Source organism: Mucilaginibacter sp. CAU 1740 (assembly GCF_039839285.1).
In the GTDB taxonomy this organism is placed as follows: Bacteria; Bacteroidota; Bacteroidia; order Sphingobacteriales; family Sphingobacteriaceae; genus Mucilaginibacter.
The window spans coordinates 54446-169788 of record NZ_JBDOQS010000012.1 but is presented as its reverse complement, the minus strand read 5'-3'; the positions used below and the strand labels follow the sequence as shown (position 1 = coordinate 169788).

Annotated in this window: 94 protein-coding genes and 1 other RNA gene (2 of these 95 running past the window's edge); 28 read left to right on the top strand and 67 right to left on the bottom strand. The window is 42.9% G+C overall.

Translation table 11 applies throughout. The annotated features are described in order from the left end of the window. A protein-coding gene (locus AAFN85_RS23735) for a Gfo/Idh/MocA family oxidoreductase (protein ID WP_347530215.1) crosses the window boundary here: on the top strand, nucleotides 1-605 show its 3' portion. 595 nt of this gene lie to the left of the window's left edge; 605 of the gene's 1200 nt are visible here — the last part of the coding sequence; its start codon lies beyond the left edge, outside the window; it ends in the stop codon at nucleotides 603-605. Between the two features lie 108 nt (nucleotides 606-713). On the opposite strand, the gene AAFN85_RS23730 is transcribed toward AAFN85_RS23735, so the two are convergent. Together AAFN85_RS23730 and AAFN85_RS23725 are read right to left on the bottom strand one after the other, a co-directional pair. After that, nucleotides 714-1472, bottom strand: coding sequence for an AraC family transcriptional regulator (locus AAFN85_RS23730; RefSeq protein ID WP_347530214.1), 759 nt, complete (start codon nucleotides 1470-1472; stop codon nucleotides 714-716). A 105-nt stretch (nucleotides 1473-1577) separates the two neighbouring features. After that, entirely contained in the window at nucleotides 1578-2549 is a 972-nt protein-coding gene (locus tag AAFN85_RS23725) for an aldo/keto reductase (protein WP_347530213.1), read from the bottom strand. Nucleotides 2550-2797: 248 nt separating this feature from the next. Here AAFN85_RS23725 and AAFN85_RS23720 point away from each other — a divergent pair, with 248 nt between their 5' ends. Next, the gene (locus AAFN85_RS23720; RefSeq protein WP_347530212.1) at nucleotides 2798-4234 is read left to right on the top strand and encodes a DUF3863 domain-containing protein; all 1437 of its coding nucleotides are present in this window, start codon (nucleotides 2798-2800) and stop codon (nucleotides 4232-4234) included. A 167-nt stretch (nucleotides 4235-4401) separates the two neighbouring features. Here the strand turns inward: AAFN85_RS23720 and AAFN85_RS23715 are convergent, their stop codons facing one another. Beyond that, on the bottom strand, nucleotides 4402-6702 hold the full coding sequence (locus AAFN85_RS23715) for a PAS domain S-box protein (protein ID WP_347530210.1): 2301 nt from the start codon (nucleotides 6700-6702) through the stop codon (nucleotides 4402-4404). Between the two features lie 216 nt (nucleotides 6703-6918). On the opposite strand from AAFN85_RS23715, the gene AAFN85_RS23710 reads away from it, so the two are divergent. Further along, entirely contained in the window at nucleotides 6919-8895 is a 1977-nt protein-coding gene (locus AAFN85_RS23710) for an FUSC family membrane protein (protein ID WP_347530209.1), read from the top strand. Nucleotides 8896-8969: 74 nt separating this feature from the next. Here the strand turns inward: AAFN85_RS23710 and AAFN85_RS23705 are convergent, their stop codons facing one another. From AAFN85_RS23705 to AAFN85_RS23660, 10 genes are all read right to left on the bottom strand, one after another. Beyond that, entirely contained in the window at nucleotides 8970-9365 is a 396-nt protein-coding gene (locus AAFN85_RS23705) for a DUF1348 family protein (RefSeq protein ID WP_347530208.1), read from the bottom strand. A gap of 51 nt (nucleotides 9366-9416) precedes the next feature. Further along, nucleotides 9417-10172 (bottom strand): acetolactate decarboxylase, encoded by a 756-nt coding sequence (locus AAFN85_RS23700; RefSeq protein WP_347530206.1) that lies wholly within the window; start codon nucleotides 10170-10172, stop codon nucleotides 9417-9419. 10 nt (nucleotides 10173-10182) lie between these two features. Further along, nucleotides 10183-10974: an alpha/beta hydrolase gene (locus AAFN85_RS23695; RefSeq protein WP_347530205.1), complete on the bottom strand. Its 792-nt coding sequence runs from the start codon at nucleotides 10972-10974 to the stop codon at nucleotides 10183-10185. Between the two features lie 124 nt (nucleotides 10975-11098). Next, nucleotides 11099-12133 carry a GlxA family transcriptional regulator gene (locus AAFN85_RS23690; protein ID WP_347530204.1) on the bottom strand — a complete coding sequence of 345 codons (1035 nt, stop codon included), beginning with the start codon at nucleotides 12131-12133 and terminating at the stop codon, nucleotides 11099-11101. 302 nt (nucleotides 12134-12435) lie between these two features. Continuing rightward, the gene (locus AAFN85_RS23685; protein ID WP_347530203.1) at nucleotides 12436-13329 is read right to left on the bottom strand and encodes a glycoside hydrolase family 16 protein; all 894 of its coding nucleotides are present in this window, start codon (nucleotides 13327-13329) and stop codon (nucleotides 12436-12438) included. 49 nt (nucleotides 13330-13378) lie between these two features. Beyond that, nucleotides 13379-14428, bottom strand: a complete 1050-nt coding sequence (locus AAFN85_RS23680; RefSeq protein WP_347530202.1) for a family 16 glycosylhydrolase — start codon at nucleotides 14426-14428, stop codon at nucleotides 13379-13381. 4 nt (nucleotides 14429-14432) lie between these two features. Continuing rightward, complete coding sequence (locus AAFN85_RS23675; RefSeq protein ID WP_347530201.1) at nucleotides 14433-15332, bottom strand: PKD domain-containing protein; 900 nt, start codon at nucleotides 15330-15332, stop codon at nucleotides 14433-14435. 9 nt (nucleotides 15333-15341) lie between these two features. Further along, nucleotides 15342-17441, bottom strand: a complete 2100-nt coding sequence (locus AAFN85_RS23670; protein WP_347530200.1) for a hypothetical protein — start codon at nucleotides 17439-17441, stop codon at nucleotides 15342-15344. A 25-nt stretch (nucleotides 17442-17466) separates the two neighbouring features. After that, complete coding sequence (locus AAFN85_RS23665) at nucleotides 17467-18978, bottom strand: RagB/SusD family nutrient uptake outer membrane protein (RefSeq protein WP_347530199.1); 1512 nt, start codon at nucleotides 18976-18978, stop codon at nucleotides 17467-17469. A 19-nt stretch (nucleotides 18979-18997) separates the two neighbouring features. Then, on the bottom strand, nucleotides 18998-22120 hold the full coding sequence (locus tag AAFN85_RS23660) for a TonB-dependent receptor (RefSeq protein ID WP_347530198.1): 3123 nt from the start codon (nucleotides 22118-22120) through the stop codon (nucleotides 18998-19000). Nucleotides 22121-22531: 411 nt separating this feature from the next. On the opposite strand from AAFN85_RS23660, the gene AAFN85_RS23655 reads away from it, so the two are divergent. After that, entirely contained in the window at nucleotides 22532-25450 is a 2919-nt protein-coding gene (locus AAFN85_RS23655) for a triple tyrosine motif-containing protein (RefSeq protein WP_347530197.1), read from the top strand. 24 nt (nucleotides 25451-25474) lie between these two features. Here the strand turns inward: AAFN85_RS23655 and rpoN are convergent, their stop codons facing one another. Next, entirely contained in the window at nucleotides 25475-26950 is a 1476-nt protein-coding gene (rpoN, locus tag AAFN85_RS23650; RefSeq protein ID WP_347530196.1) for an RNA polymerase factor sigma-54, read from the bottom strand. Between the two features lie 179 nt (nucleotides 26951-27129). Here rpoN and mscL point away from each other — a divergent pair, with 179 nt between their 5' ends. Further along, nucleotides 27130-27534, top strand: a complete 405-nt coding sequence (gene mscL / locus AAFN85_RS23645; RefSeq protein ID WP_347530195.1) for a large-conductance mechanosensitive channel protein MscL — start codon at nucleotides 27130-27132, stop codon at nucleotides 27532-27534. Between the two features lie 71 nt (nucleotides 27535-27605). On the opposite strand, the gene AAFN85_RS23640 is transcribed toward mscL, so the two are convergent. Then, nucleotides 27606-28484, bottom strand: coding sequence for a ChaN family lipoprotein (locus AAFN85_RS23640; RefSeq protein ID WP_347530193.1), 879 nt, complete (start codon nucleotides 28482-28484; stop codon nucleotides 27606-27608). A gap of 370 nt (nucleotides 28485-28854) precedes the next feature. Between AAFN85_RS23640 and AAFN85_RS23635 the strand changes: the two genes are divergently transcribed. The 5 genes from AAFN85_RS23635 (at nucleotide 28855) to tsaB (ending at nucleotide 31299) form a co-directional block, all read left to right on the top strand. Continuing rightward, nucleotides 28855-29433 (top strand): ankyrin repeat domain-containing protein, encoded by a 579-nt coding sequence (locus AAFN85_RS23635; RefSeq protein ID WP_347530192.1) that lies wholly within the window; start codon nucleotides 28855-28857, stop codon nucleotides 29431-29433. Nucleotides 29434-29709: 276 nt separating this feature from the next. Then, complete coding sequence (rpmH, locus tag AAFN85_RS23630) at nucleotides 29710-29868, top strand: 50S ribosomal protein L34 (RefSeq protein WP_083878950.1); 159 nt, start codon at nucleotides 29710-29712, stop codon at nucleotides 29866-29868. Between the two features lie 68 nt (nucleotides 29869-29936). Then, nucleotides 29937-30347: a ribonuclease P protein component gene (locus AAFN85_RS23625; RefSeq protein WP_347530190.1), complete on the top strand. Its 411-nt coding sequence runs from the start codon at nucleotides 29937-29939 to the stop codon at nucleotides 30345-30347. Between the two features lie 17 nt (nucleotides 30348-30364). Then, on the top strand, nucleotides 30365-30601 hold the full coding sequence (gene yidD / locus AAFN85_RS23620; RefSeq protein ID WP_347530188.1) for a membrane protein insertion efficiency factor YidD: 237 nt from the start codon (nucleotides 30365-30367) through the stop codon (nucleotides 30599-30601). A gap of 5 nt (nucleotides 30602-30606) precedes the next feature. After that, nucleotides 30607-31299 (top strand): tRNA (adenosine(37)-N6)-threonylcarbamoyltransferase complex dimerization subunit type 1 TsaB, encoded by a 693-nt coding sequence (gene tsaB / locus AAFN85_RS23615; RefSeq protein WP_347530186.1) that lies wholly within the window; start codon nucleotides 30607-30609, stop codon nucleotides 31297-31299. Here the strand turns inward: tsaB and AAFN85_RS23610 are convergent. Further along, a complete protein-coding gene (locus AAFN85_RS23610) occupies nucleotides 31296-32744 on the bottom strand; it encodes a DUF5723 family protein (protein WP_347530185.1) in 1449 nt (482 codons plus the stop codon). The genes tsaB and AAFN85_RS23610 overlap by 4 nt on opposite strands. Nucleotides 32745-32876: 132 nt before the next feature. Beyond that, complete coding sequence (locus AAFN85_RS23605) at nucleotides 32877-34460, bottom strand: hypothetical protein (RefSeq protein ID WP_347530184.1); 1584 nt, start codon at nucleotides 34458-34460, stop codon at nucleotides 32877-32879. Nucleotides 34461-34546: 86 nt separating this feature from the next. Between AAFN85_RS23605 and AAFN85_RS23600 the strand changes: the two genes are divergently transcribed. Together AAFN85_RS23600 and priA are read left to right on the top strand one after the other, a co-directional pair. Next, nucleotides 34547-34936, top strand: coding sequence for a DUF423 domain-containing protein (locus AAFN85_RS23600; RefSeq protein WP_347530183.1), 390 nt, complete (start codon nucleotides 34547-34549; stop codon nucleotides 34934-34936). A gap of 6 nt (nucleotides 34937-34942) precedes the next feature. After that, nucleotides 34943-37435 carry a primosomal protein N' gene (priA, locus tag AAFN85_RS23595; RefSeq protein ID WP_347530181.1) on the top strand — a complete coding sequence of 831 codons (2493 nt, stop codon included), beginning with the start codon at nucleotides 34943-34945 and terminating at the stop codon, nucleotides 37433-37435. A gap of 140 nt (nucleotides 37436-37575) precedes the next feature. On the opposite strand, the gene AAFN85_RS23590 is transcribed toward priA, so the two are convergent. From AAFN85_RS23590 to AAFN85_RS23575, 4 genes are all read right to left on the bottom strand, one after another. After that, a complete protein-coding gene (locus tag AAFN85_RS23590; RefSeq protein WP_347530180.1) occupies nucleotides 37576-40389 on the bottom strand; it encodes a prolyl oligopeptidase family serine peptidase in 2814 nt (937 codons plus the stop codon). A 103-nt stretch (nucleotides 40390-40492) separates the two neighbouring features. Beyond that, nucleotides 40493-43405, bottom strand: coding sequence for a DUF6493 family protein (locus tag AAFN85_RS23585; protein WP_347530179.1), 2913 nt, complete (start codon nucleotides 43403-43405; stop codon nucleotides 40493-40495). A 12-nt stretch (nucleotides 43406-43417) separates the two neighbouring features. Then, complete coding sequence (locus AAFN85_RS23580; RefSeq protein ID WP_347530178.1) at nucleotides 43418-43861, bottom strand: SWIM zinc finger family protein; 444 nt, start codon at nucleotides 43859-43861, stop codon at nucleotides 43418-43420. A 99-nt stretch (nucleotides 43862-43960) separates the two neighbouring features. Continuing rightward, a complete protein-coding gene (locus tag AAFN85_RS23575) occupies nucleotides 43961-44758 on the bottom strand; it encodes a hypothetical protein (protein ID WP_347530177.1) in 798 nt (265 codons plus the stop codon). Between the two features lie 101 nt (nucleotides 44759-44859). Between AAFN85_RS23575 and AAFN85_RS23570 the strand changes: the two genes are divergently transcribed. After that, the gene (locus tag AAFN85_RS23570; RefSeq protein ID WP_347530176.1) at nucleotides 44860-45378 is read left to right on the top strand and encodes a hypothetical protein; all 519 of its coding nucleotides are present in this window, start codon (nucleotides 44860-44862) and stop codon (nucleotides 45376-45378) included. 34 nt (nucleotides 45379-45412) lie between these two features. Here AAFN85_RS23570 and AAFN85_RS23565 read toward each other — a convergent pair whose 3' ends face one another. The 3 genes from AAFN85_RS23565 to argB all read right to left on the bottom strand — a co-directional run bounded on the left by AAFN85_RS23565 (nucleotide 45413) and on the right by argB (nucleotide 48652). Next, nucleotides 45413-46789 (bottom strand): aspartate kinase, encoded by a 1377-nt coding sequence (locus AAFN85_RS23565; RefSeq protein ID WP_347530175.1) that lies wholly within the window; start codon nucleotides 46787-46789, stop codon nucleotides 45413-45415. 205 nt (nucleotides 46790-46994) lie between these two features. Beyond that, nucleotides 46995-47810 carry a pyrroline-5-carboxylate reductase gene (gene proC / locus AAFN85_RS23560; RefSeq protein WP_347530174.1) on the bottom strand — a complete coding sequence of 272 codons (816 nt, stop codon included), beginning with the start codon at nucleotides 47808-47810 and terminating at the stop codon, nucleotides 46995-46997. Then, the gene (gene argB / locus AAFN85_RS23555; RefSeq protein ID WP_347530173.1) at nucleotides 47807-48652 is read right to left on the bottom strand and encodes an acetylglutamate kinase; all 846 of its coding nucleotides are present in this window, start codon (nucleotides 48650-48652) and stop codon (nucleotides 47807-47809) included. Before argB ends, proC begins: the two co-directional genes overlap by 4 nt. A 204-nt stretch (nucleotides 48653-48856) precedes the next feature. On the opposite strand from argB, the gene AAFN85_RS23550 reads away from it, so the two are divergent. Together AAFN85_RS23550 and AAFN85_RS23545 are read left to right on the top strand one after the other, a co-directional pair. Further along, nucleotides 48857-50155, top strand: coding sequence for an NAD(P)/FAD-dependent oxidoreductase (locus AAFN85_RS23550; RefSeq protein ID WP_347530171.1), 1299 nt, complete (start codon nucleotides 48857-48859; stop codon nucleotides 50153-50155). Nucleotides 50156-50198: 43 nt separating this feature from the next. Continuing rightward, the gene (locus AAFN85_RS23545; RefSeq protein ID WP_347530169.1) at nucleotides 50199-51446 is read left to right on the top strand and encodes a sodium:proton antiporter; all 1248 of its coding nucleotides are present in this window, start codon (nucleotides 50199-50201) and stop codon (nucleotides 51444-51446) included. Nucleotides 51447-51644: 198 nt separating this feature from the next. Here the strand turns inward: AAFN85_RS23545 and AAFN85_RS23540 are convergent, their stop codons facing one another. Beyond that, on the bottom strand, nucleotides 51645-52271 hold the full coding sequence (locus AAFN85_RS23540) for an FMN-binding negative transcriptional regulator (protein WP_347530168.1): 627 nt from the start codon (nucleotides 52269-52271) through the stop codon (nucleotides 51645-51647). A gap of 150 nt (nucleotides 52272-52421) precedes the next feature. Here AAFN85_RS23540 and AAFN85_RS23535 point away from each other — a divergent pair, with 150 nt between their 5' ends. From AAFN85_RS23535 to AAFN85_RS23525, 3 genes are read left to right on the top strand one after another with little or no spacing between them, the layout of a single operon-like run. Continuing rightward, complete coding sequence (locus tag AAFN85_RS23535) at nucleotides 52422-53300, top strand: hypothetical protein (RefSeq protein WP_347530167.1); 879 nt, start codon at nucleotides 52422-52424, stop codon at nucleotides 53298-53300. Next, complete coding sequence (locus AAFN85_RS23530; RefSeq protein ID WP_347530166.1) at nucleotides 53301-53642, top strand: hypothetical protein; 342 nt, start codon at nucleotides 53301-53303, stop codon at nucleotides 53640-53642. An 18-nt stretch (nucleotides 53643-53660) separates the two neighbouring features. Beyond that, nucleotides 53661-54482 carry an SH3 domain-containing protein gene (locus tag AAFN85_RS23525; RefSeq protein WP_347530165.1) on the top strand — a complete coding sequence of 274 codons (822 nt, stop codon included), beginning with the start codon at nucleotides 53661-53663 and terminating at the stop codon, nucleotides 54480-54482. A 67-nt stretch (nucleotides 54483-54549) separates the two neighbouring features. Here AAFN85_RS23525 and AAFN85_RS23520 read toward each other — a convergent pair whose 3' ends face one another. The 11 genes from AAFN85_RS23520 to AAFN85_RS23470 form a co-directional block, all read right to left on the bottom strand. Next, nucleotides 54550-55497: an N-acetylornithine carbamoyltransferase gene (locus AAFN85_RS23520; RefSeq protein WP_347530163.1), complete on the bottom strand. Its 948-nt coding sequence runs from the start codon at nucleotides 55495-55497 to the stop codon at nucleotides 54550-54552. Nucleotides 55498-55518: 21 nt separating this feature from the next. Then, on the bottom strand, nucleotides 55519-56646 hold the full coding sequence (locus tag AAFN85_RS23515; protein WP_347530161.1) for an aminotransferase class III-fold pyridoxal phosphate-dependent enzyme: 1128 nt from the start codon (nucleotides 56644-56646) through the stop codon (nucleotides 55519-55521). Nucleotides 56647-56713: 67 nt separating this feature from the next. Continuing rightward, nucleotides 56714-57712 carry an N-acetyl-gamma-glutamyl-phosphate reductase gene (gene argC / locus AAFN85_RS23510; RefSeq protein ID WP_347530160.1) on the bottom strand — a complete coding sequence of 333 codons (999 nt, stop codon included), beginning with the start codon at nucleotides 57710-57712 and terminating at the stop codon, nucleotides 56714-56716. Further along, nucleotides 57690-58043, bottom strand: a complete 354-nt coding sequence (locus AAFN85_RS23505; protein ID WP_119409501.1) for a cupin domain-containing protein — start codon at nucleotides 58041-58043, stop codon at nucleotides 57690-57692. The genes argC and AAFN85_RS23505 overlap by 23 nt, the downstream gene beginning before the upstream one ends. Beyond that, entirely contained in the window at nucleotides 58036-59232 is a 1197-nt protein-coding gene (gene argG / locus AAFN85_RS23500) for an argininosuccinate synthase (protein ID WP_119409500.1), read from the bottom strand. Before argG ends, AAFN85_RS23505 begins: the two co-directional genes overlap by 8 nt. A 93-nt stretch (nucleotides 59233-59325) precedes the next feature. After that, nucleotides 59326-59970 (bottom strand): GNAT family N-acetyltransferase, encoded by a 645-nt coding sequence (locus tag AAFN85_RS23495; RefSeq protein ID WP_347530158.1) that lies wholly within the window; start codon nucleotides 59968-59970, stop codon nucleotides 59326-59328. 437 nt (nucleotides 59971-60407) lie between these two features. Next, nucleotides 60408-61364 (bottom strand): YpdA family putative bacillithiol disulfide reductase, encoded by a 957-nt coding sequence (locus tag AAFN85_RS23490; RefSeq protein WP_347530157.1) that lies wholly within the window; start codon nucleotides 61362-61364, stop codon nucleotides 60408-60410. A gap of 8 nt (nucleotides 61365-61372) precedes the next feature. Beyond that, nucleotides 61373-62332, bottom strand: coding sequence for a hypothetical protein (locus AAFN85_RS23485; RefSeq protein WP_347530156.1), 960 nt, complete (start codon nucleotides 62330-62332; stop codon nucleotides 61373-61375). A gap of 53 nt (nucleotides 62333-62385) precedes the next feature. Beyond that, nucleotides 62386-62484: signal recognition particle sRNA small type (gene ffs / locus AAFN85_RS23480), an RNA gene on the bottom strand. Between the two features lie 44 nt (nucleotides 62485-62528). Next, nucleotides 62529-63158, bottom strand: a complete 630-nt coding sequence (locus AAFN85_RS23475; RefSeq protein ID WP_347530155.1) for a hypothetical protein — start codon at nucleotides 63156-63158, stop codon at nucleotides 62529-62531. Between the two features lie 12 nt (nucleotides 63159-63170). Next, entirely contained in the window at nucleotides 63171-63815 is a 645-nt protein-coding gene (locus AAFN85_RS23470) for a 2'-5' RNA ligase family protein (protein WP_347530154.1), read from the bottom strand. 50 nt (nucleotides 63816-63865) lie between these two features. Here AAFN85_RS23470 and dinB point away from each other — a divergent pair, with 50 nt between their 5' ends. After that, a complete protein-coding gene (gene dinB, locus AAFN85_RS23465) occupies nucleotides 63866-65050 on the top strand; it encodes a DNA polymerase IV (protein WP_347530153.1) in 1185 nt (394 codons plus the stop codon). Nucleotides 65051-65420: 370 nt separating this feature from the next. Here the strand turns inward: dinB and AAFN85_RS23460 are convergent, their stop codons facing one another. From AAFN85_RS23460 to AAFN85_RS23450, 3 genes are read right to left on the bottom strand one after another with little or no spacing between them, the layout of a single operon-like run. Beyond that, entirely contained in the window at nucleotides 65421-66011 is a 591-nt protein-coding gene (locus AAFN85_RS23460; RefSeq protein ID WP_347530152.1) for a hypothetical protein, read from the bottom strand. Next, on the bottom strand, nucleotides 65998-66495 hold the full coding sequence (locus AAFN85_RS23455; RefSeq protein ID WP_347530151.1) for an RNA polymerase sigma factor: 498 nt from the start codon (nucleotides 66493-66495) through the stop codon (nucleotides 65998-66000). Before AAFN85_RS23455 ends, AAFN85_RS23460 begins: the two co-directional genes overlap by 14 nt. Before the next feature lie 41 nt (nucleotides 66496-66536). Then, a complete protein-coding gene (locus tag AAFN85_RS23450; protein WP_347530150.1) occupies nucleotides 66537-67064 on the bottom strand; it encodes a hypothetical protein in 528 nt (175 codons plus the stop codon). A gap of 207 nt (nucleotides 67065-67271) precedes the next feature. Between AAFN85_RS23450 and AAFN85_RS23445 the strand changes: the two genes are divergently transcribed. From AAFN85_RS23445 to rpmA, 4 genes are all read left to right on the top strand, one after another. Beyond that, nucleotides 67272-68648: a dicarboxylate/amino acid:cation symporter gene (locus tag AAFN85_RS23445; RefSeq protein WP_347530149.1), complete on the top strand. Its 1377-nt coding sequence runs from the start codon at nucleotides 67272-67274 to the stop codon at nucleotides 68646-68648. A gap of 328 nt (nucleotides 68649-68976) precedes the next feature. Beyond that, complete coding sequence (locus AAFN85_RS23440; RefSeq protein ID WP_347530148.1) at nucleotides 68977-69483, top strand: hypothetical protein; 507 nt, start codon at nucleotides 68977-68979, stop codon at nucleotides 69481-69483. Nucleotides 69484-69559: 76 nt separating this feature from the next. Next, nucleotides 69560-69868 (top strand): 50S ribosomal protein L21, encoded by a 309-nt coding sequence (rplU, locus tag AAFN85_RS23435; protein ID WP_347530147.1) that lies wholly within the window; start codon nucleotides 69560-69562, stop codon nucleotides 69866-69868. Nucleotides 69869-69920: 52 nt separating this feature from the next. Further along, nucleotides 69921-70343 (top strand): 50S ribosomal protein L27, encoded by a 423-nt coding sequence (rpmA, locus tag AAFN85_RS23430; RefSeq protein WP_347530146.1) that lies wholly within the window; start codon nucleotides 69921-69923, stop codon nucleotides 70341-70343. Between the two features lie 67 nt (nucleotides 70344-70410). On the opposite strand, the gene AAFN85_RS23425 is transcribed toward rpmA, so the two are convergent. The 13 genes from AAFN85_RS23425 to pbpC form a co-directional block, all read right to left on the bottom strand. Continuing rightward, nucleotides 70411-70827, bottom strand: a complete 417-nt coding sequence (locus tag AAFN85_RS23425; RefSeq protein WP_347530145.1) for a hypothetical protein — start codon at nucleotides 70825-70827, stop codon at nucleotides 70411-70413. A 4-nt stretch (nucleotides 70828-70831) separates the two neighbouring features. After that, nucleotides 70832-72427 (bottom strand): M1 family metallopeptidase, encoded by a 1596-nt coding sequence (locus AAFN85_RS23420; RefSeq protein ID WP_347530144.1) that lies wholly within the window; start codon nucleotides 72425-72427, stop codon nucleotides 70832-70834. Nucleotides 72428-72432: 5 nt separating this feature from the next. Beyond that, nucleotides 72433-72756 carry an energy transducer TonB gene (locus AAFN85_RS23415; protein ID WP_347530143.1) on the bottom strand — a complete coding sequence of 108 codons (324 nt, stop codon included), beginning with the start codon at nucleotides 72754-72756 and terminating at the stop codon, nucleotides 72433-72435. Nucleotides 72757-72770: 14 nt separating this feature from the next. Next, complete coding sequence (locus AAFN85_RS23410; protein ID WP_347530142.1) at nucleotides 72771-73190, bottom strand: energy transducer TonB; 420 nt, start codon at nucleotides 73188-73190, stop codon at nucleotides 72771-72773. 2 nt (nucleotides 73191-73192) lie between these two features. Next, nucleotides 73193-73552 (bottom strand): energy transducer TonB, encoded by a 360-nt coding sequence (locus AAFN85_RS23405; RefSeq protein ID WP_347530141.1) that lies wholly within the window; start codon nucleotides 73550-73552, stop codon nucleotides 73193-73195. A gap of 13 nt (nucleotides 73553-73565) precedes the next feature. Then, complete coding sequence (locus AAFN85_RS23400; RefSeq protein ID WP_347530139.1) at nucleotides 73566-74540, bottom strand: polyprenyl synthetase family protein; 975 nt, start codon at nucleotides 74538-74540, stop codon at nucleotides 73566-73568. 184 nt (nucleotides 74541-74724) lie between these two features. Beyond that, nucleotides 74725-76863 carry a ribonuclease R gene (gene rnr / locus AAFN85_RS23395; RefSeq protein ID WP_347530138.1) on the bottom strand — a complete coding sequence of 713 codons (2139 nt, stop codon included), beginning with the start codon at nucleotides 76861-76863 and terminating at the stop codon, nucleotides 74725-74727. 108 nt (nucleotides 76864-76971) lie between these two features. Further along, a complete protein-coding gene (locus AAFN85_RS23390; protein WP_347530137.1) occupies nucleotides 76972-78669 on the bottom strand; it encodes an ABC transporter ATP-binding protein in 1698 nt (565 codons plus the stop codon). Then, nucleotides 78662-79378, bottom strand: coding sequence for a 3'-5' exonuclease (locus tag AAFN85_RS23385; RefSeq protein ID WP_347530136.1), 717 nt, complete (start codon nucleotides 79376-79378; stop codon nucleotides 78662-78664). The genes AAFN85_RS23390 and AAFN85_RS23385 overlap by 8 nt, the downstream gene beginning before the upstream one ends. A 79-nt stretch (nucleotides 79379-79457) precedes the next feature. Beyond that, complete coding sequence (locus AAFN85_RS23380) at nucleotides 79458-81122, bottom strand: outer membrane beta-barrel protein (RefSeq protein WP_347530135.1); 1665 nt, start codon at nucleotides 81120-81122, stop codon at nucleotides 79458-79460. Next, nucleotides 81119-81697 (bottom strand): sigma-70 family RNA polymerase sigma factor, encoded by a 579-nt coding sequence (locus AAFN85_RS23375; RefSeq protein WP_347530134.1) that lies wholly within the window; start codon nucleotides 81695-81697, stop codon nucleotides 81119-81121. The genes AAFN85_RS23380 and AAFN85_RS23375 overlap by 4 nt, the downstream gene beginning before the upstream one ends. Nucleotides 81698-81873: 176 nt before the next feature. Then, nucleotides 81874-82440 (bottom strand): hypothetical protein, encoded by a 567-nt coding sequence (locus tag AAFN85_RS23370; protein ID WP_347530133.1) that lies wholly within the window; start codon nucleotides 82438-82440, stop codon nucleotides 81874-81876. A gap of 73 nt (nucleotides 82441-82513) precedes the next feature. Beyond that, nucleotides 82514-84904, bottom strand: coding sequence for a penicillin-binding protein 1C (pbpC, locus tag AAFN85_RS23365; RefSeq protein ID WP_347530132.1), 2391 nt, complete (start codon nucleotides 84902-84904; stop codon nucleotides 82514-82516). An 82-nt stretch (nucleotides 84905-84986) separates the two neighbouring features. On the opposite strand from pbpC, the gene AAFN85_RS23360 reads away from it, so the two are divergent. Next, entirely contained in the window at nucleotides 84987-85712 is a 726-nt protein-coding gene (locus AAFN85_RS23360) for a glycosyltransferase family 2 protein (RefSeq protein WP_347530131.1), read from the top strand. Here the strand turns inward: AAFN85_RS23360 and AAFN85_RS23355 are convergent. The 5 genes from AAFN85_RS23355 to AAFN85_RS23335 all read right to left on the bottom strand — a co-directional run bounded on the left by AAFN85_RS23355 (nucleotide 85699) and on the right by AAFN85_RS23335 (nucleotide 99462). Further along, nucleotides 85699-86454 carry a 4'-phosphopantetheinyl transferase superfamily protein gene (locus AAFN85_RS23355; RefSeq protein WP_347530130.1) on the bottom strand — a complete coding sequence of 252 codons (756 nt, stop codon included), beginning with the start codon at nucleotides 86452-86454 and terminating at the stop codon, nucleotides 85699-85701. The two genes, AAFN85_RS23360 and AAFN85_RS23355, sit on opposite strands and share 14 nt — an antisense overlap. Continuing rightward, nucleotides 86454-90473: an amino acid adenylation domain-containing protein gene (locus AAFN85_RS23350; RefSeq protein ID WP_347530129.1), complete on the bottom strand. Its 4020-nt coding sequence runs from the start codon at nucleotides 90471-90473 to the stop codon at nucleotides 86454-86456. The genes AAFN85_RS23355 and AAFN85_RS23350 overlap by 1 nt, the downstream gene beginning before the upstream one ends. Before the next feature lie 2 nt (nucleotides 90474-90475). Next, nucleotides 90476-97168: an amino acid adenylation domain-containing protein gene (locus AAFN85_RS23345; RefSeq protein ID WP_347530128.1), complete on the bottom strand. Its 6693-nt coding sequence runs from the start codon at nucleotides 97166-97168 to the stop codon at nucleotides 90476-90478. A gap of 198 nt (nucleotides 97169-97366) precedes the next feature. Then, on the bottom strand, nucleotides 97367-98542 hold the full coding sequence (locus tag AAFN85_RS23340; protein WP_347530127.1) for a glycosyltransferase family 2 protein: 1176 nt from the start codon (nucleotides 98540-98542) through the stop codon (nucleotides 97367-97369). Then, complete coding sequence (locus AAFN85_RS23335; RefSeq protein WP_347530125.1) at nucleotides 98539-99462, bottom strand: glycosyltransferase family 2 protein; 924 nt, start codon at nucleotides 99460-99462, stop codon at nucleotides 98539-98541. Before AAFN85_RS23335 ends, AAFN85_RS23340 begins: the two co-directional genes overlap by 4 nt. An 81-nt stretch (nucleotides 99463-99543) precedes the next feature. On the opposite strand from AAFN85_RS23335, the gene AAFN85_RS23330 reads away from it, so the two are divergent. From AAFN85_RS23330 to AAFN85_RS23315, 4 genes are read left to right on the top strand one after another with little or no spacing between them, the layout of a single operon-like run. Next, nucleotides 99544-100044 carry a hypothetical protein gene (locus tag AAFN85_RS23330; RefSeq protein ID WP_347530124.1) on the top strand — a complete coding sequence of 167 codons (501 nt, stop codon included), beginning with the start codon at nucleotides 99544-99546 and terminating at the stop codon, nucleotides 100042-100044. A 12-nt stretch (nucleotides 100045-100056) separates the two neighbouring features. Then, on the top strand, nucleotides 100057-101196 hold the full coding sequence (locus AAFN85_RS23325; RefSeq protein WP_347530123.1) for a fused response regulator/phosphatase: 1140 nt from the start codon (nucleotides 100057-100059) through the stop codon (nucleotides 101194-101196). Continuing rightward, complete coding sequence (locus tag AAFN85_RS23320; RefSeq protein ID WP_347530122.1) at nucleotides 101197-101532, top strand: STAS domain-containing protein; 336 nt, start codon at nucleotides 101197-101199, stop codon at nucleotides 101530-101532. A gap of 13 nt (nucleotides 101533-101545) precedes the next feature. After that, on the top strand, nucleotides 101546-102094 hold the full coding sequence (locus AAFN85_RS23315) for a hypothetical protein (RefSeq protein ID WP_347530121.1): 549 nt from the start codon (nucleotides 101546-101548) through the stop codon (nucleotides 102092-102094). A gap of 9 nt (nucleotides 102095-102103) precedes the next feature. Here the strand turns inward: AAFN85_RS23315 and AAFN85_RS23310 are convergent, their stop codons facing one another. From AAFN85_RS23310 to AAFN85_RS23265, 10 genes are all read right to left on the bottom strand, one after another. Continuing rightward, nucleotides 102104-103246 carry an acyltransferase gene (locus AAFN85_RS23310; protein WP_347530120.1) on the bottom strand — a complete coding sequence of 381 codons (1143 nt, stop codon included), beginning with the start codon at nucleotides 103244-103246 and terminating at the stop codon, nucleotides 102104-102106. Between the two features lie 100 nt (nucleotides 103247-103346). Next, entirely contained in the window at nucleotides 103347-106001 is a 2655-nt protein-coding gene (locus AAFN85_RS23305) for an amino acid adenylation domain-containing protein (RefSeq protein WP_347530119.1), read from the bottom strand. A 69-nt stretch (nucleotides 106002-106070) separates the two neighbouring features. Next, nucleotides 106071-107294, bottom strand: a complete 1224-nt coding sequence (locus AAFN85_RS23300; RefSeq protein WP_347530118.1) for a glycosyltransferase family 2 protein — start codon at nucleotides 107292-107294, stop codon at nucleotides 106071-106073. A gap of 62 nt (nucleotides 107295-107356) precedes the next feature. After that, nucleotides 107357-108574, bottom strand: coding sequence for a glycosyltransferase (locus AAFN85_RS23295; RefSeq protein ID WP_347530117.1), 1218 nt, complete (start codon nucleotides 108572-108574; stop codon nucleotides 107357-107359). 13 nt (nucleotides 108575-108587) lie between these two features. Then, complete coding sequence (locus AAFN85_RS23290) at nucleotides 108588-109931, bottom strand: oligosaccharide flippase family protein (RefSeq protein WP_347530116.1); 1344 nt, start codon at nucleotides 109929-109931, stop codon at nucleotides 108588-108590. Nucleotides 109932-109940: 9 nt separating this feature from the next. Beyond that, nucleotides 109941-110555: an acyltransferase gene (locus tag AAFN85_RS23285; protein ID WP_347530115.1), complete on the bottom strand. Its 615-nt coding sequence runs from the start codon at nucleotides 110553-110555 to the stop codon at nucleotides 109941-109943. A gap of 4 nt (nucleotides 110556-110559) precedes the next feature. Beyond that, nucleotides 110560-112071: an O-antigen ligase family protein gene (locus AAFN85_RS23280; RefSeq protein WP_347530114.1), complete on the bottom strand. Its 1512-nt coding sequence runs from the start codon at nucleotides 112069-112071 to the stop codon at nucleotides 110560-110562. A 227-nt stretch (nucleotides 112072-112298) separates the two neighbouring features. After that, a complete protein-coding gene (locus tag AAFN85_RS23275) occupies nucleotides 112299-114452 on the bottom strand; it encodes a lipopolysaccharide biosynthesis protein (protein WP_347530113.1) in 2154 nt (717 codons plus the stop codon). Nucleotides 114453-114455: 3 nt separating this feature from the next. Next, on the bottom strand, nucleotides 114456-115139 hold the full coding sequence (locus AAFN85_RS23270) for a TolC family protein (protein ID WP_347530112.1): 684 nt from the start codon (nucleotides 115137-115139) through the stop codon (nucleotides 114456-114458). An 8-nt stretch (nucleotides 115140-115147) separates the two neighbouring features. Continuing rightward, on the bottom strand, nucleotides 115148-115343 hold the 3' portion of the coding sequence (locus tag AAFN85_RS23265) for a sugar transferase (RefSeq protein ID WP_347530111.1). It continues 893 nt past the right edge of the window; only the last 196 of its 1089 coding nucleotides appear in the window; its start codon lies off the right edge, out of view; it ends in the stop codon at nucleotides 115148-115150.

Here is a 115343-nt window from a genome sequence, read left to right as displayed (position 1 = left end):
CATCGTTGGAGCGTGCCATCAACTGGCGCATGTACAAAGAATACTCGGGTGGATTAGTCGCCGAACTGCTTTCGCACCAGATCGATTTCATTAACTGGGCATTCAATACCCATCCGCAAGAGTTTTTCGCGACTGGAGGCATCGATGTTTTTAAAGACGGGCGTGAAACTTATGATAACGTACAACTCATGCTTCGCTATCCCGAGCAGGGTATGGTGGGCAACTTTGGCGCTATGTGCGGCAACGCGCACGATGGGTACCTGTTCAAGATAAAAGGCACGTTAGGTACGGTTTCGCTGCTTACCGATCAGGGTATGTTCTACCCGGAAAAAAAGCTATTAAGCGAAAAAGGAACAATAGATGGTGTAACCGGCGCAACCCGCATTGTATGGAATAAAGATGGCGGTACACCCATACTACCCGAAGCCACTAAAGACGGCACATGGTATGCCTTTAACGATTTCTATCAAAAAATACAGCATAATCAACTGCCCGATAGTAATGTATTTACCGGTGCCCGCACCGCTATAAGTGTACATTTGGCCAACCAGGCTTTGTACAGCCAGAAAATATGCAGTTGGGATAGTAATTATAAAATAGGGTAATGGTTAAAGGGATAGCAGCACCAACCATTATCAATGGCATGGTGTTGCTTTTAATCAAAAAATTAAAATCCTACTAATCCCAAAAATCTCCCCAAATCCCGGTTCTGACTACTGGTGCACCAATTCAGTTGGTGCTTTCCCAAACTCTTTTTTAAACGAATGCGAAAAATGAGCGAGGCTCTCAAAACCCAGGTCGAGGTATATTTCGGAGGGTTTCCTGTTTTTGTGTTCGATAAGGTGACGGGCTTCGGTAAGCCTTTTTAGTTGCAGCCAGTGCCGGGGCGAGGCATCGAAAGTTTTTTGAAAATCTCGTTTGAATCCGGCTAAACTACGACCTGTTAACTGCGCGAATTTCTCTACCGGTACATTAAAATGAAAATTGCTGAGCATAAATTTTTCAAGGTCGATCTTGTGAGGTTCCGAAAAATCGAACAGGAAATCTTTTAGTTCGGGTTGGGTATGCAGCAGCAATTGTACGGCTTCCCTAACTTTCAGCATGCCGAGGTGCTTGGTTATATTTTCGTGGGGGTTGCGTACATAGGGAAGCACGGATTGAAAGAAGCCGCGTAAAAACTCATTTTCGGGGATCCGGATATTGGGCAGCCCGGTATATTTTCTGTTTGCTTCAATTCCTTCTTCAAGGGCAAGCTGGCGCAGCATATCCTCTTTGAGGCAGATAATGATGGTTTGATAATCGCCGCCATCAATTGGCATCTTGATCAGTTCGCCTAACTGATTTTTGCGGATCAGCATCATTTCGCCGCCTTTCATCGAAATTTTTTGATAGGCGGTTTCCATGCTGAACTGCCCGGAAACCTGTAGCACAAGTGTACTATGCGCAAAAAAGCCCACCTTCTCTTTTCTCATGCTCGAGAAAAAAGAATAAAAGATAACGCCGGGAATTATTTCGGTTGGATTGGTCACTATGTAAATATATAAAAACAGGAGGGGCTTATGCAGCCCCATCCCAATTTATCGTTGCAGGTAAGTACCGCCCAATATGGCACCCTGTGCAAACTCAGTATTGAGTGTATTTAATTCATCGGCGCTAAAAGCAATCGACATAGCCTGGATATTTTCGGGCAGGCGTGTTCTTTTGCTCATGCTTACCAGCGGCATAATATCATCGCCTTGCGCGTTTACCCATGCAATAGCCAGTTGAGTAGGTGTGTAGCCTTTATCGCTGGCCATTTGTTTTAATACTTCAACCTTTTCCAGGTTTTTCACCAGGTTTTCTCCCTGGAAACGTGAAAAATGGTTGTGGTAGCTATTGGCCGGGAGTGGTGCTTTCATATCGCCGGTCAGTAAACCTTCGGCCGTGTTGGCGAAAGCTACTACGCCAATGCCTAACTCTTTAGCGGTAGGGAGCAGATCATTTTCTATCTGGCGGTCGGCTAATGAGTAGCCTATCTCTAACGCTGATACCGGGTGTACGCTATTTGCTTTACGGAGCTGATCGGCAGTGATCTCAGAGACACCAAGGTGGCGCACTTTACCTTCTTTTATCAAATCGGCAACTGTGCCTATCACATCCTCAACCGGTACGCTGTTATCTAAACGGCAGGGTTGGTAAAGGTCGATGGTATCTATGCCTAATCGAACTAAAGAATAATTAATAAAGTTTTTGATGGCGATCGGCCTCAAATCTAACCCAAGCCATTGGCCATTGTAAAAAATAGCACCAAATTTTACGCTGATGAAGGCATCATCCCTACGACCTTTAATGGCTTTACCTACCAATAATTCGTTATGGCCGGCACCATAAAAATCGCCGGTATTTAAAAAGTTGATGCCACTATCTAATGCCGCCTGGATGGTGGCGATACTTTCGTTTTCATCATTGGCTTTGCTGCCCCAAACTGACGACATGCGCATACAGCCCAAGCCAAGCTTTGAAACCAATGGGCCATTTTTACCAAGATTTATTTTTGTGATGTTTTCCATTACTGATATTTTATTTAAAACAAAGATGAGGGCTTTTGTTTAGGTGGGAATTTCGTGCATGGCTCAATTTACTTGTCTGTATGGCTCAAAGGTTCTCTTTCTGTAGAAACGCATTAAACGCGTCTGCCGGTTGCAAGTTACGGAAGATGGTAATTGTGCAAGGTTGCTTGTACTAAAGGAGACGCATGTGATGCGTCTTTACGAAAAAAATAAATAATAACTACTTTAGGGCCAACAATCACAACCTAATGGAAAGAAGAACTTTTGTTAAAAACTCATTATTGGGCAGCGCCGCGGTATTATCTAATCCCTTGATAGGGAAAGCTAATCAGTTGGGACTTTTAAATATCGATCAGCCAATGCAACTAATGGGTGGCCGTTTTGTTACTTTTTGCATCATGATCCGTACCTCGCCCTGGGAGGTATCGCGCGATGTGAAACTGATAAACCGCGACGAAGGTTTTGCACATACGCTTGAGGTTGTGAAAAATTTAAGGGAGATCTTTGCCAAAAATGTTCCCGGCGGCAGGCTGACATGGGGTTTTACCCTGAATGCTCTTGAAGATAAACGACAAAATTATGTAGATATCCGTAACTACGTAATTGAGTGCCAGCAAAAGTATGGCGATGAGGTTTCATACTTCCCCGGATATTTTCCTGCTATGTATTTGCCCCGCCACAGGGTAAACCAGGAAATGACCGAGGCCCTGCAGCGCATCACCGCCATGGTTGGTAAGAGCTACAGGCCTAAAGGTATAATGGGCGGTTTTTTATCTGCCGATAACCTGGCTTATTTGGCCGAGAAAGAAAAGATCCACGTAGCCCACGCCGTGATCTGGAGCCAGCATGAAACTGACGGAGGCGGCGCGGATGGTTCGCCGTCGTACCCATTCTATCCCTCAAAGCAACATTTTTGTAAACCCGCGCAAGGTAAAAGCGACTTTATTGATTGCGTAAATCTTGATGGCTGGAGTGTTGATTTTTTATGTGCCCTGCAAAGTGGCAATGTTTGGGGTACTACACCTTTTAACGGCGCGGCCAGCAGACGTGGAGTTGGCCCCATTGAAAGTTATGGCGATTGGGGCCTGGAGATTGGCCATTACTCGGTAATGCATACCCAATCACTTCACTTTGATCGTGGTTTTGAGCTGAATGGTTTTGGATGGATCCCGAACATTTGGGAAGCTGCACTTGTGAAAATAGCCGAGCGTAAAAATTGGGACGATACCCTTGCTTACCGGGCATTAGAAAAATGGACAAGCGGTACAGTACAACGCTGGCCGGATGTAAAGTTCATCACCTTTGGCGAATACGGCGAGATCTGGCGTAACCAGTATAAAGATAACAGTAAGTGGAACTATCGCTTTGAAGAAAAAGGCCTCGGAATTGGTAACTCATGGGGTGATAAGGAGATAAAATGGTACATGAACCGCGAGTTCAGGTTGGCCACACTCCGCAACTGGCATAAAAATACACCTGAAATGGTGGTTGATTTTACCCGCTACGATCTCCCCGCCCAGGAACCAGCCGATCCATCACCCGAAAAACCGGTAAAGGATTGGAGCCTAATGAACCGCATCAATCAAAAAGGAGTGAGGCCTCAGGATACCCCGGTTTTGATAACCGAGTTGAAGAATGATGAGAAAGATATGATCGCGAAGTATTATCCGGGGTTGTTTAAATAGGTATTGTCCTATTTTGGTTATAAACGCCAATTTATAACCATCTCGTCATTGCGAGGTACGAAGCAATCCCAAACTATACAGGGTGGATTTGTATAGCCACTCTGCTAATCTGGGATTGCTTCGTACCTCGCAATGACGTCTTTAAGAGAAACATAAATCTAACTTAATCAACCCTCACTCAATGGCAACGTAAAGTGAAAAGTTGAACCTTCACCCGGTTCACTCTCCGCCCAAAGTCTTCCATTATGAAGAGTAATGATTTCAGCACTTAAATACAAACCAATACCGAAACCGGAGATATGCCTTGTTTGCTCATTACTTACCCGGTAATAGCGCTCAAATAGCTTATTCAGATCATCGGCTTTAATGCCTATGCCTTCATCGCTTATACTTACTTTGGTATTGTTAGCCTCAATTCCCCAACTGATGCTGATCTGTTTTCCTTTTGATGAATATTTTACGGCGTTGCTGAGCAGATTGGAGATCACCGAGCCAATTTTATCTCTATCAGCAGTAATCTCTAACCCGGCGCTATCACCTAACTGGAAAATCCGATCAGCAACGGTAAGCTTCGTTTCATTTACCATTTCGCCGATCAGTTCATCCAACCTAAACAAAGTTTTTTCTATCACGATCTTCCCTGATTCAAGTCGCGACATATTCAGGAAGCCATTGATCATGGACGTCATCTTCCTGATCTGGAGGTTTGATTTATCAAGGGCCGATGGCACAAACGGGTCTTCATTACTTTGCAGTTTGATGCTCAGCATTTGTATCATGGCCGTGAGCGATGTAAGCGGCGTTTTCAGCTCATGGCTTACCATGCCAATGAAATCGTTTTTGCGCATCTCGTCCCTTTTCTGCTCGGAGATATCACGCGCTATTTTGGAAATACCGGTGAGATTTCCTTCGGCATCCCTTACAGGCGAAACGGTTAGCGAAACATCTAACGTACTGCCATCCCTTCGCAAACGGATAGTTTCAAAATGCTGAATGCGTTCGCCGTTACGTAAGCGATCAATGAGTTCCGGTTCTTCTTCATGCCTGTCCTCAGGTACCAGTTTCAGGATCGATTCGCCTATCATTTCCTCTTCCGAATAGCCGTACATCCTTTCGGCACCACTGTTCCAGCTGGTAATGATACCATCAAAGGTTTTACTGATGATGGCATCGTTTGATGACTCGACAATGGCGGCCAATTTAGCGCTGCGTTCGCGACCCTCGTTTAGGTCGGTAACGTCAAGGGCAATGATCAAGCCTGCATAAATGTTTCCTTTATCATCATTCAGGGGCACAAAATCAACCTGGTAATCTTTCAGGTCGGCACCTTTGCGCATTATCCTGAATTGTTCGCCTGCCAGCACGCGCTCATACAGATCAACGTTAGCGGCGTAACGTTCGGGTGAGGTTACCTCGCTAAGGTGTTTGCCTTGTCCTTCGGCGGCGTTGTAATTTAGGCGCTCAAATAAATTGCCTTCTAAAGCTATCACATGGTGATCTTGCCCAACTACCATGATCAATGATCCGGGGATGTTTTGAGCTATGGTTCTGAACAAGCGTTCGCTTTTTTCCAGTTCGCCGCGTGCGCGAAGTAATTCTTCGTTTGTGGCTATATACTCTTCGTTGGCGGCGGCTAATTCTTCATTTATGGCGGTCAGTTCTTCGTTAAGGGCCTGGGTTTCTTCTTCGCTCTCCTGTAATGCTTTGGTACGCTCAACCACTTTTATCTCCAACGAATCGTTGGTGGCTGCTAACTCCTCGCGGGCTTCGGTCAGCTCTTCATTAATGGCGGTCAGTTCTTCATTGGTGGCAGAGATCTCTTCGTTGGCAGCAGTCAGCTCTTCGTTAAATGCCGCGGTTTCTTCTTCTTTAGCCTGGAGTTCTGTACGCAGGCGCTCCTTTTCGTTCAGGTCGCGTATAACACGCACATAGGAGAAGATGCCTATAGCGAGCGCCAATATAATAGCGTTAACAATTAACAAAGGTGTCCAAAAAGCGTATTTATCAAGTACGGCGGCCCGTTCATTTAATAGTGCTGCTTCGGTGCGTTCGGCTTTGTCTATTGCCTGGCGCAGATCGTCCATCGCATTTTTTCCGGCATCAAAATCAGTTTCGTCTACTTTTAATTTTTGCTGTCGTTTTTCAACTACTAATTGTAAAATATTCATCCGCTTTTCCATCACCTCGCGGATATCGGCCATATTTGCCTGCTGTTGCGGATTATCCTGTGTAAGTTCGGTAGCCTCTTTTACCAATTGCAGCGCCTGCGGATAAGCACCACGATAAGGAGCCAGGAAACCCTCGCGACCTGTAAGCAGGTACCCCCGCTGACCGGTCTCAGCATCTTTCATCAGCGAAAGCGTTCGCTCTAACTTTTGGATAATGAGGTTACTATGAGCTACTTCGTTATTGCTGCTCAATAGGTTTTGGATAAACAGGTAAGATAGGATGCCGACAAGCATCAGCATACAAAAAGAAAAACTATAGCCGAGTTTAAGATTTCGGTTAAAGCGGTGTTCCATAGATAGTAGTCGCACAAAAATGCGCTGTTAAGTTAACAATTAACTTAATAATTAATGTGCTTTTTTGTGAAGACTCTGCTTAAAACATGAATATCAATCCTAAACTCTTTAGGCAAACTACCGTGCTTGTTTTTAGCTGTAAGTATTGCTTAAGTTTGCATTGTGTTAAACCTGAAAATACCCCTTTTTCATTTTCGCTTACCCGAAAACGTAGCTGATGCCCTGCGTAATACTATTATAGTACTATTGCCTATTGTTTTGCTATATAACAGCTATCGCCAGGCGGGTATTGGCATAGGCGTCGGGGCCTTGCTCATTAGCCTTACTGATCTGCCGGGGAACAGGCGGCAAAAAGCGCTTACGGCCTTGCAAAGCCTTGTGATATTCTTCGTTGTATCGTTGGTGTTTTCGGTCGGGTTATCAACTCCTTTAACAACGGGTATCGCAATAGTGATACTCACTTTTGTACTTTCGATGACTGCGGCCATGGGCGGCAGATCGGGAGTTGCCGGTACAATGGGGATTGTGCTGATGGTGTTCACTTTGGGGTTACGTCCTAAAGATCCCTTGTTGTTCAGCGCTTTCATTGTTACCGGTGGGCTTTGGTTTTATGTGGTGAGTATATTGCAGGTCTTGATATGGCCCTACCGTTCACTGCACCAGGCCCTGCGCGAAGCTTTAGCAGCCACTGCCGATTTCCTGAAAGCTAAAGCCGCATGCTATGATCCTGCCATACCGCTTGATGAAGCTTACCGTCAAACCATCGCCCTGCACCTGCGCGTATCCGAAAAGCAGGAACTGATAAGACAATTACTGCTGAGCGATCGCCGGAACGCCAAAAAACTATTGGGTACGGCTATCAGGGTGATCGGCTTATACGAGCAAGTTACCGCAATGCATTATGATTACGCTGTAGTACGCGGACGATTGGCGCATACCGAAGCGTTAAGTTTGTCGGCAAAACTTATCAACTTATTATCTGCAGAAGTAGGAGTTTTAAGCCGCATTGTTCCTTTGTCTGCCACTTTAAATTTAGGGGGAAACGATGATCAATTTATCGAACTCAATGATCAGTTAACTGCGATTGCCGATAATTTAGTAAAAGAAGACGCGACTGTTATAAAAGGCATATTGGTTAATACCGCCGCTATCCGGCGTTTATCAGCTCAAATTGCTATCAATGAGGAATTGCGCGATGAGGTGCTGCCAGATCCGGGTGTGTTTTTACCGGATGGGGGAAGTTATTTTTCAAGGTTTATTGCGCATCTCAATTTCCGCTCGCCGGTGTTGCGCTTTTCGCTTCGCCTTACTTTGTTGTTTGCGATAGGGTATGGGGCTACTTTGCTTTTCGCGCCGAATCAGTATAGTTATTGGCTATTGCTCACCATTGTAATAGTGGCAAGGCCCAAGCTGGCGCTAACCTGGCAGCGTAATCTCGAACGGCTATCCGGGACTTTCGCCGGGGTATTAATTGCAAGCTTGTTGCTTTTTGTAATAAAACCCGCTGTTGTTTTGCTGGTGATCGCGGCTTTAGGTCTGTTATGCTTTTTTGCCTGGAACCGCTATGCCTATGCATGGAGTGTAACCGGTATCACTATTTGCGTGGTGATCTGTTTGAGTTTATATCATGGTCATCCAACAGCCATTGTTTCCGCACGGTTATGGTATTCGTTGGCTGGTTGTGGATTAACTTTTATCGGGATCTTTATTTTCCCTGTTTGGACAAATAAAGAATTGGACGACCTGGCACATTTGGCAGTAGAGGGGAACCGTCTGTTCCTGGAGGCGGTAGTTAATGGCAAGCCTACTCCCGAGATCTGGTTAGCCCGGAAGGAGGCGCATTTGCGTTTAGCGCGATTGTCGGAAGGCCTCCGTCATGCGCGGGTTGAGCCACGTAAGGTTGATCTGCAAAAGTTTGAGTGGATCCAGATATTAAATTATCGCATTAACGCCGTGATCATTTCTTTGTTTTTGGCACCCCGCCTCATCGCTACCGAAACAGCGCAAAGGGCTTTGGCCAGTTTGAAATTTTATGATCAGGCTGATAAACCTGTTGAGTTTGCAGCAAATAACGCGGGCCTGTTAAAAGGTGCAGATCTGTTAGAGGCTTTAGTTAACGAACTGATGCAACTGCGTTAGTTGTTTTGGGTAGAGACAAATTTAATTAAAAATAGGAGAGCGGCATTAGCCGCCCTCCTGATAATAGGGGTTAATTAAAGAGGCAGGTCATTATAACTGGCGAAATTCATCTCTGCAAATCCGTCATCGTTAAATTGAAATACCTGTACACCAAAACTTTTGTAATCCACTCCGGCGGCATCATGCCATTCGGTAGTAAACCTTACAGCCATGCGGCCTTTAAGCGCGCCCCATAGGTCCAGCTTTAGTTTAAAGCCTAATTGTTGCTGCCATAATTGTGTTAGGAAGTTTTTTAGCTCTTCGCGTCCGGTTAAAAATTCTGTTCCGTAACGTACCTCGGCATTTTCGGTGTAAAACTCAGCTACTTTGTCTGGGTTCAATGTATTCCAGGCCTGTTCTAATAATTGAAGTTTTTGGGCCGCGCTATCCATATCCCATGGTGGCAGCGGCAGGTGTTTTTCTGCTTTCATTTGTTTGTTTTTAGATGTTGTTTGATCAAAGGTTGAAGTATAAGGTCATGGTTACCTTGCAGTGCTTGCTGCCTGGTATGTTCTGAATGCCGGGTCGTTCGGTACTTCCAGCGAAAAGTTTTTCATAAGTGCTATCTCAACCAAAATGGCCTGTGGTGAATAGGATAATACATGTCCGCCTTTTTCGGTATCATTGGATATAAAGTGAAAGTGATATCCGGTCCCGCTTAGCCCGCTCATGTATGCAGGCATGCGGTAGCCAATCATTGTTCCTTTTATTGTAGTATAGTTGAACAATTGTTGTGCTGCCTGTATTTCAGCAACTGGCGGAAACGGTTCATGATCTGCTTTATGAAAAGCCCGTGTTTGAATTTTGCTGAACACACCGCTAATCCTGATGGCATAAATACCATTTATGTTTTTTAGTTGAGCGCTGATGATCTGCTCCACCTGTTGCTGTGAAATCTGCCCGTTGATGTGAAATGCGGTATCCGCTTTAAAAAAGCAGACCATACCAAAGGGAACTTTAAGTGCATCCGGGGCAAGCTTTGTTTCGCCGTTTGCTTTAGTTTGATAGATATTTCCTTTGTATTCTATCAGTTCACCATCTACTAAAGATGGAGCTGCGATCCCAAAATCGCCACGTGTTTTTAGCTGGCCTACGGATAATCCTTCCCTAAACAATCCGCCTAAAAATATGGGGGCAATACCATATTGATTTAATGTGTTTGCCTTTGTTTTAGATTGGCCATAGGCTACGTTTAAAGTTTGGATAAGCAGGCAGCAATAGATGAGCACTTTTTTCATTGAACTGAAATTATTTGATTGATTTATTAGCGGCATCTTCAATAACCGCGGCTACCTCGGCGGCGTGCGAGATGTAAACGCAGTGACTTGCGCCTTTTATCTCGGTTATTTTAGCGCCCGAACGTTTGTAAGCTGCACGCTCGATAACAGGGTTGATGCTCTGATCGGCAGTTGGTACAATGCCCCAGCTTGGTTTGGTTTTCCAGGCAGCCTGGGTTAGGGGAGTGGCCAATGCTTTTACCGCGACCGGGATTTGTGAAGCATACATAAATGCAACCTGATCGGCAGGAACATCGGCTGCGAAACCTGCACGGAATTTGGCTTTATCGCCATAAATAAAACCGGCAGAATCGGGTGGTAAAAGGCAATTTACTTTCGATGCCGGGGCAGATGAAAATTGTTTAAAAGCCGATTCGCCTGCATCCGGCTGAAATGCCGCTACGTAAACCAAACCCGCAACTTTAGGCGAGACACCGGCTTCGGTAATTACAGCACCCGCCCATGAATGGCCTACCAAAATTGCGGGGCCGCTGATCTTATCGAGCATCTTGTTTACGGCAGCAACATCATCTTCCAACGAGGTTAGTGGATTTTGAACTACAGAAACATGGTATCCTTTGGCTGTAAGGATTTGATAAACGCTTTTCCACGTAGAAGCATCTACCAATGCACCGTGTACCAACACAATGTTTTTAACCCGAGATTGTGCAAGGGCGGTGGGGGAATTAATGACGAAGCTTACCAGTACAGTAAAAAACAGTAACAGTGTATAGAATTGCTTTTTGAAAAATTGTGATTTCATTTTTGTTGTTTGTTATTTATTTGATTATTAGTTGTTTGTGTTTTTTTTTATTGCGATTTTTTTGACAAAAGGATTCCCCATCAAGCTTCTGTAGAAGCCTGTCAATAAGTTGATTAATTAAAAATTAGATCTCCAGGTTCAGTTCTTGTCCTAAAGCTGTTTGGAAACTGTTGCGGTAGTAACTTGGCGATATTTCCAGATGGCGCAAAAATACCCGGCGCATGGATACCATGCTGCCCAACCCGCACAAGCCTGCAATTTGTTCAATGCTGAGATCGCTGTTCTCGAGGTATTTTCGGGCGGCTTCCACCCGTAGCTTTTCGATGAACTTTGCGGGGGTAAGGCCAGTATCGTTTAAAAATACGCGTGCAAAATTTCGCGGACTCATGTTTGCCTGTTCGGCCATTTGTTCAACTTTTATCTCCTGGGCTATGTGTTCCATTAGCCATGGTCTCAGGTTTTTTACAAGCGCGCTTTTTAGCTCGTAAGCAGGCAAAAAATCGCTGAATTGTGCCTGGTTGCCGGGGCGTTTAAGCTCGAGCACCAGCTTGCGGGCAACTTTCAGGGCAACGTCCCGGCCGTGATCTTCTTCTATCAGAGCTAATGAAAGATTAATACCCGATGATACCCCGCCCGATGTGTACACCTTACCGTCTTTAACAAAAAATGGATTGGTATCTACCTTTATTTCTGGGTAGCTGCGCTTTAAAACGGGGCAAAACTCGTAATGGGTAGTCGCGGTTTTATGATCAAGTAAACCGGCTTTTGCCAGTACAAATGCCCCTGTGCATATGGCCACCATCCGCCGCACATAAGGATATACTGCCGTAAGCCAGGTATAAAAATCAGGATTGATCTGTTCCATATCGGCCACAGCGGATGAACCCGCGATGATCAATGTGTCAATTTGTAAAGGGATCTCCGCAAAAGACATTGAACAAGCTACAGCCATCCCCGAGTTTGATACCACGCGCAGATCTTTAGATGTAGAAGCCATTATCACTTCATAAGCTCCCGACTCGAAACCCGGGCTTCCGGTCAGGATCTTGGATGTGTAGGTGAAAACATCACAGGGTCCTGCCGCATGCATCAGCTGCACATCCGGTGGTACCACTATTACAATGACTTTTTTCCGCGTTCCTGTTAATTGCTCTGACATATTGATCTGATTGAACAAGACAAAGTTAAGCCAACATCCGGCTATCAGCAATGACATAAAATATACAGATCCTGCCAGGTGGTTAGGGCATTCAAATTAAAAGAATGTCATGCTGAATTTATTTTAGCCCCCCAATCGCTAAGCAACCATGCTAAGCAATTCAGCTACCTTGCATGTGGGGCGCCGAAATTAAATTCGGCATGACGGCGGAGGGCTTTTGGAAGTGTGCATCAAGAAAACATCCCCAAAAAAGAAAGCCGCCGATAATTAATACCGACGGCGTTTCAATTAATTAGGGGCTATTATCTTTGGGTTACCCGTACCCAGTCGACCAGCATTTTAGCCTGGCCGTTTTTTACCATTTGTACTGTTGATTCGGGCATACCGTAAGGCTTTTTAATACCGTTTATCTTTACCGGATATCCTCCGCCTAAGGCAAAATTGAGGATGAGGTACTGCTGGTTATCAAACACCCATTTACCGTAATGCTGCGCCATAGTTTTGGTTACGCGGAACATCAGTTTACCATCGTACTTAAACAATAGTTCATCCGGTGTCCAATCTACCGCGTAAGTGTGCCAGTGGGTTACATCATTATTGGCATCCCAATACTGACGGTTTACAAAGGGCGTTTCACCGCTGTAGCCGCTGCCGTGTACGGCGGCGCTTACCCAATCCTTTTCGCCGATGTATTCCATAATGTCAGTTTCGCCGGTGTGGGGCCATTCGCCGGTGCCTAACAACCACCAGGCAGGCCATAGACCAGCGCCATCGGGTAATTTAATGCGGGCTTCGGCAGTACCGTAGGTAAACTGGAATTTGTTTTGGGTGGTCATCCTGCTCGATATAAAATCAAAAGGTTGTCCATCTTTGGTAATAAAGCCCGGTGCTGATTGAGGACGGATAACCAAAGCACCTCCATCTGCACCTTCGGCATCTGCTCCATGTACAATAAATGCGGTTGAAGGGGTATCAACATAAGCCTGCAATTCATCATTAAAATGATTGTTTTTGCCGGTTATCTCAAAATTCCATTTACTGCGGTCTATCTTATCTGAGTTGAAATCATCAAAAAACACCACCTTACCCGTTGAAGTAGCAATGGTAGATTTTTTTTGTGCCGAACAAGCGGATACCGAAGCGGCAGCGAATACGAACGCTACAATCCGGTTATATCTGTATTTATTTAGTTCCATAAATTATAATAGGGGTTAAATGGCCGGGCCTTGCAGCCCGGCCGTTTTATTAATTTGTTTTATAGAACCTAACGTAATCAACTTCCATAGTAGCGCTGCTAAACGCAGGATCAACCGCGCCGCCAAGGTTACCACCCATAGCCACGTTCAATATCAGGAAGAAGTTTTGGTTAAACGGCAGCGTGCCATCGTTAGCCACGGTATGGAACACATTGCCATCTACAGATATTTTAATAGTAGTAGGCGACCAATCCAAACCATACACATGAAACTCTGTAGTGGCATTTGCAACGGTTGTGGCCCCTCCATTACCGTTACCACCCGAATGGCCCGGATAATGCAGCGTACCGAGGACATGGTTAAGGTTGTTACCCACATGCTCCATAATATCCATCTCGCCGCAGGCCGGCCATGGCGAAGTAGCATAATTACTGCCCAGCATCCAGATGGCAGGCCAGGTACCGCCGCCCGCAGGTAATTTAGCTTTGATCTCTAAGCGACCATATTTAAATACCTGCTTGTTTTCGGTAACTATACGTGCCGAAGTGTAAGCGCTACCCATATAATCTTCTTTTTTGGCGGTGATCTTCAAAGTACCACCAGATACAACCACGTTGGTAGCTCTGTCTGTATAGTACTCCAGTTCGTTATTGCCCCAGCCACCTGCGCCAAGGTTATAACCCCAAACAGATGCATTAGGAGCGCCATCGGTATTAAACTCTTCCGACCAGGTAGGCGTGTTTCCGCCGGTACTGGTGAACGAAATGTTGAATGATACCGTTTTTGACGCGGTGCTACCTGTGCTGCTTTTGGCGGTTACTTTGGCGGTATAGCTTCCTTCGGCAAGGTATTTATATGTAATGGAGCCATTGGATGAGTTTTGGAAACTACCGTTGCCCAAATCAAACTCGTAGCTTACTGCGTTGGTTGCCGTGGCGGTAAAAGCCACGCTGCCGCTACCATCGGTAGCTACTCTAGCTTTCAGGTCAAGCCCTTTAGGTGGTGTTCCTACCGAACCCAGCCCCTCGTTTTTTTTGCCGCATGCGGCAAAAAAAACTGAGGCTAACATAATGAATAATGATATGCGTAAATTTTTCATGTTGTTACGGTTTAACTTTTAATTTTTGATACCAGGCCAGGCCGTCGATACCGATGTTGCGTAAAAATATTTGCGTTGAGGTAAGCGACAGGATCTCATAAGTATTGCCACCTGTACCAAAATTGATCAAACCGTTACCCGGAACCAGGAACTGATAACCGGTTGAGTTGGTAGCGTCAGAACCTGACGTCGAGTTCATGAAACTTAAATTGCGTATGCCTGATACATCGATATCATAGCAATTATCCCCTCCTGATTTACCGTAAAATGCTGTCGCGCCAGCAATAAAAAACGATTGCCCTTTATTGTTGATACTCATGCTCACGGTGTTGTTTGCATTTTTGATGAAGGTGATCTCATCATCATACAAGCACTCTGCACGCTCGTTAGGTGCGGCGGCATAGTATGATGGTGTAAACCCATCTACCGGGCCAACACCAACGTGACCTGGATTAGTCCTGTCGGTAACCCATACTTTTGATGAGCCACCGGTTAGGTTGCTTAATATATCCGCAGGGATAACAAAGGCTAAGAATACGCTTACTTTTTTGCTGATGGTTGAGGTACTGCCACCTGTACCAACCGCGTTAACCGTGATTGTATAATCATTAGTGCCCGGTGTATTATATTTCACGGTGGTGGTGCCTGCACCCATTACCTGCGTACGCCCGTCGCCAAGGTCAACCCTGTAGGTGATGGTGTTATTTGATGCCAGGGTGATCTTCACCTTGCCGCTGCCCATACCTGCCGGGTTGGCGGCATCGGCGCTATCTACCACCACGGTCAGTTTCAGATCCGACGGACTGGTGAGTTGCCCGAACGAATATTCGGGCTTTTTACAGCTGCTGTAACTAATAACAGCCGCTATGATAATTATCGCTATTGCTTTTATGTTGATTTTCATGATCTGTTATTAATTAAGTGTAATATCATCTACCAGGAAAGTATAATTGGCAGAGCCATCGCCTTTAGTACCGTTATCAAATATCAAAATCACTTTTTGATAGGTTTTCGCGGTATTGATGGCGCTGTAATCAAAGGTCAATTCTTCCCATGTATTGGCTGTGGTAGTGGCTACTTCTTGTTGATAGTTGGTATTGCCATCGGTAAGGTTCTCTACCTTCAACAATACTTTAGCGCCAACCCGTGGTGAGTACACTTTCACTTTGAAAGTTTTCTTGGTCGAAAAATCGATCGGGTTATCCAGTGTAAGGAAGCTGCCGCCATAAGTTTCGCCATTGTATTTAACCATTTGTGCAACCTTGGCGCTGGTATTGATACCAGTGGCGTGCGGATTGTTGATCACAGAAAGTACACCGCCCGCAAAATCGGTAAAGGCGTAAGTTACTGTTGATGATTCGAAAGTAAGCGGTAAGCCAAGTATTGTCGAACCCGGATCAGGAGCTACAAACATTACATCATCCCAATAAAACTTTTTACCGTTGCCTGCAGTTCCAAAATCAAAAAAGATAGAGGCTTTATCGTAATTGGTTGATAAATCAAGCGCCGGTGTTCCTGCCGCGTTTTTGGTAAAATCGAAAGTCAGGGTTTCCCATGCATTAGCTTTGGTGGTTAACACATCGGTTTCTACTGATTTTGAACCATTGGTATGATCTTCCAGTTTTAGTTTAATATCGATACCTGCCGCAGGCGAGTAAACCCTTACGCTCATTTTAGTTGAGGTAGCCGTAAGCGGTACTTTAGCCGAAAAGCCTGTTGTGCCTAAAGTTGTACCAGCCCAGGTTTCGGCACCATTTGCTTTGGTGGTTATTTTAACTTTATTGGCCGCGTTGGTTGGATCAACACCGTTAACGGTTTGGTTATTGCCAAAATCGGTTACGGTATAATCAACATCAGCAGCATCAAAAGTTACAGGCAGGTTGATCTGTTTCAACGTTGGAGGAGCAACCAGCATCTGGAAATCATCAGAATAAAATACCTTACCGCTACCCGCTGTGCCAAAATCAAAGAAGATAGAAGCTTTGTCGTAATTAAACGTTGCATCAAACGCCGGTGTACCTGCGGCTTGTTTAGTAAAGTCGAATACCAGGGTTTCCCATGCATTGGCTTTGGTGGTCAGCACATCGGTTTCAACCGCGTGATTGCCATTGGCATGATCTTCTACCTTCAGTTTAATGTCCAAACCTGCAGCAGGCGAGTAAACTCTCACGCTCATTTTAGCATAGGCGGCAGTAAGCGGAATTTTTGTTGCAAAGCCGGATGCCGTACCTAAAGTAGTACCGGCCCAAACTTCGGCACCGGCAGGTTTAAGGGTTTTCATTACCTTATTGGCAGCATTGGCCGGATCGGCAGCTAATGATGATTGGTTATTGCCGAAATCGCTCAGCGTATAATCATAATTAGGATCATCAAAAGTAACCGGCAGGTCTAATTGTTTGCCTACTTTAACATCCTGCGTAAACACGGTTGTTGCCGCGCCACCGCTTAGGGCTGTTACTTTTACCTTGAAAGTACCTGCGCCTGCGTAAGCATGCTTAACAGTCTGTCCTTCCAGAAAAGACACTGAAGGAATCGGGTTGGTAGCAGTCGAATCGCCATAAGCCACTTTAAATAAAGTTTCATAATCGGCAGTAGCGGCAACGCTAAGGTTTAAGCCATCGGTAGATAAAGTAACCTTTAAATTTTCAGGTGCCCTGAATGCTACAGTTAATGGCTGGGTTAGGGTAGTGGTTTTGCCGCTTAGGTTATGGCCAACAATTTTAACAGTGTAGTTACCCTCGGCATATTTATGCTGCGCGCTTTTGCCTGCCGTAACTTTTACATAGCTATCGCCGCCATCGCCCAGGTAAACATCGTATGATGATGCGCCTTCGCCGTTAGGTGTGATGGTTACCAAACCGGTATTATCGTGCGTAATATCAAACAGCACTGATAATTTCCTCGGTTCGGGGGCATTTTTGGCGAACGAGGTATCGGTAAATTCCTCCTTTTTACAGCCCGCCGCTATGGCCAGCATCAGGGAAATACCTAAAATATATTTCATTGATTTCATGATCTTTTTCGTTAAAGGTTAATGATTAGTATCCCGGATTTTGTGTTATCCCTGAAATATCCACTTCTTGTTGTGGTATTGGGAATACTTCATTTTTACCGGTTTTAAACCCTGTGATCTTGGCGGCAGCCTGTCCGGTGCGCACCAGGTCGAAAAAGCGGTCGCCTTCCATACCTAACTCCAACCTTCTTTCATCCCAAATGGCTTGTTTTAAAGTTGCACCAGTCGAGGTGATGTTGTGAGTAGCATCGCCAAAAGCGCGGGCACGCACCTGGTTCAGGAAGCCTTGTGATTTGGTATCATTTGGTGTACCTGAGCGGTTTTCAGCTTCGGCAGCCATCAATAACACTTCGGCATAACGTAAAGTCCTGAAATTGTTGAGGTAGTTTAACTCTACCTGGCCCGATGTTTCGCCTTTACGTGGCAGGTATTTGCCGTTATATAAACCTGTGTTTTTATAAGGCGCTACCTGGTAAGATACGTTTAACGATGGATTAGCATTTTTATAAGCCTCGATATCAAAAGCGGTGATGGCTTTACGTTTATCACCAGCCGCGTAAGCATTGGCCAGATCCTGCGTAGGCAAATTGGTGCTCCAGCCTGCAGCATAAGGCATATCAGCAGAGCCATTCAATCCACGGATACCGCATTGCTGTACCGAGTAGTTACCCTGGCCACGGGTTACACCGCCCCAATTATAATATGGCGAGTTGTTGCTGTACTGAATTTCGAAAACAGATTCCGGACCGTTTTCGCCAGCCGCTAAAAATATTGAAGCAAAATCGGCTACTAAAGTGAAACCGCCATTGCTTATTACGCTTTCCAATACAGTTTTGGCATCATCAAACTTATTCTCGTACAAATAAACCTTTCCCAACATAGCCTGCGCCGCGTATTTGGTAACACGGCCTTTTTGCGCTTGTGTAGCCGGTAAAACGGCGATAGCATTGTTCAGATCGGCCTCAATTTGTTTGTACACATCAGCTTTAGGGCTGCGTTTTAACGTTTTTGAATCTTTAACCTCTAAACGCCTGTCGGTAAACAAAGGCACATCGCCAAACATCCTTACTAATGAGAAATAGTAGTAAGCGCGTAAAAATGTGATCTCGCCATAAAGCGCGTCTTTTCCGGCAAAACTGATTTGCTGACCGCCGGGGTTTTTGTCTTTATATTGAGTAAGGTAATTGGTACGATTAATACCTTCGTAGGATACCTGCCACAGATCGGCAAGCGTTGAGTTTACAGGGGTAAGCGTGTAATCATCCATTTGTTGTAACGAAAGTACATCTGATGCTGCCTCGCCACCTGCTACCGAGTTATCCGATGCGATATCGCCGATAGGCACCATTTGGTTTAACCACTGTAACGGAGTGTACGCACTCACCGCCATGGTGCGGTAATCGGTTTCGGTTTTCAGGTAATCCTGGTCGGTAACTTTGAAATCCTCGTGCGGGTTATAGTCCACAAACTTTTTACATGAGCCGGCCATGGCCATCAACAGAACCATGCCTGCAAAACGTATATATATCTTCTTCATTCTTTTTTCTGTTTTAGGTTTATAGCTTAATGTCGATACCAAAGGCGTACATACGGGCTTGTGGGTAAGCGCCACGGTCGATACCTGTATCCATTACGTCGCCGGCAATTTCCGGATCGAAGCCTGTGTATTTGGTAAAGGTGAAGGCGTTTTTAACCTGGCCGTAAATACGGATGCTTTTAAACACATTACGTGCAAACGATTTTGGCAGTGTATAACCCAACTGGATGTTTTTGATTTTTACGAATGTGCCATCCTCCACATACCTGTCAGATACGCGGATGTTACTGTTAGGGTCATTAAACGAATACCTTGGGTTCCGGGCATCATTTGTTGTTCCCGGACCAGTCCAACGAGCTAATACGTTGCGGAATTTGTTGGTGTAGTTCTGGTTACGCTCATAAGCCCTGTACACATCGTTACCAACCGAAGCGTAAGTAAATGCGCTAAAATCAAAGGCTTTGTACGATACGCTCAGGTTCCAGCCTAAAGTGAATTTAGGGAATGGGTTTCCGATCTGTGTTTGATCGGCAGCGGTGATCTTGCCATCGTGGTTGATATCTACATAACGGATATCACCCGGCTGCGCGCCATCCTGAGTAGGGGCGGATGCAATTTCGGCTGTGTTTTGGAAGATGCCCGCGGTTTTATATCCATAGAAATATCCCGGCGTATGGCCTTTTTCAAAAACAGTAACCGTTTGCGACTGACCGTTAAAGTAGCTACCACCTGTAATACGTGCGGTACCATCGGTATTGGTTGCCGTAACTATGTTTTTGCTGGTGGTGAAGGTAAAGTTATTGCTGAGTTTAAGATCTTTATTAATGGTTTCGTTGTAGCCCAAAGTAATATCAACACCATTGGTTTTTGTTGAACCGATGTTAGCAGTAGGAGGAGGGATAGTACCCAGGTACAATGATACCGAAGGGGTAAACAATAAACCGCTTACACGTTTTTCAAAATAATCGGCAGATAAAGAGATCTTGCCTTTAAACAAAGTAAGGTCAAAGCCGGCGTTGCTTTGCAATTGTTTTTCCCAGGCCAAAGAGTTATTGGCCGCCGAACCTACGGTTGAACCCGGATAGAAGATATTGCTGAAGTTATAACCGTTACTGTTGGCAGTAGGGCCATAATCAGGACCGCCGGTTACGATAGATACATAAACAGGGTTCACGTTTTCGTTACCGGTTGAACCGTAGCTACCGCGAATCTTTAAGTAATCGATAAAAGGAACTTTGAAGAAATCCTCACTGGTCACTACCCAACCCAATGAACCGGCGTAGAAGTTGGCGAATTTGTTATCCTTACCAAAAGCAGATGAACCATCACGACGGGCCGAAAACGATGCCAGGTATTTACCTTTGTAATCGTAATTAGCGCGACCGAAATATGATAGGTTGCGTTTGAAATACTGATAGTAAGAACCGGTAACCGCGTTCAGGTTATCGGCAGTGTTAGTACCGGTAGCGGCGCTGAAATCAGCAAACTCCCACGAGTTAAATGGTACATCCTGCCTGCTTGCGTTCATGCCGTTGCCGCTGGTTTTAGCCATCGAAAAACCGGCTACCGTTTCAAAGTGATGATCTTTAGCTACATTGAAGTTGTAGTTGGCAAACGATTCCCAGGTGTAGTTAAAATTGCTGTTTTTAGTTTGCGATACGCTGCTGTGCGAGCCTGTAACCGTGGTGCCATCGGCATTCATGGTGTTGTTCACATTTAGTGGTCCGTAAAAAATCAGCGGGGTAAAGTTTTTGGAGTTGTCATCATATTTAGTGTAACCAAAGCGGCTATTCAGTTTAAGGCCTTTAATTACATCGTATTGTCCTTCAAACTTACCGTACAGTTTGTTGCCGGTGCTGCTGTTGTAAGTATTATCCAGCTTGGTAAGCGGGTTAAATACTTCGGATAAGATGAGGTTACTGTAACCATATTTACCAACCGAATTAGGATCATTATTAGCAACCGGAACAGTAGGATCAAAGTTTAACGCGCTGCCCAGGATACTGTTAAACGAGTTTTCCTGTACCGAACGGCCATTAAGGATAACATCTGTAGCATTTACCAATAATTTCAATTTCGAGGTAAGATCAAAGCTTAAGTTAGCTGTAAAATTGCCCCTGTTAAACCTCGATTTATCGTAACCGCCAACAATACCACCCTGGCTCTGGTAACCGGCCGAAATAAAATATTGCATTTTATCGCTACCGCCGCTGGCCGAAAGGTTGTGCGTTTGCATTGGCGCGGTATGGAAAACCTGGTCTTGCCAATCGGTACCCACGCCTAAAGCAGATAGGTCAGGAAAAATAACCGGACCGCCTGAGGTTACGCTGCCTTCGTTAACAATAGCGCCATATTCGGTAGCGTTTAACACGCCTACTTTATGTAATACGCTTTGTACACCGTAGTTGGAGTTGATATTGATCTGTGTTTTTTGATTTTTACCGCCCGTTTTGGTGGTAACCACAATAACGCCGTTACCGCCCTTTAAACCGTAAATAGCTGTTGAAGCGGCGTCTTTCAACACGTTGATCGATGCGATATCAGATGGGTTGATAGAGTTGAAATCTGTTAAGGTTTGTACCGAACCATCAATGATCACGGTTGGATCGTTACCCGAAAACGATGGGATACCACGCACCTGCACCGTAGGCTTTGAACCCGGCGAACCGCTTTGTATCACCGTAACACCCGATGCCTGGCCTTGCAGGGCTTCTTCGGCACGTAGCGGTGTAAGCTTTTTAATATCGCTGGCTTTTACTACCGAAATAGCGCCCGATACATTGGTTACTTTTTGTGTGCCGTAACCAACTACCACAACCTCGTTAAGGGCATTGGCAGCGGCATCATCAAGCGCGAAGTTAAACTCACCAGCCTGGGTTACCTGGCGCTCAACGGGCGTCATCCCGATGAATGATACTACCAAGGTTGCGCCCCCCTGCGGTATTTGTAACGTGTATTTTCCGTTAATATCGGTAACGGTACCATTGGTGGTGCCTTTAACAGCAACTGTTGCTCCCGGAACCGGATCGCCGGTCTTCTTTTCCGTAACCTTACCGGTTATGCGGAGCGTTTGGGAATAAGCCCTGCCTGCTAAACAGAACAGCAATGCAAGGCATATACAAAAACGTAATTTTAATTGCATAGAGTTTAAATTTTAGGTTATAACTTATAATTGGTTTAATGCCTTTGGGCTGATCGTTACATCCCTTAGGCGGTGCATATAGCACTAAGCGTGTTGGTGGTTCTCATTTTTTAGGGTGGAAAGCTTGGCAATACCTCATGCACAATCACTACAAAGCAATTGCATGGCTGCGCAAAGACAACGCGAGGTTTGCATAAGTTTAAATAACTCATTTACAGGTTTATACTTTTGGTTAAATAATAATGCCGGGGCATTAGGTTTATGATGTCAAATGTATATGCAGATTAACCGGGAGTGAAATTTTGGACTACATCACTACCACACACATTGAAAATTTTGTTGTAATGATTGATATTCGCCGCATCTTTGATACATTTAATAAAATGTTGGGCTTTCGCCTGCAAAACCTATATGCGCTTATTTATTGTTTTTGTTTTTATACTGCTTGCGGGCAACCTATCCTCGTATTCACAGACCTATATTGGCCAGCGGGAAACGGTTAACTATGCAAAAAAACAATACAACGCAGGCACCCAAAATTGGAAGATAATTCAGGATGCGCAAGGCCGCATGTACTTTGCCAATAACGAGGGGGTACTGGTTTTTGATGGCGCTTACTGGCAGCTTTACCCGCTGCCTAATAAAACCATTGTATGGTCGATTGAATTTGGGAAGGATAAAAAGCTATACGCGGGCGGCCAGGACGAGTTCGGTTATTTTTCGCCTGGGAAGAATGGGTTGTTGCAATTTACTTCGTTAAAAAATCTGCTACCCAAAGCAGATCGCCAGTTTTCGGATATCTGGGATATTGCCTGTTATGGAGATGATGTTTTCTTCAGGTCGAGAAATAAGATCTTCAGGTATCATAACGGGAAAATAAATTCGTACGCGCCGTACTCATCCTGGCTTTCGTTAGGCTCATATCAAAAACAACTCATAGCTCATGATGAGCAGCGGGGCATCGCCATATTTAAAAACGGAAACTGGCAAACACTTATCGATAAAAAAGATTTGCCTGGAGGATTTTTCATCACCGGCATTACCGCTATCAATAAAGATTCGAGCCTGGTTACTACGGCTAAAAACGGCATCTATATATTGAGCGGTGACAAGCTAAGCAGTTGGAATATCAATGGCTTTGGGATTGATAACCATGAACATTTTTCGGGCGTGGTGATGTTAGGCGATGGCAGTTATTTAATAGGCACTTATGCCAATGGCGTTTACCAGGTAAACAAGCAGGGGAACGTGATCGAGAATATCTCCAAAAAAGAGGGGCTGCAAAATAGTAATGTGCGTAGCATGTTTATGGATAATAACCGCAACGTGTGGTTAGGTCTCGATAACGGGATCGATTTCATCGCCTATAATAATGCGGTAAAGCACATTAACCCCCTGGCTTTTAAGGATGGTGGTGGTTTTTCAATGGCCCAATTCAATAACAGGCTTTATTTCGCTCTATCTAACGGGGTTTATGAGCTGCCGGCCAAAAACATAGCCGATCTGAGCTATACGCCTAATAACTTCAAGGTATTATCGCAAACCTTATCATGGAATTTATCAGTAGTAAACAATAAGCTGCTATCCGGTAACGATGATGGCTTTTACAAGATACAGGATAGTGAGATGCAGCCGGTTGATAAAAGTTCGGGATTCTGGCTTTTTAAACCAGTAAAACAGGGCGACTCGTCATTTATAGCTGCCGGTAATTATAACGGAGTAAAGCTTTTTAACGATAAAAACCTAACGGGTAAAGGTAGCATCGGTCGTGGTTATAACGAATCGGCGCGCTTTGTGGAGATAGATGAGGATAACAATGTTTGGACATCGCATCCTTACCGTGGCATTTACAAACTCAGCCTTAAATCGCCTAAAACCAAAGTGTACACACAGGCGGATGGGTTGCCTTCAACACTGGATAACTTTGTTTTTAAGATAAAAGGCAAGGTGGTAATAGCCACGCAAAAAGGTATCTATGAGTATAATAAAGCCAATGATCGTTTTAATATATCTGCGCAGTTTAAAGATGTGTTTGGTACGCTGGGTTTGCGGTACCTGAAAGAAGATCCATCGGGTAATATCTGGTTTGTGCAGGAAAAGAGCATTGGCGTAGCCGATTATTCGGGTGCTAAGCCTACCATTATCTACATTCCGGAGCTAAGTCGCAGGATATTGAGTGGTTTTGAAAATGTATTCCCCGTAAATGAGAACAATATTTTTGTTGGGGGAGAGAATGGTTTTTATCATATCAATTACGCCAAATACAAGCAGAATATCCATCCGTTAAAAACCTATATCCGCAAGGTAAAAGCCAATGCGGGCGCTGATAGTTTATTGTTTGGGGGATATTTTACCAATGTAAATGATGATGATAAGCAGTCGACAGCAGGGATGCCATCGTTAAGCTATCTCTGGAACTCGCTTCACTTTGAATATTCAACCCCGGTATTTGAAGAGCAATCTAACGTGGAGTATAGTTATTATTTGGTTGGCTTTGATAAAGAATGGTCGGAGTGGGGGAAGAAAACGGAGAAGGATTATACCAACTTATCGGCAGGCAATTATACTTTTAAAGTGAGGGCACGTAACCACCACGATAATATTTCGCCCGAGGCCGTTTACTCGTTTACTATCAACCCGCCATGGTATCAGAGCGTGCTGGCCTATATTATTTATCTGGCGATATTCGTTTACCTCATCTATTACTTTTATCGTTTGCAGGAAAAACGCCACATCCGCAATAACGAAAAACGCCTGCTTGCCCAGCAACAAAAAAATGAAGAAGAGCAGCGCCAGATGACCTATCAGCACCAGATTGAATTGGAGCGATCAGAAAAAGAACTGGTAACGCTTAAAAACGAAAAGCTGGAAAGCGAGATAGAGTTTAAAAATTCCGAACTGGCATCAACCGCCATGAACCTGGTGCAGAAAAAGGAGTTTTTGGTTAAAGTGAAAGAAGAGCTGCAACGCCTCCATAAATCGGGCAAGGAAATGGTTGAAACCTCCGAGATTAAAAAGCTTTTGCGCCTGCTTACCGAAGAGAACAAGATAAACGAGGAGTGGGAGCAATTCAGCATGCACTTTAATAAGGTACATGCCGATTTCCTGACGGTGATCAAAGATCGTTACCCAACCATCAATCAGCAAGAGTTAAAGCTCTGCGCTTACCTAATCATGAACCTATCCAGCAAGGAGATTGCGCAATTAATGGCTATTTCGGTTAGGGGAGTAGAGATCAGCAGATATCGCTTGCGCAAAAAACTACAGATCCCTACCGAAGTTAATTTATTCGAGTTTTTGTTTGAGATACAGCGGGAGTGTATGAAGTAAAAAAGCCCTTGTAAAAGCTATAAATTACAACTCTTTTCGCAGCCTGGCTACCGGGATATTCATCTGCTCGCGGTATTTGGCAACCGTACGGCGGGCAATGTTATAACCCGCATCCTTTAAAATTTCAGTCAGCTTTTCATCAGCTAAAGGATGGCGTTTATCCTCCTTGCCAATATGCTCTTCCAATATCTTTTTAACCTCTTTGTTAGATACCTCCTCGCCGCTTTCGGTTTGGATAGCTTCAGAGAAGAAGGATTTTAATAAAAAAGTACCGAACTCGGTTTGTACGTATTTAGAGTTTGCAACACGCGATACTGTGGAAATATCCATACCGATTCTATCGGCGATATCCTTCAATATCATTGGCTTCAGATTTTTATCATCGCCGGTAAGGAAAAACTCGTACTGGTACTGCATAATGGCATTCATGGTTTTAAGCAGCGTTTGCTGGCGCTGTTTAATAGCATCAATAAACCACTTGGCCGAATCCAGTTTTTGCTTTACAAACTGTACCGCTTCTTTTAGTTTTTTATCTTTTTGCGAAGCTTTATCGTAATGCTGAAACATCTCCTGGTATGATCGGCTTACTTTCAGCTCCGGTGCGTTTTTAGAGTTAAGCGTAAGCAACAAGGTACCATCATTATTGGTGATATGAAAATCCGGGATCACCTGCATTTGCTTGGTGTTGATCTCGTTCGAATCACCTGGTTTCGGGTTCAGCTTCAAGATCTCATTTACTACCCCTCGCAACTCTATTGAGTTCATGTTCAGGGCTTTTTCAAGCTTATCGTAGTGTTTGCGGGTAAACTCGTCAAGGTAATGTTCAACAACCTGTACGGCTTTTTTAATGATCGGGTCGTTTACGTCTTTTTTGCGTAACTGGATCAATAAACACTCTTGCAGGCTCCGTGCGCCAACGCCTGCCGGGTCAAAGCCTTGTATCACCCTTAGCATATCCTCAACCTCTTCATCTTCGGCAAATACGTTTTGCGAAAATGCGAGATCGTCGGTAAGCGACATGATCGGGCGGCGCAGGTAACCATCATCGTCAAGGCTGCCGATGATCTGTTTGCCTATCATAAAATCTTTATCGCTTAGCACCAAAAGGTCAAGCTGTAATTGCAGGCTTTCAAAAAAAGAGCTTTGTACAGCTATAGGGATCTCTTTACGCTCATCCTCATCATCGCCGTTTTGATCATAGCGCGAGCCATAATCGTTTACGTTATCTTCTTGTAGGTAATCGTCAATATTAAATTCGTCCATCTCGCCCTTTTCCTCGTCACTGTTGTAGTTATCTTCGTCGGGGTCGCGGTCGGGGTATTGTTCTTCGGGTTCGTTTAAATTAGTTAAACTCAGATCTTCAAGCGCGGGGTTCTCTTCCAGTTCTTCTTTTATCCTGGTATCGAGCGAAACGGTAGGCACCTGCAGCAATTTTATAAATTGAATTTGCTGCGGCGAAAGTTTTTGTAAAAGTTTTTGTTGAAGGTTCTGTTTAAGCATAATTAAGATGTAGCCAAAAATACATCAAATTAGTATTAACTAAAAATTACTTGAAGTATCTGCGTTAAAGTTGTTAAATGCTTAAAGCCGTTTTTTGTTTTTAAAGCGAACAAAAAACGTCACAAACCCTTAACAGAGTGTTATTAATTACTAACTTTAATCAACCAAACTTACATTTTATGGCTATAGTAAAAGAATTTAAAGAATTTGCAATGCGTGGCAACGTGGTCGATCTGGCCGTGGGTGTTATTATCGGTGCTGCATTTGGTAAAATTGTTACCTCGTTGGTTACAGACATCATTATGCCGCCGATAGGTATATTAACAGGAGGCATTGATTTTAAAGACCTTAAATATGTGCTTAAGCCGGCGGTTGATAAAACGCCCGAAACGGCCATCAACTACGGCCTGTTCATTAACAATGTGATCGACTTTTTAATTGTAGCCTTCTGTATCTTTTTAATTGTTAAAGGTATCAACTCATTAAAAAAGAAAGAAGAAGCGGCCCCAGCCGCGCCACCTGCGCCAACCAAAGAAGAAGTTTTACTTACCGAAATTCGCGATCTGTTAGCGAAAAAGGCATAATTCCTTTAGTTCATGGTTGATAGTTCATGGATTATTATAGGTCCGGCTATCAACCATGAACTATTATCTAACTATTTAGTCTTCGGTAATTTCGGATCGGTTAGGATAATATAATCTGCCAGCTTTGTGAATTTGCTCCAATCGGGGGTATCAAAGCTATCATCAGATAAGGAAGCTATATTCAGCACCCGTATTTTCGAATTGTATTTTTTTAGTTGGGCTACCGTTCCCAACTTTTCTTCGCTATGGAAACCTCCATTTAGCTGCAGGATCTTAAAATCTTTATGATTTTTATAAAATTGAGCAATCGACCAGGCCATGGTAGCATCCCAAAGGTTTTGCGATTGATAGATCTGCATGCCCGGCATTGAGGCATGGCCACCCATTATTTGCGCAAATTTATCGTAATAGGCACCGGCGGCTGTATCAATAGGTAAGGGGGCAAGGTAACTTTTTGCTTGTTTATCGAGTTGATTTAATCCCTCAAGGCCTAAGCGAGTGGTCATATTGGTGTAGCGGGTAGGGGCATTGGCTGCTACTACCGGGATATGATTAGTTTTGGCTAATTCAACCAATGGTTTGTAGTCTTTATAATTAGGCCACGCGCGGCCTTCGGCAATAAGGTTTTTCTCGCGGATAAAACCGGCCAAATACTCATTCAAAACCAGTTGGCAATCGGTTTGGAACATCTCCATAGATAGTGCAGTTTTCTGCGGGTATTTTTCTGACAGTTTTTTAAATAAGGTGTATTCTAAATAATGAGCTGTTGAATCATTATGCTCTTCGCCAAAAAATAAAACATCGGCGCTGGCCATATCGCCTATGATATCATCTGGAGAGATGAGTTTTTGTGCCGAGGTGCTGTAAATTTTATAATGTGTTGTGGATAGCTCCTGGCCAAAAGTTAGGGCAGGTAACAGAGTTAAAAGCAAGAGTGATAATAGTTTCATAGAAATAATAGAAAGTGTTGAAAATACACCGAAAAATACGAATAGAGCTATTTTGTTTAAGATTTTTAATGCTCTATTGTCATTATTTTGTCACGGAGTATTCCTTAAAGATGTAGCACGATAAACTAATAATTAACGGTAAATGTAACTGTTTATTTAAAAAAGAGAAATCTACCTAAAAACGATTGTTCATTTTGTTCATTATCGTGACTGAAAATGGGTGAATGTTTTTTGTTTGAAGAAAAAAAATTTCATAAGGTTTTTCTTATAGATATGGATAGCTTGTGCTAAATCGAAAATCCGGAAGATGTTTTTTTCGTTAATTGCAATGATTTGTAAAAACGGCAAGGATTTAAATTATTGATTATTAATGAAAAAGAGATTTACTTTACTGAGTTTACTGCTGGTGTGCTCACTATCAGTTTTCGCACAAAACATTTTTACAGCTATTAAGGATAACGATGTTCAGGGTGTTAGATTTTTACTGAACAAAGGCATTAACTTAAACGCTAAAGATGAAAACGGTAACACACCGTTAATAGCTGCGGTGAAAAACAACCAGGATAAAATTGCAAACCTGATACTGCAAACCGATGTAAGGGTAGATAGCAAAGATGCTGATGGCAACACTGCGCTAATGATAGCAGCCGATAAAGGTAGCGACGCGATAGTGGGTTTGTTACTGCACTACTATCCAAACACAAACACCCGTAACGCCAATGGTGCCACAGCCTTAATGATGGCTGTGAACAACGGCAATGCCAACGCGGTGAAAAGCCTGCTTGAGCATGGCGCCAACCCCAAAATAAAAGATAAACAGCATAAAGCAGCAATTGATTATGCTAAAGAAGGTGATAAGCAACAGATGGCCGCCTTGTTGGATAACACTGCAACAGTTACAGCAAGTATCAAAAACACCAGCGGTACATACGCTATCCCTTTTCAATAAGCAAGCCGACCCCTATAAGTAAATAAACGAATCTGGTTGATTAAACCGGTTTTAATTGTGCTAAGCCCTTAAAATTTAGCGATACCAAAACTATTGCTTATTTTAGGGCTTTTGCTTTTGGATAGGACAATAGGCTGATATTTAGTTGTTTTTACGCTGCTAAATGCCTTAGATAAAATATCTTATTTGATAAGAAAAATAGTATTTGAATTAATAAATAAAATAACTACATTTGCGCTCTTGTTTAAAAAAGACGACGAATAGAATAAAATAGCCATGAAAAGAACGTTTCAGCCTTCTCAAAGAAAAAGAAGAAATAAACACGGTTTCCGTGAACGCATGTCAACAGCTAACGGAAGAAGAGTATTAGCCGCCAGAAGAGCAAAAGGCAGGAAAAGATTAACTGTATCTGACGAAGGCAGGCACAAAGCATAATTAAGGTTGCCTTGCCCTTAACATAAGGGTGTGGAACCGTTCCTATATGCTTACCTCCCGGTTCAATAATGGCAACTATGTATACTTTTAAAAAAGAAGAACGGTTATGTAACAAAAGGCTTATTGATAAGCTTTTTAGTAACGGTTCTTCTTTTTTGTGTTATCCCTTTAGGGTATCCTGGCTTTTAAATTCCGAGCCACAGTTTTATCCTGCGCAAATTTTATTCTCTGTTTCGAAAAAGCGTTATAAACACGCCGTTGATCGTAATACGATAAAAAGGTTAATGCGCGAAACCTATCGCCTCAATAAACAGCAGCAACTATATCAGGCATTACAACTGGCTGATAAAAAAGTGCTGATATCGGTAGGGTATGTGGGCAAAGAGATCGAGCCGTATCTTTTCTTCGAAAAAAAGATGTTAAAGTTACTTAACCAATTGAGTAGCGAACTTGCTGCCGCAAATGTGGTAACCAGTTAAAAAATAGAGGTGTAGAGATGGTAGCACGGGTTTTAAAAGCGATAATTGGAGGGTTCTTCGTTCTGCTGATCAAGATCTACCAGTATTTTATCTCTCCACTTTCGCCCGCGGTATGCCGTTATACACCAACCTGTTCGCAATATGGGGTGGAAGCTATCCGTAAGTACGGGGCTTTTAAAGGCGGATGGTTAACTATTAAGCGCATTGCCAGCTGTAATCCCTGGGGCGGGCATGGTCATGATCCTGTACCTTGAATAACATGAGCACTATCCTACAAATTGAAACCGCAACAACATCATGTTCTGTAGCGCTATCGCGCGATGGTAAATTACTCGATTTTAAACAGATCAATGCTCGCAACATTCATGCAGAAGTAATTACTCTGTATATTGATGAACTGCTGGTAAATCAAAAGCTAAGCTACAATGATCTGGATGCTATTGCGGTAAGCAGTGGCCCTGGCTCATATACCGGTTTACGTATAGGTGTATCAACTGCTAAAGGTTTGTGTTTCGCGCTCGATAAGCCGCTTATCGCTATCGAAACGCTTGAGGCAATGGCTTATGGGGTAATCACTACGGATGGTTTTGAGCAGGATGAAAATTTACTGTTATGCCCAATGATAGATGCCCGTAGGATGGAAGTGTACACCGCTTTGTTTGATACATCAGGAAACAGGGTGCGTGAAACAGCTGCCGATATTATTGATGAGCAAAGCTTTTCATCGTACCTGGCAAATCATAAAGTGCTGTTTTTTGGCGATGGGGCCGAAAAATGTAAATCGGTATTGGCATCAAACCCTAACTCGCTGTTTTTAGATGATTTTGATAACTCTGCAATTCACCTTACTTCAAAAGCTGCACAGAAATTCCAATCAGGTCAATTTGAAGATGTGGCCTACTTTGAGCCCTTTTACCTTAAAGATTTTATCGCCGGTAAAAAAGCGCTTTAGTTATTGGTTTTAAAGATCCGTCCGAATAAACGACCGAAGAATCCTTTTTCGCCCATCGGCATATAGCTGGAGTTCATTGGGTGCTCAATTGTCCGTCCAAATTTTAACGAAAATCCAAAGAATAGGTCTGCTCCCGAATAATTGCCGTTTTTGTTGATCTGGCTGTTACTATTGAGCGCTGCCATTGTAAGGCCGGCTGTATTTAGCAGGCGTTCGGTACCTATAAAAAACTCGGCATTGGGCGATTTAAACATGAACTGCGTACCGAGGTTGAAGAGCTTGTAATCATCGTAACTGGCAGAAAGGGTAAATACCAGGTTGTTTTTTTGAACCGAATTCACCATTGCTCCTGTAAAACCAGGATAAAACATTTCTTTTTGAGCTATCAGGGTTGGGAAATACCTGATAGTTTTTTCGTCGTCAAGCCAGTAGTTTTTAGTTACGCTTAACTCGGCCTTAGCATTGGTTTTGGTGCTGAAACTGCCAACTGTAGCACCGCTTCTTAGTAGTTTATAAGAGCTATTATATATACTATCTTCCCGGTTTGCACCATCAATACCATGAATAACTGTACTATTATTAAAATCACTAACGGTTGAACGTTTATTCCAGTGAATAAAACCAAGATCTTTAATATTGCCTTGGATGGTTATCCCATCTTCAGTGCGATAATTAGCCCCCATGGTTATTGATGCGCCGGGATTGCGGAATGTTGGCAGGAAATCACGGCCAGTTAAACGCCCCGGAACATAACTATGGTAATAGCGGCCCTGCATCGCTACTGTAGCACTTTGTTCGTCGTTTTCGTCGGGTACCCTGTTAAAATGCACAGAAGAACTTTCTACATCTATTTTGTTATATTGAATACCTGATAAATAACTTAATTTAAAACCGATAGCAAATTGCTTGTTGATCCGTTCACGGTAGGTATAGCTTAACTGGTCATACATTTGCAATTGATAGTGGTTGTTAAATATGTTCTGGTAGTTGTCCATTGGGAAATTTGATGGTCCCGCAAAAAACTGAACCGATTCGTCGGTTAGTAATGCTTTTGATTCAACCCTGCTTTGCGCCGAAAAGCCCATTTCTACGTCGCCGCTAAGATTAGAATAAAGTTTAAGCATTATCCAGTAATTGTTTGCACCCACATTAAAGTGGTTTAAACCTCCGCGTCCTGGATATTTTAATGATGATGTGTTGTAATCGCCGTTAAATAACCTGTTTTTCACCGGTTTCTGAATATTGCCTGTGAGATAGAAATTTCCACCGAAATTGGGAACGAAAAAATTGAATGCTACAGCCCTGCTCGAATCGGGAATGAAAGCCCTTTGCGACGGATTTTCGAACGAATCGTATAATGAACCTGTATTGAATTGAGAAAATTGTTGAGCCGAAACCGAGAACGCAGAGAAAATAAATAAAAGAATGATAAAGATTTTATTCATATATAGCTCAGATACCTTTGCCTATAATTGTTTACCAAAATTAATGGTGTAATTATCGGTAAAATTAGTAAAATTTCTATTTTAAACAGTTTTACGGAATTCTGCTGCTATAGTTGTGTAAATGTGTGAAATTTATTTTTTTATTGCAGTGGTATCAGGGGCGTTAAGGCGCATGCAAAAATTGGTATAAAAGTTTTTATCCGAAGCTGCAAGTTGATAGGCTGCCCCATAGTAGTTTTTCCAGCCGGAGTTGCTGTTTTCGAAGTCGGTATAAAATGATTGTTTAAGATCGCGTTTAAATACCGGTTGTGCGTTTTTAAAGTTGATAAAGAAAGCCACGTTACTGCGCTCGGCCAGTAAGTTATCAAATGCCGTATATTGATCGGTTTTACCTATAAATTTACGGTTGATATAAGTATCGTAATAACTTTCCAGTTCTGATACGGAAGTTGCCAATATCAGGTAATTATCCATTATGATAAAATAAGGCTTTCTAAAAACGCTGAAAGCATCTCCCAATAAAAAGAAGGGAAGCTTTTCGTAGTTAAACTGGCCTACTTTGTCAGTAACCATGTTGCTGATATTCACCATTAATGGCTGTAGTTTAGCGCCATCTTTAACTGAAATAATGGCGAACTTTTCGAAGTAACGGGTAGTAACCACCGCAAATTCGTTTCCTAACAGATCATCAAAATTTGATTTCAAAAACATGCCCGAACTGGCCTTAACGTTCGCCAAAAGTCGATCGCGCTCTGCGCCAACGCCAGCTTTGTTTTGCCAGGCCGCAAGATCATTAGTAAACCTGCCAGCATCAGATACAGCGAAACTGGTGCTGTAAGCCGTAGTAGAAGGGAAAATATCTTTTAGATGATTTACTACTGGCTGCTGTGCCAAAAACAGGTTTAAATAACTAATCGAATTGCCTTCTTTTTTGGTAAAGCCGTTAAACATCAAAGCATCGCTTTTATAGTTTAAAGTTAGCGCGCCAAAAGCGGGCAATAGCCTGAAGCTTTTGAAGATATCGGTACTCTTGTTTAAAAATAGTTGATTAAAAAGCGGATCGAGTTGGTTATAGTTAACATAAAGTTCTGCCAATGCATTGGCGTTTTGCTGCTCGGGGAGTGGTACAAAATTGTTTTTAGCCTTATCTTCAATTGCGCTATGGTCGATCAGATCTTTCGAAAAACTGCCCGAAAATATATTGTCGCCCTTTTTTAGGATGTAAAAATGTTTGTTGAGCGCCCTGATAAATATATTGTAACCCTGGATGCCTGCTATCTGCATTGGCGCTATTTGCAGTGCGTTTTTAGCCGCCCCTGTTAAGTTATTAAACATAGCTGCATTAAAGGTTTTTGATGCCCTTGTGGTTATCAGCAGGTTTATATCATCATTGTTTGCAGGGTGCAGGGAGATAAACATATTTTGCCCGCTAAAAAACTGATCGAATTGTGGTGTAGCGATGAGTAATTTGCGCAAGGTATCCAGATCGGATAGTTTTTCTTCGCCTACAAAGGTTTTTAACAGCGGGCTTCCGTTAAAAATATCATAAAACCCTTTCTCATTATTAAACTCAAATATAGCCACTGCGTTGGCTGGGATACTGTGCATAACCTCGCCTGTACGTACCCCTGGCGGACTTAAATTTTTGAAATATAATACCGTAACCAGCACGGTAGCTATAATCAAAAATATAGTGGTAACAATCAGTCGTTTCATGGCAGGGATGTGCAGCAAATATAGAATTTTACCCCACGGCGTTAAAGTAATACTTTCAATTGGTTAACTTAGCTTTTTATATCTGCATGAACAAACAAATAATTATCACCGCTTCGTTTTTTGGGATGCTGGCTGTTATTACAGGCGCTTTTGGTGCTCACGGTTTAAAGGCCGTTTTAACCGATAAGCAGCTTGAAGTTTGGCATACCGCCGTTCAATATAACTTTTACCACGTATTTGCATTGCTGTTCCTGGCCGCTTTTGCGGGTAAAAGGGATGGGGGGCTGATCTCTGCCGCGCATTACCTTTTTACATTCGGTATTATCCTGTTTTCAGGCTCGTTGTACCTGCTTTCGTGCCGCGATGTGCTTGGCTGGAGCTGGTTGAATGTGATGGGGCCAATTACCCCGATTGGTGGCCTGTTGTTTATTTTAGGCTGGTTAATGTTGGGCCTGGCCGCTATCCGTACCAAATAATTTTACATGCTGGAGTTTGCCCCCGATATTGAACATGCCGACCGTAAAACGCTTTTTGCCGAAGTGATTTTACCGTTATCTATTTCAAAAAACTATACCTACCGCGTCCCTTACGAGCAAAATGATGCCATTGCCATTGGCAAAAGGGTAGTGGTGCAGTTTGGCAAAAGCAAACTTTATACAGCCGTTGTAAAATCCATTAGCGAATTAGCTCCCGAAAAGTACGAAGCTAAATACATCATCGAGATACTGGACGATAGGCCGGTGGTAACCACTACACAATTGGAATTTTGGGAGTGGCTGGCAGATTATTACATGTGCAATATTGGCGAGGTAATGAACGCCGCTTTACCCGCAGCATTGAAACTGGCCAGCGAAACCAAAATAGTGCTCAACCGCGAGTACGAGATAGATAAAGCTACCTTACACGATAAGGAGTTTTTAATTGTTGAAGCTCTCGAAATTCAACCCGAGCTTACGGTTAATGACATCGCCAAATTGTTGGGCCAAAAAACAGTGATGCCGATATTGAAACAGATGTTTGAAAAGAACATTATCAATATCTCGGAAGAGGTAAGCGAGCGCTATAAGCCTCGTAAAAAAACTTTTATCACTCTTAATCCGGTTTACAACAATCCCGAAAATCTTCGCGAACTTTTCCCGATATTGGAAAAGCGCGCCCCTAAGCAGGCTGATGCTTTACTGGCTTATATTAAGCTGTCCCGTCATCAAAAAAGTATCACTAAAAATGAACTGATAGAGGAAAGTGGAGCAGGTGAATCGAGCATTAAATCGCTGATAGAAAAAGAGATCCTTTTGGCTGAAGAGCGGAATGTTAGCCGTTTGCATTTTGAGGAGGATGGGGAAGCAAGTAAAACTTTCGATTTAAGCGAACAGCAAGCCGGAGTATTGGATAGTATTCGTACCCAGTTTAAGGAAAAGGATGTTACCTTGTTGCATGGTGTAACATCATCCGGCAAAACACAAATCTATATCCGTTTGATAGAGGATATGATACGCAATGGCAAGCAGGTACTTTACCTGTTACCTGAAATTGCGCTAACTACTCATATCATTGAACGATTACGATTGTATTTTGGTGCCGATATAGGCGTTTATCATTCACGTTTTAATGATAACGAAAGGGTAGAGGTTTGGCAAAAGGTGCTGAGCGGCGAGTATAAAATAGTACTTGGCGCGCGCTCGTCGGTATTTTTGCCTTTTAATGATCTCGGGCTAATTATTGTTGATGAAGAGCATGAAACATCTTATAAACAATACGATCCCGCACCCCGCTACAATGCCCGCGATGCGGCTATCTTTTTAGCCAACCGGCATGCGAGTAAGGTGTTGCTGGGTTCGGCCACGCCATCGTTCGAGAGTTATTATAACGCCCGCACGCATAAATATGGTTTTGCTGAATTGACTGAACGCTTTGGCGGCGTTGAGTTGCCTATTGTTGAAGTGGTGAGCATAGCTGCGGAGACTAAGCAAAAAACTATCCAGTCGCACTTTACAAGTGTGCTGATGGAAGGGATAAAACAGGCGTTAGAAAATAAGGAGCAGGTGATCTTGTTTCAAAACCGTAGGGGTTACGCCCCAATTTTAATGTGTAAGATCTGTGCTTACACCCCTAAATGTATTAATTGCGATGTAAGCCTTACTTATCATAAAAGCAGCGGTAAACTGCATTGCCATTATTGTGGTTATAAGGAAGATACGCCCAATATTTGCCCGGCCTGCGGCTCAACCCATCTGGAGTATAAAGGTTTCGGTACCGAAAAAATTGAAGACGAACTAAGCATCTTATTGCCGGAGGCCCGCATTGCGCGTATGGATCTGGACACCACACGTTCGCGCAATTCACTGCAAACTATTCTTAATAATCTTGAAGAAAAAAAGATCGATATCCTGGTTGGTACACAGATGGTAGCCAAAGGCCTTGATTTTTCGGACGTAACGTTGATCGGTATTATCAATGCTGATAGCCTGCTCAAATTTCCGGATTACAGGGCAAACGAACGCGGGTTCCATTTATTGGCACAGGTTAGCGGCCGCGCAGGCCGGCGGGGTAAACAGGGCAAGGTGGTAGTTCAAACTTATGATATTTATCACCGGGTGCTTAAGCAGGTAATTGAGAACGATTATCTCGATCTGTATCTTACTGAAATGGAAGAACGCCGCAATTTTAGGTATCCGCCGTTTTATCGCATCATTAATCTCGATATTAAACATAAAAACCCTGATGTGCTGAGCAATCAGGCCACCTACTTGGCTGCGCGTTTGCGCGAGCATTTTGGCGAACGGGTAATTGGTCCAGAGCCGCCGTTGGTGAGCCGTATTCGTAATTACTACATTCAGAGCATTATGCTCAAGTTTGAAAAGGATGGGATCTCGATAGTTAAAGCTAAAGCCGCTTTGCGGGATGTGATCACCCAGTTTCAAACTACTAAACTGAGTACCGGAAGTATTATTCAGCCAGATGTTGATCCGTATTAGGGAGGTCTTAAGTCGAAAGTTTATTACATCATGTCACTGCGAGCGCAGCGTGGCAATCGCACGGAAGCATGGCCGCTGTGTATAGCATGCGGTTGCTTCGTTGTGCCTCCTCGCAATGACATGTAGGAGGAGATGCTTAACTACTTTTCCAATTCCAAACCCCAATCTTTCCCTTTATCAACGGCAGGCACCCCCTTATCCATCCAAACAGGCAAAGGTGCGCCTTTTAAAAAGTGATCAAAAAACTGTTGCTCGCGGATGGTGATATCCTTACGGTTTTGACGTAGCACCAGGTTATGCGCTTCGCCATTGTATTGCAGCAACCATACCGGTTTACCTAAACGGCGCAGGGCGGTAAACATTTCAATACCCTGGTACCAAGGCACCGCGCCATCGGCATCATTGCTCATGATCATCACCGGGGTTTTCACTTTAGGTAATTGAAATAATGGCGAATTTTCAAGATACAGTTCCGGCCTTTCCCAAAGGGTAGCGCCGATGCGGCTTTGTGATTTTTCATATTGAAACTGACGATTGAGGCCCGATTCCCAACGGATACCGCCATAGGCCGATGTCATGTTGGCTACCGGCGCGCCAGCCCATGCAGCCGCATACATATTGGTTTGGGTAATGAGGTAAGCTACCTGGTAACCTCCCCAGCTTTGTCCCTGTATGCCGATGTGAGCGCCATCAACCCAAGCGTTTTTCTTCAAAGCCTCAACTCCAGAATTAATAAATTCAACTGCCGATGCCCCTGGGTGACCGGTTTGATAACTGATATCCGGCGCGAAAACCAAATACCCGTTGCTCACAAAAAATGAAATTGGCAAGCGGGAAGGGGTGGGGGCTGGTGCTATGTAATTGTACAATCCATCAGATAATTTTTCATAAAAGTAAACCAGCATCGGGTATTTTTTTGCCGGATCAAAATCCTCGGGTTTATAGAGTATCCCGGTTGATTTATAGCCTTTTGGTGTTGTCCATTTAACCAGTTCGGCAGTACCCCAGTTGTACTCTTCTTGTTGCGGGTTGATATCGCTTAGCTTAGTTTCTTTTTTCAGATCGGACGAGATATACAGGTCGGGTGAAAGCTTGTAGTTTGCTTTGGTATAGATATATACATCAGCCTTTTTTGCTTTTAATAAGTTGTCGAAACTCATACTGGTCATCACCACTTTATCTGGAGGATTTTGGCCGTTGGGCATTTTTTTGTAGTAGCCCCATTGTTTAGTCTCTTCGTTTTGAGTTAAAAGCCACATCGGCTCATCGGCAGAAATAAACTTTTGTTCAGGATCAGTTTGATCGTACCTGATGATGAGTTTATTTTTCCGACCTATCCCATTGGTAAAATTGAAGGTATCACCGGTTGCAGGATCAATGCTCCAGATATCATACCTGTCGTAAATAAATACCCTTTTGTCGCCTTCCGTCCAGCCAGCCACGCCATAGGCCGAAGCATAGCCAGGTACATCATTAAGCTCATCGCCCATGGCTGTGCCGGTTGATTTGCTGAGATTTATTTTTTGCCCGGTAGCTATAGTGTAGCTAAACCAGCTTTGCTGTTTCAGATCAAACCATAAAACATAATTGCCATGCGGCGAAATATAATAACGCCCCATCATTCCCGAATTAACAAGGCGGTGGTTGCCGCTTTTGGTATCAATAAGGATGGCTTGTTGTTTAGTGCCGCCTTCCCATTGGGATGGAACACGTGCTCCTGTATCGGTGACACCCAATACATAGCGCGCATCTTTGTTTTCGGCAATTAGTATTTCGGGAATTGCCTTGCTTCCCAATTGCATCGTTTTTGGCGAGGCATCGTTAGGTTTTATTACAGCGGGATAGCTTCGTTTTAATTCGGTTTGCAGGTTTTTAAGCTGTTGGGGCTGCAGGTAATCGTCCTTGTAATTCCAGATATCAAGCTTTGCCACTTCAAAATCAACCAGTGTTGTATCTGCAGGTTTGGGAATAGGGGCAGTACCAAAGAAAAGGTTTCCGCCGCTTTTACTGAAGCTAACTTTTCCATCGCCGCTAACTGCCCATTTATCGGGTAAACCTGCCGAGCCTTCGGCGGCGATAATTTCGGCGGTATCTTTGGTAGTATTGTAATAATAGAGTTTAAAAGGCTTCACCAAAGCTTTTTCAGGGTTCTTTTCGGCAGTGAATGCTAATTGCCTCGCCGCATGATCAAAAACAATGTTGTGATAATTGCCTTTACCTGTGCTTAGCTTTTTTACAGTATTAGTTTCGGTATCAAATAAGTAAATCCCGGCTATAACATCTTTTTGTTTGGGCGACGGGGTAACCGCGAAGACTACCCATTTCCCGTTTTTACTAACCTGGTAATCGGTAACCTGTTTAAAGGTACGCCCAGTTTTAGTTGTTAGTTTTTTAACAGTTAGATCGGCTCCGGCCGGTATTGGCGGGGCAACCGTGGCAGCAACGGCTTTTTTTGAAGTATCGCCAGTGGCGGGTTTCTTTATCGTATCAGCGGTAGCGAGGTAAACCAGTACCGGCGCGTCTTCAGCTATTTTAAATGAGCGGATAGCCGGAATTTTGCTAACCGAATTTGATCCTAACTGGATAATGCCCAATGTATCTTTCGGGAAATCGGCCTGCTTTTTCTTTTTGATCTTAGCCTGGCGGGTGTCTTTATAAAATGGCCGGATCAGGCATACAGCATATTTCGAATCGCCGCTTATTTTTACGGTGTCGGCACGTGGTATCTTTGTGGTTTTATTGTTTTTCGAATCTTTGATAAACAAATCGGCATCGCCCTGCTGAGGTTTCACAACATATGCCACCCATTTGCCATCGTTACTGATCCGTTGCCCGGTTACACTTTGCCATCCATCAAAAACAGAATGATCTAAAGGTTTTTTACTTGATTTTTGGGCAGATAAATTAAGCGAAATGAAAAACAGGACAGTTAAAAACAGGAAATGTTTAAGCATAATAGGCGCATGTAAAACATAAATATGCTCAAAAACGCTGGTTTTTAAAAGTTGTGCTGTACTAATGTTACAATTGCCCTGCTGTAAATGTTGTAACTTTTTATTATTTGCTATTCGAAAACCCTTGTTTTATTCGCTCAATAACTGGTGTTAAACTGCTGCTTGTTTTTCCCCACTCGCTTAATACATTTAATACCTTGGTATCGGTAACTGATTGTTTGTTAGCCGCCAACACCTCTAAGTAAATATCAAGCAGTTTTTTAGTGTTATTTAAAGGCTTTGCATTCATATTACTAATGCAGGTTGCAAGTAATTGTTCCAATTTCCGATCATGAGCCGGCGAAATATGGAGCATATTCGAGAGGATCAAATCGGTAAGGCGTTTCAGGGGTGCCAGTCCATTATATTCGTGTTTTCCTATAATTTCCCCAATTTTTTTACTGTCGATAGTTTGCTCTTTAATACCTTTTATCCAAAGTTCGGCAGCGTACAGGCGTACGGTTTTATCGTTAAGCAGCATGCAGGTGGCGATAAATAAATGACCGGCATCGCCATAAACATAATTGAGGGTCATCAGGGCTTCCAATGCTGAGATCACAAGTCGCTTATCATTTTCGCCGGTGAGGTCAAAATAGCGGAAAGCCTCTTTACTGATGTAAACCAACCAATGCTCGGGCCAGTTGGGGCTTAAATACATCAATCTTTTAATGTCATTCTGCTCGGCCGAGATGTATTTATATTTCAGTTCGATAAAGTCAAAATAACCTTCCTCGTATTCAGTACTTGTTTTATTGCCCGTAAGTTTATTCCATAAACTTTTAATACCCGAAGCAATAGGACTTGTGTCCGTTTTGTTGATAGATACAATTACCGCGTTACGGGTAGCGGGTTCCATTTCGTATTCCTTTTTTTGATAATTATAGTTTTTTTGCTCGTAATGCTCCACATATGATGACCAACTGAAGCCAGCCAGTAAATATTCCTCATTCCATTTGCTGTACCCGGCCCACGCGTGTATCAGCTCGCGCCTGTGAGTTAAAACCGCGGCAAGCCAAACGGGTTTGAGGTGATGCTGAGGATTAGGCTGATGATCTTCGCCTAAAATAAAACCAATCAATTGCCGTGGTTCTCCAGTTAAAAGAGAATTTGCAAGGCTGAGGGCCTCATCTTTATTATCAATAAAGCAGCGCATTACAGCCACTTGGTAATCCATTAAACCGGGGCGGGTATTTCTGTTTTGATACATACTTATCCTGCGGATCAATTCGTCCACAGAAACAAGCGAAGGTTCATGGGTAGGGGTAGAGAGCAACGGAACACGGAGGTTATGTTCAAGCGCCCAAAAGGCATTAAGAAGGATATGTTTATGGGGCTTATACCCTTTAGAATGTGTAAAAACCTCCCAGGCCTTGATGCCGCTTTCAAACCATTTGGTATCCTTGTTTTTTTCCTTTAGTTTATTGAGATGGTCATCGTACAGGTTTTTAAATGGTAGTGCCGCATTGGGGTAAAATTTAATAAGCAACAAGCCATAGCTTGTCAAAAATTTGGCCAGCATGCTATCCAGGTACCCCCGGTCGCTTACCCAATCACCGGTGCTGGTTTTAAATGCACGTTGAAACGCGGGGAGCAGTTTACGGATATTCTCTTCCGTCATCTCGTGCTGAAAGTTTAAAATAGCGGCGGGTAGTAAATCAAAATGGTAAGCCTCATTTTGATCAAAAGCCTGGCTGGCCAGGTACACAAGTTCATCAAAGTTTTGCGGGAAGGCTATCGGTTGCCGGTCCGGCTGTTCGTTCACCTCAATAAGATCGCTCAAATCCTCTGCCGGTTCTTCCGATATTAAAAATGGCTCGAGGATACCTTTAGCCTCAAACAGTAAGCCCTGCTGGTAAGCTGAAACTGCCTCCCAAACGTCTAATGATGAGCTGTCGGCATATTTTGAAATGAACTTAGCCGCACGTATCTGTAGTTTATCATCCTGGTGAATAAGCGCCTGGCTGGCCAATATGCTTATCTTATTTCGCCTATCCGCGTGTTTTTTGGCCAGTTTCTCTAAAATCATCAAGGTGTTGGTTACCGTTGTTTTAGATTCGGACGAGAGTACCAGCGGACAATGTTCCATGAATCCATCCTGTTCAAAGCCGTCATCGCCTGCTAAATCTTTAAAAAGCTTCAGTATAGTATTAACAGGTTTGGAATGTGGTGAGTTGAGGGTATTGAGCAATACTGGCTGCAAACTGATCAACTCCGCTTTGGTAGGTTCGAAGTAAATAAACAGATCTGTAAACCAATTGGATAGGCCCTGGTTGAAATTTCTATTAACAGCAGCGGCACATTCTTCCAGCACTTTAGCACGTGGTAATGTTTCCTGTTCGCACAGATCCTTAAACGTTTTTTTCCAAATCTCGTCGGATACGTCAGCCCAATTTAATGTATTAGTGTATTCAAATAGGTGCCATATATGTTTTTGCAACGTAACCGGCCTTTCAAATAACTTTTCGGGCTGATATTCCCGTTCCGGATAAACTTTCTTTAAAATTAGCCCTGGAAGCAGACGCGCAATAAGCAGGGCCGATTCTGTGACATGTTCCTGATCAATCAGTTCCATATACCAACCATAATCGATAAAACTTGGAATGAACTCATTATCGCTAAAACTGTTTATGTAATCATTGAACCACGTAGGGCGGTACCAGGGCAATATGGTATCGAGCACATCTTTTTGAATAATGCCGATATTCATGGCCCGTTCAAAATCCTTTCTGTTATAAACCACAAAATGAGTAAGCGCTAAAATGTGGCGCTGGGCATCTGTAGATTTGTAACCGTACTCATCACCGCCCCATTTTGATTTACCTATAATTTCATATTTAAAATATTGGGTATCCAGCTTTTTTAATTCCGGCGCGAATTTTTTTCTCTCAGCATCGGTTAGTGTTTGTAGCAGCGGAAACAGATCGGCCTGACGCTGTTCTTTTAAAAGGTTTAGGTATTGCTCGGCAAAGGTGCTCATCTCAATAAAATATTACTTAGCCAATAGTTTTTTCACTGCAAGTATATGTTTGCAAACGCCGCGTTCGCCCTGGTTTTTACTAAACCACATACAGGTACAGCGGTCCTGGTCGGCCTCCAGTAGCACCATGTGATGTACGCCACTTCCTTCTACCTCGGCCTCTACCCGGTTGCCTGTGTTTGATTTGATCTGTACTTTACCCTCTGCAAGCAACTTTTCGGCATCTTTTAATCTTGGGTTTAAAGTAAGGATGCGGCTGGTTTTAAATGGCAAACGGCGGTAAAAGAAGTTGTTATCATCCAGATCAAAGCCCAGTAAACCAATGGCCGATAACCTTCCGGTTAAGTTTTCTACTTTTTTAAGATCGAGGCCCTCATTTACTGCGAGTAGTGTAGGATTAAATTCCTGGTTGGCATAGCTGTAACTATCCATCAGTTCAACCCAGTTTTCGGGCACATCTTCTATTAACGATTCAAGTGCCGCGCCCTCTCCGGAAAACCCACGCCAGGCATCCCTCGATATCGATAAACTAAACCGTACCGCGCCAATGTAAACCTACCAGGTGGTTGACTGCTGATCTTTATGGGCGAAAACCTGTAACCGATCTGCAAGAAGCAGTAACGGTTCAATTAATTTAAGGCGATGAACCCCGCCAACCGTTATGGCATTTGCTGCCTGTACCGGCGAGAACATGGGCTTACCACCCCGCACCAGTAAATAATAATCAGTTTTGGGTTTACCCGTAGGGATGGTTTTAAATAACTGGATAGCCTGCAGGCGGTTGAATTTATAGGTAGGCTCCGATTCGGACAAGAATACCTGCACACTGGTCAGTCCCTTTATCCATTTAGTAGGCAGCGGGACTTTGCGCTCAACTATTTTTCCTTCCTCCCGGTGCAAGGCAACTTCTTTTTTACCGATAGAAAGCAACACTTCTTCATTTCGACGAACACTGCTTAGGGCCGACAGCATAGGCTGATTAAAATCAACGTTGGTAGTGCCATTTTCCAAAAACTCACCGTCATGCCCATCGCCCAATACATCAACACGGGCATATACACCGGCGCAATGTGAAAAGCCTTCAAATCTTATTTTTTCGTTACCGGCAGTTACGATGGGATCTTTCAGCATCAATAAATCGGCTGGCGAGAGGCTGAAGCTCGATTTAACTACGTTTGATAGTGTGAGCAAACAACGGGAAACAACATAAGGATCGGTAAGTCTCCCCCAAAAAAAGCATGAGGCATCCTTTTTTTGCACTTCGCTGTATTGCGCCAAAAATAACTGATCATTGTTGTCAACTTTGCTTAAAGATGATAGCTGGTTATACTGGTATGTAATAGTATCAGACATGCGGATAGTTTAGGATAACACCGCTAATTTAAAAAGTAAAAGTTTACAGCGCCAATTAGCTGCTATAATTAATCAGTAACTTTATAAAACTAAATCTTGTTATGAAATACTATTTCAGGTTAAGCGGCGGTTTTTTAAGGCAAATTGTTTTCCCTATTTTATTTTTAGTACTGTGTATGGTTAACCTGTTAGGTCCAAGGCACGGCCATCCGGATAGCTTTTTCTTTTATGTTTATTTATCGGGCGCAATTATCTGGCTTTTGCTAACGGTTGCAACGTTTTCAAAAACTTATACAGTGATCAAACTTGCCCTGAAAAAACAACCTTTACTCGAGGCTAATGAAGTTTGGTTGCACGATTGTGTAAGCGGCAGAAAGTTTTATTGGGATGATATCGAAGAAGTGATCAACGACAAGAGTGTATTGGAAATAAAAATATACGACCCTGAACCTTATTTATCTGCACCTAAAGGTCTATTCAGGCGTTGGTTTTTCAAGAAAGAAAGTAAAAAGGTTTTCAAAATTGATTTAAGTTACCTTAAAGCCAACTTTGAAAACCTCACAAATACGCTCAATGATTTCAGCATAAAGGCTATGGAATTAAAAGCAGAAAACAAATAATCTTTCGCTTTTAACCTTTATCCTTTCGTCTTATTTAGCACATCGCTTTATTCAACGCGCGGATAGCTTCGTTAAAATCTTCACGGGCTACCAAAAACTGGATGTTTACCATACGCAGGGCGAAACCGCAGCTCCTGATGTTAATGCCGCTTTTGGCCAACGCAGTTGCCGACTTAGCCAGTAAGCCTGGTTGATCCATGTTTGAGCCGATCAAACAAACCATCGCCATTTTTTCAACGGCAACTTTTTCGTAGTTGTCTTCCAGTTCGGCAATTAGTTTTTTGTTATAATCCTTCTCCCAAATAACAATCGAAATACTGTTAGCGCTGGTAGCCTTAAAGCTATAGCTAACGCCGTATTTGTAAAACAGCTGCATAATGTGGAAGTCGGTACCTACGTTGCCCACCATCGACGGATCGTAAATATCGATCATGATCACCTTATCTGTGCCTGTTATCACTTCAACACGTTTGGTATCGCAAATATATTCGCGGGTAATGAGCGTGCCGGGGTGTTCTGGTTGGAACGTGTTTTTGATCCTTAAGTCGATATCGTTTATTTCCAGCGGTTTTGATGCTTTAGGGTGGATAGCTTCCATACCAACATCAGCCAGCTGATCGGCAACGTCATAATTGGTATTACCTACCGGAAAACAGTTTTCAACGCCAACCAATTGCGGGTCGGCAGTACACAAATGGTATTCTTTGTGGATGATAGCTTCCTGCGGTTTTACCGCCACGGCTATTTTGCTGAAGGTAACTTCTGAGTAGCCACGGTCAAACTCGCGCATAATACCTTCTGTACCTTTAGCGTAGCCGGTAACTATGGTAATGGTTTTCGAAAAGTCGATATGGGAAAGGTCTTTCCTGATCCGTTGGTCGATGGTTAAGGCACGGTGATCATGAAAGCCGCTTAGATCGATGAACGTAGCATTAATACCCATATTTTGCAGGATATTGGTAAAGTTAAATGCCGAGTGACTTTCACCAATAGATGCCAGGATCTCGCGGGCGGCCTGCAAAATACCCTCTTTACCTACATAGCCCGATGCCAGGATGTTGGCCAGGTTTTCGAGATAAGTTTGCGCGTCTTTGATACGGGTCTCGATAAACTTATCGGCTTCGGCCAGGTTAAGGCCAAGGCTTTCGTAGTTTTTATTGAGTTGTTTTAACTTAACAATAAGCTGCTTAAGCAGGGGATGGAAATCTTTATAAGTGGCCAGCTTGTGGTAAACACCAGGCGCGCCGGTCTTCTTGTTTTCGAGCAGGAGGTTGGTTACTCCCGAAAAGGCCGATACTACAAATATGCGGTTGTAAAGTTCATCGCCGCTGCGTTCAAACTGGATGATGTTTTTGATCACATCGCCCAAAGCGGTCATGGATGTACCGCCAATTTTTTCTACTGTTAACATTTTATAATTGAAAGTTCAACATGCAAAATGCCATTATTATGCCATCGTAATTATTGTGCTGATAGCTAATGTCTTGTCGTTTTACTGTTGTTTAAAAGTATCTCATTTTGATAATCCCTATCAAAACGGTCGAATATAATGATTTTGCGGTTATCGATTTTGTTTGTATTGTCAGGCTTTTGGCTTTCTGCTTTAAGCTAACATATCAATCTTTTTTGTACAGGTCGCCCGCTTTTTCGGCTGATAAACGGATGCCCTTGATCATAGCCGAACTAAAACCATGGTGTTCCATCTCGTTCAAACCGGCAATGGTACAACCGCTTGGCGATGTTACCTTATCAATTTCCTGCTCGGGGTGCGATGCCAGTTGCAATAGCAAATCGGCAGCACCTTTAGCTGTTTGCGCAGCCATTTTCAAAGCATCATGCGCGTGAAAGCCAATTTCGGTTCCACCTTGCGATGCCGCGCGGATCGACCTTAAAAAGAAGGCGATACCGCAAGCACACAGGGCAGTGGCTGATGTCATGAGTTCTTCGTTGATCTGGATGGTTACGCCAACAGTATCGAACAATGATTTGGTCATGTTGATGTTTTTGTTGGTGCCATTATCGGTAGCGATACAGGTCATGGAGTGGCCAATGGCGATAGCCGTGTTAGGCATAGCGCGGATCACCTGTACGTTAAGTTCCAGGTGCTGGCGGATATCGGCACAGCTCACGCCCGAGATCACTGAGATCAATAACTGTTTATCCGGTTTTAGCGATGGTTTTATTTCATCAAGCAATTTATTAAGCTGCTGCGGAAGTACGGCCAGCACAACAATATCGGCTTTACGTACGGCGCGCAGGTTATTGTCAGATACATGATACCCTTGCTCGGCATATTGGCTAAGGGCGGCAACATTACGGCGGGTAAGGGAAATTTGCTGGGGTTTACAAATTCCTGCTTTAACTAAACCTTTGGCTAATGACAGGCCTATGTTACCAGAGCCTAAAATGGAAATGTGCTGTTGTGAGTTCATGCGTTATTAGTTAAACGTGTTCCAAATGGTTTTTTATCTTTCAGCTGACCAAGCTCATCCGACTTGCCTATAATTACTGCTTTTACTCCGCATGATATGGCGGTAAAGGCATTGTCGAGTTTGGGCAGCATGCCGCTATGTATTATTTTTTCTTTTTTCAGTTGTTCGTAGCGCTCAGGGTTGATCTCGCTGATCAGTGATCCCTCGTCGTTAATGTCTTTCAATACGCCCTTTTTCTCAAAGCAATAGATCAGCGTAGTTTCGTACAATGCCGATAGCGATACCGCCAGTGCCGAAGCAATGGTATCAGCGTTGGTATTAAGTAGTTGTCCCTCGCCATCGTGCGTTATCGCGCAAAAAACGGGGGTGAAGCCTGAATCAAGCAATTTGCTGATGCTGTGAGGATTAATAGAGTCTTTCACTATATCGCCCACATAACCGTAATCGATTGTTTTTACAGGCCGCTTAACCGCTTTAATAAAGTTACCATCTGCGCCAGTTAGGCCAATGGCGTTGTTGCCAAAGCGTTGTAACTGTGCTACAATGTTTTTATTGATGAGGCCGCCATAAACCATGGTAACCACACGTAACGTTTCAATATCGGTGATCCTGCGGCCATCAACCATTTTCGATTCGATGCCCAGGTCTTCTGCCATCTGCGTGGCCACTTTTCCGCCGCCATGTACCAGGATCTTGTTGCCTTCAAGGGCTTCAAAGTCCTTTAAAAAATGATACAGGTTTTCTGAATTATCAATAACGTTTCCTCCAATTTTGATTATATAAAGAGCGTTATTAGATGGTAATTTATCCGTTTTGATATGATCTGTATCAATTTTACTCATTGCTGTTGTCAATATAGCTATATTTTTGGCAAATCTCCGCTTTTTTTGATAAAAAGTATCCAAAATTAAAAAAATATGGTGTTTTTATTGAAAATATGATGCTAAAACGAGATAAGCTAATCTGGCCGGAAGTTTACATTTTGATAATGAAAGATTTAGTATTATTGGAAAACTTTAAGGCATCATCTGCGCTTATATCTATCTATGGAGCAAAAAAAGAATACCAGGCCGCGTGTAGTAATTATTGGAGGCGGATTTGGAGGGATCCAGTTAGCTAAAAAACTAAAAAACGCACCGGTTGATGTGCTGATGATCGATAAACATAATTATCATACTTTTCAGCCATTGCTTTACCAGGTGGCCGGCGGCTCCATCGCTGCCGATTCGATTGGTTTCCCATTGAGGCGTATTTTTACCCGGCAGCAAAACTTTCGCTTCGCTTTAGCCGATGTGAAGAAGATCAACTCCGAGAGCAATACACTGGACACTGATATTGGCACAATTTATTATGATTACCTCGCGATAGCAACAGGTTCCAATACCAACTTCTTCGGTAATAAAGAGATCGAGCATTTTGCTATGCCGATGAAAAATATCCCGGAGGCGCTGAACCTCCGGAGCCTGATATTGCAAAACCTCGAGATGTCGCTCGTGTCAAAAGATCCGGAAGAAAAAGCCGCCCTGATGACCTTTGTGGTAGTAGGAGGTGGGCCTACGGGTGTTGAACTATCCGGCGCGCTGGCTGAGATGCGTGAGTTGATCCTTATGAAAGATTATCACGGCCTGCGCAAACATGCTATGAAGGTTTATTTGGTTGAAGGCAAAGCGGAACTGCTTGCCGCTTTTTCGCCCAAGGCAAGCGCGAAGGCCAAACAGTTTTTGCTGGATATGGATGTGACCATTTATAATAGCGTACACGTGGAAAGCTATAATGGCTATTTGCTTAAAATAGATAATGGCACAACCATTCTCACACGTAACGTACTTTGGGCAGCCGGGGTAAAAGGAGAGTTCCCCGAAGGTATCCCACCCGAGAGCATTGCCCGCGGCAACCGCATTCTGGTTGATGAGTTTAACAAAGTAAAAGGCTACGAAAATATTTATGCCATAGGTGACGTGGCGGCCATGATCACAGATGAATATCCTAACGGGCATCCCGGTGTTGCTCCCGTAGCTATTCAGCAAGGGCAAAATCTTGGCGAAAATGTTTTTCGAATGTTTGATCGTAAACCTTTAGTGCCGTTTAAATATAAAGACAAAGGCTCGCTGGCCACCATCGGTCGCAATAAAGCCGTTGCCGATCTGGGTAAACTCCATTTCCAGGGATTTTTTGCCTGGTTGGTTTGGGGTTTGGTGCATATCATGTCGTTAGCAGGCTTTACCAATAAGGGCATCATCTTTTTTAGCTGGGCCATTAACTATTTTACCAAAAATAGCGATAATAGGCTTATCGTACGCCAGTTTGATACTGAAACCCGGAAAACCGATCCAGAAGTGAGATAATTGCAAACAATTGGTCCGTTTAAATCCTTAATGCTAAGTATTTATGGATCTGTTTGTTGTAATTGCTTTATTGGTTATTGTAAGCGCGGTTTTCTCGTATTTAAACGCCCGCTTTATTAAGCTGCCCGGCACAATCGGCATTGTGTTGCTGGCAACGATCGCTTCTATTGTTATACTTGTTTTAGATAAAGTAGATTCGTCCATAGCCGATTACCTGGGCACTTTGGCCAAGAATATCAATTTTTCAAAAGCGGTATTGAATATCCTGCTGGGGTTCCTGCTATTTTCAAGCTCATTTAATCTTGATGGCCGGAAATTAAAACGTGAAATGCGCCCTGTTTTTGTATTGAGTACATTGGGCGTTATTATTTCAACCGCGGCTTTTGGGGCTCTGTTTTACTATGTAGCGCCCATTCTTCATATCCGCATGCCGCTCATTTACTGTCTGTTGTTCGGAGCGTTGATCTCGCCGACTGACCCGGTAGCGGTATCAGCCATTATCAAAAATTCCAAACTCCCGGCGCATCTGGAAACCATTATCTCGGGCGAATCATTATTTAACGATAGCATTGGATTGATCCTGTTTGTGATCATTTTAGAGGTTGCGCGCGTAGGCGAGGAGAAGATAGAACTGGCTAAAGTAACCATGCTTATTATTAAAGAAATAATAGGAGGGATAGTGGCTGGTGCGGCGTTGGGATACCTGGCTCACCGTTTAATGCATTCAGTTAAAGATTTTCAAACTATTGTATTGATCTCGCTGGCTTTGGTGATGGGCTTATCTGTTTTAGCGGTTTTGCTTAATTTTTCGATCCCCTTATCGGTAGTTACAGCAGGGCTATTTGCGGGGGGACAATCCATCAACCAGGATAACAAAGAAAAATCGCACGAAGCGTTGGAGAAATTCTGGAAGCTGGTTGATGAGATCCTGAATACGATATTGTTTGTGATGATAGGCCTGCAATTGGTAAACCTGCCTTTTGTAAATAATTACTGGGTTACCGGCAGTTTATCTATAGCCTTGATTTTATTAGCCCGGTGGTTGAGTATCATGTTGCCGCTTACTTTTTTAAGGCGTACGCTAAAGGTAAACTACAGCAATATCAATATCATGACCTGGGCTGGTTTGAGGGGAGCGATATCGATAGCACTTGCATTGTCGTTACCTAATACGCCATACCGACATTTGATTCTTTCTGGTAGCTATTTTATAGTGATATTCTCGGTGATTGTGCAGGGTTTAACCTTGAATGCTATGATCAATAGCGCATCAAAGAAGGTAGTGGAATAAAAACAATTCTACAAAAATCTCCCACAATCCGCCGCAGGTTTAGCGATAGCGTAACCCATGGTGAATAACTGTTGAAGTTTTCAACTTCAGCGAATCAGATATAAAACCAATTTGTTTTATCTGACACCTTATTGTTAGCGGACAGCTTTTGTGGTTAAGTTGAAAACTTGACCCGTTTTTCCCACGGGTTACGCTGCGCTAAACCCGCGGTAGTGAATTATTTAAGCTCTCCATATATTTAGCTATCTCGACCTCGGTGGTATCATTGCTTTGGTTTAGCGCTTTAATAATATTTTCCTTCTCAACTTCGCTTCGGTTTTGGCTAAGTTTGTGCTTTCCCTGTAAATCATCAACGGCAATTTCAAAAGCTACAATGCCTTTCATCATGCGTTGCTTGTATTCATCGGGTAGGCCGTTCCATTGGGACAAATAATCCGTTTCATAATTGCTGATCATTCGGGCCAATAAATCGGCCGTTTCTTCTCCCTCGGGCAAAATTGAAGGCTTGCCGTAAGCATGCACGGCTATATAATTCCAGGTGGGTACGTTGGTTTCTTTTTCGTAATGTTTTGGAGATATGTAAGCGTGTGGCTCAGTAAATATCACCAATACATCTTTACCTATAATTTCTGCTGCTTGTGGATTAGCCTTGGCAAAGTGTGAGGCCAGGATGATACGCCCCTCGCGTTGTTCAACCAAAAATGGAATGTGAGTGGCAAACGGAACATTGTTAGTAGCAGTAACAATGGTTGCAAAACTATACCGCTGCATAAAGCTGATGGCTTCCTGCTCATTATTTAGTTGGAAGTGTTTGGGAGTGTACATGCTTAGCCTGTGTTATTGCGTAAAAGTACGTGTAATAATTACGTATTTCAACGGTGTTTTTACCATGCCTAAACATATATCTTTATTTAATAACTCTTTAACAATGAATTAATTCATTGTTCCTATAAACCTTTCCAATCTTATTACGATATGATCATTGCAAAAAAACTGAAACGTTGTTTTTGCCTGATAGTGAGCACCGGTTCCTTTTTGATCCGGCTTCAGGCGCAAACTTCCCCGGCACCAGCTACGGCTCCGACCCCCGATCTTACTCCGAGAGTGATAGATGTAAAAGCTATCAACGTTGATTCTGCTGTTAATAGCAAGGTGGCATATGCTGGCGATATTATCAGGATCAGGATCACTAACCCGATAAAATTTCTGGAGAACAGGCCTACGGATAAATCGCGCTTGGTGATGTACGCCGAAGGCATTGAACTAAGAGGTATTTACTCAAAATGGTACAGTGAATATACTAACCAGGATATCAGGGATCATAAAGTGCCCGATATTGGTTCATACTCGGATGTTGCCTTCCGTTTAATTCGTAACCAGGAAACCAAACCTACCTGGGACTTTTTCTATGGCAACACCAAAAACTGGTATGCCAATAAGATTACGCTAAACCTGTCGCTTGGCTGGGAGCAGATGGTCCAACTTGATAAGGGTGTTGACCCAATCACTAAAAAGCCCGCCGATACGCATATCACTATTTATTATTATGAAACGCGCGAATTTATCATGTGGCTGCTAACGTTCCTTGTTATCATTATTGGCTTTTTGTACCTCGCTATTAAAACAGATGTGTTGCGGGATAGCAGGGGCGGTAAAAGTGTAGGTGCGTATAGCCTGTCGTTAACGCAGCTTTTATTTTGGACAACCCTGGTTATTGGTGGCTTTATATATTCGCTGGTATTAACCGAAATTCCGGGAGTTTTAAATTCGTCTATTTTGCTTTTGATAGGAATAAGCTTATCAACTACAGGCGTTGCTTCTATTATTGATCTGCCTAATACTAATGGCAACTAGGTGCCGGTTAAAGCGCATCAAAGTTTTTTTAGGGATATCTTATCAGATGGGAGCAGCTACAGCGTACAGCGCATCCAAACCTTTGCCTGGAACCTGGTGCTGGGCGTGTATTTTATCATTTACACCGTAAATAGTAAAACCATGCCCGAATTTTCAGATACACTCCTTTTTCTGGCAGGTATAAGTTCGGCATCGTACCTCGGTTCAAAAGTGCCCGAAAACAAGTTGTTGCAAGCCCAGGCCGGGCAGCCACCTGCACCGCCGGTAACGGTAGTAGCACCGCCGGTAAATACAGGCGAAATAGCCTCGCCGGTAACTAATACAAATATTGCAGTAGGATAAATCAAAACAGAACAATCAATGAAAACACAAGGCAAATTTATCCTCCTATCATTAGAGGAATTTGAAACCTATATCAATAATTTAAATGTAAGTGGGTTAAGGCATATTGATCACGTACAAACACACCATACCTGGAGCCCATCGTACCGTAATTTTAACGGGAGTAATCATTTTGATAAGCTTACCAGTATGGAGGAAGCTCATAAGGCTCGAGGCTTTTCAGAAATTGCCCAGCATTATACAACGTTTCCGGATGGTACTATAGCTGTTTGCCGAACAATTACCATTATACCGGCTTGTATAAAAGGGCATAACACCGGCGGCATCTGTATTGAAAACCTTGGCAATTTTGACGCCGGGCAGGATCAGCTTACCGAAGAGCACAAGAATACCATCATCAAAATGAACGCGTTGCTATGCCTTAAATTTGGCTTGCCCGTGAATACCGATACTATCGTTTACCATCACTGGTTTAGGTTGAGCGACGGGTTTAGAGACAATGGCGTTGATGATCCTGAATTGAAAGACCATAAGACATGCCCCGGAACCGGATTTTTTGCTGGTAACACGGTTGAAAAAGCCACAGCCAATTATTTGCCGTTGATACAGGCGGCTTATGATGAGTATAAAAATAATCCGATTGCTGCCGCGCCATCAAGCTTTAAAACAGGGGTGGTGAATGCCTCTGTTTTAAATGTGCGGAATGGGCCAGGTACAGAATACAACGTGGTTGATCAATTGCATAACGAAGCCCGGGTAACCATCATAGAAAGTAATAATGGTTGGGATAAAATAGGGGATAATCGTTGGGTATCTTCAGATTATATCGCTTTGAATTGATAGGTATAAAAATAACAAAGCCCGCAACGAAAATTGCGAGCTTTGTTATAATATGATGTAGAATATCTTACAAACTCTCCAGCATCTGCTTTAAAACAGCCTGCGCTGCCCAAACACGGTTGCCTGCTTCATGTACCACAACAGAGTTTGGCCCGTCGAGGATCTCATCAGATAATTCTAAATTACGGCGAACCGGTAAGCAGTGCATTACTTTGGCATTGTTGGTTAGTTCGAGCTTTTTATTAGTAAGCATCCACTCCTCGTTTTTGCCCAGTATATTACCATAAGGCTCATAAGCCGACCAGTTTTTTACATAAATAAAATCAGCCCCTGCCAAAGCTTCGTCCTGGTTATAAGTGATATTTGCGCCTTGGGTAAAATCGGCACAAAGCTCATATCCTTTTGGCTGAACAATGGTAAAATCAACATCAGCCTTACACATCCACTCCGAAAATGAATTTGGAACAGCCTGCGGCAACGGTTTGATATGCGGTGCCCAGGTTAAAATAACTTTAGGGCGGGCTATGGTTTTTAACTCTTCAATGGTAACCAAATCGGCTAAGCTTTGTAACGGGTGACGCGTGGCTGATTCCAGACTCACCACCGGCACTTTACAAAACTCAACAAACTTGTTAAATATCATCTCACTATAATCCTCTTCGCGGTTACGCAAGCCCGGGAACGATCGTACACCAATAATATCGGCATACTGGCCCATAACACCAGCCGCTTCGCGGATGTGCTCAACAGTGGTACCATCCATAATTACGCCGTCGCGCAGTTCAAGCGCCCAGCCTTCTTTATCGATGTTGAGCACCATTACGTTCATGCCCAGGTTAATGGCAGCCTTTTGGGTACTCATGCGGGTACGCAGACTTGGGTTTAAAAACACCAATGCCAGCGTTTTATTTTTGCCCAACTGCTGGTGGGCAAAAGGATCCTGTTTAAGTGCCAGCGCCTCTTTTACAAGGGCGTTAACATCGGCTACATCATTAACAGAAGAGAATAGTTTCATCGGTTGGGGTATTATAGCGGGTTATTGATTTAAAACAGTTACAAAAGCTTCCAAAAACCTATCAGCATAAGCTTTGGTGAGGTTCAATGCAGGTAACAACCTGATCACATTTGGTTTAGCTTCTCCGGTGAATATATGGTGCTTGTTCAGCAATTCTTTACGGGCATGAGCCAGTTCTTCAGGTAATTCGATGCCGATCATCAAACCGCGACCACGAACTTCTTTCACCTGCTCCAGTTTTTTCAATTCGGTGATGAGATAGTTACCAATCTCAGAAGCGTTTTGCATCAGGTTATCCTGTTCCATTACTTCAAGTACGGCCAAACCGGCAGCACAAGCCAAATGGTTGCCGCCGAAAGTAGTGCCCAACATGCCATAAGCAGGCTGTATTTTTGCCGAGATAATGATACCGCCAATAGGGAAGCCATTGCCCATACCTTTGGCCATGCTATAGATATCGGCATTAACGCCACCAAAATCGTGCGAGAAGAATTTACCTGTACGGCCATAACCGCACTGTACCGAATCTGCAATAAATACAGCGTTATATTCGTCACAAAGCGAACGGATCTTTTGAAGGAAAGCCTCCGGAGCAACCTGGATACCGCCTACGCCCTGGATACCTTCAATGATTACCGAAGAAATCTCATTGTCTTTAAAAGCCTGCTCCAAAGCCGCTTCATCAGCCCAGGGCAAAAATATCACGTTATCGGTTTCGTTAACCGGCGCTACAATTTTAGGGTTGTCGGTAGCTGCAACAGCTAAAGATGTACGGCCATGGAATGATTTTTTGAAAGCGATGATCTTCTTTTTACCATTGTAAAATGAGGCCAGTTTCAAAGCATTTTCATTAGCCTCAGCGCCAGAGTTACAAAGGAATAACTGGTAATCATCTTTGCCAGATACTTTACCTAACTTTTTAGCCAGTTCTTTTTGAATTGGGATCTCGATAGAGTTAGAGTAAAAACCGATCTGGTGCAACTGATCTTCCAAACGCTTTACATAATGCGGGTTGGTATGACCAATTGATATAACGGCATGGCCGCCATAAAGATCAAGATATTCAGTTCCTTGAGCATCATATACAAGGCTGCCATTGCCCCGTGTAATGTTTATATTGTTAATTGGATAAACGTCGAATAATTTCATTTTTTTCAGTGGATATAATTTTACTACTTAATTGATAACAGGTTTTTCGGGACGGCGAGCAGCTTGGTTAAAAGCCGATCGCCTTAAGTCGTAAACCTGCGCGCTCGTCGAGGCCGAACAATAGGTTCATGTTCTGTACTGCCTGGCCGGATGCGCCTTTAAGTAAGTTATCCATTATGCTGATAATGAATATTTTGTTATCGTGTTTTTTAACCTGGATAAAGCATTTGTTGGTATTTACTATCTGCTTTAAATCGATATTACGGTTGGTTACATGCGTAAACGGATGCCCTTCGTAATATGCTTTGTAAAGCGCTAATGCTTCCTCTTCGGTTAAATCGCTTTCGGTATAAATAGAGGCTATGATGCCGCGGGTAAAATCACCACGGTATGGGATAAAGTTTATCGCTTTATCAAAGCCCGGTTGTAATTGCCTTAACGATTGGCCAATCTCATTTAAATGCTGATGGCTGAATGCTTTGTAAACGGAAAGGTTATCGTTTCTCCAGGTAAAGTGCGATGTGGCCGATAAACTCTGACCGGCACCTGTTGAACCTGTTGTCGCTGTAACATGCACCTCATTATCCAACAAACCTTTCGAAGCCAGCGGAAGCAAACCTAATTGCAAACAGGTAGCAAAGCAACCCGGATTAGCAATATTAGCGGCTGTTTTAATAGCCTCGCGGTTTAACTCAGGTAGTCCATAAATAAAGCCCTTGCCGTTTAAAGTAGCGTTTTGCGATAGCCTGAAATCCTGGCTCAAATCAATGATCTTTACAGAATCGGGGATAGTATTTGCTTCCAAAAACTTTTTAGCATCGCCATGGCCCACGCAAAGGAAAAGCACATCGATATCTGTAGATAATTCAGAAGCAAATTTCAGGTCGGTATCGCCAAACAGGTCGGTATGTACCTCGTAAACATAGTTGCCCGCGTTGCTGTTGCTGTGTACAAAAGCTATATCAACGTTAGGATGATTGATCAGGATCCGGAGCATTTCGCCTCCGGTATATCCCGCGCCGCCAACTATACCTGCACGTACCTTATTTAATTTCAATTCTGTCATTATTTGTAGATGGATATGAATATAAAATAAACTCCAGATCTGTCCGGTCGTTATTGCTAATAAAATGCTTCTGACCGGGGTTGATCTCGATACCTTGTTCGGGTTTTAATACCGTTACCTCGCCGTCAATTGAAAAAGTAGCCCGTCCCCTCAAAATAAAAAATACCTGTGTGGCTTTTTCATGATAATGCAGTTGCTCGGCAGTATCCGGGGGCATCAACTCTTGCTTAACCGATAGGGCTTCCGTATCAATGAAAGTCCAGCCGTGGCAGTCGTCGCCCCAGTTGTAATGCTTTAAGCAATCGCTTTTTGAAAACGCCGTATTAATCATTTTGGCCGTTAACCTTATGATAGATCATTACCTGGTTACCGAATATTTTCGAGAAACCTTTAACATCTTCGCCGCTCCATGCATTGTTCATTTCGCCGTAGCTGCCAAATTTGTTCGACATCAAATCATGATCCGACTCAATACCTACAACCTGGAAACGGTATGGGTGTAATTGCACAAACACTTTACCGCTTACGTTAACCTGCGTATCGTTCAGGAAAGCCTCGATATTGCGCATGATAGGATCATGGAACTGGCCTTCATGCAACCAGTTGCCGTAGAAAGATGATAACTGATCTTTCCATGAAAGCTGCCATTTGGTTAACACATGTTTCTCTAAAGTATGGTGAGCTTTGATGATCACCATTGGGGCCGCAGCCTCAAAACCAACGCGGCCTTTAATACCGATAATGGTATCACCAACATGGATATCCCTGCCAATGCCGTAAGGCTGCGCGATGGCCTGCAACGCCTGGATAGCTTTGGTTGGGTGATCATATTGCTCATCGCCAATGGCTACCAATTCGCCTTTATCAAAAGTAAGCACAAGGTCTTTTACTTCGCTTTCGGTAACCTGTGTAGGCCATGCTTCTTCGGGTAAGCCAAGGTTTGAAGTCAAGGTTTCTTTACCGCCTACTGATGTACCCCAGATGCCTTTGTTGATAGAGTATTTAGCCTTTTCGAAGTTCATATCAACACCGTGTTTTTTCAGGTATTCGATCTCTTCTTCGCGGCTCAGTTTCAAATCGCGGATAGGGGTGATGATCTTTACTTCAGGTACAAGGATATTGAAGATCATATCAAAACGTACCTGGTCGTTACCGGCACCCGTACTGCCGTGGGCAACAAATTCGGCACCAATTTCTTTGGCGTAGTTAGCAATAGCGGTTGCCTGGCTTACGCGCTCAGCACTTACCGATAGCGGGTAGGTATTGTTTTTTAATACGTTACCATAAATTAAAAAGCGTACGCAGGTATTGTAAAAGTTTTCGGTTTCGTCAACAACGTGGTGCGAAGTAACGCCCATTTTGTAAGCACGCTCTTCAACGCCTTTTAACTCTTCCTCGCTAAAACCGCCGGTATTTACAATAACCGAATGAACCTCGTAACCAAGATCCTGTGTTAAATAAATACAGCAAAAAGAGGTATCTAAACCTCCGCTATAAGCTAATACTACTTTTTTCTTCATGTTTTTGGTAAGCTTAAAGCTTAAAGCGTAAGGCTTAAAGCTTTACTATCAATTTATGGTGATCTGTTTTGTTAGTTAAATAACGACTTTAAATTAAACGTCGTGTTTGATGCGTTTTTTAATGGCGTTCTCTATACGCTCGAGTAGTGTAGCCTTGTGAGTAATGCGTTGCATCTTCTCTTCGTATTCTTTCTGTTTTTCGGCTGGATCAAAAAGCATGGCGGTGCACATGCAGTTTTTGCGGCCTTTGCTGGTCAGGATATCGAAGTTTACGCAGCTTTTGCAGCCAGCCCAAAAGTTCTCGTCTTGCGTCAATTCAGAATAAGTAACAGGTTCGTAACCAAGTTCTGAGTTGATCTTCATTACCGCTAAACCTGTTGTTAATCCAAATATTTTGGCCTCCGGATATTTATCACGCGACAATTGGAAAATACGGTGTTTAATAGCTTTCGCCAAACCTGCTTTACGAAACTGCGGATTAACGATTAGGCCTGAGTTGGCAACGAAATCGCCGTGGCTCCAGGTTTCAATGTAGCAGAAACCGGCCCATGTGCCGTCTTTATGCAATGCTATAACCGCTTTGCCTTCCAGCATTTTGTTGGCAACATATTCGGGCGAGCGTGTGGCGATACCGGTTCCGCGTGCCTTGGCCGATTCGGCCATTTCATCGCATATCATGGCAGCATAATCTACATGCTGTGCTGTAGCAACCTGGATATCAAAATCTTGTATGGTCATTTAAATAGATAATTACCGTGAAATTAATTGGCTTTATCAGCCTTAAATAATTAGATGGTTTTTTTAAAAGAAGTTTAAAAAACTCTTTTTGTGTGGAGCAGGATGAAAATTAATTCAAGCCCGTGGCATGTAGGTCCTTCGTCGGAGAAGAGGGCAGTTTAAAAATACAGCTGAACCCAAGGCAGCAGCAACCGGAGCAAAACTTGCTCTCAGGGCGGGCTTATTTAAGCTTGGTGTATTCATTTTTTTTGTAGAGTTACTGTGTTTTTAATTTCGCTGCAAAGTAGACTATAAAATTTTATTTATACAAGAAAAAAATGTCATTATTTTAGGGTTGGTGAGTGGTTGATTGGGTTGATTAGGTGAGTAATTGGTTTTTTGATATAATATCTTGTCTATCAAGGCAAACCATTCACCTAATCAACTCAACTAAACCGTCATTTTTTCGCCACAATATCAGCAAGGATCATCTCGGCATGTACACGCGAGTTTTCGATGAACCAAAGGTGGGTATCCAGGCCGCCGCAAACCACCCCGGCAAGGTATAAACCGGGCATATTTGTTTCCATCGTTTCGGGGTTGTATTGCGGGATGAATTTATCTTCGGATAGGATGATTCCCAGTTTTTTCAGGAAATCGAAATTTGGTTTGTAACCTGTCATCGCCATCACAAAATCATTGGGGATGGTGATCAATCCCTCTGGCGTTTTGATATCTACCTCATGTTCGCGGATGGCTTCGAGGTTGGAGTTAAAATGGGCTTTGATGCTGCCTTCTTTGATCCGGTTAATAATATCCGGTCTTACCCAGTATTTAACCCGCTGACTAACCTCGCTATCGCGAATCACCAGTGTGACCTCAGCGCCCTTACGGTAAGTTTCCAATGCCACATCTATAGCCGAGTTGCTTGAGCCTACCACAACCACTTTTTGCAAGGTGTAATAATGCGGATCCTGGTAGTAGTGTTTTACTTTAGGCAGATTTTCGCCGGGGATATCCAGGTTAACCGCGATATCATAAAAGCCTGTTGAAAGGATTATCTTTTTTGCCTGATAAGTATCTTTCTTGGTAATGATGGTGTAAAAGCCGTCTTCAGGTTTTACTTCAATAACTTCTTCAAAAAGATGGATAGGCAAGTTATTGGATAGTGCTACACGACGGTAATACTCCAATGCATCGGCACGGTTGGGTTTGGTGTGGGTAGTAACAAATGGCACGCCGCCAATCTCCAGCTTTTCTGATGTGGAGAAGAACGTCATGGTTGAAGGGTAGTTGTATAACGAATTTACAAGGGTGCCTTTTTCGATGATCGCGAAGCTTAAACCGGCTTTTTGGGCTGCAAGTCCGCAAGCTAAACCAATGGGGCCGGCACCAATAATGAGTATGTCGAGCATTTGTATTTTTAATTAACGTAGCAAGTTATTTTGTTTTGGTTGATAACCACAAAACCTGACGACCGTTCGTTTTCGAAATTGAAAATGGTTTCATCACCATAAATTTTGCAACCAAAATCAAGGTTCCACATAGGTTTATCGCTAAGCTGGCTTATGGTAACGAAATTTTTATTTTCAACACGGCAGATATAAGTTTTAGGATATTTAGAGATAATATAAAAAAGGTCGTTGTTGTAAATAAAACTCGCAACCGAATTTATACCAATTGAATCAATCAGGTGTGTTGTTCCTTTTTTTGAGGAGCTTTCGTCGTCTCCTTGATTGTAAACTGGTGTTCCGTTGCTTAAATAGCCCCGAGGCGTGGGTTTGTTTTTATATGCAGACTGTAATTTTAAAGGATTTTTAACTGTAAAAATATTTGTTGAGCCAGCCATATGATTCAGCGAAGCGGTTACATGATATTCACCGCGGTGCTTAATTACATTGACTGCACATGTACAGGCGGCTTCGTATTTTTTGCCTGTTTTTTTATCCTTAAAATAAATGGTGCCTCCCCATTCGCCGCTACAAGTAGCGGTAATGATGAATTTATCATCCTCAAATATTGGCTGAGTTTTGAATTTACGGTTTAATGGTATCCAAACGTGGGCTTGCGAGAGGTAATAAGTATCGTTTGTTGACTTGACGCCGAAAAGCGAATCATTTTTCAGGAACAGATTTACAATACTAAGGCCTTTGGCATTATCAGTATAGCTTGAGTCAATGGTATTGGTTCGTCTATCTACCACAAAAACTTCTCCGTTTGATTTTAAGCAATAGAATTTGCTTTTAAATAGTACGGTCGTTTTTAAGGGAGACGTGATTTTTAAAGGATGATATTTTTGTACAAAAGTTGGATTGTTTTCCTGTGCCTTTACAGCAAAAGTGAATAGGAGCAATAAAAGTACAAAAGTAAGAAATTTGCTCATGTTAGCTCAGGGAATAGGTGCTCGCACAGTTAGCAAAAATAAAGAAAATAAAAAAAGGGTAAGCTACTTTTATCGCGCCGCTCAACTCTCTACCCTTGCTGTGTTCCCACCCTGGGGGAGTTCAAGAGGAGCTGGCCGTAAAAGACTTACCCCGGCGCAAATATAGAAAAACATACCATTTTTGATTAAGAAAATGTTAAAAAAGGCTTATCTGTTGATTTATAGAGGGATAATTTTTAATTTGCCTGTTTACACCCACATTATTGTAACCAGCCAGCACATTTTCATCACCCCGAAACTCAAATTCCCGGTAAGTTTTGGCATGTTGGTCCGAATCTGTGAGCAAATTTTGCAAAATGGTAAGCCTGCTTACCACAAATTTTACCTTCATTTCCCGTTTTTGAAAAAGCGGCCATAGCCGGTTAAACTGATCGGGAGTGATGCCCCTTGCAATAGTGATATGAGGTATGGTGCTGCTTTCGCCAACTATATCTTTCAGCAGTTTTAGCCAATATTTGTTCTGCTCGCTCAGTTTTACTTTAGCGTAAATGGTTTTATTATAATTATTGCCCTCGTTAAAGCAGTCAAAATCATCTATCTCAAAAACAACCGACGGCAAAAGACTAAGCTTCCTGCTCAAAAATGAAAACCCCTGCATATCGGCGTCAAGCGGTTTGCGCGGATAATTATTGATAGTGATATGCGCCCTGCTCTGCACACTTGGGTAATTGCCAATAAGGCGTTTTGCTTCGTTCTTTAATTTCAGGATCATGAAATTAACATGATCGGGTACCGGCAAAATGAAATGATAAAATGCGTAGTCCATGACATTAAAATTTTAAATGAAGAGGTTAATTTGATCCGGATCTCCGGTTTTAAGCAGTTCCAGCTCATCGCGGGTATAGCCCGTACCTGTCTGGTTTTTAAACTCAAAAACTTTAAACTTATCCCATTTGGCAAAGGCATCCAGCGTATCACGTTTTAAAATGTTTAGTTCCCTGATCCAAAAAGGCCCCACCAGTTTTTTATGCCTGAAATGTGGCCAAAGCGCATCGAAATCTCTTTCGGGGATATCGCGTACCACGGTAACATGCGGTATAATGTTCTTTTTGATCTTTAGCTTCTTTTTAAGCATGTTAAACCAGCTATCAGTAGCCGGGGTGGTGCGGATGGTTGCATAAATTGTCATCCGGTTATGCAGGTGCGTAAAATGCGCAAAACCATCTAAATGCAGCAATACCGGCGGAAGGGTATTAATGGCTTGTTCAATCAGCTCCATGTTTTTGCCCGACATAAACGGTTTTTGACGTTCCAGATGTTGAATAGAAATATGCGCAGGTGAATCCATGCTTTTAAAATTACCGATAAGCCTTGCCGACGCCTTTTTGTAGCGGGCTATCTCGTGCTTCACCGTTTCTGGAGGCGAGAGTAGCATCAGGTAATCTTCGTACATATTCATCTGTTGGCTAATTAATTTAGTCAAAAATGCTAAAATAATTAGTAAAATATCAAATTTATTTTCACTTTTGTTTTGTGGAAGCCAAGCGCTATATCGTTCATATCGACCTCGATTCGTTTTTCGTTTCGGTGGAGCGAAAGTTTCATCCCGAATTGATAGGAAAACCGGTGATCATCGGCGGATCTGCCGAAAGGGGAGTGGTAGCATCATGCAGTTACGAGGCAAGGGCTTTCGGCATACATTCGGCTATGCCTACGAAACAGGCGCTTAAACTTTGTCCGCATGCTATCCTGGTACGTGGTTCGCATGGGCGCTATGGAGAGGCTTCGCGCGAGGTTACGCAGATCATTGACGATACAGTACCACTATATCAAAAAACATCTGTTGATGAATTTTATATCGATTACACAGGAATGGACCGTTTTTTCGATTGCTACCAGGAGGCAACTAAACTAAGGCAGAAAATTATCAAAGAAACGGGCTTACCTATTTCATTCGGTATGGCATCTGGCCGGACTGTAGCCAAAATGGCCACCAATCAATCCAAGCCAAACGGACAGATGTTCGTAAAACATGGCGATGAGGTGAAATTTTTGGCCCCGCTCAATATTGGTAAAATACCCGGCCTGGGCGAGAGTACCCGTAATAAGTTATATCAGTATGGCATTGAAAAAATAGGCCATCTGCAAAAGGTCGACATTAGGTTTTTGGAAACTATTTTTGGTAAGTATGGCCACGCGCTTTGGGAAAAGGCCAACGGGATAGATCATAGTGAGATAGTGCCCCATTCCGATAGGAAATCTATCAGTACTGAGCATACTTTTCATATCAATGTATCAGATCATCGCACACTCGAAACTACTTTGGTATCGATGACCGAGGAGTTATCATCAAAGCTTCGGCGGGAAAATAAGTTATCGTCTTGCCTCGCTATCAAACTTCGTTATGGCAATTTTGAAACGCATACGCAGCAGCAAAAGATCGCGCTTACGGCTGCGGAGCATATCCTAATACCCGGCGTTAAGAATCTGCTTAAGAAAGCCTGGGATCAGCACCGGCCTATCCGGTTAATAGGCGTAAGGCTAAGTGATCTGTGTACAGGAAGCTACCAGATCAACTTGTTTGAAGATAACGAAGAACGTATTAAACTTTACCAGGCTATGGATCAGATCAACTTTAAGTTTGGTGATAAAACCGTTTGTCGGGCGGCGGGAATGGAAATTGGCACGAGGAATTTTAACCCGTTTATGCGCGGTTGACCGTTGACGGGAGGATGATTACGTTGATTTTGTTTCTGGGATTACACCGATTGTTTTTTGATTACACCGATTTTTTTGAGGTGGGGATGGGTGATTACATTTAGAAACAGCTACTACCTGTTCGCAGGATCTAAATTAAAACAACGTCGGAAAGTGCGCGAGATAATTCAGGAAATCATAACGTCTCGCAACCTCTACTGTTTTCAGGTGATTATAGAGCCAGGGTTTGTGTTTTCAACGCACCACTTTTGGGGAAGTTGTTGTCGTTTTGATTAGTGTAACTTCTTTAGATCATGTGGTACGGTGAAAACACCGACCACAGGCTTAATAAAGACTCATCAAAATTTAGGCGAGACACAACAAAATCTATCTAATCAAATTGTTCTTTCAAGCGCATCAGCCTGTCAATCATTAGGTTTAGCTTTTCTTCCTCGTTTTTAAACATACGTGGTTTAAGATAAAACGTGGTGAACAGGAACCATACCAGTATTGAACCGTAAGTAACTATTTTAAATGTTAATGATGAGTGTTCAAGCACCTCAATAAAGTACATAGCCAAGCCTGCGCTTAGTAGTAATATATAGGTATAATAAAACCAACCTATCACTTTGCTTCTGTTTTTTTGATAAGCTTTTAAACTGTCAAGATAATCAGCGGGGTTAATGGTGGCGTCGCGCTTGCTCAGGATATGGTAGTGGCGCACCATTAAGGCCAAACCCATGATCATGGTGACCAAAACAATAAGGATACCAACAGTAGTAACGGCCGATTTAAACGCCAGGAAAAAGGTAACTATAAAAGCGAAAACTGCAGTTATCACCATAGCCACAATGCTCCAATACAACTTATTGGTTATACTCCTGATCCCCTTCTTAACCTGTTTCAGCACCTCATCCACCGAAAGCTGATCCGGCTTTGGCTGTCCCTGCCAAACCGACATCAAATGATCAAAGTCTTTCATACTGGTTATATAACTCCGTTAATTTTTGTTTAATACGATAAATTTTCACCCTCAAGTTCCCTTCTGATATTCCCGAGATCTCGGCGATCTCCGGGTACGGCACCTCATCAAGCACCATCGTTATAATGATCCTTTCCGATTCTTCCAGTTTTGAAATACACTTATATAATAATGCTACCTGTTCGTTTTTTTCGGATAATTCTTCACGCTTGGTTTCAGCAAACTGGGGGGTCAGTTCGTCTTTGGCCTGTCGTTTTTCCGAGCGCAAATAAGTTAAGCAGGTATTTACAGCTATACGATAGATCCAGGTTGAGATCATGGCCTGATTCCGGAACTTGTCCAGATTTTGCCAAACCTTTAAAAAAGTTTCCTGTAGCAGGTCGTTAGCGGCATCGTCATCGCCGGTATAACCATAGCACAGATGGAATATCTTTTTAGAATTAGCTTCATATATCTGCTTGAACGCTGCTTCCTTGTTGGCCACTTCAGTTAATTTTATATTTAGACGATGTTAAGTGTTAGATGTTACAACAGGTGATCATTCTTTTTAAACCAGCCCAGCTTAGCTTCGGCATCGGTTATTAATTTGTTGTAACTGTCCTGATAGTCAAATTGAAGGTCTTCGTGAAGTTTACCGATCAGGCCTCGTACCTTTTCAACCTGTCTTAATAATATTAGCCGAAGGGGTTTGTATGAGGTACGGCGATCAGCATATTCAAGATAATTTTCACAGAAATTGATGAGCAGTTCGATCTCAGCACCTTTTGAAGCCATGAACTTGGCGTACTTGCTCAGCAACCTTAAAATTTTGCGCATCCCTTTTGCGGCATTATAGCTTAATGAGGATAATTGGCTGAACATGAACCCGGCTTCGGATTTTACTTTTTCAACAAAAGCGGCCTCATCATGAGCTTCGAATAGGAGGTAGGCCAGTAGTTCTTTGTTTTCTTTTTTGTAGCGGGCCAGGCGCAGCATTAATTCGGCCAGCTGCTCGTTGGGCAGGTGCTGAATCTCTTTTTTGATATGCTGCAATCCGTAGGCTGTAGTGCTCATGTTTTAATAAGCGGGCAAAATACTAATTGTTTAAATATTTTTCACGAATGGCATTTACAGTTCAATAAAATTTAAACGAAAATTAAAATTCGATATCTCGGTCACGGCAATTTTGTTTTCTCATTCCGACTAACCATAAAATAGAATATTCCCATGGCTACTTAAACAGAGCGTAAATTTTGTAGTTTTGCAGGCTTATTATATTAAATGAAAAAAAGCAGACTGACGCTCTTCATTTTTATCGCGCTGGTAGCAGGCGTGGTGGCCGGCTATATTTATAATACCTATGTATTTGCCGATCTGAATAAACAGATCAGCACCGCCGGAGCGAACCTCAAATCTATCAATAAAAGTATTGAGGCTTTACCCGATACCACAGTAGCTGCTTTTAAAGATCTCAAAATACAAAAGGCCGCACAACTTAAAGTGCAATTTACGGCTACAGAAACCCGTGAAGATAAACTTGAACTATACAATATCTTAAGTAAGATATTCCTTAACCTCATAAAAATGATCGTTGCCCCACTGGTATTTACCACGCTGGTTGTTGGGGTAGCAAAAGTGGGAGATATTAAAGCCGTAGGCCGGATAGGTGGCAAAACAATGCTTTGGTTTATCAGCGCCACGTTGGTTTCATTGTTGCTTGGGATGCTATTGGTAAACCTGTTTGAGCCGGGGAAAACCATGCACTTGCCATTGCCGGATAGTCATTTAAGTACTGGTATCAAAAAATCGGCATTGTCATTAACCGAGTTTATCGGGCACGTATTCCCGAAGAGTTTTATTGAGGCTATGGCCAATAACGAGATCTTGCAGATCGTTGTGTTCTCCTTATTTTTTGGTGTAGCTACCGCTGCCATTGGTGAGCAGGGCAAAATTGTGATCAAGGCAATGGATGCTTTTGCGCACGTGATCATGAAAATTACAGGCTATGTAATGAAGATGGCTCCTTTGGCCGTGTTCGGTGCAATAACGGCTGTTGTTGCTAAGCAGGGTGTAGGCGTGCTTTCAACTTATGGTATTTTTATCAGTGAGTTTTATTTTTCGCTGATCGTATTGTGGTCTGTAATTATATTGGCCGGTTACATCGTTTTGAAGAAGCCTGTGTTTAGGTTGATCAATAGTATAAAAGATGCTATGCTGATCGCTTTTAGTACCTCAACCAGTGAGGCGGCTTATCCAAAAGTATTGGAAGAGCTGGAGCGTTTTGGTTGTAGCAACAAGATAGTAAGCTTTGTGCTGCCGTTGGGATATTCATTTAACCTGGATGGTTCGATGATGTACATGACTTTTGCATCATTATTCCTGGCACAATCATATGATATTCATCTTTCGTTTGGGCACCAGTTGTCGATGTTGTTGATACTAATGCTTACCAGTAAAGGTGTGGCAGGGGTGCCGAGGGCGTCGTTGGTGGTGATTGCTGGTACGCTTTCGATGTTTAATATTCCGGAGGCTGGTTTGTTCTTATTAATAGGTATTGATCCTTTGTTAGACATGGGCCGTTCCGCTACAAATGTGCTTGGCAATGCCATGGCGACAGCCGTGGTTAGCAAATGGGAAGGGGAGAAAATAAACACTTAATTGTTGTTAAAAGTAAAATTATATTGGTTGTGCTAAAGAGCGCAAGCCCGCGTTAGGGATTGCAGTGGAAAGCCCACAGCGCGCGATGGATAGAGGGGCAGGAGAGCGAGGACTTGGAACGCAAAGCCCGGGCCGCAGGCAACGCCCCAAATATGATTAAAAGAAAATTGTTTAATAAATAATCAGATCACTATTAAGCCCCAATAGCTAAGAACTTTGCATTCCGACCTGCCTGTAGGGGATTGCTTCGTACCTCGCAATGACGGGTCAAATAAATAAAATTACTAACTAAAATATTTCTATACTCAATAATTCAAATTAACTACATATGTCTCCCCGTTTAAAAAAGGTATTTCTGATCATGACTGTGGTGGTACCATTTATTTTGTACTGCGTTTATTATTATGGTATGATGATCAAAAATGCGCCATATCGTTTTGTCGATTTTCAGTCCATGAGTTTTGAGTATGGGCATAAGGATAGCTTGTTAAATAAGTATGACTCGCATACCGGGATGTTCCAGTATTTGGATAGGAAAGATTCGCTGGTGAAAGAGCATATCCATTTTACTAAGGATGACCTGTTATATCTGCACCGCAAAGCTGCCGACCTGGGTTTTTGGGATTTTCCATCAAACGAAATGGGGGATACTACGGCTGCTGCCGCGAAGAAGGGCGTGCGTTATGTGATCGAATTTAAATACAAAGAGAAAACAAAACGTGTGACTTTTGACAGCGACTATCCCGGCAACCCCAAACTTGTAGATGCTAACCAAAGGCTGATAGGCGAGATCCAGAAAAAGATTACTGACGTTGAAAATCGCGGTAAAAAATAATATAGGGTGTATTGTTTATTAAATAATCAATCCCTATATTTGCACCTCGAATTTAAAAACAAATAATTAACAAAACATGTACGCAATAGTAAGTATAGCAGGACAGCAATTTAAAGTTGCTAAAGACCAGCAGATCTTTGTACACAGATTACAAGGCGATGAAGGCGCTAATATTGAATTTGACAATGTATTGTTAGCAGAAAACGAAGGTTCATTCAAATTAGGTTCTGATTTGAAAGGCGCTAAAGTATCGGCTAAGATCGTGTCGCATTTAAAAGGTGATAAAGTGATCATCTTCAAAAAGAAAAGAAGAAAAGGTTACAAAAAGAAAAACGGTCACCGTCAACAATTTACCAAAATTGAGATAACCGGTATTACATTATAATTAAAGGTTGAACCAAGGAGTTGTTTTTACAATTCCATAAAAGAAATAAAAAATGGCACATAAAAAAGGGGCCGGTAGTTCCAGAAACGGCCGCGAGTCACATAGCAAACGTTTAGGTATCAAAATTTTCGGTGGTCAACCAGCAATTGCAGGTAACATCATTGTTCGCCAGCGTGGTACCAAACATAATCCAGGTTTAAACGTAGGTTTGGGTAAAGATCACACTTTATTTGCCTTGGCAGAAGGTATCGTAGTTTTCAGAAAGAAAGCTGATAACCGTTCATACGTTTCAGTTGTTCCTTTCGAGGCTGCTGAAGTTGAAGAAGTAGCTGCACCTGCTCCAAAAGCAAAAAAAGAAGCTAAAGCTGTTGAAGTAGAAGCTCCTGCTGCTGAAGAAGCTCCTAAAAAGAAAGCTGCTCCAAAAGCTAAAAAAGAAGAAGCTGCTGATACAGCTGAAGAAGTTGTAGCTGAGTAATCAGTTAACAAATATCAGAATATAAAAAATCCCGGTCAGTTTTGATCGGGATTTTTTGTTTTGGGGATTATTCGTCGGATTCCAGCATAAAACAACTGATAGGAGCGTAATATAGTACCCTTACTGTTTTACCTTGAATGAATCCTGGCTTCCACTTTGGCGAATTGTTAACATGTTTAACGAACGCTTCACACATAGCTTTATTGATTATTCTACGAACCCGGGCGTGAGTTACACTTCCATCGGGTTCTATAATCATTTGTATAAAAAAACTGGCTTGCGTATTTTGTTGATAGTAATCTTTTGGTATGGGGACACTGAAAAGATATTTCATCCATTTTTCCATACCTCCAGGAAATTCAGGCATTACTTCGGCTGTTGTATAAATTGTAGTATCGGGCCTAATGTTCGCCTTTGCCAATTTGCTTTGCGCAAATGAACTAACAGAAAGCAACATTAAACCCGATACAACCCAGCCTTTCATAAACTTATTCAATGATCAGTTTTTTGAGATAGTAAGTATCCGGATCGATTACAGGCATCGTTTTGCTAACGATAGTAATCCCTTTTTTATCGATCATGTATTTTTTTGTAATGCCTTCAGCAGTGATATCAACAGGCAAAGGCATATCGATATTGAGTAATTGAATCTGGTATTTATCGCCTCGTTGTGCTTTTACATTCACTTCCAATTTATTGATGGAATAGATGTACAGGTCGAACAGAGGTTTCAAATCTTTCCCCGCCGCTTTGCTGAAATAATCGATCACATCTTCGGTGCTGGCCATATTGTTGTAAGTATATCGCGGATCCGTAACAAAACCTTTAAGGGTAGGGAAAAAGGTACTATCACCCATCACATATCTCAGCGTATGCATAAAGAATGCGCCTTTGCCGTAGATATCTCCATTGTAAGCCGATTCTTCATCAATATCCTTACCTATTACAATAGGGATTTTATTGCCGAAGGATAGGGCCGAGTTTTGGAAGAATTTGATATATGCTTTTTCACCCTCAAACTCTCGCACGTAAAGGGCATCGCCATAGGTGCAGATGCCTTCGTGAATCCAGTAGTCGCCCCAATCTTTGGCGGTTACTTTATTGCCCCACCATTCGTGGCCAAATTCGTGATGCATGAGGCCGTCGTAATCTTCGCCTCCAACTTTGCTGTACCTGAATTTAGCACCATAGGCATTCATGGTTTGATGCTCCATGCCCAGGTGAGGGGTTTCAACAATGCCTATCTTTTCTTTGGCCCAGGGATATTCGCCAAAATATTTCTCCTGCTCTTTAATGGTTTTGATAAAAATATCCAGATGATGTTCGGCTTTGGCGGCGTGCTCTTTCAATACATAAAACTGTACCGGAACTTTATGGCCATCAACCGTGGTGTACGGTCGGCTAACTACAGTATAATCGCCCGCGTTGAACAGGATGCTGTAGTTATTGATAGGATATTTTGTTTGCCAATGATAAGTAGCTGTTTCACCTTTTTTGCTCACGTTTTTCAATAAACCCGGACCTGCCACTACCAGATCTTTAGGAACAGTGATGATCAGATCTGCACCTTGATCAGGCTCATCTGATGGGTGATCTTTACAAGGGAAATAAAGTTTACCACCAGTACCCTCGGCGGTTATAGCCATCCACTGATGCCCGGTAGAATCGCGTGTCCAGATAAAGCCGTCATCCCATGGCGGGCGACGGGCAACATGTGGCTTGCCTCCGTAAATTACCTTAACGCTGGCTTTTCCGGCGGGTAATTCTTTAGCGGTGTTAATGGTGATGAGGTTGTTTTTATAATCAAAGGTTTCGGGTTTTCCGTTTACCAGCACCTTGCTTACTCTTAATGAATCGAGCAAATCAAACAGTAAAACTTTGGTGGGCTTGGCCATTACTACGTCTATTGTAGTGAAGCCGTTTATCGTTTTCTGTGCAGGATCAACAGCAAGCGAAATAGTGTAATGTTTTACATCCATTATGGCTTGTTCCGGTTTTAGTTTTCCGCCCGACGTTAGGGTTTGGGCATTTAGCAGGCCTGCGGAAACCAGGAGAAATAATGCGGCTGAGATAATTCTTTTCATCTAAATTATGGGCGTTTAAAACGTAATGGTATAGTATGTTTACCCGGCTTAGGTTGGCTATGGATAATGCGGGGCTTCCAATCCGCGTAGGAGCGGATCACTCGCAAAGCTTCTGCATCTGTAGCTTCGGATAAGTTTTGTTTGATGTGGGCTTCAATTAATTTGCCCTCTTCGTCGGTAGTATATTCAACTAACACTTCACCCTCTGCGGTTTCCCCTTCGGGATAATTGAGGTTGTTGGATATATATTCAATGAATTTTTTTATTGCATCAAAATCAAAAGTTGTGGTTAGTGCTGCTTCTGTTATTTTTATAGTTTGCTTTCCCATTGCAGTAGAACTAATTATTCATCATCTCTTTTAAACGGAATAATGAGGTAATATTTAAAATCAATAGCTTTACCCTTTAGCATAGCCGGTTTCCATTTGGGACTTTTCTTGACTAAGCGTAGCGCTTCTTTATCTTGTTCCTCAGATAAGCCCCTCTTTATAACTGGATTAATTAGGGAGCCATTTTTTGTTATCGTTACCTCTACGAAAATCCTTCCTTCTATCTTCTGACTTTTAATCGGCCATCGTAAATTCTTTTTAATGAATGAAAAGAAAGCATCAAGGCCTCCGGGAAATTCTGGTTGCTTATCTACTTTAACGGCGTAATCATACACTTTATAAGCACTTGTGTCGATTGATAACGGAGTATTATTTTGAGCTTTAGCCGTTATTTCTGACAACGATAAAAATATTAGCACTAAGGACCATCTCATAATCATAATACTGTTAACTCATACTGGATAGGGACAGAATATTTTGATTTGATAGGTTTACCATCGCGCGTAGCAGCGATCCATCTGGGAGATAGTTTGATAACCCTAAGCGCTTCTTTGTCAAATTCTGGTGAAAAACCCTGTACCAGTTTAATATCCGTGAGCGCCCCGTTATCTTCTACAAAAAAACTTACCTTAACAATGCCTTGTTTAACAAGCGTATCTTTTGGCCATTTTAGGTTTTGATCCAAAAAATCATGGAAAGCCTTATCTCCTCCGCGAAAATGAGGCGGTGCAAGTTTTTGGGCTTTTAAGGCCGATGAGATCAATAAAAGGATAAGGATGGGTAAAAGTTTCTTCATCCTTAAATATAAATCAATTCTCCCTTACCAGCAAGCTATCGGCAAAGTCACGAAGGTACTGTTTATGGTCTTCGGGCAAACTTATAGCTTCCAGGGCGGCAAAAGCCTTATCTGCAAATGAGTGCATGGCTTGTTCTGCCTGTTGCCTGATATCAAGAGCGTCGTAAATTGCTGTTACCGCGGCAACTTTTTCAACGTTGTCAAACTGTTCAAGGCCGATCCAGTTGTTAAGTTCGGTTTTAGTTTCACCCTTGGCCAATTCGAGTGCCTTGATCAATAGGTATGTTTTTTTGTTAGAGATGATATCGCCGCCAACTTGTTTGCCGAATTTTTCCGGATCACCGTAAACGTCCAGTATATCGTCCTGTAACTGAAAGGCTATGCCCAGGTTAACACCAAACGCATCGATTAATTCCGCATCCGTAGCCGAAGCACCTCCAATGATAGAGCCTATTTTCATGGTGCCGCCAAGTAATACAGCGGTTTTAAGGCGGATCATTTCCAGGTATTCGGCTATGGCTACATCGTTACGTTGCTCAAAGCTCATGTCAATCTGCTGACCTTCGCAAACGCCTGTCGCGGTATCGTTAAAAACATTAAGCACATTACGTAATATGCTATCATTCACCAGCATCATCATGCGGTTGGCTTCTACCATCATGGCATCGCCCGATAGGATAGCCACGTTAGTATTCCATTTCTCATGAACAGTAGCTTTACCGCGACGAAGCGGGGCTTTATCCATGATGTCATCATGCATCAGGGTAAAGTTGTGAAATACCTCAATGGCCAGTGCCGGTTCGATGGCTTTATCCACGTCGCCGCCGAAAAGGTCGCAGGCTAAAAGTAGCAGGGCAGGGCGCATGCGTTTGCCGCCAATAGATAGGATATAGCTTATCGGTTCGTACAAATCGGCCGGGTAGGCCGGATAACTTAACTTTCCAACCGCGTCATTTATCAGTAACTGTAACTCTGTAAGTTGTTTCATTTTTTAAGTGAGTGGTTGATTGGGTTGATTAGGTGAGTGCTTGTTGTATTTCATGTATTCAACAATACTCTTAACCAATGTCATCAGCCAATTTAAAAGTAAGTGGTTTATTAAGTTAATCAGGTAAGTGGTTTCAGTTTTTCAACCTAATCAACTACTCACTCAATCAACCATTCACCAATCACTATTCCTGTACCAGTGAAAAATCTATCTGTTTTTTAGTCAGGTCAACTTGTTTTACTTTGATCTGTACCTCATCGCCAAGCTGGTAAATTTTCTTTTTACGCTGACCGATGATAGCATAATTTTTCTCGTCCAAAGTATAAAAATCGTCCGAAATATCGCGCAGGCGGATCATGCCTTCGCATTTATTTTCGATGATCTCTACATACATGCCCCATTCGGTAACGCCCGAGATGATGCCTGTAAAGGTGTTGCCAACCTGGTCGCGAAGATACTCAGCTTGTTTGTATTTTACCGAAGAACGTTCGGCATCCGCAGCTTTTTTCTCCATAGCCGAACTGTGCGAGCATAGTTTTTCGTAAGCCTCGGCATTGGCCGATTGCCCTCCGTTTAAATAATGGAATAATAGCCTGTGCACCATCACATCCGGGTAACGACGGATAGGCGAGGTAAAGTGTGTATAATGATCAAAAGCCAAACCGTAGTGACTGCTGCTTTTGGTAGTATAAATAGCTTTTGCCATTGATCGGATAGCGAGGTGCGTTAATACATTCTGCTCTTTTTTACCTTCCACATCTTCCATTAAATAGTTAAGTGATTTGGCCGTTTCCTTGTCGGATTTGGTGTTGATCTTATAACCAAACCGTGCCGCAAACTGCGCAAAGTTGGCCAATGCATCGGGTTTGGGTGAGTCATGTACACGGTAAACAAAAGTAAATCTGTGTTTACCTTTGCCCATTTTGCTTACCCGCTCGGCTACTTTACGGTTGGCCAACAGCATAAAGTCTTCAATCAGTTTGTGGGCGTCTTTACGTTCTTTTACATAAACGCCTATGGGTTTGCCGGTTTCATCAAGCTTGAATTTAACTTCGGTGGTTTCAAAGCTGATAGCACCATTTTTAAACTTGCGCACGCGAAGTTTATGAGCGAGCGCATTTAGTTTAAAGATCTCTTCTTTAAAATCACCTTCGCCGGTTTCGATAACTTCCTGTACTTCTTCGTAGGTAAAACGCCTGTCGGAGCATATGATGGTTTTGCCATACCATTCGGTAACGATATTGGCTTCTTCGTCCATTTCAAATACCGCAGAGAAGCATAGTTTTTCTTCTTTAGGGCGAAGCGAGCAAAGCCCGTTCGAGAGCCTTTCGGGCAGCATCGGAATCACCCTATCCACCAAATAAACTGAAGTGGCCCTGTCAAGCGCTTCTTTATCTAAAGCAGAATCGGGGATGATATAGTGCGATACATCGGCAATGTGCACGCCAACCTCATAGTTGCCGTTCTCCAGTACGCGGTAGGATAGGGCATCGTCAAAATCCTTGGCATCAAATGGGTCGATAGTGAAAGTAGTGATATCGCGAAAATCGCGGCGTTTGGCAATTTCTTCGGGCGTGATCACGTCCGAAATTTCTCCCGCATCATGCTCAACCTCCGCAGGGAATGATAGCGGGAAGCCGTATTCGGCAAGGATGGCATTCATTTCTGTATCGTTCTCGCCCTGCGCTCCTAAAACGTGTTTTATCCGGCCGATAGGGTTTTTGGCTTCGGTTGGCCAGTCGGTAATTTCGGCAACGGCTTTGATGCCATTTTTTGCCCCGTTAAGCTCGGCCATCGGGATAAAAATATCATGCATCATTTTGCGGTCGTCCGGGATAAAAAACGCGTAACGCTCCGATAGTTTAACCACGCCTGTAAACTCCATCTTAGCGCGTTTAATGATCTCAATAACCTCACCTTCTTTGTTTTTGCCGCGACTTTTGGCGTAAACGTAAACTTTTACACGATCGCCATTAAGGGCCGTGCGTAGTTTGCGTGGGGCGATGAATATGTCGCTTTCAAACTCGTCATCAGTAACAATAAAGGCCGAGCCATCGGCGGTCATATCAACAATACCCTCTACAAACGTTTTAAGCTCAATGAGCTGGAATTTTCCGGGAGCAGTTTCTTTTAAAACGGATTTAAATGCTTCTTCTTTAAGTATTTCGAGTATTACCTGCCGACCTTCATCATCGCGCACATTTAGTTTTGCAGATACCTGCTTATAGTTGAGTGGCGTATTGCCATTTTGTTCAAATATATCGAGCACCAGTTGGGTAAATACCTGGTTTATAGATGAGTTTTTCTTTTTATGTTTAGACATAGTGTAGTATTTGTATCAAAGATACAGAATTTTAGGGTGGTTATTAATTGGGGAACTTGTTCAATGTGTCGTTACAACGCGGCGGTGTAGAGATGGATACTGGCTTGATTAACCCGGTATCGAAGCAATCAATTTCTTGGTATACTCTTCCTTCGGCTTGTAATAAATATCATCCGGATAGCCCATTTCCACTATCTCGCCTTTATTCATCACCATCATCCTGTCGGAGATATGTTTGATCACAGCCAGATCATGCGAGATAAAAATATAAGTCAGCTTTAATTCTTCCTGCAACTCACGGATGAGGTTTAAAACTTGTGCCTGCACTGAAACATCAAGCGCCGAAACCGATTCATCACAGATGATGAATTTAGGTTGTAACGCCAAAGCTCGGGCAATAACAATACGCTGCCTTTGCCCGCCCGAAAACTCGTGAGGGTAGCGGTTAAAGTGCGCCGGTAGCAGGTTTACTCGTTCCAGTAGTTCCAATACTTTTCTTTTCCGAACTGTATCATTATCATAAAAGCCGTGCACCTGCAAGGGTTCCATGATGGATTGACCGACAGTAAGTTTAGGGTTTAAGGATGAATACGGATCCTGGAAAATGATCTGGATATCTTTCCTGACCTCTCTTAATTCATCTTTCTTTAGCCCGCGCAAATCGGTGTTTTCAAACGTGACCGTGCCTGATGTAGGCTCAATTAGCCTTAAAATGCTACGCCCAAGTGTAGTTTTACCGCAGCCCGATTCTCCAACCAAGCCCAGTGTTTCACCCGGATAAACCTCAAAGCTTACATTGTTAACCGCTTTTACAATATTATTCCTATGCTTAAATAGGCCTGTGCCGGTGGGGAACCAGGTATTTAAACCATCAACTTTAAGTAAAGGTTGTTGGCTATATAACTTCTTTTTTCGTGCCGATATTTCATCTGGTGGATATTGGTACCGCTCGCGGATGCCTTCAATAGTAACTACCGGTTTATCTTCATTCAAAAAGTCAGCAACTACAGGCAGTTTTTTCAAATGCTGATCTGGAGAAGGGCGGCAGGCCAGTAAACCTTTGGTGTAGGGATGTTGAGGATTGGTGAATAACTCACTAACTGTTGCCTCCTCAATAACTTCGCCTTTATACATTACTAAAACGCGGTCGGCTATTTCTTTGATCACCCCTAAATCGTGCGAGATGAAAATAAGGCTCATTTGCCGTTCGGCTTTTAACTTATGAAGTAGTTCGATGATGGTTTTCTGCACCGTAACGTCAAGGGCGGTAGTAGGCTCATCGGCAATTAAAATTTCCGGATTGCAAGCTAATGCCATGGCTATCATTACCCGCTGCTTTTGTCCGCCCGAGATCTGGTGTGGGTAGCTGTCGAATATCGCTTCGGGTCGGGGGAGTTGAACTTCCTTAAACAGATCGATGGTCTTTTGTTTAGCCTCGGCCTTGCTTAAACCTAAATGCAGCCTGATAGCTTCGGTTAACTGAAAACCGCAGGTAAGCACCGGGTTAAGCGATGTCATGGGTTCCTGGAATATCATGGCCACCTGGTTACCGCGAACCTGCTGCATTTCATCCTCCGAAAGCGAACAAAGGCAGCGCCCGTTTAAAAGTACATGGCCATCTAAAACGGTTTGATCGGGGTTAAGCAAACGCATAATAGCCAATGATGTAACCGATTTACCTGAACCAGATTCACCCACAATGCCGATAGTTTCTCCCTTTTGAAGGGTAAAGGAAATATCCTTAACAGCTTTGAAGTTGTTTTTCCCGTTGCGGAAACTTACCGATAAGTTATTTACCTCAAGCATTGCCGCCAACTATGGTGATACAATCATCTGTTATCAATTCTTCTCCACGGTAACGCCTTAATAATTGCGCGGTGGCGACAACATCCTTTTGGCAGTAAGTGCAAATACGTTCCAACTGGTTATCCTGCCAGTAAACGCGGCCAACATCGCTGCCGTCGATATCACCCTTAGGCGTAGGGATATTAAAAATTGCCGAAAGCAGGCTTAAAGAAGTATAATGTTTATGATCGCCAAATTTCCAAAGCTCCATGGTATCCAGGTGGATGATCTCCCAAGGCTTTTTACCCGCTATTTGTAATTGAGGTGGAAATGGCATGCCGTTAAGCAGCAACCTGCGGCAGATGTACGGAAAATCAAACTCCTTGCCATTATGGGCGCACAAGATCAAATTGGCTGGTTGACTAAAAAGCAGGTTGCAAAACTTGGTCAACAACTCCTTTTCATCGTGCGAGGCAAATGATTTTACCCGGAAACCTGTGCTTTTACCGGCTGTGAAAATTCCCGCCGAAATACAAACTATCTTACCAAACTCAGCCCAGATACCTGCGCGTTCATAATAAGTATCGGCAGGTTCGTCTTTACGCTGGTATTGGGTTTTTAGCTCCCAAAGCTTTTGCAGGTTTTCGGGCAGTTGATCATGGCTGCTGTATTGCGGTACGGTTTCAATATCAATTATCAGTATGTTATGCAGGTCGTACTGTTCAAGCATCCGGGTATCAATTTTGACAGCAAGATACTGATAGTTTTGAATTTTGTCCGGTGGATAACTTCATATACCGGTCAATTTATTAATGATGTTTAGTACCGTTAAGCTTAAAACCAACGCTGAGTTGCAAACTTCCCGGGTTGTTTTTGTAATTGTGGAAATCGGAGATCACATTATAACCGCTCAGACTTTTCTGATACAGTGCTTCGAAAATGAAACGGTTTGCTTGTACGCTAATACCTCCGGATAAACCCAAATTGATTTTCTGATCATACCGCGTAGTGGTTTTTACCTGGTTGTCTTTATTTTGCAGAAATAGCGTATCCACATTTAAATACATTTTTTGAGCGGAGGTATTAAGGCCCACCTGCTTAGCCAAAACATTAATAACCGGCCCGCCCTTAATGCTGATGTTATCATTTATTTTGTAAACCGCGTGGATAGGGATGGTAACAAAATAAGCCTTACGCGCATCCGTTACCCTGATCGATTTTACCGAATCAACATTATCGTTTTGATTAGTATAGGTTCCGCTTAAATTTAATGGTGTTAAAAAGCGTACCTGCGCATTTAATCCCCATTTGTCATTGATATGATAGGTAGCGAACAGGCCAATGTACAGATCAATAGGAAAACTGCCGTAAAAATTATGGTTTTGGGTAGTCGGTGTAAAACTACCTGATGTATTCGCTCCTAATAAAATACCCCAATCCGTATTGGAAAACGCGGCAGACAGTGATCTTCCGAATTGACCTCCTCCCGAACTTTTGGTTTTGGCGCTCTTTGCCGATTGATTTTTAAGTTTGAGGTTTTTACCTTTTGATGTTTTGCTATTAGTTACGGTACGCAACCTGTTATAATAATAATTGCCAACTACAAAGCTTGATAAAGGTTGCCTTGCAAATATCTGTGGCTGAAATAGGAGGGGATTTATACCTGTAGATTGCCTGGATTGTGTACCATTGGTTGAGATTGTTGATGGAATGGTTAAAGGGCTATTGTTCTGTACCGCCAGATCATCTTGTATATCGGTTTGGGCTGAAGTTTTTGTAGTATCGGTAACAGCCAGTTGTGCAATCCCGTTTCCTGCACTATAGCTGTTGTTTAGATGTTTTACACTAACCACGTTGCCGCTTTTAGGATAACCCGAATATCCGGTCAATGAGCCATTAGTATTATAGCCATTACCAAGCCTTGTTGAAACAGCCTGCTTACCATTTGCAGCTCCGCTTGAAACAATTCCTTTTGCTTTAACACCGCTATTATTTATGGTTGAATTTGTTCCGGCTGCGTTATTAAGGCTATCGTTGTTTGCAGCTATGTCTTTTTTATTGCCGGTGAGGTTCACTCCCAATAAGCTATCGCTCACAATGCCAACGCTATCGACATTTGATTTGTTTGCCGTTAATGAATCAGTTAAACTATCTGTACGCATAGCATATTTAGTATTTTTATGCTGATGTGATGATTTTTTATGCTGTTGGGTTTTTACAAAATAAATTGTTGTGCCGGTAACAGTAGCCACGATTAGTGAGGCCACCAATAATGACGTTGCTTTCATTGCCTTAATGGCCTTTATAACCTTTGCCAGTTTTGAAACCGGGGCGGCAGGTGTAATGGGAACTATTGGTAAATGCAGATCAAGCAGTGATTGCATTTCCTGCCATCCGGCCTGTGGTTCAGCGTCAATAGGTAGCTCCTCGCGTTTTTTACGCCATAGATCGGAGTACTTTAATGAATTTTTCATTTCGTTATTTCACTCCTTTCTTTTGTTGGTTTTGCACTTGGTTCAAGCAGATCCCTCAGCTTTCTTTTTGCCTCGGCCAAGTGCCAGCGTGATGTACCTTCGCTAATGTTTAATTGTTCGCCTATTTCTTTATGGGTAAAGCCGTCGAGTACAGCGAGGTTAAAAACGGTTTGAGTAGCCAGCGGAAGTGTACGGATCTGTTTCAGGATATCCTCAAAATATAATTTCTCCAAAGCGGAAGCGGGGATGAAATGATCATCCAGTTCCTGGTTGTCAATGCCTGTGGTGTTAAACTTAAGCTCTTTACGGCACAGATCAATGGCGGTAAAGATCATGATCTTCCTGATCCAGCCGCCTAACGCGCCTTTACCTTGTTCGAAGTTTTTGATCGACTGGAAAACTTTCAAAAAGCCCGTGTTAAATGCCTCTTTAGCAAGTTCTTTGTCGGGTAAATAGCTATAACAAACACGGAGCATCTCGCTGTGAAATAATTTGTACAAGGTTTCCTGCGCCGTTCGGTCGTTATTTATACATCCTTTTATCAGCTTATCCGACTGTTCTTTGGTTAGGTCCATTTAAAAAAATCACGCTTGTGGTGATTATATCTGCATCATCGGCTGCAAACCGTTAAACGTTGGGTTGAAATGTAAATTTTTTTCAAATTATTTCAGGTTATAATAATACACGAAAATTAGCGATCCCGGCCCTCATAATCTGCCGGGATCGCTAATTAAGGTTATTTGATTGATTATTAGCGTGATATTGTTTTAGGCGATATCACTATACCCGTGGTATAATTCCAATCAAAGGTTATCGCTGTTGCCGATACCTGGATACTACCAGTGTAAGTTGTACCATTCAGGGTTATTACCAGCGGATAGCTTCCGTTAGCAAGATGCGACTTTTGGAAGTTTACAGCAGCAACCATCGGGATATCGCCGGTGCCATGGCAAACAATCGGTGCCTGCACATGCAAAAAATCAATATGGAAGTTTTGGCTGGCATCTATAGTGTTGTGAAGCTTCAATAACCCGTTTGAACAATACAGGTTAGTTGTAACCGCGTTGAAGGCGATGCGTATACTATCCGTTGCCCCATTGTTGTAAGCGACCGGCGATAGCGTGATCTTATCACCCGCTAGCGGTACATTCAACGCGGTGTCGGCAGTTGGTGGGGTTACAACAGTATCTGTTGTTGTGTTCAGCGAATTTTTTGAGTTGAGTTTTCCGGTATCGACAGCATCATTTTTTTTGCTGCAACCGGTAACGATAATAATCCCCAATACAAGGGCCACCAGGGCGTAAGTTAGGTTTTTCATTTTGTTTGATTTATGATTTTATTACATCATCGCATCAAACAAAAGAAACGTTGGGTATGCTGGTTTAATTTTTTTATTTGCTCAGGATCTCGAACCCAATACTGATAGTATTGCCGTTGCCATCAACCAATGTAAGATTGTGTTTTCCTGGTGGAGGGTTTAAGGCCATCTGATGGAAATCTTTAGTTTCGCCAACATACTGATCATCCAGGTGCCAAAAGATCTTTACGCCCGGCTGCCGGTGCGCTGCATTGCAGATCATACGACCGCGGGTTCCGTCGGCTTCAAGGGGGACGTATATTTTAGCGCCGTTTTTAGGGTAGATAACTTCCATGGCGTTGCCGTTTTCGGCCTGGGTGCAATCTGCTCTAAACGGAGGCAGAACATGATATTGATAATTTCGGGCTTTATAATAATACTCCATCGAAGGAGGTAGCACAAACCAGCTTTTGTTAAGGATATTATCAGGGATTTCGCAATTGCCGTTAACCTGCCAGCGTGCATCTGCTGATAAATGGACAAGTTGGTGATATGGGCATACTGGTGCCTTCAGTCCGCTTTTAGGTACATATTGTTCATCCATATCCTGGCAATATTGCCCCGCGCGATATCCGCTTTGCCTGCATACATTGATCTTAACCATTTCACCCGTAGGCATCTCAAACCAATCGCGTGCTACCGGCAATAACCTGAAAATCTCGAACAGGGCAGGAGCGGCAGTATTAATGCCGGTTAACCCCGGTCGGCCTTCGCCATCAGTATTTCCAACCCAAACACCAACAACATATTTAGGCGTAACGCCAATAGCCCAACCATCCCTAAACCCGAAGCTTGTCCCGGTTTTCCAGGCCACCCGTTGTGATGAGCTGAATTGCTGCCACAGCATTTCCTCGCCGGGGCGCATTACCTCTTCCATAGCCTGGAAAGTGTAATAAATTGAAGCTGCATCTAACAAACCGGATGTATGAAGTTTGGGTTTAAAGGTTTCCTGTTTGCAGTAAACCGGGCTGTGAAAATCTGCCGGATCATATTGGCCTTTGTATTTATTATAATGATTAAGCACGCGTGCCATATCAGCATAAGCACCACTCAATTCCCAAAGGGTATTTTCACCGCCGCCTAATATCAGCGATAAACCATAATGATCGGCGGGTTTGGTTAATGTGCTGATGCCCGCTTTATGCAAAAAATCATAAAAACGTTCATACTTGAACTGCTGCAGCATTTTTACAGCCGGAACATTCAATGATCGTGATAAAGCCCTTGATGCAGGCACAGCACCATCATATCCCAGATCAAAATTTTCGGGGTGATAGCCTGCTATCATCGTCGGCACATCGGGCATTAAGCTGTTTGGAAGTATTAATCCATCATGCAGTGTGGCTGCATATAACAAAGGCTTAAGCGTACTACCGGGACTGCGGGGGGCGTCGATCACGTCTACATCACTTTCCATCTGCGGGTCTTCGCGGTGCGAGATATTGCCAGCATAAGCGAGCGTAGCACCGGTTTCAACATCAAGTACAATGGCGGCTATATTGTTGATATCGTTGCCTTTTAACAATTGATGGTGTTGCTCAAGGATATCGTTTACCTGTTGTTGTAATGATGATTTAATACTTGTCGTGATCCGCGTATCTCCCTCTGGTTTAGCTTTATGATCGGCTTTAAAACGTTGCAACAGGTGAGGGGCAAGTTGTGGCAATGGCATGGGCCTATCCGGCACAGGTTCCAGTTTGGCGAGGGCTGCCGTAGTACTATCGATAATGCCTGCCTTCTGCATTTTCTCTAATAACGAATTACGCTTCTTAAGTAAAACATTCCTGTTTCGTCCCGGGTGAACCAATGATGGCGAATTGGGTAATACTGCCATAGCCGCCATTTCACCCCATGATAATTTGTCCGGGCTGCGACCAAAATAACGCCATGAAGCGGCATCCAAACCAATAACATTAGTTCCGAATGGCGCATTACTGGCATATAGGGCTAAGATCTCGCTTTTGCTATAGCTAAGCTCCAACCGCATGGCCATAAAAATTTCTTTTAACTTATTCCAGATATTACGGTTGTGTTTGGTGGCTAAACGGATCACCTGCATGGTAAGCGTGCTGCCGCCACTGGTTACTTTTTTTGAAGATAGGTTTTGTTTGATGGCCCTGCCAAATGCGATAGGATCAAAGCCGGGGTGATGTTCAAAGCGTTTATCCTCAAAAGTGATGATGCATTGTTTGAATTTTTCGGGTACCTCGGCATTGTACGGAAAGCGCCATTGACCGTCGCTGGCTATGGACGCGCCTAATAGTTCGCCTTGATCATCATCAATAACATACGATGTTGGGCTGCGAAATAGCGGTTTGGGCAAACAAAACCAGAATATCAGGGTTAAAACAAACAAAATCGACAGCGTAATGACCGCTTTCGGCTTTTTGAGTAGCTTTTTTGTTCGTTCTAACACAAATTGCATTATTAAATATAAAAATATTAAGCAGGTAAAGGTTTAACAGCTATAATTGCAGCAAATATCTACTTAGGCAATATTACAATAAATGACGATAGAAAAATTATCAATTATTATTCCGGCTTATAACGAGGCGCGTACCATCCATTTAATTTTAGATAAAATTAAAGCTGTAAGCCTTCTTAATGATATTGAAAAAGAAGTAATCATTGTAAACGATTGCTCAAAAGATGATACCGAAGGTGCTGTTTATCAATACAAAGCCTCAAACCCCGAGGTTAATATACAATACTTTAAACACGAAATAAATAAAGGGAAAGGTGCCGCCCTGCACACCGGCATAGCCAAAGCTACCGGCGAATACCTCATTATTCAGGATGCCGACCTTGAATACGATCCTGAAGAGTATAATGATCTGCTAAAACCCGTAATAAACGGCTTTGCCGACGTTGTTTACGGCTCGCGCTTTATGGGTAGTAACCCGCACCGCATCCTTTTCTTTTGGCATACTATCGGCAACAGGTGGCTGACTTTCGCTTCAAACATGTTCTCCAATCTTAACTTAACGGATATGGAGACCTGCTACAAATTGTTTAATACAAAGCTTATCCAATCCATAAAACTCACTGAAAAACGTTTTGGTTTTGAGCCGGAGGTTACACAGAAAATCTCGCGCGTGCCGAAAATCAGGATCTATGAAGTGGGCATTTCTTACTACGGTCGTACTTACGATGAAGGTAAAAAGATAGGATGGAAGGATGGGGTGCGAGCCTTTTACTGTATTGCCAAATACGGTATGTTTAAATCGAAGTAAGGTCAATATCCCAAAACTTAAGTTCAGAATAACCATTAACTTCATAAGCTACGGTTGCCAAATTGCTGGCATCAAACTCAAAACTTGCTAAAGCGATATCTTTAGATGAGTTAATGATATCATTAGCTATAAGGTGTTTATCGCTTAATGAGGGGATTGATTTTAAACGTTCATCCAAGCCCTGACCGGTAAGCTTGGTGGTAGCTTCCTTACGTGTCCATAACAGGCAAAAGCGTTGGTGAGATTGCTGCTGTTCAACGTAGGATATCTCTTCTTTGCTGAAATGATCCGGCAGGATATCAGCATATGCGAATGTCGGATCTATTTTTTCGGTATCTACACCAACTGTAGTTTTTGAAACGGCTATCAATGCCCATTTATCAGAGTGGGAGATGTTATAGCTGATCTCTCCGCTAAAATTTGCTAAAAAAGGTTTCTTGTTTGGACCGATGCCAAAACGGATATCCGTAGCAGCTTGATGCATATATCGGCTTAAAATGATCCTTAACACTGCGCGACTCACAATGAACCGTTGCCGGTCTTTTTCCTGGTAGTAGCGCCCTGCACGTTTTATTTCGTCGGGTTCGAGTAGAGGTAGGAAACGGGGGATTAAGGGGAGGTTAGCTTCGATATCGATCCGCCACACATCAATATCACTTGTTAAGCTAAAAGAACACCCGGTATCTTGCTGCCACTTAACAGCATCAATATACCGGATATCTACGGAGATCTCGCCCATCATTATTTTTTTGCCGATTGATCAAGGCATTGCTGTAAAATACGGGCAAATATCTTATCGTTAGGTGCTTTGAATATCGAATTATGTTCGCCGGGGATAGGGTGTACGTTGATGCCTTTCAAAGCATACGGTTTCCAGCCCAGAAATTCAAAGTCGTCCATATAAAAAGTATGCGTATTGGCCCTGAACAATTCGATGGCGAAGTTTTGAGGTTTTAACTGATAACGACGCTCGGCTACCACATTCATCTCATCTATCTTGTTCGAATACCCAAAGAAACCTTCCTGCTGATCGTCATTAGTTAATTTCCATAACATCCTTGTAGCGTGTCGCTTAATACTCTTGCTTTTTTCGGTAAAGCTTTGCGATAAACCTTCGGGGGTAAGTAAGTTGTATTTAAGCTTACGCATAAAAAACTTAGCCCTTTTGGTTTGCATAGTAAGCCAGGGATCGAAGAAAGGAGAGCGATAAGCATACGTATCAAACATGGCCAGCATTTTTACCTGCTTGCCTTGTGCTTGTAGCTGCACGGCCATTTCCCAGGCTATAATGCCGCCAAAGGAGTAGCCCGCCAATGCATATGGTCCGGTTGGGTTTTGAGCCTGTATGGCGCTTATATAATGCGCCGCGATATCTTTGATCTCACTTAGTGGTTCGTCAATGCCGTCGAGCCCCTTAGCCTGTAGGCCGTAAACTGGCTGGTCAGGATCCATATTAATGGCAAGCGCGTTAAATAATAAAACGTTAAGGCCTGCACCATGCACAATATACAAAGGCATTTTGTTGCCATTAGGTTTTATGGGCACTAACGAATCCCAGACGATTGATTTGCCATCCAACTCGAGCATTAATGATAGTTTTTCAACTGTCGAGTTTTCAAATAACGCTGCCAATGGTAAACGTTTGCCTGTAATCTTTTCAATGCGGGCCATTACCTGTACTGCTATCAGCGAGTGACCTCCAAGCTCGAAAAAGTTATCATATACACCTACTTTTTCGATCTCCAAAAACTCCTTCCAAATGTCGGCAACCAGTTTTTCTACGTCGGTTCGTGGTGCTACGTACATCTGAACTTGTTCTACAACTTGTGTTGATGTTTGGATGAGCGCCTTCTTATCCACCTTGCCATTAGGGGTAAGTGGTATAGTTGGTATCACGATAAAATCATCGGGTACCATATAATCGGGCAGCGAGTTTTTGAGGGATGAGCGCCAGTTTTTCTGACGAACTATCTCATCTTCGGCCAGGTGATCATCATTTATGGTGATATAAGCTACCAGTTTATTGATCCCTTTTTTATCGGGCTGAGCTACTACTACCGCCTGTTTTACATTGGCCTGATTGATGAGGTGATATTCAATCTCCCCGGTTTCAATGCGGTAACCGCGGATCTTGATCTGTGCATCGGCACGACCGAGGCATTCAATTTCGCCATCCTCCATATACCTGCCCAAATCTCCGGTGCGGTACATTTTATCGCCCGGATTACCCGAAAACGGATCGGCGATGAATTTCTCAGCAGTAAGTTCGGGTTGGTTCAGATAGCCTGCCGCCAGTCCGTCTCCACCAATAAAAATTTCACCTATTGTGCCGGTATCGAGCGGATTAAGGTTTTTATCTAAAATATAGATGGAGGTATTATCTATCGGGCGGCCTATGGTTATAGCCGTGTCATCGGCCTTGATTTGTTTAATGGTCGACCAGATAGTGGTTTCCGTTGGGCCGTAAACATTCCATAAGGATGATGCTTTGCCCAGTATCCTTTCGGCCAGTTCTTTTGGTAAAGCTTCACCACCGCAAATTACTTTTATCGGTGTGCTTTCGTCCCAGCCAGCTTCAAGCATAATACGCCAGGTGTACGGCGTGGCTTGTACGGTAGTTATTTTTTCACTGCGGATGATATCCAACAACGCGCGACCGTCTTTGGCTGTATTGGTATCGGCAATAACAACCTGTGCTCCACTAAGCAAGGGCAAAAATAGTTCAAGCCCGGCAATATCAAAACTGATGGTGGTAACTGCAAGCAGTTTGTCATTGGCCGCCATGCCTGGTTGTTTCTGCATGCTGTACAGGAAGTTCACCAAACTATGATGGCTGATCTGTACGCCTTTAGGCATCCCGGTAGAACCGGATGTATAAAGGATATAAACCAGATCATTCCCTGTAAACTCAACCGTTGGTTCCGTTGCCGGATAGTTGGATAGGTTAGGCCATTCATCCTCAACTACTATTTCGATAGCTTCAGATTCATAATGCCCTTTATATTTTGCCGATGACAGTAATACTACAGCCTTCGAATCGCTGAGCATATAATTGATCCTGCCTAATGGGAACTGTGGATCGAGCGGGATGTAAATGCCGCCAGCTTTCATAATGCCCAGGATAACCACCAACATTTCTGCTGAGCGATCCATCGCGAAAGCTACCTTATCACCTTTTTTAACGCCTTTATCAATTAGCAGGGCCGCTAAGCGGTTGCTGCTTTCGTGCAATTGCAGGTAGGTAAGGCTATGATCTGCAAATTTTACAGCTACAGCATCGCTTTGCCAGTTGATGAGTTGATGCAGGGCTTTATCCTTCGGATAAGCAACAGTAGTATTGTTCCAGCTTTTTAGCTGTTCAACTAATGAGGCGCGGTTAGCCGTTGGGATATTGCCAATTAGTACTTCAGGGTCTTTTACCAGCTCGGCCAGTAAAAACTCAAACTCATCCATTAAGTGATGGATGCATTTTTCGCTGAATAACTGCGTGTTGTATGACCACTCGAGTACTAATGCTTCGTCCCGACCGGAGATGTTTACAAAGATCTCAAAGCTTTCATACTCACGCGGATTGCTGGTTAGGTGATGCTTTAATCCGTAAAAATCAACATCATCATCCATCCCCATATCAATGTTAAACATCACCGGTACCAAAGGCACGCGAGATGCATCGCGGGGGATAGCCAGCTTTTTTAACAACTCGCCAAACGTATATTGCTGATGATCGTAAGCATCTAAAATAGCGGTGGTACGTTGCTTTAAATAGCTTTTGAATGATTGGGCAGATTTAGGCGCGCTTCGTAATGCCAACAGGTTAACGCAATGGCCTACTAAACGGTAATTACCGGTAGCCGATTGCCCGGCTGCAGGCAAGCCTAATATGATCTCATCCTGACCAGTTGAGCGCTGTAAAAATACTTCGAATGCTGCCAGTAGTGTAGTTACAAAGCTGCTGCCGTTGGCTTTGCCCAATTGCTTGATCTGACCTACCAGTTGCTTGTCAAGCCCCAAATCAAGCCGGTGACTTCTATAGGTGCGCACGGCTGGGCGGGGCAGATCTGCGGGCAGATCCATCAAATAATTACTGCCCTTAAACTCGTTGAGCCAGTATTGTTCAATATCTTTAAACTCCTTATTGCCAGTAAATAAGGTCTGTTCATTTGAATAATCAATAAAGGAAGGAGCAGATGGAAGCGTTAGGTCTTCACCTTTGGTATAAGCCGAATAAAGCTTACTCAGGTCCTGCATCATAATGCCTATCGACCAGCCGTCGCAAACAATATGGTGTGCTATAAAAGTTAAGCGATATTCTGCTTCGGCAAGTTTGATCAACTGCACTTTAAACAACGGGCCGTTTACCAGGTTAAAAGGCGTAAAAGCATTTTGGTTATTTTGCTCGGTAATAAAAGCCTGCTTTTCGGCGTCGGTACGTGAAGCTACATCCGCGAAGCTAAAATCGAGTGGCAGGTCTTTATAAACACAAATGGATTTACCATCTGCACTAAAGGCCATACGCAAGGCCTGATGCATATTGGTAATTTCCTGCAAAGCCAGTAACATGGCATCCTTATTAAGCTGCCCTGTAAGCTGTAGCGAAAACGATTCGTTATAGGCACAGTTAGCTTCATCGCCACCAATAAGGCACGATGCCCAGATCTCCAGCTGCGGCTCGGTTGAAGGGGCTACAGCCAAAAGCTCCGGCCCGGCAAAGGGGTCAAATTCAACCGGGATAGTATCGTATGTGGTAGTAGTAGTGGTCAAAATTAGTTGTTGCTGATCTTTACCTGTAAAAATTTGCCTGGATTCTCCGCGTCGTTGATAAACCAACCGGGGTTACCATCCTTATCACGACCTAATTTAGCACCCGGCACAGGTGGCTCGGTTGGTAAGCCGTTCTTTACAGGCTCAGGTTCAACCGGCGCTGGTCGGTTAGTTGGCATAATGCCAGCCTCAATCAGTTCGTACACGCTTTCGCTAAATTTAGCAATGATCTGGTCGATATCCTCTTCGGTATGCGCGGCCGTAACAAAGCAAGGGAACAGATCCCAAATGTGGATGCCTTTCAGGCGCATTAAGGTGAATAATAACTCGCCGTAGGCCAATTCATAGTCAAACTTAATCTTCCACAACGAGCCGAATGATGGGATATGCAATGGCAAACCTTCTTTTTCGCAAATAGCATTCAAGGCATCGGCCAAACGCAGGGTAAGATTATTCAAACCTTCCTGCAGTGCAGGGCCTTTTTCTTTCATGTAAAGTAAAGAAGCTTTGCCGGTAGCCAGCGCTAAAGGATGGCGTACAAATGTGCCTGCAAAATAGGTTACACCAGCCTGCGGCGATGAATCATCACCATATTGCCATGTACCGCCATCAAGTGCGTCCATATATTTGCTAATACCTGCAATAGCGCCAATAGGCATACCACCGCCAATTACTTTACCATAAGTGCCCAAATCGGCTTTGATGCCAAAGAGCGCCTGTGCGCCACCTGGGTGCATTCTGAAGCCGGTAATTACCTCATCAAAGATTAATACCGTTTCAGACTGGCGGGTAATTTCGCGCACGCGTTTTAAAAATTCAACCGGGCGGAAATCTGGCCTGCGGCTTTGTACCGGCTCAACCAATACGGCCGCAATTTCGTGGGCGCGCTCGGCGATGATCCTTAACGATTCTTCAGTGCCGTAATCAAGGATCAGCATATTCTGAACCACTTCAGGCATAATACCCGGAGCGGCGGGAACTGTTTTTAATTTCCTGGTACCGCGAACGATAACCTCATCATTAATACCATGGTACGAGCCATTAAAGGCTACAATAATTGAGCGCCCCGTTACAGTACGGGCAATACGCATAGCGCCCAATACAGCTTCCGAACCTGTGTTACACAACGCGGCACGGTCAAAATTGGTGAACTCGCAGATCAGTTTGGCTACTTCACCGGCAAGCTCATGCTGTGGGCCAATTTCGTAGCCTTTTTCAACCTGATCAAGCACCGCTTTTTTAAGCAGATCGGTTTGATAGCCTAAAAAGTTTGAGCCGAAACCGTTCAGCGCGTCGATATATTCGTTGCCGTCGATATCCCAAACCCGGCTACCTTTTGATTTATTGACGATCAAAGGGTAAACAACCTCTTTGGTTAAAGGACGGAAACCGCTTACAACTCGTGGGTCGGCCATGTAAGGCCTGTCCATTTGGGTTTGCGCTTTGCTGCCTTTGGTTTTGGCGTTATATTTTTCGGTAAGGTCTTTTAAAAAGGCCTGTTGTTTAGTATCTAAACCCTGCACCTGTTTTTCAATGCGGGCTGTAGCGCCGAAAGGTTTTTTTAACTCAACCTGTTCTTCGGGTGTAAAATCGGCTATTAATGATAACAGCGATTTAGCTGGAGCGGCAGGAGTAGCTGCAGGAGCAGGGGCATTGTAAGTTTGTTGAACCGGGGCTGAAACAGAAGCAGGGGCCACATTATTACCTTGTATTAAGGTTAATTGGCTGGCTAACAGTTGTAATTGCTGCGATATCAGGCTGATGGCAATATCATTATTACCCTGGCCGCCTGAAAATTGAGGCGTAAACTGTTGTGCCTGGAACGGTTGCGCCGCAGGAGCAGGAACCGGGTTTTGCTGGTGCTGATAAGCCGGGTTTACCGCCGGGGCAACCTGTGGCTGGAAAGCATCGGCAGGTAGCTGCGTATCAAGGTAAGCAGCCAACAGTTCGAGGCTATTATATTCTTCAAATAATTTTCTGAAAGTGATAGGCACGTTGAAGATCTTTTTCAGGTTGGTAGCTATCTGGGTTAGTGATAACGAATCAAAACCGATTTCAATAAAGCTAAGGCCTGTGGCAGCCATATCAATTTCAATACCGGCGGCATCTTCAAATACTTCTTTCAGCTTATCAATTAAAATATCCTTCCTCATCGGTACAATTTGCGTAGTTATAGTAGTTTCAGTTTGTTGTTGTGTTAAGGTTTCCGAAACCATGTTTATGGTTACGGCAGGCTCAAGCCAATATCGCTTATAATCGAAAGCGTAGGTTGGGATATCGATCCTTTTACGGTTTTGGCCCAAATAAGTTGCTTTACAATCAGCTTCGATACCGTTTAGCCAAAGTTGGCCGAGAGCTTTTAACAAGCTGTGGTACTCGGACAATGTTTCGCTCTTTTCAAAACCGCTTATAACCGGAATAGTTTTACCTGCTGTATGCTGGCGTGCAAGTGTTGCAAGTATATTACCGGGGCCGCTTTCAAGCAGTAGGCGGCCTTCGTCTTCCAATACAGTATCCAATGCTGCCGCGAAGCGTACCGTTTTGCGCAAGTGTAGCGCCCAATAGTTTGGATCAGTTGCTTCGGCTTCGCTTAGCCAGGTGCCCGTTACAGTTGATACCAAAGGTTTTACCGGCGGGTTAAGTTTTACCGATTTAACCACTGTTTTAAAAGGTTCAACCACATCATCCATCATTAATGAATGGAACGCGTGACTGGTTAGCAGCAACCTTGCCGGGATGCCTTTTTCTGCAAGTACATCGGCAAAAGCGGTAATTTTATTTTCCGGCCCGGCAACAACACATAATTTGCGGCTGTTTACTGCGGCTATGGAAAGCGTTGCAGGTAAAATCTCTATTAATTTACTTTCCTCGAGGCGCACTGATAGCATTTGGCCACGGGTTACACTGCTTACCAAACGGGCGCGTTCCGATATCAGCGTTAAAGCATCCTGAAGGTTGAAAACACCTGCCAAATGCGCCGCTACAAACTCGCCAATGCTGTGGCCCATCAAAACGGATGGCTGGATGCCTTTGCTTATCCAAAGCTTAGCCATGGCATACTCCAATATAAACAGGGCAGGCTGCGTATATAAAGTGTTTTTTATTTTTTCTGCAGATTGAGTATCGGCAGTATTCGGGAAAATAATATCGAGCAAACCGGCGTGTGCCGTGTTTTGTAAAAGAGCGATACACTCGTTTACAGCATCTGCGAAAACAGGTTCTTGCTGATATAGCTCGTGACCCATATCAACATATTGCGATCCTTGACCGGGGAACATAAACACTACTTCGGCAGGGATGTCACTTAGTTTTTTGGTTGCTGATGGATCAGTTTCGGGCGAGTTTAGCTTGGTAAGTAAATCTTCTACATCAGCTGCAATTGCAAAACGCCTGTAGCTAAATCCGGGCCTTGTAGTTTGCAGGGTATAGGCAACACCATTAATGTCGACGGCTTTATTCTCGCCAATAAAACCGGCAAGCTTTTTGGCGTAGTTATTTAAACTACTCTCTGTTTTGGCCGACCAACTGATCAGCTTAAGCGGCTTATCAACGCCCGGTTGTTCCGCTATCGGAGTTTTGTATTCATCAACTATGATATGCACGTTGGTTCCGCCCACACCAAATGAACTGATCCCGGCGCGTTTAGTATCTGCATTCCAATCACTCAGTTGGGCGTTTACAAAGAATGGACTATTAGCAATATCAATATTAGGGTTGATCTGTTTAAAGAACAACGAAGCCGGGATTTTACCGTGCTGCATGCCTAACACTGTTTTGATCAATCCCGCAACGCCCGAAGCCGCTGTGAGGTGACCAAAATTGCTTTTTACCGAGCCAATAGCGCAATATTGTTTTTTGTCCTGCTGGCCAAAAGCCAGGTTAAGGCCTTCAATTTCAATAGGATCGCCAATAGGGGTGGCGGTGCCATGAGCTTCTACATAATTGATGGTTGATGGATCGATATCCGCATCGGCAATAGCCATAGCAATCGCTCCGGCCTGGCCTTGCGCGTTCGGGCCGCCAAAGCTGCCTTTTTCGGCACCATCATTATTTATACCAATGCCTTTAATTACCGCGTAAATGGTATCTCCATCGCGTTCGGCATCTTCTAAACTTTTTAATAAAACCACACCTGCACCATCACTAAAAACAGTACCCGAAGCCTCGGAATCAAAAGGGCGGCAATGCCCATCGATACTCATGATCGAGCCTTCCTCGTAAACATGACCGCTTTTTATAGGTGAGGTTATGGAAGCCGCGCCAGCCAACGCTACATCACATTGGCCGCTGCGAAGGCTGCTTACAGCCTGTGTAATGGCCAATAATGAAGTGGAACAGGCAGAGTAAACTGCTACTGCCGGGCCTTTCAGGTTAAGCTGATAGGCAGTGCGGGTAGCTATGTAGTCCTTTTCGTTAAGGGTACGAACCTGGAAATGGCCAGTAGTTTCAACAATAGCCGGGTTGGTGAGTACGTTGTTGTTATAATAGGTATTGTAGCCGCAGCCGGCAAAAACGCCGACCGAGCCATTATATTTTTGAGGGAGATAGCCCGTTTTTTCTAAAGCTTCCCAGGCAATTTCTAAAAACACACGTTGCTGCGGATCCATCAGTTCGGCCATACGCGGCGTGAAGCCAAAAAATCCGGCATCAAACTCATCGGCGCCATTAATAATGCCCCTGGCTTTCACATAGGCCGGGTTGGTTTTCTCGCTAATCGGTACATATTTATCCAGTTCTTCTGTACTGAAAAAGCTGGTGCCTTCACGGCCTTCGGCAAGCAATTGCCAAAATTGCTCAATGGTATCAGCACCGGGGAAACGGCCCGCCATACCAATAATAGCAACATCGTTATTAGTGCCGTTATTTTTTGTTTTTTTCGCCGAAGCGAATGTTTGTTTACCAACTCCGCTTATCAGGTTTGCAATCCCTGTAATAGTTGGGTATTGGTATAGTTTGGTAATAGGCACTTCATAGCCAAACCGTTGCTTTAATAGCGCAACTGTTTTTAATGCCAGCAGCGAATTACCGCCTAATTGAAAAAAGTTATCGTTAACACCAACCTTATCAAACTGAAGCAAATCGATTAAAACTGCCGCTATATTTTTTTCAGTTGGGGTTGATGGCGCTTTATAAAGCACATCCAATTCCGGGCGTTTAATATCCGGTTTGGGTAGCGCTTTCCTATCAACTTTGCCGCTGGTGGTTTTAGGTAATTCCTTTAACCACACGTAGGCCGAGGGCAACATGTAATCGGGGAGGTGCTCTTCAAGTGTTTTGCGAACGGCCTCTGTATTCTCTTCATCACTGGCCGATACCATGTAGGCAACCAAACGTTTTTGTCCCGCTGCATCTTCTGGTGCGGTTACTACGGCTTGTTTAATATTATCAAGTTGGCTAATAAGCACTTCAATTTCGCCTATCTCAACCCGGTTACCTCGGATTTTTACCTGTGTATCCCTACGGCCAAGGTATTCGATATTACCATCGGGGAGGTAGCGGGCCAGGTCGCCGGTGCGGTAAACGCGGATGGTTTTTTCGTTTTCTGTCCAGTCGATAAATTTTTCGGCAGTAAGCTCGGGCTTATTCAAATAGCCATTGGCCAAACAGATACCCGATGCACAAAGCTCGCCGGTTTCGCCTTCTGCAACCCTTTTCAGGTTTTCATCAAGCAAAATGATATCCGTATTGCTGATGGCTATACCTATGGTTGGTAAGCCCGGCCATAGCGATGCATCACCTTCTAATTTTAGTTCGGTAATTACGTGTGTTTCCGTAGGGCCATATTGGTTGAACAAAACAGCGCCAGGCAAGGCTTTAAAAAAGCTGGCTACCTGCGGCGTAATTTTTAGTTGTTCGCCGGCTGTCATTACCTCTTTTAGGGATGCCGGGATATGGTTGTTGGCAATAGCAGCCTCGGTAAGGTACTGCAATACCACAAACGGCAAAAATATACGGTGAATGCTGTGCGTATCAATATATTGGAGCAGCTTAACCGGATCGATGCGTAATTCTTCATCAACCAAAAACAGTGTGCCGCCCGTACCTAACGTGGCAAAGATCTCCTGGAAAGAAACATCGAATGTTAAAGGAGCAAATTGTAAGGTGTTGATGCCCGGTGCAGATATCGAATTTTCTTCCTGCCATAACAGCAGGTTTACCAATGCCGCGTTGCCCATTGATACACCTTTAGGCGTACCGGTTGATCCTGATGTATAAAGCACATAAGCGATATCTGGCTGCCAATCAGCAGAAATTGATTTAGCATCAACATCATGAATTATATCCGATGGAAGCACAGTAATTGGCAGGCCATCAAATAAATGCTTTTTGCTTTCTGATGCTAAACAAACTTTAATACCCGAATCATTAATGATAGTCTCTAAACGGTCTTTCGGATATTCAGGGTCAAGTGGCAGGTAGCCTTTTCCGGCTTTGAATATAGCAACAACGCCAATAATGGTTTCAATACCACGCGTTGTGCTAACACCAATAATTTTATCAGTTGGGTAGGCTGCCAATAAAGCCGAAGCCAGGTTATCGGCTTTTTGGTATAATTCGGCATAGGTTAACTGCTGACCATTGTGCACAACGGCAACCGCAGCGGGTAATTTTATCCGCTGCCGATCAAACAGATCATACACATATAGGGTAGGATCCTCCCCAGTAATAGCTATGGTTCCAGGCTCAATATTCATCAATATCAATAAGGTTCGACCGTGGTTAGGCGGTCTGATATATACTTTTCAATTAGTTTGCAGGTAATAAAAAAAGCAGTTGAAGATAATGATTTTTTAATGTTACACCATTTATCCCGAATGTTTTGAACAGTTTAACTTATTCGCTACAGGAATAAATTAAATAAATGGCCTTGTATTTTTCTTATAATCAATGCTTTATTGTTTACGCTGCACTTTTTCCCAAACCGCGCTTTGCTTTTTGCCAAAATAACGGATGATGCCGGCCAACACCGCATAGTTCATCACACAAAAATAGTAAGGTATAAAGAGCACTTTTATGCGCAGTTGTCGTTTTTCCATAATGAGGCCAAGCAATGCCAGCAAATAAAACAATACCTGTGCCAATAACAGTAATTGCATGGCTGTTTCGCCAGGTTTTATGGCAAGCACAACGGTTAAAATTAATGATAGTGTAAGCAGGAATGGCGTTATCGTCCACCGTAATACCCGGTGACTAACATATTGAAATGAAAGCACAGGATAAGGGAATGGATTAAACAGTTTTTTAAGCCTTAATATAGATTGTATACCTCCAGCTGCTATCCTGATCTTACGTTTTAACTCTTCCGATACGTTCTCTGATGCGGTTTCCGTAGCATAAGCATCCGGTTCGTAAATAATGCGGTAACCTTTGGCCGCTATCAGCATCGAGATCATAAAATCATCTAATACCGTATCGGCCTCAACAGGTTGGTATAATGAGCGGCGAACACTAAACAACTCACCGGCGGCACCCACTACCGAGTACAGTTCCGAATCCCATTTTTTTAATGCTGATTCGTATTTCCAGTAAAAGCCCTCGCCCGCGGCACTGGCATCTGCATTTTCATCAAAATGTACGCGTTTTTCACCAGCTACAGCCCCAACGGTGGCATCGCTGTATTGGCGACAAATTTTGATGAGCGCGTCTTTATTTAAAAAGGTATTGGCATCGGTAAACACCACGGCATCGGTATCAACATATTCCATAGCACGGTGAACTGCCGCTATTTTACCGGCGCGCTCGGGCTTGTGTAATAACTGGATCTGCGGATAGCGTGCGATGATCTCCGGCGTTTTATCTGATGAGCCATCGGTAACAAAAAGCAATTTCAGTTTGCCTGCGGGATAGTTAAGTTGAAGCGTATTCTGAATTTTTTGCTCCATAAAATACTCTTCGTTATAAGCCGCAACAATGAGGGTGCATGATGGCAAAAGATCTGCATCTTCGGCAACCTCAGGCTTACGGCCTTTAACGGCACGTTTTATTTTGATCAGGATATACAGGAAAATCCCGTACCCGGCAAACGTGTAAAAAACAATAAAAAGGCTAACAAATAAAAGTATTTTCATGCTATAGTTTTAATAGGGTATCCCAGGTCGCTGCTGTTTTTTGAGTGGGTAAAGTTCCACCAAACGGCTTTTAAAAGCATCGGGATAAAATCGTATTGTTTGTCTTTAATGTAGCTAACCAGGTTGCGTGGCACCACCAATAACAGGAAGTAAAAATAAAAGAAGATCTTTTTAAACAACGGCGCGTTCCGGCGGATAAACAGGATGCGGTTGCGGTTCATAAAGTATTCCTTCAGCCTACTTTTTTTGCCAACCGAAACCGATTCTTTGTGGTAGATCAACGCTTCGGTACAAATCCAGGCCTTAAACCCGGCGCGGATGATGTGCTCGCACCAATCAACCTCTTCGTAGTATAAAAAGAAGTTCTCGTTCATCATGCCGGCTTTTTCAATCGCCTCTTTTCTGATCATCATAGCTGCACCGTGACAATAAGCGGTAGGAGCGGTGATATGATCAAACTGTCCTTCGTCTTTTTGTTTTAGGCCTATGCAGCTATTGCGGGCTGTATAATAGTTCATGGGTGTATAACCCGCGTATTGGATCAGCCCTTTATCAATAAAGTAGTTGATCTTGGGCGAGATCATCCCCACTGCATCGTTGTTATCCAGTACGTTAACCAGTGTTTCAACTAATCCCGGAGTAAATTCGGTGTCGTTGTTCACCATAAAAATATAATCGCCGGTTGCCGATTGCAGGCCCAAGTTGTTACCTCCGGCGAACCCAAGGTTTACCTCCGAACGTATAAAAATAATACCGGGGTATTTCGCTATCCAATCGGGTACGGGATTAGCCTTGCTGGCATTATCAACAACAATTACCTCGAGGTTGGTGTAGATGTTCGTTTTTTCGATAGATGATAACAGTTCTTCGGTAACGGCAGGTTGATTAAAATTTACTGTAACTACAGATACTTTTTTCATCTATATTGTGGTTATATATCGATATTGCCTTTTTACGACGAATATCAGCAAAAGTTAACTACAATACATCAATAAATTCCTGTGAAGAGTGAAGAAGTAAACAACCATAATTCGGTACTTGATGCGAAGGTTAATGAACTGATATCATTGTTGCAAAGTGGCAATATTGATAAAGAGCATATTAAGGCCGCGCAGCTTAAAATAAATACCGCTATGGAAGCCGCTCCTTCGCTCCAAAATTTCGACGCTTTTAAAGAACTCGATAATAACCTCGACAGGCTGGATATTGTAACCAACCTCGAAATGCTGCTAACTCAGCACCAGGTAGATAGCAGACGATCTAAAAGATATTTGCTACGGGAAAAAGCAAAGCGAATAGTTTTGATAGCAATTTCGGTTACCATGGCGGTATTGGGGCTGGCCATGATCATTATGCCGGCGCCACCATACTTTGAAATGTTCACGATTTTTTACTTTTCTAAAGATGATGGTATAACTTTAATGGATGTTATATCCGTAATAATACTGTTAACAGGCGTATATTTGTTTTTAAACGCCACAATAAAAAAAGCCAATTCCTGATCCTGATATTTTATGCCGAAATCAAAGAAAATATTATTGGTTGATGATAGTCCGCTTATTTTGAAGATCATTGGCCAGGCTTTGGAGAAAGATGGTTTTGAATGCCTTAAGGCAGGTAATGTACCTGATGCGATGGAGCATCTGAAAAATGATATTCCAGATTTGATCCTGTCTGATTACCAGATGCCCGATATTGATGGCTTCGCTTTCAGGCAAAGCTTAATGGCTATCCCCGAATACCGGAACATCCCTTTCATGTTCTTAACTTCTATTGCCGATCATGACCATATGCAGAGGGGCATGAACATGGAAGTGATAGATTATATTATCAAAGATACCCCGATAGCCTTTGTGCTTTCCAAGATCAATAATTTTTTAAACAGTATCCGCGAACGGCACCAGCGTACTATACAGGAACTAAGCAGCGCGGCAATGGCGCTCAATCTATATTCAATTCCGCAGGATGCGCCGGCGGTTGATGGCTTTGATATCCATTTCTGGCACCGCTCATACCAAAATTACCCTGGAGGGGATTTTATCGACCTGATCACCATCGAGAACAAATACACCTTTATTATTCTTGGCGATGTGATGGGTAAAAAGTGGGGGGCCTGGTTCTTCTCGTTCGGGTACCTAAGCTATATTCGGGCGGCGGTAAGATTGTGTACTTCAGAAGGCGACCTTTCAACCAAAAGCATCATGCAAAAGATCAACTCTGTAATTTATCTTGATCCTGTGGTGAGCGGGTTACTGTCAACACTTTCGCTTATCATGATCAATGCCGAAACTCATACTATCAGTTACACAGGGGCAGGCGATTTGCCTTTGTTATATTATAACAAAGCCGAATGTTCACTTAACAAAGTAAGTTCAGCGGGTTTATTATTGGGGGTTAGTAAAGATGGGGGCTTTGATGAGCATGTATTTACCATGCAACCGCATGATCAGTTGTTGATGGTAACCGATGGCATGATAGATAAGGAAACACCAAGGGGTAAAAAAACGGATTTGAAAGAGTTTGAAAATGAAGTGACCCAATACCTGGGTAGAGCAGATTCATTTCAGGATATGAAGGATAATGGGTTTTTAAATAAAAAAGCCCAGGAGCAAATTGATGATTGCAGTTTAATATTTATTCAAAAAAACAGTTAAATGATATTACAAACCAATCCGCTTGAGGGGGCATTGCAGGCTACCGTACAAATAAAAGAAGGAAATATGGCTTTGGCGGAACAGTTTAAAACAGAATTGCTAACTTTAGTTGACAATGGTAACAAGTATATCATTGTTAATTTTGAACAGATAATATATGTTGATAGTTCTTTTTTAGGCGCTTTGGTATCGGCCCTGAAACATGCTATGAATAAAGGGGCGGATATAGCAGTAGTGGGGTTAAATAAAGATATCAAATCGCTTTTTCAACTTGTTCGATTAGATAAGGTATTCAAGATCTATGCATCAGCACAGCAGGCGTTAAACGGGGCATAAACCATTTATAACCTTGAAAAAGTTTATTTTTAATAACGAAACCGAAGGGATCTATCCATTAACCCTTCAAATTACCGACTATATTAAAAGTATAGCAGCGCGGTTTATTGATGATGATCTGAGTTTCAGGATCAGAACTATCCTTATCGAACTGCTTACCAACTCGCTTAAACATCATAGCGATCATGTTACCCATATCGAGGTTTCTTTAAAAAACAATCAACTCCTGCTGAAAAAACTCGATAAAGGATTACCCCTGCAAATAAAAACCCGGCATGACTTATTAAAATGGCCTCTCCCTGTCGAGTTGCTGGACAAAAGTGAGATAGCCGTATACGGCGATGATTTCGGCACATTGAAAGGGCGGCTTAAAAGCAGCAATAAGCTGGAGTTTTACACCGAGGATATTGACCTGCAATATGTTGACCGCGAAGTAATAAATGGCCTTAACGAACATTATGGCCTAATGATCATTACCAGGGCCAGTGATATGTTCAATTACGAATACAAGCCTGAAACAGGGGCCAATAACTTTACTTCTATCATTCAACTCGGTAACTAAGGCGGTAGCCTACTGGGTTATCTTTTGGAAACGCTTTTTAATATTAAGGAAAGGTTTTTCATACCCAAAATAGGAGAGGGAAGCTACCCCAATAGCGCATGAAATAGTAGCTACGTAAATCACTACGTTTTGAATCAGTATATTACCCCCCGGCATGTAAGTATGTACCAGGTACAGTATTAAAAACAAGGGATATTTATGCAGCAGGTAAATGCCGTACGAGATCTGGCCTATGTAATCGAGCTTTTTACTTTTTATGGTTAATATACTTGTATCAGATTGGCAAAGGTTAACTATAGCCAATGATGAAAGAATGGCCAATGGTATATCGCCATGCCCAATGTCGTAACGAAGGTAGGCGTATATATAGCCAACAAGCAAAATATAAAGTATCACCTGGATATTACGTTTAAACAACCAATTGAATAATGTTTGCGCCTTGAATTTAAAAGTTGGATGTTTTGTATTATGAAATAGCACGGCTACCGCGGCACCAATCATCATATTATCAAACCTGGCGTAGTAAAAAAACTGACTAAAAAGTTCCCAGATAATATCAGTGTGTTTAAGCAGATGCATACTCAATTGTATCGACCATATTAAAAGGATAAATGCACCTAAGACGTAAAGTATATTTTTAGTTTTTTTTATCCTGAAAAAATGGGGATGAAAAATATAAAACTGCTCTTCTGTACCTATCGACCATATTGGGTTGAATATGTCAGGTAGCATTCTGAGGCAAAATGCCAGGTTGGGTAAAAAAAATACAGATAGCCAAAGCGCTGTAGATGAACCATGCCGGGGATAAACAAAAAAACCAATAGCAACCAGCAAAAAATACAGCGGCCAGATGCGAAGCATGCGCCTTATGTAGAAATCCTTAAAGTTTACTGCCGAAAAATTGCGTTTCTCTTCCAGCAGTAAATAGGAGATCAAAAAACCGCTTAGTGAAAAGAAGATAGTTACGCCAGCCCTTCCAAAATTCAGTATGTTAATGTAAGGGATTCGCGTTAACTGAAAATCAACTTTATGCAGCTCGATATGTGATATCACCACCATTAAGGCAGCAATAGCCCTTACGCCATTTAAATTGGCGAAATAAACTTTTGCTTTGCCTTTAGGGGTAGCATCTTTTTCGGTAGTTTTCTCCATAGTTAACATGGCGGCTCTAAGCTAAATATAGCTTAAAGTTTTAGTACGCCCGGCATGTTTATACTGTTTCTTTAACTAAATATTAAATAAAATATATTGGCTATTTTGCCGCTACACGATCAAGGCACTTCTGCAGGACATCAGCAAATTCTTTATCATTCGGTGGTGCAAAGATGGTATTATGCTCGCCCGGAATCTCATGAACGTTAACCCCTTTTTTAGCGAAAGGAGTCCAGCCTAAAAACTCAAAATCTTCCATGTAAAAGGTGCGTTTTTTAGCGCGGAACAAATCGAGGGTAATATCAAGCGGTTTTAAAACGTAGTTACGTAATGCTTTTTCGCTTGCCTCATCAATCTCGTTATCGTAGGCAAAGAAACCTTCTCTCTTTTCGCCTTTTTTAAACAGCTTCCAGTAGGTTTTAATCAGCTGGCGTTTAAGCATCAGGCCTTTGTATTCGATGGTGCGTTTAGGGTCTTCTGCCAACAATACAAAACTGTGCAATAGCTTTTTGGTGCTTAGTACCGCTTTGCCAACAGCTTTCTTAGCCGCACTGTCGTTTATATTTGATCGCTCGGCATAAGTATCAAACATGGCTACCATTTTCACTTCTTTACCAGCCGCAATTAGCTGATTAGCCATTTCGTAAGCAATTATACCACCTAAAGAGTAACCTGCGAGGGCGTAAGGGCCTTCGGGATTTTTAGCTACAATTTCGGCAATGTAATTGGCTGCTATTTCTTCCATTACATCAAGTGGCTCGTCGATACCGTTAAGGCCGCGGGCTTGTAAACCGTAAACCGGTTGCTCAGTATCCATGTTCATCGCAAGAGCGTTAAACAACAATACGTTTAAGCCTGCACCATGCACAATATATAAAGGCATTTTGCTACCATCTGGCTTAATAGGTACTAACGATTCCCAGCTGATCACCTCATCGCCTTCAAGCCTTTTAGCCAGTTTTTGGATAGTGGCATGCTCAAATAATGTAGCCAATGGCAAACGTTTGCCTGTTTCCTGCTCAATAGCAGCCATGATTTTCACGGCAACTAATGATCGGCCACCCAGTTCGAAGAAATTATCGAGGATACTGATCTTCTCAATACCCATGTTTTGTTGCCAGATCTTAGCAACCAGTTTCTCGTTATCGGTTCCCGGCTCAACAAACTCTCCTTCGCGGTAAATAATGTTGTAATCGGGTTTTGGTAATGCTTTGCGGTCTATCTTTCCGTTTGGAGTGATAGGGATAGCTTCCATCACCACAAAATCATCCGGTACCATGTATTCGGGTAGCACTTCAAGCAACCCTTTTTGCCATGCATCAAATTGGTTTTTAAGGTCGATGCCTTCTTTTACTTCAGGTGTAATCACGTAAGCAACCAAACGCGGCATGCCGGGAGTATCTTCACGGGCTATAACTACGGCCTGTTTAACATTATCCTGCTTTAACAGGTTTTGCTCAATTTCTTCCAGTTCGATACGGTAACCACGCACCTTAACCTGGTGGTCAATACGGCCAAGGCAAACTATCTCGCCATCTTGTCTTATCTTGCCCAAATCGCCGGTGCGGTACACACGGGCTCCTTCAACTCCCGAAAAAGTATCTTTTACAAAGCGGTCTGCTGATAATTCTTCGCGGTTTAAATAACCTACAGCTACACCATCACCGCCAATAAAAATCTCGCCGATAGAGCCATCGGTTAAATTATTCCCTTGCTCATCTACAATATAGATCTGGGTATTAGCTACAGGGGTACCGATGGTAATGTCTTCTTCGTTGGTAATTTGTTTAATGGTGGAATATATAGTTGTTTCGGTAGGGCCGTACAAATTCCAGATCTCGCTGGTTTTAGGCAATAATTGAGCAGCCAGATCTTTAGGGAAAGCCTCTCCGCCGCAATAAACCTTTAAATCTAATTTGCTATCCCAGCCCGATGCCAGCATCATACGCCAGGTAAAAGGCGTAGCCTGCATTACAGATACATTTTCGGCTTTTACCAAATCAAGCAACGCGCGACCATCCTTAGCAGTTGCCGAATCGGCAAGTAATAATTCGGCACCGGTTATTAATGGTAAATACAGGTCAAGGCCGGCGATATCGAATGATATGGTTGTTACAGCAAGTACTTTATCTGCCGATGTTAAACCTGGTCGTGATTGTTGACAGCTTAACAAAAAGTTGATCAGGCTGAAATGGCGGATCTGTACACCCTTAGGTTTGCCTGTAGAACCCGATGTATAAAGTATATAGGCCAGATCTTCGCCAATAACACCGCTTTCGGGTGCTACGGCCGGATAATCGGGAAATTTCTGTAAAGCCTCTTCAATTAAAACCTCTTGAGCATTTGCTGCGAAGTGGTTATGATATTTTTCGGATGTGATCAAAATTTTTGCCGATGAATCTTCCAGCATAAACTCGATACGGTCCTTCGGGTAATCGGGATCAAGTGGGACGTAAGCTGCACCGGTTTTCATAACTGCCAGCAGGGAGATCACCATCTCGGGCGAGCGGTCGAGCGCTACACCGGCAACATCGCCGCGTTTAAGGCCCTGATCTACCAGGTAACCGGCAAGTTTGTTGGCGGCATCGTTTAAAGCTTTATATGTAAATACCCTATCATGAAACTTAAGGGCAATTTTATCTGGAAACTGTTCGGCTGCTGTCGCGGTTAAATGGATCAGTGCTTTCTCTTTTGGATATGCTACAGCTGTATCATTTAAAGCGTTTATTGCATCGGTATTTAAAGGGGCATCCATAAGTAATTTTCGTTAGCTGTTAATTGCTGGTTGGGTTGATTGTTAATTTTTATTACCGTTTGTTATCAATTACACACTTGCCTGATCTTTCACTTGCTCGGGCACTGTGTCTTGAGCGGCGTGATCATGCGGTGTGTGGATAAACTTTTTGTTGGCACCCTTCAATTTAAACAGGAGCAGGAACATGGTAATAAAAATAAGGGGCAGCTTAAGCATGGCCTCTAAAAGTTTTCCGTTATAGAACGATGTTGGTATGGCAACAATAATACCAAGATAGCAGGCAATGGTAGCGTACAACCACAAATGCCAATCGGGACCGATGCCCGGCGTTAAAAATGAGATGAACAGCATCACCGGCATCAAACCCAGCATCAGTACACGAGGCAGGATAGCCATTTGATAGATCTCGTTCACATAATCAAAATTACCGCGGAAAAACTGGGCAGGGGCGGTGGCTCCGTATTTTTTAAGCAGGTTAAATTGAGCCGAAAGCCAACGTTTGCGCTGCTTTTCGAACACGGCAGGGTTACTTACTTTTTCGTCGTAGATGTATGCTTTTTCGGCATAAGCAACATGGATCTTATCCTTTGTAAGGAGCAGGCCCATCTCTTTATCAAAGCCGCCAACAGCATCAATCCTCGACATTACGTTAACGAATAGTTGATACTCCAGCGCCATTCCCGAACCAATAATAGCTGCCGAAAACTTGAACAACTGCTGCGATTTCCTGAAAATATGATTGTTAACCTCTTCACTTACAGCGTCAAGTACTGCTACCTGCGTGTTTGAGTTTTTTGCTACGCGATGGCCTTGCACTACTTTATTACCGGCTTGCATGTAATTGTTTAACTCGTACAGATAATCTGGCGCGGCAATGTTATCAATATCAAAAACAACGGCTACATCAAAGCCAGCGGCAGTATTCTCAATAGCTTTATTCAGGGCTTTTGATTTAGTGCTGGTTTCAAAAACAACTTCCACCACTTGCAGAGGCATCTCTTTTAGTTTGGCGATGGTTTCAGGTTTAAGCGAATCGGCAATTACGCAAACATGGAATTTATCTTTCGGGTAATCGATAGTGAGGGCAGCAGCGGCCGAGTTTAAAATAATTTCATCTTCTTTATAAGCACAGATGTAAAGGATAAAATTACTGAGCTTTGTTGCTACCGGAGGTTGCTTAATGGGAATTAATTTCCCCAATACCGAGAACACAAATAAGTACAAGCTATATACCCCAAGGTATATAAAAAGTACAATTGCCACTATTGATGCCAAAAGTTTAATGATTTCCATGCGTTGTGATGATAAAACCCTGTTTTGTTAATTATTAGTAAAAAGGCAGCTTTATTTGCTGATTAACCTTTCTGCTTATTATTCAAATTTGTTGCCAGCAGGTTTTTTATTTCTGTTATACGGTGTTCCCAGGTATTTTGTGATGCCACAGCTAATCTTTTTTGTTGCAGCCAGGGCGTGTCATTTAACGATAGGTTAATGGCGGCAGTGAACTCATCCGCGTTTTTGCAAATGTGTACCGTATCGCCTGTAAACTCCTCCAAATCAGCGTTAAAATCGCTTATCACAACCGGTCGGCCCGAGCCTAAATATTCAAACAGCTTAAGCGGGAATATGGAGCTGCTTACATCGTCCTTTTTAAACGGAATGATAGCCACATCAAAACCTTTTAATACCGCCGGAAGCTGATCATATGGTACCGATCCTTTTTTGAAAATATTGGGTGCATCAAACGCCGGGTTATTCTCATAATCTATATCTACGGGGCCAACAAAAACAAAGTTTTTATCTGGGTTCTGTTTTAATAAATTAATGAGTAACTCATAGTCGATCCTGCGTTCGATATTGCCGAAGTAGCCTATGATAGGTTTTTGAACATCTGAAAGGATCTCTGCTTCAGGAAGCAAAGGATCAAGCGCCTTTTGGCTATGACTGATGTTGGCCGCATTGGGTACAAAGTAGGAGTTAGGGTTAAGCTTGCCTTTAATATTGCTCAGCTCCTTACTGGTACAGATCACCATATCCATATCCTTCACCAAAATATCTTCGGAGATCAGGCCGTGGCGGGTTTGGTATTCTTCAATTAATGGATCAACGCAATGGTACACCTTTAATAATGGTTGCAGTTTAAGCAACCGGTGCATAGTAGGATAGTAAAAAGCGTAAGAGTTGATGAAAATATAATCGGTAATGCCAAGGTTTTTGATCACCTTGTTTAGCCTGTTGGCTACTATCCATTCGTTAACTTTTAGCGCCACGCGGTATATTTTACCCTCGGGCAATGAGTTAATGGATGGTACAGGCGGCGAAATGATGATCTTTAAATTAGGGATCTCCGTTTGGATAAAACTATCTGTAGACGAGAAAAAATGTGGCTTACGGGCCTTATACCCTGGAGTATCTTTAAACTGAATATAATCCTTCCAGGTGTACGGCCTATCAACATAGTACACGTAGTTATCCTTAGCCAAATGCTTGGCCATGGTGTAGTTTGTAGATTCGAGTCGGCTATCAAACTGCATTTGCGAGAAAATAACGATATGCCGGTTCTTAAGCTCCATAGGTAGTAGTATGTTATTCTGTTAGCGGTTTCCCTTTAATTTTTTGCATTACAATACCGATCAATTCTTTCAGTTCGATATAGCCTAAAACAAAAATGTCGGATATTTTAAATTGCAGGTGTTTTTTAAGTGCCCAGTAGCCAAATATAGCACCGGAGAAGAAGGTGAAAATTGAAGCGACTGCCACAGCGTACAAGCTATGGAATACAAAGATGCCCGTAAAATCGCCGATAACGTTAACTGTTAGCATGATAAACACCTTGATCATGTTCAGCTGCGGTTTCCCTATGATATCCAGCGTAATGCCAAAAAACCTATCGATAGGCAATAGCATCACATAGCACATAAAAATGCGAAAGATGTTACCGGCATCTGAATGGTAATATTTAGCACCGAATATGATCCCGATAATGATATCAGCAGCTGCAAAACAAATAATAGCGATAGGAGTGAGCGCCATGGTAAGCATGCCAGCATATTTTTTCATGATGTAGGTAACATGCTTTTTATCGTCACGCTGTACCGCTGCCGACATGGCGGGGAGCGCAGTTGAGATAAAAGCCCTCAACGGGATCTCGAAGATCTCCATCAACCTTTGCGGGATATAATAAACCGCTAAAAGATCCGGACTAAACATCGGTTTTACGATGAGCGTATCCGAGCTACGTAGCAAATAGGAGCTTATGGATGTACCTACACTGTACTTACCAAAATGTGCCATCTCTTTAATGGTAGCCCAGCTTTTACCGGCGATGGTTTTAACCTTGGCCCAGCCTATTATAATGCAGATAATACTGCTAAGCAGATTGGCCGCAAAGTACGAGTAAATGGTTGTGTTAAAATCGGAACGCCCCATAAAAGCAAGTATCACCACCAAAATCAGGAAGCCGCCCTGGTTCATCAGTTGCAAAATGAACATCTTATCAAAGCGTTCTTCGGCTTGTAATATCCATAAGCTTACTGCCGATGGGAGGGTGCAGAAATAGATAAGGCTGAACCATTTTAAGGTGATCACGATATCAGGATCGGTACCCGGATAAACCAAATAGATCAAAAGGTTAACTACAGCGAATGCAGTAGTGATGATAGCCCCCAAATACCATGTAGAGCCGGAAATATTGTGCATCCGCTCGGGCGTTGAGCCAGAGTAAAATTTGATGAGTGATGTTTGCAGGAAACCTGTACGGAAGGTATCGGCCAGCGTAAAAATGATCAGGAAGAATACATAATTACCAAAAGCCTCTTTACTTAACCGGTGAGCAAGCAACGATAGGATCACCATGCCCAACACCGGCAAAACCGCGTTGGTGGCCAATGAAAGCGTGTGTTTGTTTATTAACTTTTTAAATAAACTCATAGCTGGCTTTTACGCTTTTTCCCAGGTTTGTGTTGTGAAATTATACTGTTTAATTACTTTAGCTGGATTGCCTACAGCTACCGAGTATGGTGGGATATCACGTGTAACCACACTTCCGGCGCCAATTACCGAGTGCTTACCGATTGTCACACCGGCAGTTACGGTACAGTTAGCACCTATCCAAACATTATCATCAATGGTGATTTGTTTGGTGGTTACTTTTTGATGGCGAGGCGAAATACTCACGTCCTGGTAACCATGGTTCAACCCGGATATTACCACATGTTGGGCTGTCATGCTGAAATTGCCTATTTTAACCGGGCCTATTACCACGTTACCAATGCCAATGCCGGTTCCTTCGCCAATAAAAACATCGCCTACGCCGTTATTGATCACCGCGAAATCTTCTACAATGCTTTTAGCCCCTAACGAAAATTTATTGAAAGGGAACAGATCCATTCGTGAATTAAACCTAACTACGCTGCCTTTGCCCCGGTGGTGAAAAAAGCGGTTCAGGATAAGCCTTACCCAAAGCCGCGGGCGCGATTGCCCGGTTGGGATCAGCATCCAATGCACCAGTTTTTTAAGCTTGGGGTTTGATTTTATAGATGATACTATCGACATCGGCTTAGTTAGTTATTGTAGCTTGGGCTGTGTTTTGTTGTTGTAGTTTTTCCTGTTCCTGATCATCCAATCGCTTGCAAACCACCATTATAGATATGGCCAGGTAAAACAATATGTTTGATGGGTATTGAACGATAGCCTGCTGCGGAAAGTTGCCAATATTAAAGGCAAAAAGAATGAGCACCATGGCCAAACAGTAATTTTTTAGTTCGGGGTTTTTCACGCTGAAGTAAAAGTTGATCCCCGTTTTAAGTATGATGAAAAAGTGAGTACAGAATAGGATCAAACCTAACCAACCCATCTCTACCGCAACACGTACGTAACCACTATCCGGCGGGAATTTGGCCAGCATTGAATTTGGTGAAAAGCGGCGCCCCCAAACACCTACCGAGCCTAAACCGCCGCCAATAGGATGCGACAGAATGAACGGCTTTATTTTCTTTTGATTCTCTGCACGTACGTTATATGATGGATCATCCGAAGGATTGAATGCCGTTTGGAATCGTTTAATAAGTGGGTTAGAGGTCGGCATCACAATCAAAACGCCGAGCATTGCGCCTGCAATAAGTGTAGAGATCAGCACCCTTTTATTAAAATTGATAACCGCCAACATGGATAAAGCGCCAGGTATCAATACATAAGCGGCCCTGGTACCCGAGTAAAGCATCACATACAAAAAGAAGGCGGCGGTAAAACCCAAAATAACTTTCTTTTTGGTTGGGAGGTTCCCCATCATAAACACAATACACATCAAAGCACCGATAACCATGTTGTATGAAAACGTAACCGGATCTGAAAAAATGCCAAACTTACGCATGTGCCCGTTAATAAACAGCAGGCTAACCCGTAGCGGGTCGGAGTACAGATACTTATGCTCGAATGGAAAAAAACCAAAGTTTTCTTGCTGAAAGGCCGATATACCCGCCAGTACATCCAGAAAAAGCCAGAGCTTCAATATTGTCTTGATAAATTTTACGGTGCGGATCTGGTACACAAAAACATAGTACATCAGCATAATGAAACCGAATGCACGCACAGTGTAAACCCAGGCCAGGCGCGATTCGGCGGCAGGGTTCACAAACTCAAGCAAATTGAAACTCAGCCAAACCAATATCATATAACTGACAGGGTTTTTAAAATAGGTCCAATTCCTTTCAGTTCGTTGCTTTATAAAAAAGCCGAGGATAAGTAAATAGGTAGTAACGTCCATTATCAAACCTATCGGTGCCTCTTCCGGCACAAATTCGGATGCGTAACTGATAAAGAAGGATGCTACGATAAGTACGCAAATACCAAATTCAGGGTAAACGGTTATGGCAAATACTATAGGCAAACCAATAGTTAATACCAGTACAGCGCCAAAGCCTATAAATTGTAGTTTGTAAGTTAAAAAGCTGACAGCGAAGCAACTGATCAACAAAATCAGTAACACAAAAGGATGCGAAAACTTTTGCACCAGCAGATCTTTCCAAAAGCTGGATTTAAGTTTTGTATCGCCTGTTGGTTCAATTCGCATAAAGTAGATGAGTACTGCTTAGTATAATTACAGGAATAAGATTTTTACAGCCCACACAAAAACGCCGATAAAAGCGAACCATATGGTTGCCTTACGCGTTTTTTTTTGCAAAGGAGTTAAATGCTCAAACGGATCTTTTTCAATTTCAGGAGGGTTGAATCTCATTTTAAATATATTTAACGTGAGCCGGTGCATTAAAAAATGCACCGTTTAAACCACAGGCGTTTTTATTTATGCTGATTGTTATAATCAGTTTTGTTAAGCACCCAGCCTGCAAACTTGCCTTCAAGTCCCTTTAAATAGGCTATATGTTGCTTTTGTATATTGTTGATCTTTTTATTGGACTCAAATACCGCGATGGTTTTGTTGCTAAACAGCATCCACTCTTTTGATTTGTTGAGCGCAGTTAAAGGAGCTGTATCAATAATGATCACATCATATTTTGTTCTTAGCTCGTCGAAACGGTTTTTAGCAAAAGCTTCATCCCCAATTTCAAGCAGGGTTACATCACTACCGCGATTACCCAAAATAGTGGTATTACTGCTGCTGATCTCCTGCCCGTATGCCGAACTTTTAAAAAAGTCTTCAACATAAACCTGGGGCTGCGCCGTATTGCTGATGGTTGGATGGTTAAAGTTACCGTCAATCAACAACACCTTTTTATTGATCATGGAGTAGGAGTAAGCCAGGCTGATGGCCAACAGCGTTTTACCTTCGGTAGGTTCGATACTGGTTATGGCCAAAACTCTTTCGCCGTGAAGCTCCTGGTCAATTTCAAACCTGATTGAGCGTAGTAACTCTTTAAAGGTTTTCATTTTATCGCGATGCTCAACATCCCAAAGCTTCTTTAAATCAAGGGTTTCGCCCTGTATTTTGTTCAGGTAACCCAATAACGGAAGCTGGGTTTTATTAACCAGCTCGGTTGGGTTTTTGATGGTATCATCAATATAAAACAGTACAAACAACCAAAAAATACAAACAAAGAAGCTACCCACAAAACTCAGGATAATGAGCAACATCTTTTTAGATGGCTGGGCAACATCCGGTGCGGCAATCTCCACCTGGATCAATTTTATCGAAAAATTTGAACGCAAGTTGGTTTCGTTGTATTTGTTCAATACATCCAGGTATTCTTTACCGGCAATGTCGATATCAAAATCATACGTTTTAACCTTGGCATCAAAAGGTACCAGGCGTGAGAATTTGGCGTTAAGGTTTGCCAGTTCTCCATCAATTGATTTTACGCTGTATTTTGCCAGATCACGCGATACCTCAAGAGTTAGTTTTTGCTTGATCTGATCATCTTTGGCCACCAGCGGATTGCTGATATATTTATCTGATGAGAGGTTGATCTGGTTGGCCAATTGGTTTTGCAGCGAGTCGAGTTCAACTTTGTATTTGTTGTTGAAACCGCTTCGTACATACTGATCTTCCAAAATGTGCAATTGCTCTTGCGTACCAATGATAGCCTGGTTGTATTTGTTAGTTACAGCCTCAACGTATTTACGATCATCGGGTGTGAATTTCCTTTCAATGGCGTCGATAGCACCCTGGTATGATATGGCATCTTTATCGGCTTGCAACTTTTTATCGTTATAAACCATGATCTGACCAAAAATAGCTTTCGACTGTTCATCAAGGTTCAATACACCATTCTGAATCTTATACTGCTGTAGCTCGCCGGTTTTTTCGCTTAGCGCTTTACGTTTGGAGTCTAATAAGTTTGAGAGGAAAGTTACCGCGTTCGATTCGTTTTGCTTTACACTTTGGGTGTAATAATCAATAAACTGCTTACATAGTGTATTAACCAAAAAAGCCGAAAGCTGCGGGTTTTCGGAATCGTAACTAACAGAAATAAAATCGCTGCTCTCATCGCGGGCTATAACCAGGTCTTTCATTATCCCACGCTCATCGTATTTCATCGACCTGAGCAATTCTATAATGCTGTTTTCGGTTTTATCGTAAACGGAAAGAGGTTCTAATTTGGCAAACTTGGTTTTAAGAACTGATAGCGCGGCATCTTTTTCAAAAGGGCGCATCTCCAGTAATTCTTTACTGGGCTTACGAAAAGGAGTGCCTCCACTCAGATCATGGATCATGAGGGAATAAGAAACCTGATCGATCAACTTTTTGAGCTTCATGATGGCTATCAGGTTGCTAAACTCACGGTCAACCTGCTGCTCCTGTACATTGGCAGTAGCATCCTTATCTAAAAGGTGGCGCGAAGCATCAATAATACCCGTGGCAATTTCGGCGTGCGAATTGTAAACATCGGGCAGGTTTTTGACAAGAAAGAACGAGACAATAACAAACACCAACGGAACGATGATGATGATATTTCTGTGTTTTTTTAGTAGATTAAAAAAGTTGCCTATCTCCATATGTTACTTAACGTCTTCCAATTTAGTACCCAACAATTCTTCCAAATTTGTCTTGGCTGTAAATGTCGCTAATTCGGCCTGTACTTTAAAAGAGTTTTGGTTATATAAACTGTTAAGTTGCTCGTTGTAAATCTGAAAAGTTGTTTCGCCTTTTTGAAAAGCGTATTTTAATTGTTTAACTGCGCTCTCGGCGTCAATAACAGCATTAGCCCTTAAACGCAATTCGGCCTGGGCCTCCAGGTAAGCGAAATAGAAACGTTTAACCTGGGCTTCAAGGCTTAGCATATATTCGGCTTGCTGAAATTGCGCTACTTTGTAAGTTTCCTTTGCTTGTTTAATAGCGCCCGGCCTTGAAAATAGTTGGCCAATATTTAAGGATATAGCAATCTGGTAACCCTTAAATATGGTTGGCTGCGAAATATTGATGGATGTTTGCGGACTATAGATATATGATGCCGTTAAACCATCAAGCCATGAAAATACTGTTGAATTATACAAGCCTTTGGCCGATTCAACCTGGCTTTGCCTGGCTTTTACCTCGGGATAATTCTTTTTAGCGGTAGCTATCAGTTTTTCAAGATATGGGTAATTGATATCCTTTATAAAAGAAGTCTCCTGCGCGTGTAACCGGGCGGAGAATATGGTAATAGTAATAAATAAACAAATGAGTTTTGTTTTCACAGGCATAATAGGTTTTATACTTTTTCTTTTTGGAATAAAGCAGGTACGGTACCCACAATAATTTTTAAATCTAACCAAACAGAATATTTTTGAGCATAAAAATTGTCTAATTTTTTTCTTTCACGCTCAGACATATCTTCTTTACCGCGTTTGCTGATCTGCCACAAGCCAGTTAAACCGGCAGGACCCAAAAAGCGCATCGACCACTCA

Excerpts from the sequence above, each read along its gene's own strand:
- AAFN85_RS23585 (WP_347530179.1), bottom strand. The coding sequence starts at position 43,405 with ATGAGCACCTTTGCCGAGCAATACCTAAACCTTTTAAAAGAACAGCGT.
- AAFN85_RS23625 (WP_347530190.1), top strand. The coding sequence starts at position 29,937 with ATGGCAACTATGTATACTTTTAAAAAAGAAGAACGGTTATGTAACAAA.
- AAFN85_RS23570 (WP_347530176.1), top strand. The coding sequence starts at position 44,860 with ATGAAATACTATTTCAGGTTAAGCGGCGGTTTTTTAAGGCAAATTGTT.
- pbpC (WP_347530132.1), bottom strand. The coding sequence starts at position 84,904 with ATGCAATTTGTGTTAGAACGAACAAAAAAGCTACTCAAAAAGCCGAAA.
- AAFN85_RS23660 (WP_347530198.1), bottom strand. The coding sequence starts at position 22,120 with ATGCAATTAAAATTACGTTTTTGTATATGCCTTGCATTGCTGTTCTGT.
- AAFN85_RS23275 (WP_347530113.1), bottom strand. The coding sequence starts at position 114,452 with ATGGAGATAGGCAACTTTTTTAATCTACTAAAAAAACACAGAAATATC.
- AAFN85_RS23390 (WP_347530137.1), bottom strand. The coding sequence starts at position 78,669 with ATGCTTGAGGTAAATAACTTATCGGTAAGTTTCCGCAACGGGAAAAAC.
- AAFN85_RS23385 (WP_347530136.1), bottom strand. The coding sequence starts at position 79,378 with ATGCTTGAACAGTACGACCTGCATAACATACTGATAATTGATATTGAA.
- AAFN85_RS23680 (WP_347530202.1), bottom strand. The coding sequence starts at position 14,428 with ATGAAAAATTTACGCATATCATTATTCATTATGTTAGCCTCAGTTTTT.
- AAFN85_RS23540 (WP_347530168.1), bottom strand. The coding sequence starts at position 52,271 with ATGTACACTCCCAAACACTTCCAACTAAATAATGAGCAGGAAGCCATC.
- AAFN85_RS23335 (WP_347530125.1), bottom strand. The coding sequence starts at position 99,462 with ATGAAAAAAGTATCTGTAGTTACAGTAAATTTTAATCAACCTGCCGTT.
- AAFN85_RS23440 (WP_347530148.1), top strand. The coding sequence starts at position 68,977 with ATGTCTCCCCGTTTAAAAAAGGTATTTCTGATCATGACTGTGGTGGTA.
- AAFN85_RS23410 (WP_347530142.1), bottom strand. The coding sequence starts at position 73,190 with ATGAGATGGTCCTTAGTGCTAATATTTTTATCGTTGTCAGAAATAACG.
- tsaB (WP_347530186.1), top strand. The coding sequence starts at position 30,607 with ATGAGCACTATCCTACAAATTGAAACCGCAACAACATCATGTTCTGTA.
- rnr (WP_347530138.1), bottom strand. The coding sequence starts at position 76,863 with ATGTCTAAACATAAAAAGAAAAACTCATCTATAAACCAGGTATTTACC.
- mscL (WP_347530195.1), top strand. The coding sequence starts at position 27,130 with ATGGCTATAGTAAAAGAATTTAAAGAATTTGCAATGCGTGGCAACGTG.
- AAFN85_RS23575 (WP_347530177.1), bottom strand. The coding sequence starts at position 44,758 with ATGTCTGATACTATTACATACCAGTATAACCAGCTATCATCTTTAAGC.
- AAFN85_RS23700 (WP_347530206.1), bottom strand. The coding sequence starts at position 10,172 with ATGAAAAAAGTGCTCATCTATTGCTGCCTGCTTATCCAAACTTTAAAC.
- AAFN85_RS23270 (WP_347530112.1), bottom strand. The coding sequence starts at position 115,139 with ATGCCTGTGAAAACAAAACTCATTTGTTTATTTATTACTATTACCATA.
- AAFN85_RS23340 (WP_347530127.1), bottom strand. The coding sequence starts at position 98,542 with ATGAAAATACTTTTATTTGTTAGCCTTTTTATTGTTTTTTACACGTTT.
- AAFN85_RS23490 (WP_347530157.1), bottom strand. The coding sequence starts at position 61,364 with ATGCTCGACATACTCATTATTGGTGCCGGCCCCATTGGTTTAGCTTGC.
- AAFN85_RS23415 (WP_347530143.1), bottom strand. The coding sequence starts at position 72,756 with ATGGGAAAGCAAACTATAAAAATAACAGAAGCAGCACTAACCACAACT.
- AAFN85_RS23290 (WP_347530116.1), bottom strand. The coding sequence starts at position 109,931 with ATGAGTTTATTTAAAAAGTTAATAAACAAACACACGCTTTCATTGGCC.
- AAFN85_RS23310 (WP_347530120.1), bottom strand. The coding sequence starts at position 103,246 with ATGGAGAAAACTACCGAAAAAGATGCTACCCCTAAAGGCAAAGCAAAA.
- AAFN85_RS23610 (WP_347530185.1), bottom strand. The coding sequence starts at position 32,744 with ATGAATAAAATCTTTATCATTCTTTTATTTATTTTCTCTGCGTTCTCG.
- AAFN85_RS23485 (WP_347530156.1), bottom strand. The coding sequence starts at position 62,332 with ATGAGCAAATTTCTTACTTTTGTACTTTTATTGCTCCTATTCACTTTT.
- rplU (WP_347530147.1), top strand. The coding sequence starts at position 69,560 with ATGTACGCAATAGTAAGTATAGCAGGACAGCAATTTAAAGTTGCTAAA.
- AAFN85_RS23375 (WP_347530134.1), bottom strand. The coding sequence starts at position 81,697 with ATGGACCTAACCAAAGAACAGTCGGATAAGCTGATAAAAGGATGTATA.
- AAFN85_RS23355 (WP_347530130.1), bottom strand. The coding sequence starts at position 86,454 with ATGATGGGCGAGATCTCCGTAGATATCCGGTATATTGATGCTGTTAAG.
- AAFN85_RS23685 (WP_347530203.1), bottom strand. The coding sequence starts at position 13,329 with ATGGAACTAAATAAATACAGATATAACCGGATTGTAGCGTTCGTATTC.
- rpmH (WP_083878950.1), top strand. The coding sequence starts at position 29,710 with ATGAAAAGAACGTTTCAGCCTTCTCAAAGAAAAAGAAGAAATAAACAC.
- AAFN85_RS23590 (WP_347530180.1), bottom strand. The coding sequence starts at position 40,389 with ATGCTTAAACATTTCCTGTTTTTAACTGTCCTGTTTTTCATTTCGCTT.
- AAFN85_RS23690 (WP_347530204.1), bottom strand. The coding sequence starts at position 12,133 with ATGTCAGAGCAATTAACAGGAACGCGGAAAAAAGTCATTGTAATAGTG.
- AAFN85_RS23520 (WP_347530163.1), bottom strand. The coding sequence starts at position 55,497 with ATGAAACTATTCTCTTCTGTTAATGATGTAGCCGATGTTAACGCCCTT.
- yidD (WP_347530188.1), top strand. The coding sequence starts at position 30,365 with ATGGTAGCACGGGTTTTAAAAGCGATAATTGGAGGGTTCTTCGTTCTG.
- AAFN85_RS23715 (WP_347530210.1), bottom strand. The coding sequence starts at position 6,702 with ATGCTGATGCTTGTCGGCATCCTATCTTACCTGTTTATCCAAAACCTA.
- AAFN85_RS23475 (WP_347530155.1), bottom strand. The coding sequence starts at position 63,158 with ATGGACTACGCATTTTATCATTTCATTTTGCCGGTACCCGATCATGTT.
- AAFN85_RS23505 (WP_119409501.1), bottom strand. The coding sequence starts at position 58,043 with ATGATTAATACGGCGTTTTCAAAAAGCGATTGCTTAAAGCATTACAAC.
- proC (WP_347530174.1), bottom strand. The coding sequence starts at position 47,810 with ATGAACTCACAACAGCACATTTCCATTTTAGGCTCTGGTAACATAGGC.
- AAFN85_RS23360 (WP_347530131.1), top strand. The coding sequence starts at position 84,987 with ATGACGATAGAAAAATTATCAATTATTATTCCGGCTTATAACGAGGCG.
- argC (WP_347530160.1), bottom strand. The coding sequence starts at position 57,712 with ATGACAGAATTGAAATTAAATAAGGTACGTGCAGGTATAGTTGGCGGC.
- AAFN85_RS23495 (WP_347530158.1), bottom strand. The coding sequence starts at position 59,970 with ATGACCATACAAGATTTTGATATCCAGGTTGCTACAGCACAGCATGTA.
- AAFN85_RS23655 (WP_347530197.1), top strand. The coding sequence starts at position 22,532 with ATGCGCTTATTTATTGTTTTTGTTTTTATACTGCTTGCGGGCAACCTA.
- AAFN85_RS23640 (WP_347530193.1), bottom strand. The coding sequence starts at position 28,484 with ATGAAACTATTATCACTCTTGCTTTTAACTCTGTTACCTGCCCTAACT.
- AAFN85_RS23445 (WP_347530149.1), top strand. The coding sequence starts at position 67,272 with ATGAAAAAAAGCAGACTGACGCTCTTCATTTTTATCGCGCTGGTAGCA.
- AAFN85_RS23420 (WP_347530144.1), bottom strand. The coding sequence starts at position 72,427 with ATGAAAAGAATTATCTCAGCCGCATTATTTCTCCTGGTTTCCGCAGGC.
- AAFN85_RS23450 (WP_347530150.1), bottom strand. The coding sequence starts at position 67,064 with ATGAGCACTACAGCCTACGGATTGCAGCATATCAAAAAAGAGATTCAG.
- AAFN85_RS23605 (WP_347530184.1), bottom strand. The coding sequence starts at position 34,460 with ATGAAACGACTGATTGTTACCACTATATTTTTGATTATAGCTACCGTG.
- AAFN85_RS23635 (WP_347530192.1), top strand. The coding sequence starts at position 28,855 with ATGAAAAAGAGATTTACTTTACTGAGTTTACTGCTGGTGTGCTCACTA.
- AAFN85_RS23280 (WP_347530114.1), bottom strand. The coding sequence starts at position 112,071 with ATGCGAATTGAACCAACAGGCGATACAAAACTTAAATCCAGCTTTTGG.
- AAFN85_RS23665 (WP_347530199.1), bottom strand. The coding sequence starts at position 18,978 with ATGAAGAAGATATATATACGTTTTGCAGGCATGGTTCTGTTGATGGCC.
- AAFN85_RS23285 (WP_347530115.1), bottom strand. The coding sequence starts at position 110,555 with ATGTCGATAGTATCATCTATAAAATCAAACCCCAAGCTTAAAAAACTG.
- priA (WP_347530181.1), top strand. The coding sequence starts at position 34,943 with ATGCTGGAGTTTGCCCCCGATATTGAACATGCCGACCGTAAAACGCTT.
- AAFN85_RS23730 (WP_347530214.1), bottom strand. The coding sequence starts at position 1,472 with ATGAGAAAAGAGAAGGTGGGCTTTTTTGCGCATAGTACACTTGTGCTA.
- AAFN85_RS23550 (WP_347530171.1), top strand. The coding sequence starts at position 48,857 with ATGGAGCAAAAAAAGAATACCAGGCCGCGTGTAGTAATTATTGGAGGC.
- AAFN85_RS23345 (WP_347530128.1), bottom strand. The coding sequence starts at position 97,168 with ATGAATATTGAGCCTGGAACCATAGCTATTACTGGGGAGGATCCTACC.
- rpmA (WP_347530146.1), top strand. The coding sequence starts at position 69,921 with ATGGCACATAAAAAAGGGGCCGGTAGTTCCAGAAACGGCCGCGAGTCA.
- AAFN85_RS23515 (WP_347530161.1), bottom strand. The coding sequence starts at position 56,646 with ATGAAATTATTCGACGTTTATCCAATTAACAATATAAACATTACACGG.
- AAFN85_RS23720 (WP_347530212.1), top strand. The coding sequence starts at position 2,798 with ATGGAAAGAAGAACTTTTGTTAAAAACTCATTATTGGGCAGCGCCGCG.
- argB (WP_347530173.1), bottom strand. The coding sequence starts at position 48,652 with ATGAGTAAAATTGATACAGATCATATCAAAACGGATAAATTACCATCT.
- argG (WP_119409500.1), bottom strand. The coding sequence starts at position 59,232 with ATGAAGAAAAAAGTAGTATTAGCTTATAGCGGAGGTTTAGATACCTCT.
- AAFN85_RS23565 (WP_347530175.1), bottom strand. The coding sequence starts at position 46,789 with ATGTTAACAGTAGAAAAAATTGGCGGTACATCCATGACCGCTTTGGGC.
- AAFN85_RS23320 (WP_347530122.1), top strand. The coding sequence starts at position 101,197 with ATGATATTACAAACCAATCCGCTTGAGGGGGCATTGCAGGCTACCGTA.
- AAFN85_RS23425 (WP_347530145.1), bottom strand. The coding sequence starts at position 70,827 with ATGAAAGGCTGGGTTGTATCGGGTTTAATGTTGCTTTCTGTTAGTTCA.
- AAFN85_RS23545 (WP_347530169.1), top strand. The coding sequence starts at position 50,199 with ATGGATCTGTTTGTTGTAATTGCTTTATTGGTTATTGTAAGCGCGGTT.
- AAFN85_RS23460 (WP_347530152.1), bottom strand. The coding sequence starts at position 66,011 with ATGAAAGACTTTGATCATTTGATGTCGGTTTGGCAGGGACAGCCAAAG.
- AAFN85_RS23675 (WP_347530201.1), bottom strand. The coding sequence starts at position 15,332 with ATGAAAATCAACATAAAAGCAATAGCGATAATTATCATAGCGGCTGTT.
- AAFN85_RS23295 (WP_347530117.1), bottom strand. The coding sequence starts at position 108,574 with ATGGAGCTTAAGAACCGGCATATCGTTATTTTCTCGCAAATGCAGTTT.
- AAFN85_RS23670 (WP_347530200.1), bottom strand. The coding sequence starts at position 17,441 with ATGAAATCAATGAAATATATTTTAGGTATTTCCCTGATGCTGGCCATA.
- AAFN85_RS23600 (WP_347530183.1), top strand. The coding sequence starts at position 34,547 with ATGAACAAACAAATAATTATCACCGCTTCGTTTTTTGGGATGCTGGCT.
- AAFN85_RS23305 (WP_347530119.1), bottom strand. The coding sequence starts at position 106,001 with ATGGATGCCCCTTTAAATACCGATGCAATAAACGCTTTAAATGATACA.
- AAFN85_RS23535 (WP_347530167.1), top strand. The coding sequence starts at position 52,422 with ATGATCATTGCAAAAAAACTGAAACGTTGTTTTTGCCTGATAGTGAGC.
- AAFN85_RS23370 (WP_347530133.1), bottom strand. The coding sequence starts at position 82,440 with ATGAAAAACCTAACTTACGCCCTGGTGGCCCTTGTATTGGGGATTATT.
- AAFN85_RS23380 (WP_347530135.1), bottom strand. The coding sequence starts at position 81,122 with ATGAAAAATTCATTAAAGTACTCCGATCTATGGCGTAAAAAACGCGAG.
- AAFN85_RS23300 (WP_347530118.1), bottom strand. The coding sequence starts at position 107,294 with ATGGAAATCATTAAACTTTTGGCATCAATAGTGGCAATTGTACTTTTT.
- AAFN85_RS23405 (WP_347530141.1), bottom strand. The coding sequence starts at position 73,552 with ATGAAGAAACTTTTACCCATCCTTATCCTTTTATTGATCTCATCGGCC.
- AAFN85_RS23400 (WP_347530139.1), bottom strand. The coding sequence starts at position 74,540 with ATGAAACAACTTACAGAGTTACAGTTACTGATAAATGACGCGGTTGGA.
- AAFN85_RS23325 (WP_347530123.1), top strand. The coding sequence starts at position 100,057 with ATGCCGAAATCAAAGAAAATATTATTGGTTGATGATAGTCCGCTTATT.
- AAFN85_RS23725 (WP_347530213.1), bottom strand. The coding sequence starts at position 2,549 with ATGGAAAACATCACAAAAATAAATCTTGGTAAAAATGGCCCATTGGTT.
- AAFN85_RS23705 (WP_347530208.1), bottom strand. The coding sequence starts at position 9,365 with ATGAAAGCAGAAAAACACCTGCCGCTGCCACCATGGGATATGGATAGC.
- AAFN85_RS23695 (WP_347530205.1), bottom strand. The coding sequence starts at position 10,974 with ATGAAATCACAATTTTTCAAAAAGCAATTCTATACACTGTTACTGTTT.
- AAFN85_RS23525 (WP_347530165.1), top strand. The coding sequence starts at position 53,661 with ATGAAAACACAAGGCAAATTTATCCTCCTATCATTAGAGGAATTTGAA.
- rpoN (WP_347530196.1), bottom strand. The coding sequence starts at position 26,950 with ATGCTTAAACAGAACCTTCAACAAAAACTTTTACAAAAACTTTCGCCG.